Genomic DNA, 113,328 nt, shown 5'->3' on the forward strand with positions numbered 1-113,328 from the left:
CGCTCGCCGCGACGAGCAGATAGGTACGGTACACATGAGCGTCACGCAGGTCGTGAAAGACAGCACCGTCGTCGAACACGCGAGAGTCGCCGCGCAGCAGAAACGCAGGCTGTTCATCGTGCAGTTGGACATTGACGGTTACGACGACGATTCCAGCAAGGTGCGCCCCGGCTTGTCCCGCATCCTCGAGGGCATCGAGGAGGCCGGGTGGCAGCTGGACCAGATGACCCCGAGCGGGAGCGGGGAGTCGACCCGGTTGTGCATCTTCCGGCCGGCCGCGCAGACCCCGAAGGAGGCCGAGCAGCCCAACCAGGCCCAGCGGGAGCAGACCTCGGGCCAGCAGCGGCCGTACCAGCACTACCCCACGGGCGCCCAGCAGCCGGACCCGTACGCGGCCTACCAGTACCAGACGGGACAGCAGTACGGCGGCTATCCGCAGCAGTACCCGGGCTACGGGTACCCCCAGCAGCCCGGCTACAACCAGCAGTACCCCGGTTACGGCCAGCCCCAGCAGCCCGGCTACAACCAGCAGTACCCGGGCTACGGCCAGCCGGGTTGGTGACTCCCTCCCGAGGCGAACACGCTCCGGAACCCGCACGCGCCACGGTGGCGCGTGCGGGTTTCGTGTGTCCGGCGGCGTTGCGAACGGACGGCGGGGCCCCACGGCTCCGGTCGCGCCGCGGGGGCGGCTTCCCGCCCCTGACGGACAGCATTTCCGACGGGATTCCGCGAATCTCGGATTATCACGCGACACACAGATTCAGCTACGCTAAGTTACATTCCGGTGGGCGGTGCGCCCACCCCGTATGAACGTTCGAAAGGATCGACGATGAAGCGTATCGCCGCAGTGTCCAGCCTGGTCGCCGCGACCGCCCTCGCCGTCGGCGCCATGTCCGGCACCGCGCAGGCCGACAACAACGCCGAGGTGCAGAACATCACCGTGCCGATCTGCGCCGACGTGCTGCAGGCCTCGGGCATCGCGCCGGACGGCTGCTCGGTGATCGACTACCACACCGAGAAGGGCATGGGCGTCAGCTGAACAGTGCCCGGCCCGGGGCGGGCGGGGCAGCTGCGCCCCCGCCCCGGGCCGCACCACCGGCTCGCGGCGGCCGCCGGGACCGCGTACGGGAACCCCGCCGGTGCCCGGAGTCGAAACCCCGGAGGACGGGTTTCGGGTTACGCGCCCGTAGCCGGGCCGCGGGCCGCGATACTGGCCTCCATGCGAGCGAGGAGGCATCATGGCTGTTATGAGCGCCGGAGAAGCGGACCCCCAGCAGCGGCCGTTAACCGTGGCGGACCTGGAGCGGATGCCGGACGACGGCAACCGCTACGAGCTGGTCGACGGGAGGCTTGACGTGTCTCCCGCTCCGGTCTCCCTGCACACCCTGATCGAGTCCCGGCTCACGATCCACCTCGGCGTCCTGGCCCCCGAGGACGTGATGGTCCTGGCCGGTCCCGGTATCAACCTCGACGAGCAGCGCACCCACCACCGGATCCCGGACGTCGCCGCCATCGGCGAGGCGGACTTCGAGCGGCCCTACCTGAGCCGCCCGCCGCTGCTGGCGATCGAGGTGGTCTCCCCGGAGAGCGTCTTCCGCGACCACCACACCAAGGCGCGGGAGTACGCCGAGTTCGGCGTCGCCTCCTACTGGATCGTCAACCCCGCTCCGGACAAGCCCGGCATCGCCGAGTTCCGCCTGGACGGCGGGAGCTACCGCGAGGTCACCCAGGTGTTCGGTCAGGACACCTTCCGGACGGAGGCGCCGTTCCCGGTCACGCTCGTGCCGCACTGGCTCGTCGCCGCCGGCCCGTGGAAGACCCGCATCGGCGGGGAGTAGAGCCGGCCTCCGCGGCGAACGCGCCGCGCTCGCGGTCCGCCGGTTCCGCTCCCGCCACGGGCCGGATGGTCCCGGTTCACGCGCCCTCGCGCGCCACCCCCACCGGGCAGGAGGCGCCGGTCCCGCCGAGGCCGCAGTAGCCGTTGGGGTTCTTGGCATCGGACAGGTATTGCTGGTGGTACCCCTCGGCGAAGTAGAACTCGCCCGCCGGCACGATCTCCGTGGTGATGGTGCCGTGTCCGGACCGGTCGAGGACGCGTTGGAAGGCCTCCCGGCTCTCCTCGGCCGCGGCCCGCTGCGCCTCGCCGTGGTACAGGATCATCGACCGGTACTGGGTGCCCACATCGTTGCCCTGGCGCATCCCCTGCGTGGGGTCGTGGCCCTCCCAGAACACTTTGAGCACGTCGCGGTAGGAGATCCGCTCGGGGTCGAACACCACCCGCACCGCCTCGGTGTGCCCGGTACGGCCGCTGCAGACCTCCTCGTAGGTGGGGTTGGGGGTGTAGCCCCCGGCGTATCCCACCGCGGTGGTGATGATGCCGTTGTGCGCGCCGAGCCTCCAGAACGCGCGTTCCGCGCCCCAGAAGCAGCCCATGCCGACGTCGGCGACCTCGCTACCCTCCGGGTAGGGCGGGGTGAGCTGGGTTCCCAGCACCTCGTGGCGCGGCGGGGCGGCGAGCGGGGTTTCCCGGCCGGGCAGCGCCCGGTCCGGCTCGACCATGGTTACCTTCTGCCCGAACATACTTTCAGCCTAATAGGTGGCCGACGCCGTGCCACTGCGGTCACGACGCGCCGCCGCTCGGCAACGCCCGTGCGCGTCGGCTAGTTTCCCAGTGGCATGCCCGACACGGTCACCGAGATCAACGCGCGGGCCCGCAGGCTGGAGCGCGGGCTCGCCGTTCCGGTGCTGGTCGCCGCTGTCGCCTCCGTACCGGCGCTGTTCCTGACCGTGTGGGGGTCGGGTGCAGCCTCCGCCCTGGGCCGGGCGGCCAACTGGCTCGTCAGCGCCGTGCTGTGGGCGGAGTGGCTCGTGCTGTTCCTGATGGCGGACAGCCGCCTTCGGTGGATCCGCGACCACAAGTGGACGACGTTCGTCGCCTGCGCGACGGTCCCGGCTGTGATATTCCTCATCGGTCCGGTGCAGGTACTGCGTTTCCTCCAGGTTCTCGGGGCGCTGCGGGTGGTCCGGGTGACCCGGATCCTCAAGGCCGGCCGGGTGCTCCGCCGCCGCGCGGACCTCCCCCGCACCTGGCAGCGGGTCGTCATGACGGGCTCGGTCCTGCTCTCCGCGGGGTTCGTGGCGGTCGTACTGGCCGACCCGACCGCCCGGAGCCGTCTGCTGTTGGCCGACCTGCTCGGCTGGGCCGGTGTGTGGCCTCCCCTCGTCGCCGCGGTGCTGCTGTTCGCCGCGACCGTCGTCGTGCTCCGCGCACAGGAACAGGGACCGCTCCCGCCCTGACCGGGAATCCGAGGGGTGACCCCAAGCGCGCCGGGACGTGCCGCCAGCGGCGCGACAGGACAGCAAAAACATCTACTCATAGGATGAATCGTCGTCTAAGCTGACGTCCGTGTCCGAACTGAACCGCGGTGTGCTCCTCGGGGCGAGCGCCTACGCCATGTGGGGCGTCAGCACCCTCTACTGGCCCCTGCTGTCCTCCTCCGGAGCGGTCGAGATCCTCGCCCACCGGATGGTGTGGTCCCTGCTCGCGGTGGTGGTCCTGCTGGCGGTCGGCAGGAACTGGCGCTGGATCTCGGAGGTGCTGCGCACCCCCCGCCAGCTGCTGATACTGGCCGGCGCCGCTGCCGTCATCTCGGTGAACTGGGGGTCCTTCATCTACACGGTGAACTCCGCGCACCCCTCGCAGGCGGCCCTCGGGTACTTCATCAACCCGCTGGTCAGCGTCACCCTCGGTGTGGTGATCTTCTCCGAACGGTTGCGCCGCCCCCAATGGGTGGCGGTGGCGCTGGGGGCGCTCGCGGTGGCCGTGCTCACCTACGCCTACGGCGCGGTGCCCTGGATGTCGCTGGTCATGGCGTCCTCCTTCGCCACCTACGGGGTGCTGAAGAAGTTCACCACACTCGACGGGGTGCAGAGCCTCACCGTCGAGACGCTGCTGATGTTCCTGCCCGCGCTCGGCTACGTCGCCTTCCTCCAGAGCACCGGCCAGGGCACCTTCGGCGCAGGCTCCCCCGCCCACGACCTGCTGCTGGTGGGGTCCGGCGTCGTCACCGCGCTCCCCCTCGTCGCCTTCGGCGCGGCGGCCCGGCGGATACCGCTCACCCTGATCGGGTTGCTGCAGTTCATGGTTCCGGTGATGCAGTTCCTGTTCGCCTGGCTCGTCTTCGCCGAGGAGCTCCCGCCCAGCCGCTGGGTCGGGTTCGCCATCGTGTGGGTGGCGCTGGCGGTCTTCGCCGTGGACCTGGTCCGCAACGCCGGCAACCGGGCCTCCCGCCCGGCGGACCGCGCCGCACCGGAGCGCTCCTCCTCGTAGCGTCCCGTCACGCGCCTGCTCCCGCCTGGCCGCTCCGGGACGAGCAGGGGCGTGCGTGTCCGACCGGACCCGAGCGGCTGCGCACCGAACCGCGGGGGTTCCGTGGTGGGGGTCCGCCGCGTCACCGGCGGGTCGTTCCCTCACGGATCCGGGCGCGTGAGCCGGTGGAACGACGACCGGTCGGCGCCGGCGGAGTCCCGGTGCACCACCGTGACCTCGGTGAAGCACCCGCGCCGCGTGTCGAGGACGAGTTCCAGTCGACGCCTGCCGGTAAGGGAGAAACCGCTGTAGGGAGAGAGCTCGCTACCCGTCGGCTCCGCCGCCATCCGCATCCGCCCCTCGCCGTCCGGATCGCCCGTCGAGGTGACCCGTACGCGCGCGAGCAGATCGACCGGGCGGAGCATCTCCGCGAACCATCCCCGCGCGAACGCCGTCCATGAGCAGAAGTACAGCGGATCGTCGCGCGTGGGCGGGTCGGGTACCGGGCAATGGCGCGTCCCACCGCGCCCTGGGAGTGTGGACCGGATCGCCGTGCCGTCGCAGGAGTGATGCGCATCACCCCGCTCGTCGCGAACGGTGTAGTCCCAGTGCAGCCAGCCGTCGGCGCGGAGAAGGTGGCGCGACGTCTCGCGCTCGGTTCCGTCGGCTCCGAACCGGACGGACTCGGCGCCGGCCGCGCTCACGGAGAGGCGCACCGCCGACGGCGGGAACGCGGCGATGTCCGACGCCATGTTCCCTTCCTGTCGCGTTGTGCTCCCAGAGCCCGCGACCAGTGAACACACTCGGAACGGGCCCGTCTAGGAGGGCGGCGGTTCCGCGCCGTTGTCGCGTTCCCTCGCGTGCCGGCCGCGGCGTTCGGCCAGTAGGTCGTCCAGGAACTCGGTGAACTCGGCCTCGTTCTGCCCCCGCGGGTCGGCGGGCCGCGCGTGCTTGCCCCTGCGGTACTCCCGGCCGTCACTGCCCCGCTGGTCCGGGATCTCCTGCAGTTCGTAGTGGCGGCAGACCGTGTTCTCCTGCCACGGCTGCAGGTGCTGGCCGGCGGGGAAGCTCGGCGCTTTCCTGATGACGGACTTGTGGTACGGCACCTGCACCTCGTCGTCGACCAGCTGCGCCCCCTTCAGGGGCACGATGTTCTCGTTCGTCCCGAACAGCCCGGTGCGGACCGTGATCCACCTCGGCGTCTCGGTCCACTCGTCGAAGAAGACGTGACCGATCTTCCCGATGCTGTTGCCGTCCCGGTCCAGCAAACGGTGCCCGACCAGGGACTGCGCCCCCAACTGTGTCGCCACGGCGGCTCCTCCCCCGTAATTCCCCCGGTAGCAGGCGGTCGCGCGCGGGCACGAGCCCGGGCGCGGTTCCGCTCATGCGCAGATTCCCCGAGGTGGGAGGCGGGATGCCGGAGCTTACTCAACCAATACCGAGTCTGGACCCGGTTATTACCCGCGACGGGCACGGGGGACCGGGGCGAAACGTCGCCGGCCGGGGGCGAACGCCGCGCCCGCCGCGGCGGGTGGGGGAAGCGGGCAGCTCTCAGCCCGAGCGTTCCACCACGTAGTCGCAGAGGGCCTCGAACGCCTCGCGCGGCGCCCCCTTGGGGAGGGTCGCGAGTTCGTCCCGGGCCGTGTCCGCCCACGCGCGCAGGTCGCCGCGCGCGCTTTCCAGGGCGGGGCTGGCCCGCAACAGGCGCAGCGCCTCGTCGGTCTCCTCGTCGTCCAGCGGCCGCCCCAGGAGCTCGCGCAGCCGTTCGTGCTGCGGACCGCGCTGGCGCAGGGCGTGGAACATCGGCAGGGTCAGCACGCCCTCGCGCAGGTCGGTCCCCGGGGTTTTCCCGGACTCGCCGGAGTTCCCGGAAACGTCCAGGATGTCGTCGGACAGCTGGAAGGCCATGCCCAACGCGTCGCAGGCACGGGTGATCGTGGCGGTCACCTCCGCCGGGGCGTTGGCGAACGTAGCCCCGAACTCCGCGGAGGAGGCGATCAGCGACGCCGTCTTGTCCGCGATCACGTTCATGTAGTGGGTGAGGGGGTCGGTGCCCTCCGGTGCCCCCGAGGTCTCCAGGACCTGGCCCTGGACCAGTCTCCCGAACGTTCTGGCCTGCATCCGGACCGCGTCGGTTCCCAGGTCGGCGAGGAGCTCCGAGGCACGCGCGAAGACGTAGTCGCCGGTGAGGATGGCCACCGTGTTCCCCCAGCGCTGGTTCGCGCTGGCCTTCCCCCGGCGCAGCTCCGCCTCGTCCATGACGTCGTCGTGATAGAGCGTCGCGACGTGTGTGAGCTCCACCACGGCCGCGGCGCGGGTGAGTTCGGGAGCGTTCGGGTCGCCGAACCGCGCGGCGAGCAGTACCAGGGTGGCGCGGAAGCGTTTCCCGCCCGCGGACAGCAGGTGGCGCGCCGCGTCGGTGAGCATGGGGTCACTCGCCGCGACCGAGTCCCGCAACACGTCCTCCACCTGTTGCAGGGCATCGTGAACTTCCCGGGCGAGGGTCGCGTCGATACCCGGCAAAGCGAGGAAACCGCTCGGGACAGCACCGCTCACCTGAAGCTCCACACGTCAGCAGGCGCGCGGCAGCCGGACGGTCGGCGTACCGCGCGCTCTCGGGATGGACATAATCCAGCTAGCCAAGCTATCGGACCCGGTCTCAACAGCCAAGGCCACATACCGTTCGTGTCCCGCTACCGAACGAACCCGCTCGCCTCGGCCACCTGCTCCGCCTCCTGCTCCTGGGGCTGCGGGAGGAGATGCTCCAACACGGGTTGGGGGAACACTCCGAGGGCGATGGTGGCCGCGACGCCGGCGACGATCGCCGACCCTGTGGCCACGCCCGCCCGCAGCACGGTCGGTCCGCCCTCGGCCGGTTCGGCGAAGAACATCAGCACGATGATACGCACGTAGAAGAACGCCGTGACCGCACTGCTCAGCACGCCCACGATCACGAGCGGGGCCGCCCCGGCCGCCATGGCCGCCTCGAACACCGCGAACTTCCCGATGAATCCGCTGGTCAGCGGGATTCCGGCGAAGGCGAGCAGGAACAGTCCCAGTGACCCGGCCAACAGCGGGGCGCTGCGCCCCAGCCCGGCCCAGTGCGACAGGTCACCGGCCTCCGGCCCGTTGTGGTGCGTGCGCACCAGCGTGACCACGGCGAAGGCGCCGATGGTGGTGAAGCCGTAGGCGGCGAGGTAGAACATCGCGCCGGCCATCCCCTCGGGGCTGGCGGCGATGACCGCGGTCAGCACGAAGCCGGCGTGCACCACCGACGAGTAGGCCAGCAGCCGTTTGATGTCCCGCTGGGTGACGGCGATGACGGCGGCGAGCACCATGGTGAGAATCGCAACGACCCACAGCATCGGACGCCACTGCTCCACCGAGGCGCCGAACGCCGCGTAGAACACGCGCAGCATCCCGCCGAACGCGGCGACCAGGGTGCAGGACGCCATCAGGGCCGTGATCGGGGTGGGCGCGCCCTGGTAGACGTCGGGTTTCCAGTTGTGGAACGGCACCGCTCCGACCTTGAACAGCAGCCCCACACTGACCAGGGCGATCCCCAGCAGGAGCAGCGGTTCGGCGGTGGCTTGCTCGAACACGTCGGATCCGCCCGCCTCGATCGCCTCGTGCACCCCGGCGAAGTTCACCGACCCGGCGTAGCCGTAGATCAGCGCCACCCCGAACAGGAAGAACGCCGAGGAGAACGCTCCCAGCAGGAAGTACTTCACGGCCGCTTCCTGGGAGAACAGGCGCCGGCGCCGCGCGAGTCCGCACAGCAGGTACAGCGGCAGGCTCAGCGTCTCCAGGGCGATGAACATGGTCAGAAAGTCGTTGGCCGCCGGGAAGAGCTGCATGCCCAGCAGGGCGAACAGGACCAGCGGGTACACCTCGGTGTGCTGCGACCCCGCCTGCACGTGGCGGCGTTCCTCCTCGCTTCCGGGCACCGTGGCGGCCTGCGCGGCGAACGCGCTCTCCCCGCCGCGGTGCTCGGCGACGAGCAGCAGGCTGATGAACGCCAGAACCAGGACTGTTCCCTGGAAGAACAGGGCGGAGCGGTCGACCGCGACCGCTCCCATGGCCACGGTCGTGCCGGGCTCACCTGCGGGCAGGGACCCCACCACCAGCACGGTCAGCACGAACGCCGCCAGCACGGACGCCAGGGACAGGCCGAGCTGCAGCGACCTGCGCCGCGCGTGGGGGACGAACGCCTCGACGAGCACGGTCAGCACGCCCGCGCCGAAGATCGTCAGCATCGGTGAGAGGAGCCAGTAGTCGATCTGGGGCGCCTCGGTCACGGGGGCGTCGGCGAGCGCGGTCACGGCCGCCTGGGTCACCGCCATCACTCGTGGCCTCCTTCCTGGCCGTCAGCGGTCAGGACGTCGCCCGGGAGGAACGCCGGGTCGGGTGGGTCGAGTTGCTGCATGGTCTGCTCCACGGCCGGGTTGATGACGTCCAGCAGCGGCTGCGGGTAGACGCCGAAGAGTACGATCAGCGCGAGCAGCGGCCCCACCGCCCACACTTCGCGCCGGGACAGGTCGCTGATCCTCGCCAGACTGTCCGGGAGCGGTCCGGTCATGGTGCGCTGGTACAGCCACAGGATGTACAGGGCGGCCAGCACCACGCCGACGGTGGCGATCACCGCGGGCACGGGGTGGAACGCGAACGTGCCGACGAACACCAGGAGTTCGCTGATGAACGGGGAGAGCCCCGGAAGCGACAGGGCGGCCAGTCCCGCCAGGAGGAACGTCCCGGCGAGCACCGGCGCCCCCTTCTGCACTCCCCCGTAGTCGGCGATGGCCGCCGACCCGCCGCGGGCGATGAGGAATCCCACGAGGAGGAACAGCGCGCCCGTGGCGAACCCGTGGTTGATCATGTAGAGGGCCGCGCCGGACTGGCCCTGGGTGGTCATCACGAAGATCCCCAGGGTGATGAACCCGAAGTGGGACACGGAGGTGTAGGCGATGAGCCGCAGCATGTCGCTCTGCCCGATCGCCAGCACGGCGCCGTAGAGGATGCTGACGAGGCTCAGCACCACGACGGGCCACACGAACCACGCCGCCGCCCCCGGGAACAGTTCGAGGCAGTAGCGCAGCATCCCGTAGGTGCCGACCTTGTCCAGCACGCCGACCAACAGCACGGCGGTTCCCGGGCGGGAGGAGCCGGCCGCGTCCGGCAGCCAGGTGTGCAGCGGCCACATCGGCGCCTTGATGGCGAAGGCGACGAAGAAGCCGAGGAAGATCCACCGCAGTGCCGCCGTGTCCGCGCCGGCCAGGGCGCCGCCGGTGAGCTCGTCCCAGCGGAACGTGCCGCCGATGACGTAGACGCCGATGACGGCGGCCAGCATGAGCAGCCCGCCCAGCAGGCTGTACAGCAGGAACTTCACCGCGGCGCGGCGCCGCTGCTCCCCGCGGCCGTACCGTCCGATCATGAAGTAGACCGGGATGAGCATGGCCTCGAAGAACACGTAGAACAGGAAGACGTCGGTGGCGGCGAACACCCCGATCATCATCGCCTCGAGCAGCAGGATCAGGGCGAAGTACCCGTGCCCGCCGCCGGACGGCCCGGTGTCGGACTCCCGCCACGCGGCCAGCAGCACCAGCGGGACCAGCACCGCGGCCATCAGGATCAGCAACAGCGCCACACCGTCGACGCCGACCGAGTAGCTGACCCCGAACCGCGGTATCCACGGGTGGCTCTCGGTGAACTGCATCCGGGGGCCGTCGGGGGAGAAACCGGACGCCATGGTGGCGACGAGCAGCAGGGTTCCCGCGCTGACCCCGAACGCGAGGCGTTTGGCGAGTTCGGGGCGCTCGCGCGGGACCAGCGCGAGCGCCAGCGCGCCCACGGCGGGAAGCGCTATGGCGAGGGTGAGCCAGGGGATGTCGGTCAATTTAGATCCTCACAGCCAGCGTTGCCACGACGATGGCGGCGCCGAACAGCATCGTCAGCGCGTAGGTCCGGGCGAAGCCGGTCTGCACGGTGCGCAGGCCCTGCGAGCCCTCGCGCACGGTCGTGCCGACCCCGGTGACCATGCCGTCGACCACCGTGGTGTCGATGGCGACCATGGCCCTGGTGAGCGTGTTTCCGGGGCGCATGAACAGCCCTTCGTTGATGGCGTTGCCGTAGAGCTCGTTGCGGGCGGCGACGGTGACGGGGTTGCCCGCCGGTGCCACGCGCGCCACCGGCGCCCGGCCGTACATGAACCAGGCGACGGCCGCGCCGCCGACCATCAGCGCCAGCGCGGCCAGGCTGGGAACGCTGGTGAGCATGGTGGCGAGGCTGAACGCGTGGTGCTCCTCGGGGCCGCCGACCGCCGGTTCCAGGAACGCCGCGAACCGGTAGCCGAACACGAGGAGCCCGCCCAGGAACACGGACCCGAGGGCGAGGACCACCATCGGGGCCGTCATGGAGGCCGGCGACTCGTGCGGGTGCGCGCCGTCGTCCCAGCGCCTGGTTCCGAAGAACGTCAGGATCATCACGCGGGTCATGTAGAAGGCGGTCAACCCGGCCCCGACCAGGGCGGCGGTACCGAGCAGTTGGCCGCTGAGGCCGCCGCTGGTGAACGCGGCCTCGATGATGCCCTCCTTCGTCCACCACCCGGAGAGGAACGGGAACCCGATGATCGCCAGGTAGCCCAGACCGAACGTGGCGAAGGTGATCGGCATGGCGGTGCGCAGGCCGCCGAACCTGCGCATGTCGACCTCGTCGTTCATGCCGTGCATCACCGAGCCCGCACCCAGGAACAGGCCCGCCTTGAAGAAACCGTGCGTGAGCAGGTGGGCGATGGCGGCGGCGTAGCCCACCGGGCCCAGTCCGGCGGCCAGCGTCATGTAGCCGATCTGGCTCATGGTGGAGCCGGCCAGGGCCTTCTTGATGTCGTCCTTGGCGCACCCGATGACGGCGCCGGCGAGCAGTGTGGCCGCGCCCACGACGGCGGTGGTGGTCTGGGCTGCCGGTGCGGCCTCGAAGATCGGGCCGGCGCGCACGATGAGGTACACGCCGGCGGTGACCATGGTGGCCGCGTGGATGAGGGCGGAGACCGGGGTGGGGCCCTCCATCGCGTCGAGCAGCCAGGCCTGCAGCGGGAGCTGCGCGGACTTCCCGCACGCCCCCAGCAGGAGCAGCAGCCCCAGCGCCGTCGTCACGACCGGCCCGGCCTCCCCGGCGTTGTCGAGGACGCCGCCGAAGGCGACGGTGCCGAACACGCCGAACATCAGCATGATGGCGATGAGCAGCCCCAGGTCGCCGACCCGGTTGATCAGGAACGCCTTCTTGGCGGCGACGGCCGCTGCCGGCCGCTGCTGCCAGAACCCGATCAGGAGGTAGGAGGCGAGGCCGACACCCTCCCAGCCGAGGAACAGCAGGGCGAAGTTGTCCGCCAGGACCAGCACCAGCATGGCCGCGACGAACAGGTTCAGGTAGCCGAAGAAGCGCCGCCGGTTGGCGTCGTGGGCCATGTAGCCCACCGAGTAGATGTGGATCAGCGACCCCACGCCGGTGATGAGCAGGGCGAAACTGATCGACAGCGGGTCGATGAGGAGGTTGGCCCGGACGGTGACGTCGCCGGCGGAGAACCACTCGTAGACCGGGACCTCACGGCTGCGCTGGACCGGGTCCGCCTCCAGCAGCCGGAGCAGGGCCAGCACCGCCCAGCCGAAGCTGGCCAGCGGGAGGGCGGTGCCGAGCCAGTGGCCCCACCCGTCGGTGCGGCGTCCGCCCAGGAGCAGGACCGCCGCGCCCGCCAGCGGGAACGCGATGAGCAGCCAGGCGTTGCTGAGGACCGCGCCGGTGGCCTCGGTGGTGACCGTGTGCGGGCCGGCGGCGAGGGTTACGTCTGACACTGTCGTGAACACTGTCACAGCCACGTCGCCTTCTAGTGCTTGAGCAGGTTGGCGTCATCCACGGACGCCGACCCGCGGGTACGGAAGATCTGCATGATGATCGCCAGACCCACGACGACCTCGGCGGCGGCGACGATCATCACGAAGAACGCGATGACCTGGCCCCCGATGTCGCCGTGCATCCGCGCGAAGGCGACGAACGCCAGGTTGCACGCGTTGAGCATCAGCTCGACGCACATGAAGAGGATGATCGCGTTGCGCCGCACCAGTACGCCGACGGCGCCGATCGTGAACAGGATCGCCGCCAGCACGATGTAGTTCATGGGGTCCACGTCGGCGCCTCCTGCCCGTCGGCCGAATCGCCGTTCTCGTCGGTGTCACTGCTGCTGGTCGCGCCGGTGTCGTGCCGTGTGCCGTTCGACCGTTCCGCCACCGGCTGGCTCTCGCCCCCGCTGACCTCCTTGGAGGCCGCCGAGTCGGCCGCGCCGCCGGGTTCGGGGATGTCGCCCAGCTGGATGTCGGCGGGCACGTGCGACTGGTGGGCGGGGTCGCGTGCGGTGAGCACCGGGTTGAGGGACAGTTGGGACACGGACCCGTCCGGCAGCAGGGCGGGCATGTCGATCGCGTTGTGGCGCGCGTAGGTTCCCGGACCCGGCAGCGGGGTGATGTGGTCGCCGCGGGTGCGCTCCTGGGACTGCTGCCGCTGGGTGCGGCGCTGGGAGGTGCGGGCGGCGTGCGCCAGCACCAGCGCCCCCAGCACGGCGGTGATGAGCAGGGCCCCGGTCGCCTCGAACGCGATGATGTAGGTGTAGATGACCTCGCTGGCGATCCAGGGGACGTTGCCGCCGGCGAGCGCCACGCCGGCGCCGAGCCCTTCGGGGTCGCCCGCGACGATCCGGGTCAGGCCGGTGGCCAGTGCCGCCAGGAAGCACACCGTGACGGTGGCCGCGAGGGCGCGTTGGCCGCGGATCGTCTCGACCAGGGAGTCGGCCGAGCTCACCCCGACGAGCATCAGCACGAACAGGAACAGCATCAGCACGGCGCCGGTGTAGACGACGATCTGCACCACCATCAGGAACGGCGCCTCGTTCATGCCGTACAGCACGGCCAGCCCCAGCATGACGACCGCCATCAGCACCGCCGAGTGGACGGCCTTGCGGCTGGTGACGACACCGACGGCGCCGAGGATCACGAGGGCGCCGAGGAACCAGAAGGCGGTGCTCTCTGTTCCGGATATGGGAGCGGCCAGGGTCTGTGTCTGTAGGGGGGTCACGGTCACTGCGCCGCCTCGCTGTTCCCGTCGTGGACACTCGGCTGGTCCTGGGTGGTCTGGCTGGCGCCCGAGCGGTAGTAGTCCTGCTCGGTCTCACCGAGCCGCATGGGGTGCGGCGGCGCCTCCATGCCCTCCTCCAGCGGCGCGAGGAGCTGCTCCTTCGTCCAGATGAGGCTCTCGCGCTCGTCGTCGGCGAGTTCGTACTCGGTGGTCATGGTGAGCGCCCGGGTGGGGCAGGCCTCCACGCACAGGCCGCAGAGGATGCACCGCAGGTAGTTGATCTGGTACACGCGGCCGTAGCGCTCTCCGGGGGAGTACCGCTCCTCCTCGGTGTTGTCGCCTCCCTCGACGTAGATGGCGTCGGCCGGGCAGGCCCAGGCGCACAGTTCACAGCCGATGCACTTCTCCAGCCCGTCGGCCCAGCGGTTCAGCTGGTGCCGGCCGTGGAAGCTGGGCGCGGTCGGGCGCGGTTTCTCGGGGTACTCGACCGTGGGCACCTTCGTGAACATGGTGTGGAAGGTGACGCCGAACCCTTTCACCGGGTTGAGCCATTCAAGCACCGGTAACCTCCTCACGCTTGTCGGTCGAGGCCGGTGGGGTCAGTCGCGGGTGTTCCGCCGGGACGCTGCTGCCGTAGTGCGGGGCGTCGGGCGGCGGTACGGGGAACCCGCCGTGTTTCGGGTCGTCGCGCATCCGCCGCAGCTCCGTGGCGCGTTCGGCGGCGGTCTCCTCGCGCCGGCGGCGGGCCGAGCGCGCGCAGGCGTACAGGCAGGCGACGGTGAGCACCGAGAAGGCGGCGATGACGCCGCCGGTCACCGCGGCCGGGGCGCCCTCGTTCATCAGCAGCCGGATCGCGGCGATGGCGGTGATCCACACCAGCTGCACCGGGATCAGGACCTTCCAGCCGAGCTGCATGAGCTGGTCGTAGCGCACCCGGGGGACGGTCCCCCGCAGCCAGATGAACAGGAACATGACGCCGCAGAACTTGAGCAGCCACCACAGGGCGGGCCACCAGCCCTCGGCCGCGCCGGCCCACAGGGTGGTGACGGGCGGTGGGGCGTGGTAGCCGCCCAGGAACAGGGTGACCGACACGGCCGCGACGGTGGTCATGTTCACGTACTCGGCGAGGAAGAACATCGTGTACTTCATCGAGCCGTACTCGGTCATGAAGCCGCCGACCAGCTCGCCCTCGCCCTCCGGAAGGTCGAACGGCAGCCGGTTGGTCTCCCCGACCATGGTGACCAGGTAGATCGCGAACGACGGGAACAGGATCACCGCGAACCAGATCGGCCGCTGCGCCTCCACGATTCCCGACATGGTCAGCGTCTGGGAGTACATGAAGACCGCGACGAACGACAGTCCCATGGCGATCTCGTAGCTGATCACCTGGGCGGAGGCGCGCAGGCCGCCGAGCAGGGCGTACGGCGAGCGGGACGCCCACCCGCCGAGGACGATGCCGTACACCCCCATGGCCGCGGCCGCCAGCACCAGGAGCGCCGCGACCGGCAGATCGGTGAGCTGCAGCGGCGTCACCACACCGAAGATGGTGACCTCGGGGCCGATCGGGATCACCGCGAACGTCATGAACGCGGGCGCCGCCGCGATGATCGGGGCCGCGATGTAGAGGACCCGGTCCACGTCCCGGGGCACCAGGTCCTCCTTGAGGGAGAGTTTCACCCCGTCGGCCAGGGACTGCAGCAGCCCCCAGGGGCCGAAGCGGTTGGGTCCGTGGCGCTGCTGCATGCGTCCCATGACCTTGCGGTCGGCCATGATCATCATCAGCACGCAGACCATCAGGAAGACGAAGATCGTCACCGCCTTGCCCAGGACGAGCCACCACGGGTCGGTGCCGAAGGCCTCCAACCCGGGTTCGGCGGCCACGAGCGCCTCCCCGTTGCCGTGTGTCACTGCCGCGGATGTCACTTGTCGCTCCCAGCGCTCGTCGGCTCAACGGTGTCGGCGGCCAGGCGCACGACGTCTCCGGCGCGGGCACCGAGGTCACGCCCGACGTCGCACTCCTGGGCGTTGGCGGGCAGCCACACCACCCGGTCGGGCATGCCGGCGTCGACGGCGACGGGCACCGTCACGGCGCCGCTGTCCGTGGCGACACGCACCGTCGCCCCGTCGGCGACGGCGGCCTCCGCCGCCGTGGCGGCCGACATGTGGGCCGTGGCGGGCCGCGCGGTCCCGGCGAGGTAGGGCTCACCGTCCTCCATCCGGCCGTTGCCCAGGAGTTGGCTCCAGGCGGACAGCACCGCCTGGCCGGCTCCGGGACGGGCCGGCGCCGCGGGCCGGTCGAGCGGGTCGGGAGTGCGTTCGCCGGTCCAGGAGCCCAGCCGGGACAGTTCCCGCTGGGCCGCCTCGGCGTCCGGAAGGGCCAGGTGCACGTCCATCTCGTCGGCGACGGCGGACAGCACCCGCAGGTCGGAGAGGACGCCCGGGGTTTTCAGCGCGTTGCCGAACGGGCGCTGGCGCCCCTCCCAGTCCACGAAGGTGCCCGCTTTCTCCGCCACGGCGGCGGCGGGCAGGACCACGTCGGCGCGGTCGGTGACGTTGCTGGCGCGCAGTTCCACGCTGACCACGAGTCCGACCCGGGCGAGCGCGTCGCGGGCGGCCCGCGGGTCGGGGAGGTCGTCCAGGTCGAGGCCGGCGACCACCAGGGCGTCCAGCTCGCCCGCCGCGGCGGCGTCGAGGATCTCGGCGGTGGAGCGCCCCTCCCGTTGCGGCAGGCCCGAGGTGTTCCACATCCGCGCCACCTCGGCGCGGGCGTTGGCGTCGGTGACGGGCCGGCCGCCGGGGAGCAGGTTGGGCAGCGCCCCGGCCTCCACCGCGCCGCGTTCCCCGGCGCGGCGCGGCACCCACGCCAGCCGCGCCCCGGTCCGGTTGGCGAGCTGGACCGCCGCGGACAGCGCTCCCAGGGTCTCGGCGAGCCGCTCGCCGACGAGGATGACGGCGCCCTCGGCCCGCAGCGCCTCCAGGGCCGCCGGCTCGGTCACACCGAGGTTCTCCAGTGTGCGCGCCTCGTCCCCCGGCACGGTGGGAACGAGGGTGCCGTTCGTCTTGGTCAGTCCCCAGCTCTCGCGCGCGGCGACCGAGTAGACCTCCGTGTTCCCCTTCCGTGCGGCCTTGCGCAGCCGCAGGAAGACCACGGGGGACTCGTCCTCGGGGTCGAACCCGGCCAGCAGCACGGCCGGTGCCGCCTCCAGGTCGTTGTAGGAGACGCTGATTCCGGTTCCGGCGACGCGGGCGGCCAGGAACTCGGCCTCCTCATCGGAGTGGGCGCGGGCCCGCATGTCGACGTCGTTGCTTCCCAGCGCCAGGCGGGCGAACTTGGCGTAGGCGTAGGCGTCCTCCAGGGTGAGGCGCCCGCCGGTGAGGACGGCGGCGCGGCCGCGCGCGGCCGCCTCGCCCAGCCCCTGGGCCGCGACGCTCAGCGCCTCCGGCCAGGAGGCCGTTTCCAGGGCGTGGCTGTCCTCGTCGCGGACCAGCGGGTGGTGGAGCCGGTCGGACCGGGTGGCGTAGGTGAACGCCCACCGGCCCTTGTCGCAGTTCCACTCCTCGTTGACCTCGGGGTCGTCGCCGGCGAGCCGCCGGGTGACCTTGCCGCGCCGGTGGTCGGTGCGCTGCGCGCAGCCCGCCGCGCAGTGCTCGCAGACGCTGGGCGTACTGACCAGGTCGAACGGGCGGGAGCGGAACCGGTAGGCGGCGCCGGTCAGCGCGCCCACCGGGCAGATCTGCACCGTGTTCCCGGAGAAGTAGGACTGGAAGGTGTCGCCCTCGGCTACCCCCACCTGCTCGTCGGCGCCGCGTTCCAGCAGCTCGATGAAGGGGTCGCCTGCGATCTCCGCCGAGAAGCGGGTGCAGCGGGCGCACTGGATGCAACGCTCCCGGTCCAGCAGCACCTGGCTGGACAGCGCGATCGGTTTGGGGAAGGTGCGTTTCTCGTCCAGGAACCGCGTCTCGCCCTGGCCGGTGGACATCGCCTGGTTCTGCAGCGGGCACTCCCCGCCCTTGTCGCACACCGGGCAGTCCAGCGGGTGGTTGATCAGCAGGAGTTCCATGATCCCCCGCTGGGCCTTCTCCGCCATGGGCGAGGTGAGGTGCGTCTGGACGACCATCCCGTCCATGACGGGGATGGTGCAGGACGCGGCGGGTTTGGGCATGGCCCGCCCGTTCCCGCCGTCGGGCACCTCGACCAGGCACTGCCGACACGCCCCCGCCGGTTCGAGCAGGGGGTGGTCGCAGAACCGGGGGATCTGGATACCCAGCAGCTCGGCGGCCCGGATGACCAGCGTCCCCGGCGGCACTTGGATCTGGAACCCGTCGATGGTGACGGTGACGAGCTCCTCCGACGGGACGGCGGGCGTCCCGTCCGTGGTCGCGTTGCTCGCGATGGTCACTGCTCCTCCTCACGGGCCGCTGCGGGGGCGCCACAGCCGTGTGGCGCGGCCGGGTGGGGCCGCTTCCGGTTGGTCGTCACCGCTCGCCTCCCCACAGCGTCGACTTGGTGTGGTCGAACGGGCACCCGCCGTGTTTCATGTGGTCGATGTACTCCTGGCGGAAGTACTTCACCGAGGACGTCACCGGGCTGGTGGCGCCGTCGCCGAGGGCGCAGAAGGAGCGGCCGAGCACGTTGTCACAGATGTCGAGGAGCTTGTCCACGTCCTCCTCGGTTCCGTCGCCCCGTTCCAGCCGGTGGAGCACCTGGACCATCCAGTAGTTGCCCTCCCGGCAGGGGGTGCACTTGCCGCACGACTCGTGCGCGTAGAACTCGATCCAGCGGCCGACGGCGCGCACCACGCAGGTGGTCTCGTCGAAGATCTGCAGCGCGCGGGTTCCCAGCATCGAGCCCTCGGCGCTGATCGACTCGAAGTCCAGCGGGGTGTCCAGGTGCTCGGCGGTGAGTATCGGGGTGGAGGAACCGCCGGGGGTCCAGAACTTCAGCTCGTGGCCCCCGCGGACGCCGCCGGCCATGTCCAGCAGTTCCCGCAGGGTCACACCCAGCGGGGCCTCGTACTGCCCCGGTACGGCCACGTGGCCGGACAGGGAGAAGAGGCCGAAGCCCGCCGACTTCTCCGTCCCCATGGAGGTGAACCACTCCACCCCGTTGGCGACGATGCTGGGCACGCTCGCGATGGACTCGGCGTTGTTCACCACGGTGGGTGAGGCGTACAGCCCGGACACGGCCGGGAAGGGCGGTTTGAGACGGGGTTGCCCGCGGTAGCCCTCCAGCGAGTCGAGCAGGGCTGTCTCCTCCCCGCAGATGTAGGCGCCGGCGCCGGCGTGCACCACGACCTCCAGGTCGAATCCGGTGCCCAGGATGTCGCTGCCGAGCAGCCCGGCGTCGTAGGCCTCGGCGACCGCGTGCTTCAGCCGCCGGATGACGTGCAGCACCTCGCCGCGCACGTAGATGAAGGCGTGGGAGCTGCGGATCGCGTGGGCCGAGATCGCGATGCCCTCGATGAGCGCGTGCGGGTTCGCCAGCATCAGGGGGACGTCCTTGCACGTCCCCGGTTCGGACTCGTCGGCGTTGATGACGAGGTAGCGGGGGTTGGGGTTGTCCGCCGGGAGGAAGCTCCACTTCATCCCGGCGGGGAACCCGGCGCCGCCGCGCCCGCGCAGGCCGGCGGACTTCACCGTGTCCACCAGCGTGGCCGGCTCCATGGTGAGCGCGGTGCGCAGCGCCTCGTAGCCGCCGCTCTCCCGGTAGGCCTCGAGAGTGAAGGAGTCGGGACGGTCCCAGTTCGCCGAGAGGACCGGAGTCAGTGTGCTGGTCACGCCGTCCCCCCTTGGTCGGTGGTGGCTTCGGTGTCGGCCGCGTCGGGAGCGCTCCACCCGCGCTCGCGGGCGACTCGCAGCCCGGCGAGGGTGGGTTCCCCGGCCTGGACCCCCTCGGTGGCGTGGTCGTCGGCGAAACCCGCCAGCAGCCGGGACGCCTGGCGCCAGGTGCACAGCTGCTCGGGGCCGCGGGTGGGTCTGACGTCGGCGCCGCTGCGCAGGTTGTCGACCAGTTCCCGGGCGGAGTCGGGGGTCTGGTTGTCGAAGAACTCCCAGTTGACCATGACCACCGGGGCGAAGTCGCAGGCGGCGTTGCACTCCACGTGTTCCAGGGAGACCTTGCCGTCCTCGGTCGTCTCGGTGTTGTCCAGCTCCAGGTGCTCCTTGAGGGAGGCGAAGATCTCGTCGCCGCCCATGACGGCGCACAGGGTGTTGGTGCACACGCCGACGTGGTACTCGCCGCCCGGTTCGCGCTTGTACATCGTGTAGAACGTGACCACCGCGGCGACCTCGGTGCGGGTGAGGTCGAGCTGTTCGGCGCAGAAGGTGATCCCGGCCTGGCTGACGTAGCCCTCCTCCGCCTGCACCAGGTGCAGCAGCGGCAGCAGGGCGGAGCGTTTCCGCGGGTAGCGGTCGATGATGGTCGCGGCCTCGGCCGCCAGCCGCTGCCGCACCTCCTCGGAGAAGTTCCTGCTCACCTGTCCACCCCTCCCATCACAGGGTCGATGCTGGCCACGGCCGCGATGACGTCGGCCACCGTTCCCCCTTCACACATGGACGCCACCGCCTGCAGGTGGGTGAACGACGGGTCCCGGAAGTGCAGCCGGTACGGGCGGGTGCCGCCGTCGCTGACGGCGTGGCAGCCGAGCTCGCCCTTGGCGCTCTCCACCGGCTGGTAGACCTGGCCGGCCGGCACCCGGAAACCCTCGGTGACGATCTTGAAGTGGTGGATCAGCGCCTCCATCGAGCCGCCCATGATGTGGGCGATGTGGTCGGGCGAGTTGCCCAGGCCGTCCGGGCCCAGCGCCAGTTCCGCCGGCCAGCCGATCTTGGGGTCGTCCACCATCACCGGGCCCGGCTGGAGCTTCTCCAGGCACTGTTCGACGATCCGCAGGCTCTGCTCCAGTTCGGCGATCCGCACCCGGTAGCGCGCGTACACGTCGCACCCGTCCGACACGGGGACGTCGAACTCGTAGTTCTCGTAACCGCAGTAGGGCTTGGCCTTGCGCAGGTCCCAGGCCAAGCCGGAGGCGCGCAGCATCGGGCCGGTGACCCCCAGCGCCATGCACCCGGACAGGTCGAGGTGGGCGACGTCGCGGGTGCGGGCGAGGTAGAGGGGGCTGGAGTCGAGGAGCTTGCGCAGCGTCCTGATGCGTCTGGGCATCTCGGCGAGCAGCTCCCGGACCTTCGCGATCCCCTCCTCGGTGATGTCCTGGGCGACCCCGCCGGGGCGGATATAGCCGTGGTTCATGCGCAGGCCGGTGACGTGCTCGAAGATGTCCAGCACGAGCTCGCGTTCCCGGAACCCGTTGGTCATGATCGTGGTCGCGCCGAGCTCCATCCCGAAAGTCGACATCGCCACGAAGTGCGAGGACATCCGGTTGAGCTCCATCATCATCACCCGGATGATGGAGGCCCGCTCCGGGATCTGGTCGGTGATGCCCAGCAGTTTCTCCACCGCCAGGCAGTAGGCCGTCTCGTTGAACAGCGACGTCAGGTAGTCCATCCGGGTCACGAAGGTCGTGCCCTGGGTCCACGTCCGGTACTCGATGTTCTTCTCGATACCGGTGTGCAGGTACCCGATGCCGACGCGCGCGTCGGTGCAGGTTTCGCCGTCCAGGGTGAGGATGAGCCGCAGCACGCCGTGGGTGGAGGGGTGCTGGGGTCCCATGTTCACCACGAGCCGTTCGGCGCTGGTCCGCTGCGCCGCCGCGATGACCTCGTCCCAGTCGCCGCCGGAGGCGTCGATGTAGTCCTCGGTTACCGAGGTGCTCATGATGATCCCCTATCGTTGCTCGACACTGCCGTCGGAGCGGGGCGCGCCGCGCGCCCGGGCTGGCGGTCCGAAGCGTTAGGCATACCACCTCCGTTCCTCCGGCGGCGGGATCGTGGCGCCGCGGTACTCCACCGGGATTCCGCCGAGCGGGTAGTCCTTGCGCTGCGGGTGGCCGTGCCAGTCGTCGGGCATCTCGATCCGGGTGAGCGCGGGGTGGCCGTCGAACACGATCCCGAAGAAGTCCCAGGTCTCGCGCTCGTGCCAGTCGGTGGTGGGGTAGGTCTCCACGACCGAGGGGATGTGCGGGTCGGCGTCGGGGCACACCGTCTCCACCCGGACCTCGGTGTTGTGGGTGATCGAGCGCAGCTGGTAGACGGCGTGCAGCTCCCGGTCGGTGTCCTCGGGGTGGTGCACCCCGGACACCCCCAGGCACAGCTCGAACCGCAGCGCGGCGTCGTCCCGCAGCCGCCGCATGACGGTGGGGAGGTGCTCGCGCCGCACCTCGAACGTGAGCTCGCCGCGGTCCACAATGACGCGTTCGATGGCCTCCCCGTAGGTCACGCTCCCCTCGGCCAGGGCGTTCTCCAACGCGTCGGCGATCCCGTCGAACCGTTCGGTGCGCGGGTCGTCGGGGTCGGTGAACGGCCGTTGCGCCCCCGGTACGGCGGGGCGGCGCACCAGCAGCCGCCCGTAGCCCGACGTGTCGCCGCTGGTGTGGCCGCCGAACATGTCGGTGCGGGCGATGGGGGCGGCGAGGCGGCTCGCCCCGCGCTGCGCCGGGAGGTTCTCCTCGTCCCCGTTCTGCCCGTTGTCCGGGTGGGAGCCGTTGTTTCCGGGACTCACCGCTGCTCCCCTCCCGTCTGCTCGACGACCGGGAGGTTGCGGCGGAGCTGGCGCTCTTCCTCCTCCTCGATCTCCTGCTCGCGGTGCGCGCCCAGCTTGGTGTTCTGGATCTTGTCCTGGAGTTTCAGCACGGCGTCCAGGAGCATCTCCGGCCGGGGCGGGCACCCGGGCAGGTACATGTCGACGGGGACGACGTGGTCCACCCCCTGCACGACGGCGTAGTTGTTGAACATCCCACCGCTGGAGGCGCACACGCCCATCGCGATGACCCACTTGGGTTCGGGCATCTGGTCGTAGATCTGCCGCAGCACGGGCGCCATCTTCTGGCTGACCCGGCCCGCGACGATCATGAGGTCGGCCTGCCGGGGGGTGGCGCCGAACTTCTCCATGCCGAACCGGGCTAGGTCGTAGTGCGGCCCGCCCACCGACATCATCTCGATGGCGCAGCAGGCGAGACCGAACGTGGCCGGCCACATCGAGCTCTTGCGTACCAGACCGGCCGCTTGCTCGACGGTTGTCAGCATGATGCCGCTGGGAACCTTCTCCTCAAGCCCCATCCGACGACCCCCCTTTCCGGTCGCTGGTCGTGTGGATGCGCGCGGTGCCGCGCCCGTGAGGCGGGGGCGCGGCGGGCGCGGTGCGGGTCACTCCCATTCCAGACCTCCGCGGCGCCACTCGTAGGCGTAGGCGATCGACACGTTCACCAGGAACAGGACCATCGCGATCAGGCCGAACAGTCCGAGTTCGTCGAAGTGGACCGCCCACGGGTAGAGGAAGATGATCTCGATGTCGAAGACGATGAACAGCATCGCCGTCAGGTAGTACTTGACGGTGAAGCGGCCACCGCCCGTGGGCTGCGGCGTGGGTTCGATGCCGCACTCGTAGGCCTGGAGCTTGGCCCGGTTGTAGCGCTTGGGGCCGGCGACGGCCCCGGCGACCATGGACACCACGACGAACGCGGCGCCGATCCCGCCGAGGACGAGCAGCGGTGCGTACAGTTCCATCAGTGCGCACCTCCCCGGAACACGACGGGCCGTCCGGCGCGTGCCGGGAGCTTGTGCGTGTTTTCACGTGTGAGCCGGTTCCTCACTGTTGTCGGCATGGCTCGGTTTCCCTCTCGCTGCCTACGGCGCTAGGCCGAGGGCGCCATCGTGGACAGGCCGTTGATCACCCGGTCCGCCGCGTCACCCCGGCGTGGTTCGGTCAGGTTCGCCAGCATCTTGAGCGTGAACCGCATGAGAGTCTGCTGGGGAAGCCCGTAACGGGTCGCGTACTTCATGAAGTACGGGTTGCCGATCATCTTCACGAAGTAGCGGCCCAGCGTGTAGTAGCCGCCGTACACGTCGGCGAGGATCTGCGGGTACCGCAGCAGGGTGCGTTCCCGGGTCTGTTGGGTGGGGCGGGAGAGCGCCTGGACCACGACGTCGGCGGCGAGCTGCCCGGCCTCCATGGCGTAGGCGATGCCCTCCCCGTTGAAGGGGTTGATCATCCCGCCGGAGTCGCCGACCAGCATCAGCCCGCGCGAGTAGTGCGGGACGCGGTTGAACCCCATGGGCAATGCCGAACCGCGGATGTTGCCGCGCTGGTTCTCCTCGGAGAAGCCCCACTCCTCGGGCATGCCCTGGGTCCAGTTCCGCAGCAGGCCGCGGTAGTCCACCTCGCGGAAGGAGGCCGTGGAGTTGAGGATGCCGAGACCGACGTTGCTGGTGCCGTCGCCGACGCCGAACACCCACCCGTATCCGGGCAGCAGCACCCGCTTGCCGTTCGACTCGCCCCACAGCTCCAGCCAGGACTCCAGGTAGTCGTCGTCGTGCCGGGGGCTGGTGAAGTAGGTGCGCACGGCCACGCCCATCGGCCGGTCGTCGCGTTTGCGGATGCCCATCGCCACGGAGAGCCGGGAGGAGTTGCCGTCGGCGGCGATCACGAGCGGGGCGCGGTAGGTGGTCCGCTCCCCGTCGGGGTTCTTGGCGCGCACCCCCACGATGCGCTGGCTTCGCTCCTCGATGACCGGCTCGACGACGCTGGTCCGCTGCAGCAGCCGCGCCCCCGCCTGCTGCGCCCGGTCGGCCAGCAGCTGGTCGAAGTCCGTACGGGTGCGGACCAGACCGAAGCCGGGGTACTCGGCGAGGTCGGGCCAGGGGAGCTCCAGCCGTACTCCGCCGCCGATGATCCGCAACCCGTGGTTGCGCATCCACCCCTCGCCCGTGACCGGGATACCCATGGCGGTGAGCTGTTTGACGGCACGCGGTGTGAGGCCGTCACCGCACACCTTCTCGCGGGGGAAGGCGGTTTTTTCCAGGAGGAGGACATCCAGTCCGGCCTGTGCGAGGTAGTAGGCGGTTGTGGAGCCGGCGGGGCCGGCACCGACGACGATGACGTCGGCTTCACTCTCCGGACGTTCCCGAACGGAGTGGAGGCTCAGGTGTGTCTCGCTCACGGGCTGTCCTCGGCGTGCTGCGCTGTTGCGCATTGTGTTGGGGGATGCGCTGTCTGCGCCTGTGCGGCTGTTTCGTGTAACAAAGGCCTCGCACCCTTGTGAAGGCCTTCACAAGTTCTCGTCCCGCAGTCTAGACCTTTCGTCGTTTCGGGGCGACCCCTGAACGACATTCGTCTTTTTTTGCCACTTTCATAGGCAGAGATGCAGTTTGTTACCTTGCGTCACAAACAGAACAAAAAGGACAAAAGGAATAAAAATAAATTTGGCCCCGAAAGGGTCTTTCGGGGCCAAAGGGAGAAAGTACGTGAGTCACGCACGCCGCACAGCGCGGTGCAGCGCCACCACCCCCAGGGTGAGGTTGCGCCAGGCGACCCGTGACCAGCCGGCCCGCTGCAACCGCGCCGCCAGCGCGCGCTGGTCCGGCCAGTCGGCGATCGACTCCGAGAGATAGGAGTAGGCTCCCGTGTTCGCCGTGAAGCACCGGGCGATCATCGGCAGCGCCGCCGCCAGGTAACGGCTGTAGACGCGGTCCAGCGCGGCGACGGGGATATGGCTGAACTCGCAGATCACGAGACGTCCGCCGATCTTGGTGACCCGGCGCATCTCCTGTAGCGCCTGGTCCACGTCGTGCACGTTGCGCAGGCCGAACGAGATGGTGACCGCGTCGAACGTGCGGTCGGCGAACGGCAGGGAGAGGGCGTCGCCCGCGACGAACGTCGCCCGGGAGGACCCCTCCTCCCGCTCGCGGCGCGCACCGACCCGCAGCATGCCCTGCGAGAAGTCGCAGGCGATCACCCGGGCGCCGCGGGAGGTGAAGGCGACCGACGAGGTCCCCGTACCCGCGGCCAGGTCGAGGACGAGTTCGCCGCTGTAGGCGTCGACCGCGCGTACGGCGGCGCCGCGCCACACGCGGTCCTGCCCCAGGGAGAGCACATCGTTCAGTAGGTCGTAGCGGCCGGCGATGTCGTCGAACATGGCGGCGACGTCCCCGGGGGACTTGTCGAGTGCGGCACGGGCCATGCGTCCACTCTAGGCCCTGTTTTCGAGACGCTGTTCGTCGCGAGCGGCGTCTCCAGTGCCGCCCGGCACGGACGAGGAGGGAGGCGGGGCGGTCACCTGTGCCGGGAGGGGCGCACCGCCGGCGCGGGAACGGATGTCGCGCGGTGCGGCGGGCGCGCGCCGCACCGGTCCCGCCACCGCGGGGCCGCGACGGGTCCCGGCCCGCCGGCGGGATTCAGCGGGGTTCCTCGGAGGTGTCGCGGGCGGCGTTCCCGTCCGACCCGTCCGACTGGCCGGACCCGGGTGCGGCGTCCTCGGCCGCGGCGCCCTCGTCCAGACGCTCGCGCACTCCGCGCATCCGTTCCATCCCGGTGACGATAGCCGAGGACATCGCGTCACGCTGCGCGGACAGCAGTATGTAACTCGCTACTCCACTGATTCCGAAGGCGAGCGCGAGCGCGAGAAGTCCTCGCGCACCCAGAAGGTAGATCAGGCCCCACGCGACCGCGAACAACAGAAGCCGAGACGCGGTATAGGCAAGGACACTTCGCATGTAAAACTGCCTCACAACGGAAGATTCACGGAATACATTGGGGTCGGGTGGTGCGCGTGTCGGCCAGCACCGGGCAAGCACGGCATCACCGCCGCCCCTGTCGTGGTGTGGTTGGCCCGTCGCTTCCTCCCCAGGTTACGGCCGGGCCGACAGTGTCCACGACGGCGCTGCGCTGCGGCGCCGCACGGCGGCGTTGCGCGGCGGGCCAGTACGTCGGGAGGTCGTCCGGGTCTCCCGGCGGGGGTTGCTCGGAGGCCGGAACGCAGTGGTCACGTTTTGATCACGCATCGCGTTCTTGTTCCCAAATCCTCTCTATTTTTACGAAAACTAGGGAGGAAACGGACTATCTCATGCACACTAGAGGACAACCGCCCATCTCCCAGACCAAGGTGGGCCGCGAAGGGGGATTGTGAAGGTGGAAAGAGGAAGCGAACGTTTGTTGACCCCGGGAGAGGTGGCCTCGCTTTTCCGGGTTGACCCCAAGACAGTGACCAGGTGGGCCGCGTCCGGACGGATCAGCAGCATCCGCACCCCCGGCGGACACCGCCGTTTTCGCGAGGCCGAGGTCCGGGCCCTGCTCCACGGGGAACCGTCCGAAACCCCCACGTGACCCTCACGGCACCGGAACGACCGCGAGCCGCCTGCAATCGTCCCCGCCACCCCCCGAACGGCATGCTCCCGGCACGGCGGGGTCGATCAGAGATAGGCTGGAAGCATGGTGTGGCTCGCTAGCCTGATCACGCTGCTCTCGATCGTGGTTTGGGTGTACGCGTTCTTCGACGCGGCCACCACTCCAGGGGACGAGGTTCGCAATGTGCCCAAGATCCTCTGGTTGGTACTGATAGTGCTGTTCATGCCGGTGGCGGTTCTCTGGCTCTTCCTCGGCCGCCCCCGGAGAACGGAGACGGCCGCCTCGGAGCAGCTCTCCCAGAACACGTCCGTGGAGCACCTTGACCCGTCCGACGCGCACAAAACCTCCGGCCGCCAGCAGCCGCTCGGCCCGGACGACGACCCGGAGTTCCTCCGCAAACTGAACAGACGTATCAACCCCGACGACTGAGCGGGCCGAAAGCACCGCTAGGTGCGTGGGGCCGCCCCGTAGCGACCGGCCCCACGACCGCACGCGGCCGGGCGGCCGGTCCGCTTCGCCCCTCAGGCGTAGCTGTGCAGGCCGCTGAATATGTAGTTCACCCCGAAGAAGTTGAACAGCAGGCACGCCAGTCCGACCAGACCGATCCACGTGGCGACGTTCCCGCGCCAGCCCGCGGTGTGGCGCGCGTGCAGGTAGGCCGCGTAGACGGTCCAGGTGATGAACGACCAGACCTCCTTGGGGTCCCATCCCCAGAACCGGCCCCACGCCTCGTCGGCCCAGATCGCCCCCGCGATGATGGCGAACGTCCAGATCGGGAAGGCGAACACGACGAACCGGTGCGAGACCCGGTCCAGCAGCCCCGAGGACGGGAGTTTGGCGGGGATCCCGGTGACGGTCTCCCCCGCGGCCTGCTTCACCTCGGTGCGCTGGGCCATCAGGTAGGCGATGCCCGCCACCCCGGAGACGAGGAAACCGCCGGTGGCGATGATCATCGCCGAGACGTGGATCGCGATCCAGTAGGAGTCCAGCGCGGGGATGACCGGCCCCGCCTGGCTGTACAGCCACTTCACCCCGATGCCCAGTAGCAGCACGACCGGGATGAGGACGAACGTCCCCAGGAACCGCGCCTGGTAGCGGACGGCGGCGTAGAGGAACGCCGCGACGGCGCACAGGCAGATCGCCACCACGAACTCGAACATGTTGCCCCACGGCCACCGGTCGGCCGCGATACCGCGGGTGACCACCTGGGCCAGGTTCAACGCGAACGCCACCGCGGTCACGAGCACCCCGACGCGGCCCACGAGGTGCCGGGGCGCGCGGGCCTGCTCCTCCTCGTGGCGGACGCTGACCTCCATGTCGTCCGCCTCGTCCAGGTTCCCGCCGGCCGAGGAGCCGCTACCGCTCGCCCCCGCCCCCACGGACACGAGCCGGCCGCTTCTCAGCGCCTCCCGGCGCCCGTAGGCGGCCTCGCACGCGAACAGGAAAAGCGCGACCGCGTAGCCCACGATCGTGGCGACGAGCAACTCGTCACTGACCGAGGACAGTGTCGTGTTCTGGGCGGATGCCGCATCAGCGGCGAGCGCGTGTACCACCGGCTACTCCTTCGTTCCTTCGTCGGTCGTGGAACCGTCGTACTCCTGCCGCAGCCGGTTCCGAAGCTTCAGGCTGAGGTTGTGGAAGTCCGCTGTCGCTCCGGCCCCCTCGGACTTGCTCAACCCGGCGACCTCCACGTCCGTGCGCCCGTCCTCGCGCTCGGTGGCGCGGACCCACACGCGGCACGGCCGGATGAACAGCGTTCCCAACAGTCCCAGTACCGCCGCCGCGGCGGCGACGAGGGCGGGAACCCGGGCCGGGTCGTGGTTGACCTGCATGCTGATGTAGTCGCTGTGGCCCTTGAAGGTCACGGTTCCGGAACCGTCCGGCAGTTCCCAGCTGTCGCCCGGGGAGAGCTCCGGGGAGGAGCCGGCCTCCTCCATGTCCGAGGTGTCGAGCTGGTACACCGACTGGGGCTGGCCGCTGTCCATCCCGAGGTCGCCCTTGTAGCCGGTGAGCGTCACGACGGGGTTGCGGGCTCCGGGGAAGTCCGAGACGAGCTCCCCGTCCTCGGTCTCCGCGGCGGACGGGAGGAACACGCCGGTGAAGCCCAGCTGCTCCCCTCCGGCGTCGGGGACCTTGACCACACCGTCGGAGGTGAAGTTCCCCTCCTCTCGGTCGAGGAAGGGCACCGCCTGGTCGAACACCACCTCCCCGTCGGCGTTGGTCACCTCGAACTCGGGGGCGTAACCGTGCCCCAGCAGGTAGACCTGTGTCCCGTCCACCGAGAGCGGGTGGTTGACCTCCAGCTCGTGCTCCCGCTGCGGCCCGTCCGGACTCGCCCGGTAGGCGAGGTCGGCCGAGTAGGAGTCCGGCTGGCCGCTGAGGTTGCCGTCCTGGATGAACTCCGCGTGGAACTCCTCCACCGTGAACGAGAAGGGGTCCAGGTCCCCGGCGTCCACCGCCGTTCCGGGGTAGAAGGCGTCGTAGGACGGCAGGGTGTTGGCGAAACCGTCGCCCTCGATCACCAGCATGTTGCCGCGGTATCCCAGGAACGAGCCGGCTCCCAGCGCCAGCAGGAGCGCGAGCAGCGCCAGGTGGAAGGCCACGTTGCCGGTCTCGCGGAGGTAGCCCCTCTCCGCGGAGACCGCGTCCGCGCTGCCTTCGATCCGGTAGCCGCGGAGCAGGGTGCGCGCCCGCCCGAGGACCGTCGCCGGCGGGGCTCCGGTGGTGAAGTGCGCCGCGTAGGGCATCCTGCTGAGGTAACGCGGCGCCTTCGGGGGGCGGGAGCGCATCGCGCGGTAGTGCGCCCACGCGCGGGGCAGGACGCAGCCGGTGAGGGAGACGAACAGCAGCAGGTAGATCGCGGCGTACCACGGTGAGGAGTACACGTCGAACATGTACAGCCGGTCGAGCCACGGCGCGATGTCGGGGTGGTCGAGGTAGTAGTTCTGGACCTGTTCGGTGCTGACCGAGCGCTGCGGGAGCACCGATCCGGGGATGGCGCCCACCGCGAGCAGGAAGAGCAGGATGAGGGCGGTCCGCATCGAGGTGAGGACGCGCCATGTCCACCGCGCCCATCCGAGCGGGGACAGGCGCGGGCTCGCGCTCCCTTTCGCGGACGTGCGGTCCGTGTTGGTGGCGTTGGCCGAAGTCACTTCTATATCACCGTCGTAAAGTCCGCGGTCCACCGCTGCATGATGGCTGTGAGGTCTGTCCAGACGCCGGTGACCAGCAGCAGCCCCACGAGCACGAGCATCGCCCCGCCCGCGGCCGTCACCGTGCGGTAGTGCCGCTTCACCCAGTCGAACGCGCCCAGGGCGCGGCGGTACAGCAGCGAAGCCGCGATGAACGGCAGTCCCAGCCCCAGGCAGTAGAACAGGGAGAGCACCGCTCCGCGGGCCGCGCTGCCCTCGGTGAACGCCAGCGTCTGCACCGCCGCCAGGGTGGGGCCGATGCAGGGGGTCCAGCCGAGGCCGAACAGCACCCCGAGCAGCGGGGCGCCGGCCAGTCCGGCTTTCGGGAGCCGGTGGATCCGGAACTCCCGGTTGAACCCGGGAACGACCCCCATGAACGCCAGCCCGAGCAGGATGGTCACCGCGCCCAGCACCCGGGTGACCGGCTCCGCGTAGTCCAGCAGCACACCGCCGATCCCTCCGACGAACACGCCGACGAGGACGAACACGAGGGTGAATCCCGCGATGAACAGCGCGCTTCCCGCGAGCATGGTCCAGCGGCGCGCTGCCAGTTCCGTGTCGAGGTCGGTCCCCGCCGTCGCCGTCCCGGCGGATCCTCCCGCCGCCGCGGGTTCCGGTTGGGCGGTGCGCCGGGACGCGGCGATGTCGGCACCGGTGAGCCCGGTCACGTAGGAGAGGTAGCCCGGAACGAGCGGAAGGACGCACGGGGACAGGAAGGACACGAGCCCAGCGGCGAACGCCAGCGGCACGGCGAGGAGGAGGGATCCCTGCAGGACCGTTTCCGCGATCATTGGGCTCCCGCGTCCGCGTTGTCGTCGTCGTTCTTGACCGAGGTGACGAGGTCGCTCAGCTTGTTGTACTTCACCGGCCCGATCACCCGGGCCGCGATCCGGCCCTGCCGGTCGAGCACGAGGGTGCTGGGGATGGCCTTGGGGGGGACGGTGTCCCGGAACGCCTGCGGGATCCTTCCGGGCTGGTCGTACAGGCTCGGGTAGTCGATGCCCTGGTTCTCCTCGAAGGACTCTGCGGCCGTCCGGTCGTCCTTGATGTTGACGCCGAGGAAGTCCACCCCGTCCCCCTTGTGGTCGGTGTAGACCTCGTTGAGGGCGTCGCTCTCGGCGCGGCACGGCCCGCACCAGCTCGCCCACATGTTCAGCACCAGCACGGTGCCCTCGTAGTCGTCGAGGCTCACCGTCTCGCCGTCGAGCGTCTCGCCCTCCACGTCCGGGGCGGGCTCGCGCTCGTCGGGTGCGAACGAGGTGGTGGAACCGTCCCCCTCGATGTAGCGGGTGTTGCCGTCGTCGTTGCCGGAGTCCGTCGCTGGGGAGTCCTCGGAACCGGAGCAGCCGGCCAGGACGAGTGTTCCGGCGAGGGCCGCCGCGGCGGCGGCCACCACCCGCCGTCGGAGGCGGGAAGGCGGTGTGCGGCCGTCCGTTCGTGCGCTGCGCGTGCGGTCACCGGCGCGTGCGGTGCCGCGGCGGTGGACAGCGGGCGTCGAATGGGGCATCAGCAAAACCCTCGGGCGGAGGCGACGGGGCACGAACTCAACAACGACAAAGTGTAGTAGAGGAGTTGGCGCGCCCCGCCTCCCCACCCTGGTCCGTCCACCCACCGCCGGAACCACGGGACACGCGGGGGCTCACGCGCTCAGCAGCGACGCTCCCAGCACCAGCACGCTGATCCCGAGGAGCACGAAACCCCAGTACTGCATCGGGACGAAGAAGAGGGTGTGGCCGTTGCGGAAGTTCACGGGCGCCCCGGTACGCAGGTGGTAGCCGGGGGTGGGGGCGTTCAGGCGCTGACCCAGGAAGTAGACCGCAACAGCGGCGAGGGCGAGCCCGCCCGCCGCACCGATCCCGCTCGCCGTGTCGCTTCCCAGCGCGGAGCCGAGGGAGACTCCGCCCAGGCCCGCCAACGGCAACGCGATAACGAGGACGAGAATCCCCGCGCCTTTCCAGATGACCATCGGTTTCGCTCGCATTCTGCCGGAGATGAGGGGGCGCCCAGGAGTTGTCTCCGGCAACGGTTCCCCGTGCCCGATGACGGCGGCACGGTACCGGCGCCGGAAAGCCCTGGGCACCGGCGAACGCAGAGATTGTAGTGCCCCTACCGGACACAGCGCACCACACCGGGATCACAGCCGCATGTCCTCCGAATCCGCACAGAGGAGGCGGTGTCCGCCCCATGCCTCCCCGGCCGCGCGTCTCCCCCGGCGGTGCCGCGGCGGACACGGCCCGAACCCCTGACACACACGCGCCGCCACCGGGAAACCGGACACGCGCGCGTTCCGTCCCATCCGGTCAGTGCGGGGCGCCCGCGCCGTACGGAACACGGAACGCGGCGCCCCGGAAGCGTTCCCCAACCACTGAGAAGAGGACCCGTGTTCGGCATCCTGCGCCCGTGTCGCCACTCCCTGCCCGACGGTCTCGCCCAAGCGTGGATGTCCCACCTGTGTGGACTGTGTCTGGCGCTACGGGACGACCACGGACAACTCGCCCGCACGGCGACCAACTACGACGGTCTGGTGATCTCCGCGCTGACCACGGCCCAGGCGGCACCGGCCGCGGGTACCCGGACCGCGGGACCGTGCCCGCTGCGGGGGATGCGCGGGGCCGAGGTGGCGAACGGGGCGGGTGCCCGGTTGGCAGCCTCGGTCTCGTTGCATCTCGCCTCGGCCAAACTCAGCGACCACGCGGACGACGGTGACGGCAGTGCCTCGCGGTGGCCGGTGCGCGGCGCCTCGCGGCACGTGGCCCGCCGGTGGTCGCGGCGCGCGCGCACCACCGACACCGCGCTCGGTGTGGACAGCACGCCCCTGGTGGCGGTCGCCGAGCGCCAGCGCACCGCGGAGCGGGAGGCCGAGGCCACGGGGGAGCTGCTGCGCGGCACCGCCCCCACCGAGGAGGCCACCGCCGAGGCGTTCGCCCACACCGCTGTGCTGGCCGAGTCCCCGGCCAACGAGGAGCCGTTGCGGGAGGCCGGGCGGTTGTTCGGCCGGATCGCGCACCTGTTGGACGCGGTCGCCGACCAGGAGGAGGACACCGCCGCCGCGGCGTGGAATCCGGTCACCGCCACCGGCACCCCGGTGTCCGAGGTGCGGCGGCTGTGCGACGAGGCCGCGTTCGGTGTCCGCCTGGCGCTGGACGAGGCGGCGTTCCACGACGACCGGCTGGTGCGGGCCCTGCTGGGGAGGGAACTGGAACGCTCCATCCACCGGACGTTCGCCCGCGCCGGCCACCAACCGCACTCCCACGGACATCACGGGCAGTACGACCAGTACGGGCAGTACGACCAGTACGGGCAGTACGACCAGTACGGGCAGTACCGCAGCCAGGCGCGGCACCCGCGACTCCGGACCCGACGGGGGCTCGTGGTGCTGCCGACCCGGGGGAGGTGACCGGTCCTGCTGCTGCGACCCCTGCATCCGCCGGTGCTGCGGCTGCGAGGATCCCGACGACCGCTCCCGGGACGACCGGAACTCGTCGTCCGGCTGCTGTGACTGCGACTGCTGCTGAACACGCCGCGGGGCGACGCTGGGGACGGCATCGGGGGACAGTCAAAGAGACCCGTCGGGGCCGTCCCCTGTCGGGGGAGTGATCATCCCCCGACGGATGGCGTGCGCCACGGCCGCCGTGCGGTCGCTGACACCCAGTTTCTCGTAGGACCGCAGCAGGTGGGTCTTGACGGTCGTGGCGCCGATGTGCAGGCGGTGGCCGATCTCTCCGTTGCCGCACCCCTGCGCGGCGAGCCGCAGCACCTCCCGCTCCCTGCTGGTGAGCTGGGCCTCGGGGTGGTCCCGGGAGGTGTCAGCGCCGCGCGTGTTGGCCAGGAGGCGGGTCGCCACCTCCGGGGCGAGTACCGTCTCCCCCTGCGCGGCCGCGCGGATGGCGTCGGTGAGCCGGGCTGGCGGGGTGTCCTTGAGGAGGTAGCCCGAGGCGCCCGCCTCGACCGCCGGCAGGATGTCGCTGTCCGTGTCGTAGGTGGTCAACACCACCACCGCGCACGCGGGACGGTCCCGCAGGATTCCGCGAGTGGCTCCGGCTCCGTCCCCACCGGGCATCCTCAGGTCCATCAGCACCACGTCGGGGGCGTGCTTGGCGGCCGCGGCCACGGCCTCGTCCGCCGTCGCGGCCTCGCCCACGACGGCGATGTCCTCCACGGCCGCGAGCATGCCCCGCAGCCCCTCGCGCACCACGGGATGGTCGTCCACCAGCATCACGCGGATCGTCACTGTTGTCGGCCTCCCGGTTCGTTCGTGACGGGAACGGTCATCCGCACCTCGGTCCCCGCTCCCGGGCGGCTGTGTACCTCACATGCGCCCCCGGCACGCTCGGCGCGGGCCGTGAGGCTCTCCAACCCGTGGCCGGGAGGGTGCGTCCCGCTGTCGAAACCGCGCCCGTCGTCGGTCACCTCCAACGCGACCCGGCCGGGCTCGTAGGCCAGCGTCACGGTGACCCTTCCGGCGGCGGCGTGCTTGCGCACGTTGGCGAGCGCCTCCTGCGCCGCCCGCAGCAGCCCCACCTGCACCGCCGACGGTGGTGGGAACCCCTCGCCCGTGGTGGTGAACCGCGCGTCGGCCCCCAGCTCCTCCCCCAGGCGGCGGGTGGCGCGGGACAGCGCCTCCTCCAGCGATGTCGCGTCCAACGCGGCGGGGCCGCGGGCGGCAACCAGCGCCCGCGCCTCGGCGAGGTTCTCGCTCGCGGTGTCGCGCATCATCGCCACGTGCCGCCGCGCCGCCTGGGGGTCGGCGCTGATCTCGGCCTCGACCGCGTTGGCGAGCGTGACGATACTGGTGAAGCCCTGGGCGAGGGTGTCGTGGATCTCGCGGGCCAGGTGCTCGCGTTCGGCCATCGCGCCCGCCTCCTCCGACAGCCGGGTGACCTCGGCCCGGCTGCGCCGCAGCTCGGTGATCAGCTCGGACCGTTCCGCGCTCTGGTCGATGATCCGCTCGATCCAGAAACTCATCCAGGCGGAGAACCCCAGGACCGGCACGTAGACCACCAGGATGAACGCGAGTTCGCCCGGGGTCGCGCGCCCCAGGGGAAGCTGCAGGATCTGCGGCACCAGCAGGACGGTCGCCACGGTGGCCAGGCCGAACCAGCGTCCGGCCAGCATGAAGCACACCGGCGCCACCACGAACATGCCCCAGCTGGCGGGGGGCGTTATGACGCACACCGGGGTGTACAGCACCGCCACCACGAGGACGAAGACCGCATCCCGCGGGGAACCGTACCTGCTGCCCGCGGACAGCAGCAGCCAACCCCCCAGCGGGAACCACACGACGAGGGCACCCATCAGCGCGAGCGCGACCCAGCGCCACCCGGGCGGAGCGGTGGCGTAGGCGGTCCCGGCCACCACGGCCAGCCCGGCCAGCACCAGCGCGTGCCACCACCACGACACCTCCCACGCGTGGGTGTCGGACGGTTCGCTCACCCGTCCCTGGCGGTTCTCCATCGGAATGTCAGCAGGCACAGCACCAACCCCGCCACACACCATACTCCCAACACCCCCGCGGCGAGCGGCAGTTCCCAGCTCCCCGCCGGCTCCAGCGCCGCGGCCGACTCGGGATAGAAGACCGACCGCATCCCCTGGGCCATCCACTTCAGCGGGAACAGCGAGGCGACCTCGACCACCCAGGTCGGCAGCGCCACGACCGGAACGAACACGCCGGAGAAGAACTGCAGCGCCAGGAACGGGACCACCACGACCGCCTGGGCGGCCCGGGCGCTGCGGACCAGGCCGCTGACGGTGAGTCCCAGCAGCGCGCAGCCGGACGTACCCAGCACCAGGACCCACGTGAAGGTGAACCAGGCGCCGGCGTCCGTGGGGAGGTCCACCCCGTAGAGCAGGGCCGCGCCCCCCAGGAGCACCACCACCTGACCGGCGGCCAGTGCCAGGACGAGAAGCGTCTTGCCGAGGAAGTACGCCGCGGGCGGCATCGGGGTGCCGCGCAGCCACCGCAGCGTCCCGTTGCCGCGCTCGACCGCCACGCCGATGCCCAGCGTCTGGAAGCTGACCGACATCAGCCCCATGGCGACCAGCCCGGGAAGGTAGTACGCGGCGGCGCTCATGTCCGCCTCGACCAGGCCCTCGAATATCGCGGCGAACAGGACCAGGATCAGGATGGGCAGGGAGAACGTGAACACGACGGTCTCCCACTCGCGGAAGAACTCGCGGATGTCCAACCACCCTCGGGACAGGCCCACGCGCAGCGCGGACGGCAGCCGGCGGTCGTGGTGGAGCGCCGTGTCACCCCCGGTCGGAGCGGTGGTGGTACTCATCCCCTGACCTCCTGTCCCGTGGTGCCTCCGGAGTTCGCGGCGCCGCCCTCCCGGCGGGGCGCGGTCTCGTCGTCCCCGCCGTCGACGAGCCCCAGGTAGGTCTCCTCCAGGCTCGGACGGTGCACGGCGAGTTCGGGCACCTCGCCCGGATACTCGGTGAGCAGCTCCCGCAGCAGCGCCGTGGGCTCGGCGGTGCGGACGCTGCGCCGCCGACCCTCGGACAGCCAGGACACGGTGGCACGCGCGTCGGCGCGCCCGCCCAGCGTGGCCGGGTCCCCTTCGGCCACGATCCGCCCCCGCGCGAGGACCACCACCCGGTCGGCCAGCGCCTCGGCCTCCTCGAGGTAGTGCGTGGTGAGCAGGATGGTGGTGCCGTCCAGGGCCAGGGACCGGACCAGGTCCCAGAAGGAGCGTCGGGCGGCGGGGTCGAACCCGGTCGTGGGCTCGTCCAGGAACAGCACCTCCGGCCGGCCGACGACGCCCAGCGCGACGTCCAGCCGGCGGCGCTGGCCACCGGAGAGTTCCCGCACCGCCGTACGGGCCTGGTCGGACAACCCGACCAGCTCCAGTACCTCCTCCGGGGCGCGGCGACGCGGGTAGTAACCGGCCACGTGCCGCACGATGTCGTACGCGCGCAGCGGGGAGCCCTCCGTCTCGTGCTGCCACACGATTCCGGTGCGGGCGCGCCACGCGCGTCCGGCGCGGGCCGGGTCGGCCCCCAGGACGCGGGCGGTTCCCCGGTCCCGGTCGCGGAAGCCGGCCAGGATCTCGACCGTGGTGCTCTTCCCGGCGCCGTTGGGGCCGAGCAGCGCCAGGATCTCTCCGGGAGCCGCGCTCAGGTCGACACCGTCGACCGCTGCGTCGCCCCCGTAGCTCTTCGCCAGCCCCCGGGCCTCGACGGAGGGCGCGGGTGGGTTCGTCGCTGTCATACTCCCGAGTCTGCGAACGCGCCCGGCCGGAACGCGTCCACCGCGGGGACCGGACCGGGTCCTCCGTTCGGAGGACAGGGCACCCGGGCCCGGGCCACGGCCGGGGCGTGACGCGCGCAACGACCGCCGCGCGGGAATACGCGGCACCGGGTGGGGAATTCCCCGGTCGGACCCCCGGTTGCGGCCGGGAGACCAACCGAACCCCGAGAACGTAAGGATCAGCTGTGCAGAGCGTTCCCACTGTCACCCTGAACAACGGCGTCGCGATGCCCCAGATCGGCTTCGGGGTGTTCCAGGTGCCCGACGCGGAGGCGGAGAGCATCGTGGCCACCGCCATCGAGGCCGGCTACCGCAGCATCGACACCGCGACGCTCTACGAGAACGAGGAGGGGACCGGGCGCGGTATCGCCTCCTCCGGTCTGGCGCGCGAGGAGCTGTTCGTCACCACCAAACTGTGGAACACGGACCAGGGCTACGACTCCGCCCTGCGCGCGTTCGACGCGTCGCTGAACAAACTGGGACTGGACTACGTCGACCTGTACCTGATCCACTGGCCCGCCCCGGAGCGGGGGGCCTACCTGGACACGTGGCGGGCGTTCGAACGGATCCACTCCGAGGGCCGCGCCAGGGCCATCGGCGTGTCCAACTTCCAACCCGCCCACCTGGAGCGGCTCTTCGAGGCCAGCGAGGTCACGCCGGCCGTCAACCAGATCGAGCTGCACCCGAACCTGCAGCAGGCGCCGCTGCGCGAGTCCCACGCCAAGAACGGCATCGCGACCGAGGCGTGGAGCCCGTTGGGCCAGGGCAAGGGACTGCTGGACGACCCGGCGCTGGCCGGTATCGCCGCCAAGCACGGGGTCTCCCCCGCCCAGGTGGCGCTGCGTTGGAGCATCCAGCTCGGCAACGTCGTGATCCCCAAGTCCGCGACCCCCTCCCGGGTGCGGGAGAACCTGGACGTCTTCGGGTTCGAGCTGGACGAGGAGGACATGAGCACCATTGCCGGGCTGCACACCGGCAACCGGGTCGGTCCGGACCCCGACACCCTGAACTGACCCGTTCCCGTCGGGGAGGGTGGGCCCGCCGGTCCCGGGGGTGCGTCCGTCGTACTCGCTGGGCAGGAGCGGGCGGGCCGGGACCGGCACGGGTGCGGCGGGTCCGCCCCGCTGCCGCTGGCGAAGCGAGGGCCTCCCCCGGGGCGATAGCTCGGGGTGCGATCGCCCCACGGGTGACGTTGCGGGTTGGGTCCTGTCGGACGGACGCTGTCCGCCGAACAGGCCTAACCCGCCTCGACGAAGGCCTCCCGGAGGTAGTCGTAGACGGCGCGTTCCGGCACCCGGTACGAACGCCCCACCCGGATGGCGGGGAGCACGCCGGAGTGGACCATTCGGTAGACGGTCATCTTGGATACCCGCATGATCGTGGCGACCTCGGCCACGGTCAGGAACGTGACATCTTCCAGCGGAGCTTTACTCCCGTTCATGATGCGGAGCCCTCACTTCCGGACGTGAGCTCGGGGTCCCTGCGTCGTCGCCCCTCGACCCGGCACGGTGTCCAGCCGACTGGAACCGCCCGCTACCGCACCGAGCGTGGCCGCGACACGGCTACTGACACGTCCGGTTTCAGGGTATGACGGGGATCACAGTATTGAAAGAGCAGTTTTGCTTCCCTTGCGGCTACAGGAAAGCGAGGGTCGCGTGAGGTTTAGGGGTGCTGCTGTCGCGCCGTCCCGTCGGTGAGACCGGCCCGGTGCAGCACATAGGCCGAGAGCGGCTCGTAGTCCTCGGTGTGGAAGCCGTCGTCCAGCGGCACCGCCGTGTGCAGTTTCCCCTCGTGCTCCCCCAGGAACAGCGCCGGGTCGTTGCAGTCGGCGAATCCGATGGTGGGCACTCCCGCCTCTCCCGCGGCGCCGGCGAAACCGTGGTCGGCGATGACCAGCTGCGGCCACGGCCGCCCCCGCGAGGTGAGTTCCTCCAGCGCCGCCTCCATGGCGAACGGGTGGTGGCTGTGCCGGGGGTCGCCGTCGTCGTCCACCACGACCCCGACGCTGTCGGACCAGGCGAGGGTCCTGCGGTACGGCGGGTGCTCGGTGCTGATCTCGTAGGAGTAGCCGCCGGCCGCCGTCACCAGGGAGCAGCCGTGCGCCCGCAGCACCCGGCCCCACTCGGCGAGGGTCCCGTGGAGGTTGCCGGGGTGGCCGGTGGCGAGCATGACCCGCTCGCCCCGGGCCGCCGCCCGGGCCATCCGGTCGGCGAGGCTCTCCAACGCGTCGACGGTGCGTTCCGGGTCGATGGTGTCCACTCCCCACACGTGGTTCTCGTCGGACATCACCCCGCACCGCTTGGCCATCAGTGCGAGCACCTCCGGGAACGTCCACTCGTGGGAGAGGGTGAGCCCGAGCTCGTAGTAGGGGTTCCGGTCGCACAACCGCTGGTAGTGGCGGAGGTTCCCCTGCCGGGGAGTGTCGACGTGGCCGGCGATGCCGGTACGTACCAGGTGGTGGATGAGTTCCGCGCGTGAGGGCGGCGTCACCGGTGGCCCCTTTCTCGCTCTCCGTCAGCCCAGAACACCTCGCGAACCCGGCCGCTCACAGGCTGGGGTCGATCCCGTGGGAGGGGAAGACGGCCTTTCGGGTCTCCTGGATGGCCCGGTCGACCGGGTCCTCGGGGTCGAACCCGTTCTCGAAGGCCCGCACGTCGGGACTGCGGCCGTCCGTCATGTACAACGGCGGCGCCTCCCCCGTACGTTCCAGCACGTAGCGCCGCCAGGCGTCCGGGGTGGTCGACGCCGGGTCGATGTCCGCCCCGGCCGCCTCGGCCAGCAGGTGTGTCCACGACCGGGGGACCACCTGGACGAGCTCGTAACCGCCCCCGCCGAGCAGCACCCACCGGCCCCCGGCCGCCGTGTTCGCCAGGCGGTGCAGCGCGGCGTAGGCACGGCGCTGGCCGTCCAGGCTCAGCACCAGGTTCGCGAGCGGGTCCAGCGCGTGGGTGTCCGCGCCCTGCTGCGTCACCAGGATCTCGGGCTGGAACTCGCGCACGAGCGGTTCCACGGTCGCCTCGAACGCCCGCAGCCAGCGGGCGTCGTCCGTGCCCGCCGGCAGCGCCACGTTGACGGCGTAGCCCTCGGCGGCGCTCCCTCCGGTCTCGTTGGGGTTGCCGGTGCCGGGGAAGAGTGTCAGCGGGGACTCGTGCAGACTGATGGTGAGCACCCGCGGGTCGTCGTAGAAGCGCGTCTGCACCCCGTCGCCGTGGTGCACGTCGACATCCACGTAGGCGACGCGTTTCGCCCCCTGCTCCAGCAGCCACGCGATCGCGACGGCCGGGTCGTTGTAGACGCAGAACCCCCACGCGTGGCCCGGCATGGCGTGGTGCAGCCCTCCGGCGATCCCGGCTGCGTGCTGCACCTCCCCCTGCCACACCGACCGGGCGGCCTCCACCGAGGCGCCGGCGATGAGTGAGGACGCCTCATGCATGCCGGGGAACACCGGGTTGTCCGGGGTGCCCAGACAGTAGGGCTCGTCGGCCTGCAGCGTCTGGCCGGCGCGTTTCACCGCGGCGATGTAGTCCGGGGTGTGCACCAGTTCCAGCAGCTCGTCGGAGGCCGGTTCGGGACTGGCGAAGGAGACCCCGGGGGCGTCGAAAACCCCGAGTTCCCGGCTCAGCTCCATGGTGAGCTCCACCCGGACCGGCGCCAGCGGGTGCTGCGGACCGAAGTTGTAGGAACTCAGCCTCTCGTCCCATACGGTGCGAAGCGAACACCCCATGCCGTGCCTCCCAGCAGACGCGTTTGTGTGTTCCCACACGTTAACCAACCGGCGCGTGTCGGCGCTCCCGGCTCAGTCGCCGGACAGTTCCCCGCTGCGCCGCGCCGCGGCCTCGATGGCGTCGGTGAACGCCGAGCGCACGCCGTGGCGCTCCAGTTCGCGCAGGGCGGCGGCGGTGGTGCCGCCGGGTGAGGTCACGGCCTCGCGCAGGACCACCGGGTGGTTGCCGGGCTCGTTCAGCATCGTCGCCGCCCCGGTGATGGTCTGGCTGACCAGGGTCCGCGCGCTGTCGCGCGGCATCCCCATCGCCACACCGGCCTCGATCATCGTTTCCGCGATGAAGTAGAAGTAGGCGGGGCCGCTGCCGGAGAGGGCGGTGACGGTGTCCATGTGGCGTTCCTGCACCCGCACCACCGACCCGACCGACTCGAGCAGCCGCTCTGCGCGGTCCAACTGCTCCGGCGTGGTGTGCGTCCCGCCGGACATGGCGGTCATCCCCGTGCCGGCCAGGGCGGGGGTGTTGGGCATGGCCCGCACGACCGCGGCGTCGTCGGTGATGTGCCTCTCCAGGGTCGAGGTGGTGACACCCGCCGCGACCGAGATGACCAGGGTCCCCGAGCCGAGCTCCCCGGAGACGTCGTCGAGGAGGTTGACCATGTCCTGGGGTTTGATCGCGAGCACGACGGTCTCCGCGCGTTTCGCCGCCTCCCTGGTGGAGACGACGTCGACCCCGTAGAGCTCGGCCACCTCGCGGGCGCGTTCCTGGCGCGGCTCCGCCACGAGCACGTCGGCCGGGGCGTAGCCGGTCCCGAGCAGACCGGCCAGCAGGGCCTCGCCCATCTTTCCTGCGCCAATGATTGCGACCATCGTGTGTTGGGCGGTCCGCGTCCGGCGTGCGGCCGCCGGGGACGCGCCCTCCTCCTTCCTGGTGGTGCGGGTGCGCGCGGGTGCGCGGAACAGGCCAGCCGGGCGGCGCCGGCGGGCGTGCACGTTGTCGTCCTTCCTCCAACCGTATAGGCAACCCGGCCGGCGGCGCGCGTGTCGTGCCCGGGAACGTTGTCATCCCCCGGAAGCCGTCACCCGCGCGGCCGACGCCAGAGCCGCGGGGCGGGCGGCGGCCCGCCGGAGGAGGTAGCCGTACCAGTCGTGCCCGTAGGGAACGTAGACCCGCACCTGCGCCCCCTGGCGGGTGAGCCTGCGCTGTTCGCGCGAATGGGCGCCGTAGAGCATCTGGTACTCGAACTCGTCCCGGGAACGCTCGTTGCGCTCGGCGAGCGTGGCGGCGATCCCGATTAGCCGGGGGTCGTGGGTCGCCACCATGGGGTAGGTGCTGCCGGCCATCAGCTGGCGCAGGATGCGCACGAAGGCGGCGTCCCCCTCCCGGCGGGTGGGGTGGGCGGCCGCGGGGTCGGAGGTGCCGCCCTTCGCCAGCCGGACGCGGGTGTGCGGCCCGGACATGTCGGCCGCGTCCCCGGCGGTGCGGCGCAGGTAGGACTGGAGGGCGCACCCGAGCGTGGGGAACTCCCGCCGCAGCGTCGTGACGGTGCGCAGGGTCGCCGTCACCTGCTCGGCGCCCTCCGTCTCCAGGGTGAGGGTCGTTCCCGCGTCCCGGGCCGCGGCGCAGATCCGGGCGATGTTCTCCCGCGCCAGGGACTCTCCCTCCGGTCCCAGCCCCAGGCCGACGGTGGTCGGTTTCACGGAGAGGTCCGCGAGCGGGGCGAGGCCGGTGTCGGAGAGCCGCTGGAGCAGGTGCAGGTAGGCGTGGGTGGTCTCCACCGCCTGGGAGGGGTGGTGCGCGCTCGCGGCGACGTTGTGGAGGGTGGTGAAAAGGCCGTGCTCGGCGAGGTCGGTGACGGCGCGCAGGGCGTCCTCGACGCTCTCCCCGGCGACGAACCGGCCGGCGGCGCCGCGTACGGCCCGGTTGTTCGTGACGAGCGTGCGCAGCCGCTGGTTTCCGGAGGCCGCGCGCAGGGTCTGCCGTAGTGCCATTCCACCGCTCCTCGTTGGGGGACGCTGCGTCCCGCAGCTTACGCGCACGGCCCGGGTTTCGCCTCCGGATCCGGGGCGCCGCGGGCGCTCCCGCCGCCTCGGTGCCGAAGGCGCGGCTACGGTGTGGTGCGCCGCAGGGTCGCTGCTCCCAGGAGGAGCGCCGTCACTCCCGGGCCTCGCCCAGCACGGTACGCACCGCCGGGGCGTAGGTCGCCACCACCTCCTCCGGTGGGGCGGAGGCCAGCGGTTCGGCCGCGGCCAGGTAGCGCACCAGCACCATGCCGAACAGTTGGGCGGCGACCAGTGAGGCCCGCAACGGGGAGATGCCCACTTCCGCCGCGACGTGGCGCGTGATGACGTCCTGTGTGAATCCCCGGACGGCCTCGGCGGCCCGCTCGTTGGTGACCGCGGAGCGGACGAAGGCCAGCATGGGCTCCCGGGTCCCGGGGTCCTCCCACACGCCGAGGAAGAACCGGACGACGGCCTCGGCCCGGTCGTGGCCGGAGTCCGCGACGATGCCGCGCAGTACCTCGCCGGGGTTGTACGGCAACCGCATGGCCGCGACGAAGACCGCGTCCTTGGCGCCGAAGAAATGGTGGACGAGCGCGGGGTCGACCCCCGCACCGCGGGCGATGCCCCGGATGCTCACGCCGTCGTAGCCCAGTTCCGAGAACTGCTCCCGGGCAGCCCGCAGGATCTGCTCGCGGCTACGCGTGTTCCCCGGCCGCCGCCCCGTTCTCGCCATGGCGGCTCCCGGTCACGCCTCGCCGACCGTGCCGTCGGGACTCACCGCGAACGTGCGTGGCGGTGTCGCACCGCGCGCCCCGGCGAGGTGGAGCCGGGTGAACGCCAGCGCCTCGGCGAGTTCCCACTCGCGCGCCTGGCGGTTGGCGGACTTGCGGGTGCTCACCTCCAGCACTACCTGGCCCGCGTAACCGGAGGTGGCGAGGTGTTCCAGCAGATCGGCGCACGGCTGCGTACCCCGCCCCGGGATGAGGTGTTCGTCGAAGTTCTGTCCTCCGGTCCCGTCGGCGAGGTGCACGTGGGACAGCCGCCCGCCGAGTTGTTTCGCCATGTCCATCGCGTCCGACCCGGACATGGCGGTGTGTGACAGGTCGAGGGTCACCTCGGGGTAGTCGCGCTCCAGCGGGTTCCATCCCGGGGAGTAGGGGACGACCTCCTTTTCCCCCATCCGCACCGGGTACATGTTCTCCACCGCGAGGACGGTGTCGCTCTGCTCCCGCAACCGCGCGATCCCGGCCTCGAAGTCGCGGGCGTAGTCCCGCTGCCAGCGGAACGCGGGATGGACCACGATGACCGAGGCTCCCAGCTGCTGGGCCATCTCCTGGGAACGCTCCAGCTTGCCCCAGGGGTCCCGCCCCCACACCCGTTGGGTGAAGATCAGGCAGGGGGCGTGCACCGCCCGAATCGGCACACCGTGGTACTCGGAGAGCCGCTGGAGCATGCCGGCGTCCTGGCTCACCGGGTCCGAGGAGACCAGCACCTCCACCCCGTCGTAGCCCAGCTTCGCGGCGATCTCGAAAGCCGCCGGCGTCTTCTCCGGGTAGACCGAAGCGGTCGAGAGGGTGACCGGCGCGTTGGGAACCTGGATAGCGCTCACGCCACCAACATTACGCGGTTCCGCGTCGTGTTGGCCCGCGAGGACGCTAACCTCGCGCGTGTGCGAACAGCGTTGGCCGGGGCGGTTCCCAGCCCCAACATCTGGAACAGTCCCGACGTCTACGAGGTGGAGAACACCGCGGCGGACCCGGACGGGGTCATCGACGCGGCCATGGCCGGTATCCGCGACCCGGGCGGGACCGAGTTCCTGGACATCGGTTGCGGCTCGGGGTTCCACCTGCCGAGGTTCGCCGCCACGGCGCGGCGGGTCACCGGGGTCGAGCCGCACGCCCGCCTCGCGGCCGCGGCCCGGCGGCGCACCGCCGACCGGCCCAACGTCACGGTGCGCGACGGGGTCGCCCAACGCCTGCCGGTGGCGGACTCCTCGGTGGAGGTGGCCCACGCGCGGTGGGCGTACTTCTTCGGCAGGGGCTGCGAACCGGGTCTGGCGGAGCTGCGGCGGGTGATGCGGCGCGGCGGTGTCGCCTTCGTCATCGACAACGACGCGACCCGCAGCACGGTCGGCGAGTGGTTCCAGCGCTCCCTGCCGTCCTACGACCCGGAGGCCGTACTGCGGTTCTGGACCGCCGCGGGGTTCAACCGCGAGCCGCTGCTGATCCGGTGGCGGTTCGCGCGGCGCCGTGACTTCGAGGCCGTGGTGCGGATCGAGTTCCCGCCGGCTCTGGCGGACGAGATCGTCGCCACCCACCCCGGTCTGGAGGTGGACTACGCGGTGAACCTGTGGTGGCGGGAGTACTGAGCCGGGCGGGGTGTCGGGCCGGTCGGGTTCAGGGACCGGGCTCCCGACGCCCGGAGCGGGTGGCGGTGCGGCACCGCGCTCACACGGAGTGGAACATGAGGAGCCCGGCGGTCTGGCCCAGCTCGACCGTGGAGGTACGCACGCCGGTGGACGTGTCGGCCTCGCAGGTGATGCCGGTCTCTCCGGGGCTGACCAGCTCGTACTCGGACATGTCGCACAGCACGCCTCGGGAGTCGGTGTGCCACCGGTAGCCCGCCTCGACGGCCTCGCGGGACAGCGGGATCCGGTCCGCCTCGTACTCGTAGTTGAAGAAGGTCTCCCCGCCCTCGATGTCCACCGTGTACTCGACGTCCTTCCCGCCGTAGGTGACGTCGCAGGTGATGGTCTCGTCGATGCTGCCGTCGGTCTCGTCGCACTTCGCCGTGGAGTCGGGGTCGTGCTTCATCCCGTACTCGTTGGTGTAGTGGAGCACCTCCCACTGGATCTTCTCCGTCACGGGCGCGGACTCGCCCGGTTCGGCGGGGAAGTCGGTGTCGTCGAACTCCGGCATGCTGGCGGGGATCTCGCCTGTGCGGTAGTCGGTGCTGGAGGACTCGTCGGTGCTGCTGTCGTCGCTCCCGCTGTCCTGCGAGCTGCTGTCCTCCGAGGAGTCGTCGCTGTCGGGTTTCTCGGGCGGCGGGCCCAGCGGACCGGGGAGCAGGCCACATCCTCCCAGGGTGACGATGGCTCCGGCGGAGGCCAGGCTGAGAAGCACATTGCGGAAGGTACTGTTCTCCGAGCGCACGGGGGTTCCTCATTCATGTCACGGGATGCGTGTCTGTGGGCCTCCCGCATCGGGGGATGCCGCAGCCGCGGACGCGCCGAACGCGGCTTCGTTGACTCTGACCCGTGCCATGTCCGTTTGGTTCCGGTACAGCCGAAAATGCCGCTCCCACCCGTGCCAGGTCACAGGACCGGACCCCGCCGGTGGTGACACCCCGGCGCGGCCCGGCCCGCCGGGGTGTCACGTCAGGACTCCCGAACCCCTGGGGCGCGGCTCTCGGAACCCCGCCCCAGGTCCGCGTCAGGGAAGCGGAGCGGTGGCACCGGTCCCGAGCGTCTCGAGAACGGAGGATGCGGTCTCCTCCATCCCCAGCTCGTTCGGGTGGATGGGGGCGGCCGGTTTGTCCGGGAATATGCCCTCCACCCAGCGGTCCGAGGAGTCCGCGCACATGTCGTGTCCGCGTTCGAACACGTCGACGTAGGACATCCCGGCTTCCTCGGCCTCGGCCTCCAGCGCCGCGTTGAGGTCGCTCTGGACGCTGTCGAGGTAACCGACGTCGCCCTCCGCGAACGGAACCCGGGGCCAGCACCCCTCGTCCTCGGGCAGCAGTTGCAGGTAGCCGACCACCGCCACCGTAGCCTCGGGACTGCGTTCCCGGATCCCGCTCAACACCTCGGCCACCTCGTCGCCGGTCCGCGCGATCCGGTCGGCGAGTTCGTCGCCCCCGCCGTCGGTGTAGTACTCCTGACACGGTGCCCCGTGGGGGTCGGTCCCGCTCAGCGCGGCGCATTTCAGGGAGACGTCGCCGAAACCGAAGTCGTTTCCGCCGATCCCGACGGTCACCAGGGTGGTGTCCTCGGTGAGCGCGTCGAACTGGGGCGGGTTCTCCGTTCCCAGTCCCAGGTCCTGGGGTTCGGTCATGCCCTCGGTGGTGGCCCCCGCGCAGCTCACGTCAACGAACGTCTCGGCCCCGACCCTGTCGGCGACGAGGCTGGGGTAGTTGCTCTGCGAACGCAGGCACAGCGCGGGGTCCCCCTCGTGCGGGACGATGAACGGTCCGGAGGTGAACGAGTCGCCGAGGGCCACGTAGCGGTGCCCCAGATCCTGGGAGGCGGACGCGGGCGGGGCGGCGGCGAGAGCCATGGCCGCGGTTCCCGTCACGGTGACGGCGGCCACGGAGAAGCGGAGAGGAAGACGGTACCGGGGGTTGGGGGAAGACTCCAGGACGTGCTGTGTCACGGGCACGTGACCCTCCTCATGTGGGGGATTGCTACTGCGAATCTGACCGGTGGGAACACGGCCCTAACCGCCGTGGCCACATCCGGCCACCACGTTGTGTTCATTGACAATCACAAAAAGTAACCTATCGGGGTGCGGGACGCTACCCGTGCGCCGTCGTGGCGCGAAACGGCACCGCCACCCGTTAGCGTGCTGACATGGCTAAGGGCGCGAAAACGACGTTCCGCTGCTCCGAGTGCGGCTGGACCACGCTGAGGTGGGTGGGACGCTGCGGGGAGTGTCAGGCGTGGGGAACCGTCGAGGAGGAGACCGCCGCCCCCACCTCCACGGTGACCTCCCCGGCTCCGGTGGCGACGGCCGCCCAGCCCATCACCGAGATCAACGTGGAAAGCGCGCACGCGGTACCGACCGGCCTCTCGGAACTCGACCGGGTGCTCGGTGGGGGCCTGGTCGGCGGCGGGGTGATCCTGTTCGCCGGCGAGCCCGGCGTGGGCAAGTCCACCCTGCTGCTGGAGACGGCGGCGCTGTGCGCGGACGCGGGTCCGGTGCTGTACGTCACCGGTGAGGAGTCCACGGGTCAGGTGCGCCTGCGCGCGGAACGGCTCGGCGCGCTCGCGCCCAAGCTGTACCTCGCGGCGGAGAACTCGGTCGCGCCGCTGGTCAGCCACGTCGACGCGGTCAACCCGGGGGTTCTGATCGTCGACTCGGTACAGACCATGACCTCACCGGAGGTCACCGGGGTGCCGGGCGGGGTGACACAGGTCCGGGAGGTGGCCGGGGCGTTGATCCGGCTCGCCAAGGAGCGCGGCATCACCGTGGTCCTGGTGGGACACGTCACCAAGGACGGCTCCATCGCCGGCCCGCGTCTGTTGGAGCACCTGGTGGACGTGGTTCTCCAGTTCGAGGGGGACCGCTACTCCCAGCTGCGGATGCTGCGGGCGGCGAAGAACCGTTACGGCCCCACCGACGAGATCGGGTGCTTCGAACTGTCCGACTCCGGGATCACGGGGCTGGCCGACCCGAGCGGGCTGTTCCTCACCCGCCGCGCGGAGCCGGTGCCGGGAACGTGCGTCACGGTGACGCTGGAGGGGCGCCGCCCCCTCATCGCGGAGGTCCAGGCGCTGGTGGCCTCCTCCTACCTTCCCCAGCCCCGCCGCGCCACGTCGGGACTGGACTCCTCCCGGGTGAACATGGTGATGGCGGTGCTGGAGCGCCGGGCGAACGTGCGCATCTCCAACGCCGACGTGTACGCCTCGACGGTGGGCGGCGTCCGGTTGAGCGAACCGTCGGTGGACCTGGCGCTGGCGCTGGCGGTCACCGGGTCGGTGCGGGACGTCGCGGTGCCGCGGGACATGGTCGCCATCGGCGAGGTCGGACTCGCCGGGGACGTACGGGCGGTGCACGGCATCTCGCGGCGGTTGAGCGAGGCGCAGCGGCTGGGGTTCACCCGCGCTGTCGTTCCCGCGAACAGCGAGGTGGAGGTGGAGGGCCTCGAGGTCGTCGGGGTGGACGACCTCGGTGCGGCGCTGCGCGCGGCCCTCCCACCCGATCCGCGTTGAGCCGTGGTCAGTTCAGCCGGAACACCTGCCCTTCGGCGCCCGTGTCGTAGTCGCTGTGCAGGCTGAGGACGTACGTTCCGGGGCGCTCCGCCGACATGTCCTTGTCCGGGCAGTCCTTCCAGGAGCGCTTCCGGTCCCACGCCACCGTCTCGGTGTGCGGCACCCCCCGGCTGAGCTGCACCTTGTCGCTGCCGTTGCCACTGACGCAGTCAGCCGTGGAGAAGATCCGGTCGTCGCCGGAGGTGACGCGCAGCTCCATGTTCGTGGGCCCCACGTCCACGGTGCACGTCTGGTCGGCCGTGTTCACCACCGACAGCTCGAACTCGGGCTTGCCGTCGGCGGCGTAGTCGCTCTTGTCGGTCTCCAGCGTGGTGACGACGTCGGCGGGGCGGCACGGGTCGCCGGCGTTCTCCGGGGCGGGTACGGAATCCCCGTCACCGGAGTCCTCCTCGCCGGACTTCCCCTCGTCCGAGGAGTCGCCGGAACCGCCGGAGCCCTCGGACTCCTCGGACTTCCCGGAGTCGTCGGAGTCCTCGGAGTCCTTGGAGCCGTCCCCGTCGGAGGAGTCACCGTCGCCGCTCCCGTCGCCGTCCGCGTCCCCACCGGAACCGGCGTCCGACGCGTCGTCGGCGGGCGACGAGGGTGGGATACTGGCACCCGACGGGGATTCGGACGAGTCGTCTGAGGAGGTCGTGTTCGCCGCTTGCTCCGTGTCGGACGAGGAGGACCCGATGCACCCGTAGGCGACGAGCGCCACCACGGCAAGGACTCCCGTCAGCACGAAGAAGCGCCGCTTCCAATACGTTCCGGGGCTCACCGGTCCCGGATGTCCAGCACTTGACGCCATAGTCGCAGTATCCCGGGTTTACCGGCTCTGCACCTACCCAACCCGCCGATTTCTCCTACGATTGCGCATGATCGACAATCCTTACACCACAGCGGTTCTCGCGTGGTACGACGTCAACGCCCGCGACCTTCCCTGGCGCCACCCGGACGCCACCCCCTGGTCCATCCTGGTCAGTGAGGTGATGCTGCAGCAGACCCCGGTGGTGCGGGTGCTGCCCGCCTGGCGGGAGTGGATGAAGCGCTGGCCCGCCCCCGCGGACCTGGCGGCCGAACCGTCCGGGGAGGCGGTGCGGATGTGGCACCGGTTGGGCTATCCGCGGCGCGCGTTGAACCTGCACGCTTGTGCCACGGCGATCGTGGAACGCCACGGCGGTGAGGTCCCCGACGACCACTCCGAGCTGTTGGCGCTTCCCGGGGTGGGCGCCTACACCGCGGCGGCCGTGGCCAGCTTCGCCTTCGGGCAGCGCCACGCCGTCCTGGACACCAACGTCCGGCGGGTGCTGGCCCGCGCGCACACCGGTGTCCAGTACCCGCCCAAGACCCAGAGCAAAAGCGAGACGCGACTGGCCGAGTCACTGCTGCCCTCCGACGCCGAGACCGCCGTCCGCTGGGGTGTGGCGGTCATGGAGTTGGGGGCGCTGGTGTGCACGGCCCGCTCCCCCGCCTGCGCCGACTGTCCGATCGCCGACAAGTGCGCCTGGCGGCTGGCGGGCAAACCCGCCCATGACGGCCCGCCGCGGCGGGCGCAGACCTACGCGGGAACCGACCGGCAGGTCCGCGGGAAGCTGATGGCGGTGTTGCGCGCGGCCAGCGGTCCGGTGCCGAAGTCGGAGCTGGACGCCGTGTGGGATGACCAGGTGCAGCGCGAGCGGGCGCTGGACGCGCTGGTCTCCGACGGACTCGTGGACCCGTTGGACAGCGGGGAGTACGCGCTGCCGGGGTGACTCCCGCGCGGCGGCGCGCGGAGCGCGGTCGGACGTGAGAAGGGGCGGACCCCACGGGGCCCGCCCCTTCTCACGTGTCACGGCTCGCAGCCGGTACGGCCGCTACTCGCTCCTGTCACTGGCCGTGGTCTCGACCTCGGGTGTGTCCGGCACCGACTCGGGCTTGGGCACCCCGCTGAAGGTGAAGGTGGCGTCCGCCCCCTCCCCTTCGGCGTCGACCACGATGATCTGTCCGGGCTTGACGTCGCCGAACAGGATCTTCTCGGAGAGCTGGTCCTCGATCTCGCGCTGGATCGTCCGACGCAGCGGCCGGGCGCCCAGCACGGGGTCGTAACCGCGCGAGGCCAGCACCTGTTTCGCTGCGGGGCGCAGCTCCAGGTCCATGTCGCGGTCCTTGAGGCGCGCGTCGAGCTGGCTCACCATGAGGTCGACGATGCTGATGATCTCGTTCTCGGTGAGCTGGTGGAACACGATGACGTCGTCCACACGGTTGAGGAACTCCGGCCGGAAGTTCTGCTTCAACTCCTCGTTGACCCGGGCCTTCATCCGCTCGTAGTTGGTCTCGGCGTCGTCGTCCTTGGCGAAGCCCATGGACACGCTCTTGGAGATGTCCCGGGTGCCGAGGTTCGTCGTCATGATGATGACGGTGTTCTTGAAGTCGACGTTGCGCCCCTGGGCGTCCGTGAGGCGGCCTTCCTCGAGCACCTGCAGCAGCGAGTTGAAGATGTCCTGGTGCGCCTTCTCGATCTCGTCGAACAGCACCACGGAGAACGGCTTGCGGCGCACCTTCTCGGTGAGCTGACCGCCCTCCTCGTATCCGACGTAGCCGGGGGGCGAACCGAACAGCCGGGACACGGTGTGCTTCTCCATGAACTCGCTCATGTCGAGCTGGATCAGCGACTCCTCGTCCTCGAACAGGAACTCCGCCAGCGTCTTGGACAGCTCGGTCTTGCCCACACCGGACGGGCCGGCGAAGATGAACGAACCGCCGGGACGCTTGGGGTCCTTCAACCCGGCACGGGTGCGCCGGATCGCCTGGGAGAGCGCCTTGATGGCGTCCTCCTGGCCGACGACCCGCTTGTGCAGCTCCTCCTCCATGTGGAGCAGGCGGGAACTCTCCTCCTCGGTGAGCTTGAAGACGGGGATACCGGTGGAGTTCGCGAGGACCTCGGCGACGAGCTCCTCGTTGACCTCAGCGACAGAGTCCATGTCGCTGGCCTTCCACTCCTTCTCCCGCTCCGCCTTCTTTTCCAGCAGCTGCTTCTCGTCGTCCCGCCGCGATGCGGCCTTCTCGAAGTCCTGGCCGTCAATGGCGGACTCTTTGTCCTTGCGCACCTCGGCGATCTTGTCGTCGTACTCGCGCAGGTCCGGAGGTGCGGTCATGCGGCGGATGCGCATGCGCGAACCGGCCTCGTCGATCAGGTCGATCGCCTTGTCCGGCAGGAAGCGGTCGCTGATGTAGCGGTCGGCGAGCTGCCCGGCAGCCGCGAGCGCGCTGTCGGTGATGGAGACCCGGTGGTGCGCCTCGTACCGGTCGCGCAGCCCCTTCAGGATCTCGACCGTGTGCGAGATGGAGGGCTCGTCGACCTGGATGGGCTGGAACCGGCGCTCCAGCGCCGCGTCCTTCTCCAGGTGCTTGCGGTACTCGTCCACCGTGGTGGCACCGATGGTCTGCAGCTCACCGCGGGCCAGCATCGGCTTGAGGATGGAGGCGGCGTCTATGGCACCTTCCGCCGCCCCGGCCCCGACCAGGGTGTGCAGCTCGTCGATGAACAGGATGATGTCGCCGCGGGTCTTGATCTCCTTGAGCACCTTCTTCAGGCGCTCCTCGAAGTCACCCCGGTAGCGGCTTCCGGCAACCAGCGCACCCAGGTCCAGGGTGTAGAGCTGCTTGTCCTTCAGGCTCTCGGGAACCTCACCCTTGGTGATCTTCTGGGCGAGCCCCTCGACCACGGCGGTCTTACCGACGCCGGGTTCGCCGATGAGCACCGGGTTGTTCTTGGTACGGCGCGACAGCACCTGCATCACGCGCTCGATCTCCTGGTCCCGGCCGATGACCGGGTCGAGGTTGCTCTCACGCGATGCCTGGGTCAGGTTGCGGCCGAACTGGTCCAGGACCAGCGATGTGGACGGCGTGGACTCCGAAGACGCACCGGTGGCCTGGGGCTCCTTGCCCTGGTACCCGTGGAGCAACTGGATGACCTGCTGCCGCACGCGGTTGAGGTCGGCGCCGAGCTTGACCAGGACCTGCGCAGCCACACCCTCACCTTCACGGATGAGGCCGAGCAGGATGTGCTCCGTACCGATGTAGTTGTGCCCAAGCTGGAGAGCTTCCCTGAGGGACAGCTCCAGAACCTTCTTCGCGCGCGGAGTAAAGGGGATGTGACCGGAGGGGGCCTGCTGACCCTGGCCGATGATCTCCTCTACCTGCTGCCGAACCGCTTCGAGGCTGATTCCCAGGCTCTCCAGAGCCTTCGCAGCGACGCCCTCACCCTCGTGGATGAGGCCGAGCAGGATGTGCTCCGTACCGATGTAGTTGTGGTTGAGCATCCTGGCCTCTTCCTGGGCCAGGACCACCACGCGCCGTGCGCGGTCGGTAAACCTCTCGAACATGTCTCGTCGCTCCTCACAGAGCGGTCAGGCAGGGACGGAAGTTCCGACCCTCGCTTTCCGCATTTCGACCCCACAGGGAGAAAGCCCCCGGAGGGCACTGCCGCACCCGTCCACCGGACCGGCCGTTGCCCGGACCGGTCCGACGAACACATCCCACACGGAGGATGTCCTCAACTCTCCGTGCAAAAGACTTTCCCCGACGATAGGGCGTTCACCCTCATCCAACTACCAATCGGGCCTGCACTGTTCCAAGTAAGCCGCAAGCGAACGGCCCGCGGCCCTCCGCTTACGAAGGGCACGCGGGCCGTGGGCACGTATCCCGTTGGTTGTGTGCTCTCAGCGAACGCGGCGCGGGGTGGCTGCCCGACCGGGTGGGCTCCGAGCGATCGCTCAGTTGCCGCGCTGGGCCGCCTCGTACTCGGCAACGATGGAGGCCGGGATGCGGCCGCGCTCGTTGACCTTCTTGCCGGCGGCCTTCGCCCACGCCCGGATCTCGGCGCTGCGCTCCCGACTGGGAGTGTTGCGCTGCTGGCGCTTGCCGCGCGTCTGCTTCTGCTGAGCCTTACGGGCGACCTCGACGTAGGGCGCCAGCGCCTCCCGCAGCTTGGAGGCGTGCTCGCCGCTGAGGTCGATTTCGTAGGAGGTCCCGTCGACACCGAACGAAACGGTCTCTTCGGCCTCTCCGCCGTCGAGGTCGTCAACGAGAAACACTTGGACCTTTTGAGCCATAGATACAAACCTTTCAGCAGAGCGGTGCGACGACACCTAAATATAAAGGTATCGACAGATAACGCGAATGACAATTCTTCGCGTGTAAAATCAGCGGATCCATACCGCAGCTCTGACCGACGAAAAGCTCGACACACATCCGACGCGGCTCTCCGCACGCTGTTCACGGAAGAGCCGGCGCCGCACGGAACACCTGCGCCATTCCCTTGTGTTGCCGGTTAGCGGCCAGCGGTATCGGGGCCGTTCCCGCGGCCTTCCGCAGAACCGTCCTCGTCGCTGTTCGCCCCATCTTCCCGCGCGGCGCCGCCGCCCGAGGATGCTGTCGCGGTACCGGCGCCCTCGGAAACCGAACTCCTGTCCGTGTTCCTCACCAGACGCCCGTCCGACGTTCTCGGCGCCATCTCCCTACGAAGCAGCTTGATGATGAACGTACAGAAGACCGCAGCGACAACAGCAGGGGGGATCAGCGCCGACAAAACATCTCCCATCGAACGCGCACCCCTTCGTTGTTGTTACTTTATGCAGCAATTACCCCACGGAGGGACGAGGCGAACAGCGCCCGTCTTCCGCTGCCGGTTTCGGCATATGCGGAAGCGGACGCTGACATCATAAACATCTCGGCATCCGCCTCGCACATCCGAGCGGAGTTTCCCGCACCACCCAAACGCCCCCAACAGCCCTCGGTAGCGTCCGTGTTAACTACCGGGCCACACAAGCGAATCACGAAGAGCGACGCGTTGCCGCCATAACGCGGATTCGTTCTCCGGACGCCGCTTCAGATGTCCGCTACCCGCACCGGGTCCGTTGAGAACGTGCCGTGAGTTATCGATGCAATGCACACATTACCTTCCCGCATGTGGGGGTTCCACATGGGACGGGGCAACAGCCGAACGGGACACGCCACGAACGCATCCTTCCCACACGGGGCGTGGTAAACGTCCCCGCGCCGCACGTTCCCCTTCCGTTCCGGCGACCGCGGGGAAACATTGGCGAAGCGCCGCGGAGTTCCGCACTGACCCGCATTCGGGCGCCGCGCGCAAAGCGGCGACGGCACGGCGGCAGCGTCTCCTCCGCGCTGCCTGTGTACGCGCTGTGACCTGCGAACTGTCGGTGATTTCCCTCACCCGGGACCCGAAGTCGGAGAAGAGCCAAAACGCCACAACGGCGCGGGCGTTGTGCCTACCGCGGGAAAACGTCCGTAACGATCCGGGCACGCCTTCCATGGTCACGCGCAGTTCCGCATTCCACACCCGCGCTCCCCGGGACGGCGCACAAATCCGTAACGGCCAATACGGAATACGGGCCCCACGAACGGAGTTCACCGCGCACCAGCGCTTCCGATCGTGCTGCTGCACGTGCACGCGCAGATTCGTGCTGCCCGACTTCGTTCGTACCACCCGGGGCATCGGCCCCGCGCTAACGTCCGGAGCGTTGCGATACTACTCAACAGTAACCGCAGGGTGAATTCCCACGGCGCCGGGGAAACAGAACAGGTTGGCAAGGTCGGTTGCCGCCGTGTCGCATTCTTTCCAGAAGAACGGGATGTTCGATACCGCCCTATACGTCCGGCATCACGGTGGCTGCCGCGGCACTGCCCGAACAACGCGCGGCCTCGTCCGCGGGCTCCGAGTGCCGAAAGCGTGTCCCGCGCCACCCCACCGTCAGCGCGGATTCCACCCCCCATCCGGTGATGGGACGGAACGGTACCGCCACCGCCGCGGAACGCCCACGGCGCGTCCATCCCAGAAAGGCCACACACGTTCGCAGAACGCACACAGCGTCCCTGACGCGGGACTCCCTCTCTTCCCCCCTAGGGGCACGCGCACCGGGGAACCTCGGCTTCGGAAATCGAAAGGCTCCCCACCCGTTGGGGATTCGTGTTCTCCAGCCGGAGGCCGAAAACGCCGCTGGGCGTCTCACGAGACCCCGCCCTTGCGGATACCTCGCTCCCGGAGCCGCCTACGGATCCAGGTACGCCAGCATCCGGGTATTGCCCAGAGTGTTGGGTTTGACGCGCTCCAGGTCCAGGAATTCGGCCACGCCCTCGTCGAAGGAACGCAGCAGTTCCTCGTACACGCGCGGCGAGACGGGAGTTCCCGGGATGGGGGCGAAACCGTGTTTGGCGAAGAACTCGGTCTCGAAGGTCAGACAGAAGACGCGCCGCACGCCGAGCTGTTTCGCCTGGGCGAGGAGACCCGCGACAATCCGGTGTCCGATTCCGTACCCCTGGACGGAGGGGTCGACGGCGACGGTACGGACCTCGGCGAGGTCCTCCCAGAGGACGTGCAGCGCCCCGCACCCGACGACGGCGCGCTGCTGCCCGTCGTCGAAGTCGGCGACCCAGAATTCCTGGATGTCCTCGTAGAGATTGACCGTGCTCTTGGCGAGCACACGCCGCTCGTGGGTGAACGTGTCCATGAGCTGGCGGATGCGGGCGACATCCGGGGTCCGCGCACGGCGGATCGTGACCTGGCCATCGGGCATGACCGCTTCAGCCTACTCTGCTGCCCGGCGTGTTCCCAACACGAGTCCTGCCCCGCCGGGCGCCCTGGTCGGCGTAGTTCGGCGCGGTTCCACCCGGGCCTCCCTTCCCGGGCGGAACAGCCGATCCACGCTGTTTCCTAGATCAACTGTTCACGGGCAGCCCACACGACTGCCTCGATCGACGTGTTGACTCCCAGGTGGTCGCAGATCGCGCGGAGCCTGCGCCGCAGCGTGCGGGTGCTGAGCTCCAGATGGCGCGCGGCGACGTCGGTCGTCACGCCGGTGGCGATCTCGGCCAGAAGCTGGAGGTCGTCGTCAGCCAGTCCTTCCTGTAGGTGCTGCACGTCATCGTGTGCCGGTGCTGGGGCCGGCACGAGCGGCTCGTGTAACGACGGAACATCCGAATCGTGCACGGTATGACGTACGAGCGTGGCCTGTTCCACTCCGTCCTCCCTCATCCATTGGTGAGTGCGGAACATCTACTCGCCGCCGCAGTGACCTCGGTCAGGCAGAGGCCGGAACCTCTCGAGGCGTGCGTGGGTACTTCCCCGACGCGGTTTACGACACCGAACGCACCCGTTCTCCTGGCACAGGAACGGTGGCGTGACGGGGCCGTACACCGCGGACCCGGTCGCATACGGCCTGGGACGGACAGGCCGCGAGAGCGCACACGGCAGAGGACGGCGGAACCGGCACACTCGTGTTCGCCCATCCTCACTCACCGTTGACAGATCCACTACAGCGAACAGCGGAATCTCCGCTCGTTTCGAAACGCTAAGCCGCGCCGAAAAAAGCGTCAAGGACACATAAAACGCATTTCGTGTCCGTGGTGTGATCCTGTGTGACCCTCCTGTGGCGGACCACAGGAACCACCCGAGGTGACCTGCGGGAACAGCACGCTGTGCGTAACCGGCGAAGCGCGCTATGCGCTCGAAAGGTATTCCAACAGTGACGGTTCAGACAGTTACGGACACCCCGGTTGCCACTGGGGGCGTTTTTCAGTAGTCCGCAACCCGCCGGGCGGCCGTCATTCCGGCTTCACGAGCGGGAACAGCACTGTTTCCCGGATGTTCTTCCCGGTCAGCCCCATGAGCAGCCGGTCGATACCGACTCCGACACCCCCCGTGGGAGGCATGCCGTACTCCAGCGCCCGCAGGAAGTCCTCGTCCAGCTGCATCGCCTCGGGATCGCCGCCGGCGGCTTTCAGGGACTGTTCGGTGAGCCTGCGGCGCTGCTCCACCGGGTCCACCAGTTCGGAGTAGCCGGTGCCCAGTTCCATGCCGAAACCGATGAGGTCCCACTTCTCGGTCAGCAGCGGGTCCTCGCGGTGCTGGCGGGTCAGCGGGCTCGTCTCCACCGGGAAGTCCCGAACGAACGTCGGCTGGATCAGGGTCGGTTCCACCAGCTCCTCGAACAGGTGCTCCACCAGCTTGCCCTGGCCCCACTCCGGGTCGTGGGCGAGCGCCTTCCCCTCGGCGATCCGGCGGACCTTCTCCACCGGGGTGCGCGGGGTGATCTCCTCACCCACCGCGGCCGACACGGCCCCGTACAGCGTCACCGAGGGCCAGTCCCCCGCCAGGTCGATCTCCTGGCCGTCGCGTTCCACCACCAGGCCGCCGAACGCGGCGCGCACCGCCTCCTGGATCAGCTCCCGGGTGATGTCGGCCACCACGTTGTAGTCCGCGTAGGCCTGGTAGAACTCCAGCATCGTGAACTCGGGGTTGTGCGTGGAGTCCGCCCCCTCGTTGCGGAAGTTGCGGTTGATCTCGAAGACCTTGCCCATGTCGCCCACGATGAGCCGCTTCAGGAACAGCTCGGGGGCGATACGCAGGTACAGGCCGAGGTCGTAGGCGTTGATGTGCGTGGTGAACGGCCGCGCGGTGGCGCCGCCGTGCACCTGCTGCAGCATCGGGGTCTCCACCTCGAGGAACTCGCGGTCGGTCAGCCCGGCGCGCAGCGCGCGCACCGCCTCGGAACGGGTGCGCACCATGTCGCGCGCTTCCGGGTTGACGATGAGGTCCACGTAGCGCTGGCGCACCCGCGCCTCGGGGTCGGTCAGTCCCTTGTGCTTCTCCGGCAGCGGACGCAGGCACTTGGCGGTGAGTTTCCACTCGTCCACCAGCACGGAGAGCTCACCGCGGCGCGAGGTCACCACCTCGCCCTGGACACCCACGTGGTCGCCCAGGTCCACGTCGCTCTTCCACGCGGCCAGTGCCTCCTCGCCCAGCCGGTCCAACGACATCATGACCTGGATGTCGCCGGACTCGTCGCGCAGGGAGGCGAAGCACAGTTTCCCGCCGGTGCGGTACAGCATGACCCGGCCGGCGATCCCGACGCGCTCGCCCGTGCCCGTGTCCGGGGGAAGGTCGGTGTGTTTCTCCCGGATGGCGGTGATGTCCGTGGTGCGCGGGAAGTCGACGGGGAACGGGTCCACCCCGCTGTCCCGCAGCCGGTCCAGCTTCTCCCGCCGCACACGCATCTGCTCGGGCAGGTCGTCGTAGGAGTCGTCCAGCACGTCAGTCACGGGATCCGATCGTATCCGGAAACGAGGAGCGGAGAAGACAGGGTGGCCGTTCTCCCTCCCGCCACGGGTGCGGGAGGCCCCGCCCGAGGACCGCCGCACCTGACCACAGTTACGGCCATAACTGGCTCCCCGAAGGTGATCCGGCGCAACCGGCCCCAGGGGAATCCCAGCCCCCCATCTTCCCTCTCATCGGCCACCTCCTGGCCAAATATGCCGGCCCGTTCCTCGACCTCCTCACCCAACCCAGCTATGTACTCCCAGGGCGAGCATCGGGGGCAACTCTTGGGGCGCCCCCGCTGGAGATGCGCGCCGCTGGAACTAGCGCGGAAAATGTCTCCACGTCATCGTCAGCTTTCGCGTAGCCCGGAGAAGCTCTCCCAGCGGCGTTCAAACAATGGCAGGCCCGCTCGACCAGAGTTTCCATAAACGCTGTGAGCAGACCCTGAGCCGCTGGGAGGGGTTTGGTTGAATCTGGGCCATGACTGGAGCAGCAACGGGATCTCACCGCGGCCGCGGTAGACGAGGAGGGACAGGAGCATGATGAACGAGTTCGGGCGGATGGCGATGGATCACTGGCGGGTGGGCCGCCCCAAGAGCTTCGCTCAGATTCCGCCTCAGGAGCGGCAGGAGTTCTTCGCCGATCTGGGACGGCGGGCCCAGGAGGAGATGGAGAGCCTGTGGATGAGGCTGGCGGGCGACGACCCTCCGGGCGAGACCGGCCAGCAGAAGGAGCAGCGGTTGAACATGGCCCGGATGCAGGCTCGGGAGAAGGTGCTGGCGGAGATGATCCTGCTGGAGGAGGATCCGGCGATGTTCGAGCCGGACGAGCCGACGTGGCAGGACGTGGAAGAGACGGCGCAAGAGGAGGCGGATCAGGAGCCGGTGGATTCGGTGGCGGAGTGGATCGCTCAGGAGGATCCCGAGGGGGAGGGTCCCAGCGATCGGCAGGCGTGGATGGCGTGGTACGACCGCCGCAACCAGGAGCAGTAGAGCAACAGCGGTTCCGCCCCGGTTCGCAGGAGGATTTGGCCCAGTCGGGAGAGCGCCGGCGTGTGCAGGCCAACATCGCCGCGATCCAAACGCTGCGGTTGTTGCAACAGCAGCAGCGCCCGGCCAGCGCGCAGGAGCAGCAAGCTCTGGCCCGCTGGTCGGGGTGCAGGGCGGTTCCGGCCGTGTTCGACGCCAGCGACACACGGCTCGCTGCCGAACGGACCGAGGGCGACATCCAGATGTCCGGCAGCGCGACGACCGCGCGGTGGCTGTTCGCCAACGGACTGCTCGACGAGCTGCGGCTCCTCGTCCACCCGATCGTCGTCGGCCGCGGCCAGCGACTGTTCGAGAACTCCCCGACCCAGCCGCTGAAGCTGGTCAGCTCCGAGACGTTCGCGACCGGGGTCCTCAACCTCGCCTACACTCCGGAGGCCGCGGACACCGCCTGACCGGCTCCCGCGAAACGCCGCCGCGGTAGAGGGCCCGCTGCCGCGGCGGTCTCCCGCACCGGGCCCCGCGTCCACGCGGCCGCCACCATCGGCGGCTCTCCCGCGTCGCCATCCCCACGGGACAACGCCCGGGACTTACCCCACGTTGCGTTGGTACACCAGCCGCAGTCCCGTGAGGGTGAGCCACGGTTCGTGCGCGTCCACGGTCTCGCACTCGTCCACCACCATGGGGGCGAGGTCGCCGGTCGCCACCACCGTGACCGCGTCGGCGCCGCTCTTGGCGCCCGCGCGCTCGCCGAGCTCGGCCGCCATCCGGTCCACGATGCCGTCCACCTGGCCCGCGAACCCGAACACGATGCCGGAGCGCAGCGCTTCGGCGGTGTTCTTGGCGACGACACCGCGCGGTTTGGTGAGCTCGACCATGTGCAGCTGGGCGCCGTGCCGGGAGAGGGCCTCCACAGAGATGTCGATCCCGGGTGAGATCGACCCGCCGACGTACTCCCCCTGGGCGCTGATGGCGTCGAACATGGTCGCGGTGCCGAAGTCCACCACCACGCACGGGCCGCCGTACAGCCGCACGGCGGCCAGCGCGTTGATGATGCGGTCGCTGCCGACCTCCTTGGGGTTGTCCATCCGGATCGGCACCCCGGTCTTCACGCCCGGTTCGACGATGACGGAGTGCACGTCGCCGAAGTACCGCCGGAACATGTCCCGCATCTCGTGCTGCACCGAGGGCACCGAGCAGCACATGGCGATCCCGCTGATCGCGCCTTCCCCGGCCGGGCTGCGTTCCGCCAGCAGCCCGCGCAGCAGCACCGCCCACTCGTCGGCGGTGCGGCGTGGTTCGGTGGAGACCCGCCAGTTCTCCACCAGCGTCTCACCGTGGAAGAGCCCGAAGACGGTGTAGGAGTTGCCGACGTCGATAGCGAGGAGCATGAGTTCCTTTACCCTGGTCGGTCCGGAGGTCACGAGGCCGTGCGGAGGTCGAGCGCGATGTCGAGTGCCGGGCTGGAGTGGGTCAGCGCGCCCACCGCGAGATAGTCCACCCCGGTGGCGGCCACGTCCGCCGCGTCGGGAAGCGTGAGCCCGCCGCTGGACTCCAGCCGCGCCCGCCCGGCGACGAGCGCGACGGCCTCCCGCAGCTGGGCCGCGGTGAAGTTGTCCAGCAGGATCTCGTCGGCGCCGGCCGCCAGCGCGGGCTCGATCTGGTCGAGGTGGTCCACCTCGACCTCCAGTCCGGTGCCGGGGAACGTCTCCCGCACGGCGCGTACCGCCGCGGCGACGCCGCCGGCCGCGGCGACGTGGTTGTCCTTGATCAGTGCCGCGTCGGCCAGCCCGAAGCGGTGGTTCACCCCGCCGCCGCAGCGCACCGCGTACTTCTCCAGGGCGCGCAGCCCGGGCCGGGTTTTGCGGCTGTCGCGGATGCCCGCGCCGGTTCCGGCGACGGCGTCCACCCAGTTCCGGGTCGCGGTGGCGATGCCGGAGAGGGTGGTGAGCAGGTTCAGCGCGGTGCGTTCGGCGGTGAGGAGGTCGCGGGTGCGGGCGGTCGCGGTCAGCAGCACCTCGCCCGGTTTGACGCGTTCGCCGTCGACGGTGTGGCGTTCCACCCGGACGACGCCCTCGGTCACGATCCACAGCGCCAGTTCCGCCAGTGGCAGTCCGGCGACGACCCCGCTGGCCCGGGCGACGATGTCGGCGGTGCGGGTCTGGGTGTCGGGGATGGTGGCCACGGTGGTGACGTCCCGTTGGGGGCCGCCGGTGAGGTCCTCGGCGAGCGCCCGCCGGACGGTGTCCGTGTGGTACTCGTGCGGGGCCTGGTGCGGGTGCAGCAGGTCCGGGCGGTCGTGCGGCTGTCGGCTGCCGGTCAGCGGCATGGCGACGGCGTCCAGTTCGGACCGCAGCGCGGGCGGGAGTGCGACCCGCACCGGCGGGTGCTCCCCGGTGACCTCGCCGCTGGCGGTGAGCCGCAGGGTGGAGGGGCGGGCGCGCAGTCGCGGGTCCGCCTCGGGGAAGTCGGCGCGCTGGTGCGCTCCCCTGCTCTCCTCCCGGATGAGGGCGGCGTGGGTGATCATGGCGGCGACCGTCGCCAGGTTGGTGGCCTCCCACGCCTCCGGGCCGGGGGCGGTGCCGTCGCTGTCGCCCACCAGGCCGGCGAGGGACTCGCGGGCGCTGCGCAGCCCGTTCCCGTCCCGGAGCACGCCGACCCGGCCGGACATCAGCGCGCGCAGCTCGGGGACGGTGTCCGGGGAGACCAGGCCGGAGCGGCCGCGGGGCGGGGTCTCGGTCGCGGGCGGCGGGGTGTCGTGGGCGAGGGTGTCGGCGATGCGGTCCGCGAACACCACCCCTTCCACCAGGGAGTTGGAGGCCAGCCGGTTGGCGCCGTGCACCCCGGTGCGGGCCGCCTCGCCGACGGCGAAGAGGCCGCTCAGACTAGTGCGGCCGGAGGTGTCCACGGCGACGCCGCCGGCGGAGTAGTGGGCGGCCGGGGCCACCGGGACGGGGTCGGTGACGGGGTCGATGCCGTGGGCGCGGCACGACTTCAGGATGGTGGGGAACCGGTGCCGCCACTTCCGCTCCCCGAAGCTGCGGCCGTCCAGCAGTACGTGGTCGTCTCCCGTGGCGGCCATGGAGCGGGCGATGGTCGCCGCGACGATGTCGCGCGGGGCGAGGTCGCCGAGTTCGTGTACCCCTTCCATGAGGGGGTTTCCGGCGGTATCGGTGAGGACGGCCCCCTCTCCGCGTACGGCCTCGGAGACGAGCGGCTGCTGCCCTCGGGAGCCCTCCCCCAGCCACAGCACGGTGGGGTGGAACTGCACGAACTCCAGGTCCCGCAGCCGCGCGCCCGCGCGTGCGGCCAGGGCGAGGCCGTCCCCGGTGGACACGGCCGGGTTGGTGGTGGCGGAGTACACCTGGCCGGTGCCGCCGGTGGCCAGCACCACGGCACGCGCCCGCACCGCTCCGACCTCGCTGCCGGGATCGGCGTCTGCTGTGTGCAGGGTCACACCGCAGACGGCCGCACCGCCGTCGGCCGTCTCGCCGGTGCGGGCGTCGAGCGCGAGGGCGTTCTCCAGCACGCGGATGCGGGGTTGGGCGCGCACGGCCGCGGTCAGGGCGCGCTGGATCTCGGCGCCGGTGGCGTCCCCGCCGGCGTGGGCGACGCGGTGCGCCCGGTGGCCGCCTTCCCGGGTGAGTTCCAGCTCGCCCTCAGGGGTGCGGTCGAAGGCGGCTCCGGCCTCGACGAGACCGCGCAGCGCGTCGGGGCCCTCGGTCGCCAGGATGTGCACGGCGAGCGGGTCGCACATGCCGGCGCCCGCCAGCACGGTGTCCTGCATGTGGGCGACGGGGTGGTCGTCGGCCACGGTCGCGGCGGCGATCCCGCCCTGGGCCCACCGGGTGGACCCGTTGGCGAGCCGGTCCTTGGTGAGGAGCACGACCGTGCCGTCGGGGACGCGCCGGACGTATCCCAGGGCGGTGCTCAGTCCGGCGATTCCGGAGCCGACGACGACCACGTCGGCGTCGGTGCTCCAGCTGGGTTCGGGGGCGGACAGCCGTAGCGGAAGCGCGTGCGGGAGGGCGGGCACCGTACTCGTGCTCCTCGGGTCGGGTTTCACAGCGTCAGTGGGACGTTGTCGATAAGCCGGGTCGTTCCCACCCAGGCGGCGACGGACAGGACGCTCTCCCCGCGGTAGTCGTCCGGGACTTCGGTGAAGGTGTGCGCGTCGACCAGGGCGAGGTAGTCCAGCACTACGGGTGGTTCGCCGGCGGCAGCCTCGTCCAGCACGCGGCGGGCGGCGTCGCGGATGCCGACGGGGCCGGTCACCGAGGCGTCCGCACCCGCGAGGAGGGCGCGGGAGAGGGCCAGGGCGCTGGCGCGTTCCCGCTCGGTGAGGTACACGTTCCGGCTGGCGGTGGCCAGCCCGTCGTTCTCGCGCACGGTGGCAGCACCCACGACGGTGACGGGCATGGCCAGGTCGCGGGTCATGCGGCGGACGATGGCGAGCTGCTGGGCGTCCTTCTGGCCGAACACGGCGACGTCCGGGGTGACGAGGTGGAACAGTTTGCTCACCACGGTGAGCACACCTTCGAAGAATCCGGGACGGGTCGCGCCTTCCAGGACTTTGCCCATCCGGCCGGCGTCGAGGGTGACGATCTGCTCCTCGGGATACATCTCGGCGACGCTGGGGGCGAACACCACGTCCACCCCTTCCTCGGCGCACACTGCCAGGTCGGTGTCCAGGTCGCGCGGGTAGCGGTCGTAGTCCTCGTTCGGGCCGAACTGCAGCGGGTTCACGAACACACTCACGAGGACCGTGTCGGCGTGCTCACGAGCGGTGGCGATGAGGTTGCGGTGTCCCGCGTGCAGGGCACCCATGGTGGGCACGAGGGCGGTGCGGCCCGTTCCCTGGCGCAGCCGGCGGAGTTCGGCAACAGTGCGGACCACGGTCGGTTCGGTCAATCGGGTCCCTTCCGGAGTCAGGGGGGTGGGGGTCAGGCTTGGAGGACGTCCAGCAGGCGTTCCGCGTCGTGGGGTTTCAGCAGCCCGGCGGCGAGTGCCCGGTCGGCGGTGAGCCGGGCCATGGCGACGTAGCTCGCGGCGCTTTCGGGGGAGTGGGCGCGTAGCTCGGTGATGTGGCTGGCGACCGTTTCGGCGTCGCCGCGCAGGATGGGGCCGCTGAGGCCGTCCATGCCCAACCGCAGCGCGTTATCCAGGGAGGCGCTCAACAGCGGGCCGAGCATGCGTCCGGGGTCGTCCACTCCGGCTGCGGACAGCAGGGACGCACTTTCCGACACCAGGGTCACCAGGTGGTTGGCACCGCCGGCGAGGGCGGCGTGGTAGAGGGTGCGGTGCTCCTCGGTGATCCATACCGGGTCGGCGCCCATTTCCACCACGAGGGCCTCGGCGATGGGGCGCAGGGTGTCCGGGGCGGTGACGCCGAAGGAGCAGCTCGCGAGCCGCTCCGTGTCCTCGTCTCGGCCGGTGAATGTCATCACGGGGTGCAGCGCCATCGGGAGCGCCCCGGCGTTGGTGGCGGCGGCGAGGGCGCCGTACCCGTAGCGGCCGCTGGTGTGGACGAGGAGTTTCCCTTCCACTCCGGTGCCGGTTTCCACCAGGCCGCGCACCAGTGGTTCGAGGGCGTCGTCGGGGACGGTGAGCAGCACCAGGTCGGCTGCGCCCACTACGTCGGCGGCCTCTCCCACCCGGGCGGCGGGGAGGCGGTGCGCGACACGGGCGCGGGATGTCTCGGACACGGCCGTGGCCGCGACCACGCTGTGGCCGGCGCGTTCCAGGGCGGCACCGAGGACCGATCCGACCCGTCCGGGGCCGACCACTCCGACGGTGAGGCGGGCCGGTCGCTGCTGTGTGGCTGCTGGTTTCTCCATGCGTGTGGTTCCAGTCCGCTCGGGGTACCGGACACGAACAGCCTACTGGCCGTGGTGAACAGCGAGGACGTGGGGAGCGTCGGTGCCGGACAGACGAACGGCGCCGCCCCGGCTGGGGCGGCGCCGCTGGGTCTGTCGGACGCGAAGCGCTGTACGACTAGTCGTGCACCGCCGCGCCGGAGTCCTGGCAGCTGGCGCCGGAGACGCCGAGGACCGCGATGGAGTTCCCGCAGACGTTGATCGGGACGTTGGCGTCGGCGACCAGCTGGTTCCCGCCGAGGATGCTGCCGTTGCCGGACGTCGAGACCTCGTCCCCGCCGTAGCCGTGGGCGAAGGCGGGGGTGCCGGTGAGGAGCACACCACCCGCGGCGGCGGCGACGGCAGCGGCGGCGATAGTCTTCTTCAGCACTATGGTTCCTCTCCTTTGTGTTCGGGCGAGGCGCCACCGCCCGAACACATCAATCTCTTAACGTAATCAACAGAACACGTTTTGTGCTCTCCCCCTATTTAGCCATACGTATTCGCCTCGTGACATCGATTTTGCCAATGTGAATAACACGCCGGAGTGATTCAATGACCCTTAGTAACTATTATGTCCGGATATGCCGTGGGGAACTTCCGCCGCGAGTCAGCATTGTGTGATGTAAATCACACCACATGGTTCGCCGTTTCCCCACGAACCCCTTTCACTCCGAGGGTTCGGGTCCGGAACTGCGCGTGGCCCAGCGTTCCGGACCCGCCGACGCCATCCGGGCGGCGTGCCCGCGTTCCACCACACGCTCCACGGCGTGCCGCGCGCCCCACGGCCGCCTCCCACTCGCGCGAGCCTGGATCGGACCGGGAGGAACGTCGGCCTGCACCGTGGCCACACCCCGGAAGCGGTCCCACAGCCTGGCCACCAGCCGCACGCTCTGCACCCGCGCGTGGGGCACGATGTCGAGCGTGTGGCAGAGGAAACCGTGCCGGGCGACGAACAGATCACCGTCCAGCCCCAGGGCGCTGATTCCGGACGGGTTCCACTGGGCGGGACGCAGCGCCACCCGCGCCGCGTCCGCGCCCGGGAACAGCTCGTCCACCAGAGCGAACGCCAAACGCCGGGGAACCACGGGCAGCAGGGTCGAGGAGTCCATCTGGCGTTCGCCCACGTATCCCGCGACGTTGGCCTCCACCCGGACAATTCCCAGGGACCGCCACAGGATCGGTTCCACCAGCCGCACCGCCTGCACCCGGCCCGGTGGGACCGTCTGCTTGCGGGCCTGGAAGATCCCGTAGCGCAGCCTCACCCCGTCCGGGGACAGCGACGCGTAGAAGTCCGTGTAGCGCAGCAGCGGCCCGACGAACCCGCGCAGCAGCCCGAGCAGCAGCGGAACCGCCCCACCCAGCACACCCGCCTCTCCGAACGCGGCACCTATAACCAGAAGCAGGCACAGCAGGACCGCTGCCCCCAACACCGGCAGCCGGAACACCAGCCCGCCGAGCAGGAGCAGGAACGGCAACCGGTAGAACGGGCGTTCCGGCGCCTCGGCGGCCGTTCCGGACAGTCCGGCCGCGTGCGCCAACAGCGACGCCCGCAACCGTTCGGCCGCGCCCCGGGACAGGTACCGCAGCCGCGCCTCGCCGGCGTCGCCACCGGCGAGTTCGATCCGGAGCTCGGCCAGCCCCAGCACCTGGGCCAAGAGCGGACGCACCACGTCAACCGCCTGCAGGCGGCTCAGTGGGATCTCCCGGGAGGTTCGGAGTAACAGCCCCGAGTCGATGAGCAGGTGGTCACCACGCACCTCGAACGTGGCACGCCACCAGGACACCAGGCCGTAGCCGACCGCCCCCAGAGCCACCACCAGCGCGAGCAGCAGCGTCCAGGACAGGCTGAACCGCACCAGTACCGTGCCCGGGATCGCGAGGAAGACCACGATCGCCATGAGCGCCCGAACCGGGACGGTGACCCAGTGCAGCCGGTGGACACCACGCGTCACGTCCACAGCCGGCTGCGGCGACGGTGGGGGTGCCGCGGAGGGCTCCTCCTCCGCGGCGGGTTCCGAAGCGGCCGGTGGGAGGAAGCTCACCCGCTCCTGCGGGGGGTGCCACCCGTCGGTGTCATCCGCCTCCGGCGTGGCGGACCACTCTTCCCCTGGTGCGCCGGTGCCGCCCTGCCCCTCCACCGGGGCGTGTCCCGCCGGAGGGACCATACGCGGAACCCCGTGTTCCCCACTCCGCTGTTGGGAGAGCTCGGGACTGGTGGGGGCGTCCCCCCAAGCTGTGGACTCCTCCGCGCCGACGGAAGGCCTACGGTCGCGCGTCGGCGGCTCCCAATCGGCGAGGGTGTGGGACCAGAGCGGGGTGACCGGCCACGGGTGCGGCTGGATGTCTCCCGCGGCCCCCTCCGGGTCGACAGCGGAACCACGCCACTCCTCGGCCGACGGTGGGGCCACCTGTTCCGCGGCGTTCGTGTCAGTGGGAGCCGTCACCTCGCGCAACGGCGGAAGCTCCCCGTCCTGGTGCTCCTGCGGGGCACTGGCGCCGTTGCCGACGGCGTCATCGTTGCCGAGCGCGTCGTCGAACCAGGCGCGGCCGTTTCCGGGCTCCGGAGGGAGTGTGCCGTCGTCTCCCGGCCGGCCCGGCGGTTGGGGCGGGGTCTGGTCCCCGTTGGTTCCTGTCACGCTTCACAACCCCGTGGAAAAGGTTTCACTGCGTTCCGCCAACCGGTTCCGCAGCGCTACGGCCTCCCCCGGGGGCAGTCCAGGAACACGTGTGTCGGCGGTGGTGGCTGCCGTCCGTATCCGCACCGTCGCGATCCCCATGGCCTGTTCCAGCAGGTTGGAGGTGATGTCCACCACCTGCATCCGGCCGTAGGGCACCGCGACGAGTTGGCGCAGGACGAGACCGTAGGTCAGGTAGAAACCGGTCCGGCCCTCGGCGTACCCCCACGAGCGCTGGTTCGCGGCCGCGGCGAACCAGCCCGTCCCACCGGCGGCCGCCGCCAGCACGCACCAGCAGGCCGCGGCGAACCAGCCCGCCCACGCCCACACAGCGGCCGCGCCGAGCAGCGCCGCCGGTACCGAAACCGCGAGCAGCAGCGCCCGGTGGTACCAGACCAGTGTTCCGGAGAGCCGGTTCCACTCCTCCCCTTCCGGAGCGGCGAACGCCTCTTCCATCGCGGCGGCCGGGTCGGCGGCCCCCGGGGCCTCCGGTCGCGCGTCCTCCGGCGGGAGGTTGTCACCCGAGGGGGCCGGGACGGCTGCCCCCGACTCGGCGGCAGTGCCCGCTTCCCCCTCGCCGTCGGGCTCGACGATCCGCGGTTGCGGATCAGATGCGGCAGAATCCACGGTTCCAGTGAATCATCATTGACCCACCCAGCGGCTACGCGACGCCCGCCAGCCGCAGCGACGGAGGCGCATCAACGCATCGGGGAGCGTGCGCGTCCAAAACCGCCGCGGCAGGCCACAGTGGCACTCCCCACCCCACGAGCGCTCATGCTTTCTCACCAAGGGCGTTCTCGAGCTGGGCCTTGGTCATCGTCGACCGGCCGCGGACGCCGGCCCGGCGCGCGTCGTCGTAAAGCTGCTGTTTGGTCCGGCCTTGGGGCCCTGCCCGGTTCCCGGACCGCAGCCCGCCCCGGCGCTGCGGCGATATGTCCTCGGTGGCGGTCTTACTGCGCTGCTCGGCCTCCCCCTGTTGCGCGCGTTCCTTGTTCACAGTGCGTGCGGCGAGTTCCTCAGCGCGTTCGGTACTGGAGCCCCGCTCCTCGGCTTGGCGTTTGATGTGCTCGTACTGGCGTTCCCGTTCCGGACCCCACGCCTGCTGTGGCATCTCTCCCGTCTCCTTCCGCTCCCGAATCGCTCACCACCCCACTACCCCACAGGCGTGCGAGACATTCCGCTGGGCACAGTGGGTCACTGGCACTTCCGCGCTCCGCGCCTGGGGGCCGCCCGAACAGGGGCACGCCTCGGAGCCCGGGAACACGTCCGGCTCGGGCGGCCCGGAGAGGCCGTAGCACTGCTGGCTAGGCGGTGGAGAGCGCGTCGGTGAGCTGGCCGACGGTGGGAGACGAAAGCGCCTTCGCGGCGTCCGCGATCGTCACGATCCCCACCAGCATCTGCCCGTCGATGACGGGCAGCCGTTTCACCTGGTACTGGGTCATCGTGGCGAACAGCTCCTCGGCCGGATCGTCGGCACCCACGGTGACCGCCTCTCCCTGGTTGAGTTCCCCGGCGGTGGTGCTGAGCGACTTCCCCTCGGCCAGGGCCCGAACCACGAGGTCCCGGTCGGTGAGCACTCCTTTGATTTTGCGGTCCGGACCGCAGATGGGCAGGGCTCCCACTCCCAGCCGGCTCATGATCTCCGCCGCCTCCTGCAATGTCTGGTCGGTTTCGACACAGGCAGGGTCCCTGGTCATGAGTTCGCGGACAGCGGTCATGACGTCCTCCTTGCTCTCGCGTTGGAGCGGCACTGTCGGAAATCCGCCCGCTACCCGCGAGGGAGGGAGGAGTATGCGTGAGCGGGGGGATCAGAGTACGCACATGTCGGGAATCGGCCAGCTACAAGTTCGGGACGGTCAGCGGTAGCCGGTCGGGTCGGCGGGCTCTCCCGCCTGCTCGACCTCGGGAATGTAGCGCCAGGCGTCCGGCTGGGAGCCGTCCGCGTCGGTGAACCCGTACACCCGGGCGAGATGGCCGCTGGACAGGGTCGTCCCGGACCAGCGTCCCACCTCGGGGTCGCACGCGAGCGCGGCAACGGCCCGGCCGACGTAGACCGGCGACTCCGAGATGCAGAAGTGCGGCGCGGTCGCGTCGGTCCAGTTCTCCTCGGTGACGCCGAAGTGGTCGAGCATCGCCTCGGAGCGCAACCAGCCCGGTGTCACCGCCACGGCGGTTCCTCCCAGCGGGCGGAGCTCCTCCGCCTGGGCGAGCGCCATCCGCTGCACCGCCGTCTTGACGAGGTCGAAGAAGAAACCGGCGGAGCTGCGGTAGGCGGCGTTGTACTCGCTGGTGCCGTCGGTTATCTCCACCACCAACCCGCCGGGGGTGCGGCTCAACAGCGGCAGCGCGCTGTGGCTGGTGACGGCGTGCGTGTCGATGCCCAGCCGTAGCATGCGCAGCCCGTTGTCCAGGGACTGTTCCCACAGCGGCCGGTGGAACTCGAAAAGGTGGTCGCTGCCCCAGACGTCGTTGACGAGGACGTCGAGCCGGCCCTGCTCGTCGTCGATCCGCTGGACCAGCGCGCGCACCTCCTCGGGCTCCAGGTGGTCGACGCGCACGGGGATGCCGTGCCCGCCGGCCGCGCGGACGCGTTCGGCCGTCCCCTCGATGGTCTCGGGGCGCCCTACCTCGGAGGGGTTCCCGCATGTGCTGCGACCGGTGAGGTAGACGGTCGCTCCCGCACTTCCCAGCTCGACGGCGATCGCGCGTCCCGCTCCCCGGGTGGCGCCGGCCACCAGGGCGACCCTGCCGCGCAGACTGTCACGCATTCCCACGTTCCCTTCCTCGGGTCCTGCTTGCCGCATCCGTCCTACCGGCTCCCCCTGACATCGTGTGCCGGGTAGGCGCCCTCGCCAGTCGGTGCGGATCTGGAGATCCCGCATCTGGAGGACGTGATGCCCATGCAGGAGGGGTTCCGACGTCGGATTCTCCGTGCTCCCATGGGGATGTGTGCACAACAGTGGAGCGGTATGGTCAGATCCTGACCGCATTCGCCGGAATACCGGCTATGTGGAATCTCAAAACAATAACGGCGCACATTGCTGCAGGTGGTAAAGGGTGAGCCCCACGCACGTGGGGATGGACCGTCCATCTGGGCGAACGCGATTGCATCGGCCGCGTGAGCCCCACGCACGTGGGGATGGACCCGCTGGCTAGCCAGCAAGCGGGCACGCCACATAGGTGAGCCCCACGCACGTGGGGATGGACCGCGGGCGTCGGCGAGCGCGTCGTGGGCGTCGTCGTGAGCCCCACGCACGTGGGGATGGACCGCCCCCGACGACATGACCGGGCCGGACATCGAGGTGAGCCCCACGCACGTGGGGATGGACCGCTCCTGCTCTGCGTAGTCCACACACTGACGGGGTGAGCCCCACGCACGTGGGGATGGACCGAACACTGAGCAGGAGAACTGAAATGAACGAGCGTGAGCCCCACGCACGTGGGGATGGACCCGCGTTCGGCTCACAGTTCGGCTCAGCTACTATGTGAGCCCCACGCACGTGGGGATGGACCGGGCAGCTCGGGGACGGGGTGGTCGGTGCGCAGGGTGAGCCCCACGCACGTGGGGATGGACCGTGGGGCAGTCTCAGCGCGACCTATGCCATGAAGTGAGCCCCACGCACGTGGGGATGGACCGCAGGTCAGTTCGGCGGCGGCCAGGTGCTCGGTGGTGAGCCCCACGCACGTGGGGATGGACCTCCCGCTCCCGAGCCCTGGTTTTTTCCCCGCTGGTGAGCCCCACGCACGTGGGGATGGACCGCCTGCGCTGTTGCGGTATTGGTGAAGAGTTGTGTGAGCCCCACGCACGTGGGGATGGACCTGCCCGGAGGCACCCGTGGAAATCCCCCTCCCCGTGAGCCCCACGCACGTGGGGATGGACCGCCGCTACGCTCCCGACTGCGGGGCTCAGTGGCGGTTCGTCGGGAAACCAGCCTCGGATAGGCGCTACTTGGATACGCAAACCTGCACGCCCGGGATCCCGTCATAGAGCGGGCGCAGGGGACGATCCTTCCGTGCCATGCGCCGCGTCCGCGAGGTCGACCAGTTGGTCACACGCGGATGAGACGGAAGTGTCATGGGTCGAGATCACAACGATCGCGCCGCCGTCGGCAAGTGTGCGCAGCATTGCGATGATCGTCGCCGAGTTGGTCTCATCCAGCGACGCTGAGGGCTCGTCGACGACGACGATCTGAGGGCGGTGGAGAATGAGGCGGGCGAAAGCTACACGCTGCTGCTCTCCACCGCTCAACATGTGGATCGGGTCTTGTTCCCGACCGCCGAGGCCGACCTCGTGCAGAGCATCCGAAATACGCTGACGCCGCGTGCTGCCTCGCAGGTTCTTGTTTTCCAGCGCGACTGCGAGGTTCTTTTTGATCGTCCATTGTTCGACGAGCGCGAAGTTCTGGAACATGAAGCCGAACGTGGTGCGGTACAGCTGAGCGATCGCGCGCCGGGGCAGCGAGTCGATGCGGCGGTCGTCGTAGGTGAGCCGACCGGTGGACAACGGCTCCAGCAGCCCGAGGCAATTCGCTAGAGTGGTCTTTCCTGCCCCGCTCTGACCGGTGATCGCCGTCATTGTCCCTGGGGGCAGCGAGAAGCTGAGGTCTTCCCAGAGCCAGTAGCCGTCGAAGTTCTTGCCGATGCCATCGGCGTTGAGGGGCCCGCGTGCCGAGTCGAGCGGAAGCGTTGAGGACATGGTGCGGTTGATCTTCTTCCTCTTCCCTAGGAACGCTTGATGAAGTCGGCTCGGAAACGCTGGTCGTTGATCCGCAAGGCTGGGATCGATAGCAGGGCCAGCGTCAGAATCGTGGTGGCACCCGCGACGAACGGCGGGCCGAGCGAGCCGGCGCTGACAGCGGAGCTTGCCAGGACGGCGGTCGTGGCGGTGGTGAGGAATGTGGCGAAGTAGCCGGCGTAGCGCCGCCCGAATCTCGCCCCATGCAGGTGAAGGACGAAGAGCGGGCGTCTACGCCGTTCGCAGTAGATGCCGACTAGCACCCAGGTGAGAACGACGGAGGCGACCAGGCCCGCTAGCAGGACCATTACGCTCTCGGTCAGACGAAGCTTCGCCTCCGCGACTTGCTGCTCCGCGGTGTGGCCGGGCTTGTCGAGCGCGGTGACCAGCGGACCGAGGCCCAGGTCAGTGATGCGTCCCTCGAGCTCCTCGCGCGGTAGCATGAACAACTCGTTGCCTTGGCTGGCCACAGCGGCGTGGAAGTCGCCGGACGGCACCACTCCGCCGTCAGGCACCACGACGAGGATCGGATCGCTCATGGTGGTGCCTTCGAGCGCGGTTATGGACTTCCCGTGGAACACGGGAAGGGTCTGGTTAGCCGCGCTGGACACGCTCTTCACCTGAGTGTCGCGATCCAGCGCGGCACAGCTCGGAAGGTTCGCAGTGGAGCACTCCTGTGCGACCATCTCGCGCTGGAAACCGCTCCAGTCGCGAACTGCGTTCTCGATGCGTGAGCGTTCGGCGGAGAGGCTCTCGGGGATGATGACACCGACGTCGGATGCGGCCAGATCCAGCGGAGCGATGCGCTCGCCGTCGCGGTTGAGAACATCGGCCTGCTCCAGGTAGCTGTTGCTCACGAACAGACAGGGGCTCTGTCCCGAAGACAACGGGCACCTCCTCTCCGGTGAGCTCAACAGGAGCTGCCCCGAGGAGGACACCTCGTGTGCCAGCCGCTTCCACGCCGGCAGCGACTCCTGAAACACTGCCTCGTCGGCGTCGAAGAGCTTCGTCGAGTAGATTTCTGTTTGGTCCTGCCAGAGCGCTGCGGAGGAGGCTGCGACGTTCATCCTCTCCACTTGGCCGGCAGTGCGCTCCCAGGACATTAGGACGCCGGTCAGCACGAGGGTGCCGGCCACCGCTCCAGCTAGGAGGATGAGGCCCAAGGGTCGCTTACCCGCGAACTGATCGACGAGGCTCGCGTTGGCCCCCATGACGACAAGAAGTGCCACCCCGCTGAGCAGACAGGCGATAACCGCACACACCGCCGTGGTGCCCAGTACGAGCAGCCCCGGGGAGTGGAACGCCTGCCCACCGTCCCACAGCAGCCAGGAGCACAGCAGCCACACCGCGACCACTGCGATCAGGCTGCCGGCGATGTATGCGGCGTAGTGCACGAACTCCCGACTACCGGGATAAGGGGCGCGCCGACCGTGCAGCATGCGGACCGCGCGCGTCTTCGTCGCTCGCGACGCCGACAGCAGCGCGGCTGTGAACAGCATGACGAAACCGCCAAGCTCCACAGTGAGGAGATGGCGATCGTCGTTGAGCAGACCCCACGCGGCGTCCAGCCCATTCTCAGTGACCTCCAGCGAGACTCCCCGCTGCCGAAGCACCTGCGCGAATTCCTGCACAGAAGCCGTGTCGCCATAGGTCACCCACCGGCCCATCACCGCGTCAGCTCCCGCGTCGAACTGGCTGACTCGGGTGTCCATCGTCATGCCGAAGTCCGGGTAGGTGCCCCCGCCCGTGGTGGTCTCGGGAGTGCTGCCGTTGTCGGTGAGCACGAGAATGTCGCGGCGCGTTCCCTCCGATGTTTCCGATAGCCGCACTTGAGCCATGCCGATGCCATACCTCTCGGCGGGCTCGGCGAGGAGACGCGCCGCCTGCCCCTCCTCGGGCAGTCCGGTCACCGACAGTTCGGCCGACGCGCTCTCCGGGTAGAGCTGTTCAAGTGTCTGCGCGGCGATATAGCTATGCAGGCAGACAAGCAGCAGTTGCAGTACCACCGCAACCCTGAACAGCATTCAGTGCACCTCACGAGAGTAGGAGTGGATTCTCCGCAGAGCGCTCGGCCGAACCCGCAGACATTCTGAATTCCGTGTTGCCCACCCGGTTAGGCCGGGCGAAACAGTCACCCGGCCTAACCTAACACGCTTCGCGGCGTATCAGTCAAGGTTTCCGCCAGTAGGCTTGATCCGCGCAATTCTTGATCGCGTTAGCCTGGGCGTTTGACCAGCTACCCGGACTGACAGTCGGACTGCGGTCCACTACCCCATCACAGTTCTTGACTGATGAGCCGTGGGCCTCACTGCTGTGGTGGTAGTTCGAATACACGGTTCCGCCTCCGGATCCTCCGGTCGTACCGTGTTCCCAGGTCCCACCACCTACGTAATCGGTGTCCGCAAGCGCCGCACCTGCGGGAGCAAGCGAAAACGCGATCGCACCAGCCAGAACTACCTTCCTCAGGTTTTTCTTTTTCACTGTTTCTCCCTTTCTGCGGGGTTCGAACCAAATATGTCATGCGACTGGCAGTCCATCAAGACGGAGAAACCGTTATGGTACAGCGTTTGCTATAAAAGGTAGATCAGGTTTTGTTTTAATATAAATCATATTTGCAGGACAAATCCCTATAGTTTGGCATGACTCTCGTTAGTCAAGGGGTAGAGGTGGCCACATGTGGCCATCCTGGGTGAGTAGACGGGCACCCTGTGCCACTATCCATGTGGTAACTAGGAGCCAAGCTTCCGAGCCTGGCGGGGCCCTTCAGGCCGCCGCGAGCCCTACGCACGTGAGGATGGACCGACACCAGCGAAAGTGACGGCCACAAACCCGGGAAGGACATCCCACCGCCACCTCCACCGGAGCCAACGCCTCCTGCCACGAAGGGCAAGTAGTGGCATCTGGGTTGGCCGCCCGGCTCGCTGGGTCGGGCGGCCTGTCAGAGCAGTGGGCGCCTATCTTCGAGTGTGTAGCGCGCGAGAACTTCATCCCCGCGACCGTTTGGGATGAGGAACGCTGGGCCGTGCGTCGCGCCGAGTCCCCGCCCCGGTGGTCGTATCGTCACCCCGTTCGGCACCGCGTTCCACAACGGGGTACTGCTGCGCCTCGACACTCACGGCAACGGAACCGCCACAGGTCACTTCGGCGGCAACGTGGGCTTCATGTGGGTCCGCGAGCAACGCACCCCCACGGTTCCGTCGAGGAACGTGTGCGCCCCGAGCACGACTACACCGAAACCACCACCGACCTGCACCCATACGAGCCCGTGGGTGACTTCGACGCGTCCTTCACCATCGGGCTGCGGGTTCCGGGCATGAAGTCCGCTCTGTCCTACGACGGAGACGACCCCAACACGGGACCGGTTCACCGTGTATCTGATGGAACCGAATTCAGGATCGTGGGCATCCTGGCGGATCACCCCGGAATCGGCTGGCCAGTACCGAGTACGCCAACACGGACCGCAGTCACTGTTCGATGAACTCGCCGCCGCCTACACGTGGTTGCAGGAATTCGGGCAGCCAGAACACACCAGGTTCGGTCTCACCGTCGATGCCGCCGGACAACACATATGGCTGGACCGCCCCGACAATCGAATGGCCCGAGTCGCCGAAGGAAAGCAGTGATGGCCAAACACCGTCAGAGTTCTCAGTGGCGCGTCCGGTATGCGGCGGCCACGGCCACTTCGAGAAAAGCCAGGAGGGCGACGGCAGGACGAAGACCGTGCAAGTGACATGTCGGGCCTGCTACGGCAAGGGAACCCAGCCGTAGCCCCGCACTAAAACGGCCCTCCAGTTCCGACCGGAGGGCTGACCGTGTTCGTCCCGTGGTCGGGGGCGCCACGGGATAAAGACTACAGGCGGTCGGACCGAAGCTCGCCGAGGAACGCCTTCCACTCGGTGGCGGAGAACGACAGGTGACCAGCGTCCCGGTTCTGGGTGTCGCGGACTGCGGTAACCGGCCCTTCGGCAACTTCGACGCAGTTCACGTTGTTCGCACTGTAACTGGACTTGTGGAACACCGGTTCCACGATGTCACCCGTCATGGTTGTCACCTTCTATATCTGTCTGGATACTCCGCAGGTAGTCAAGCGAGCGGGGCGCTGGAAGAGCGGCCGCCTGCACTCGATTGAATACCGCAGCGTGTTCGGCCACTGCGTCCGGCTCCTCGATGAACAGACTACCGCTGGCATGCTCGTTGAAGACGATGGCGGGATCCAGCGGCCCGGGGAATTCCATGATGACGAACGATCCCGCCAGACCAGCATGCATTCCGGCATTGAATGGCAACACTTGCAGGTCGATGTTGTGCCGCGTTGCCAGGTTCAGGAGATGTTGAATCTGGTCTGACATGGTACGCGGATCTGCTGTGCGCCTGCGCAGTGCCGCTTCGTCGATAACGGCCCACAGGTGAGGCGGGCGCTGCCGGTGCAGGATCTGCTGACGTTCGATGCGGGCCGCTACGTGGCGTTCCACAATCTCGTCTGTATGTGCTTGCCCGCCCCGGAAGACCTCTTCGGTGTACTCGGCGGTCTGCAATAGGCCAGGTACGACCAACCCTTCGTAGGTCCGGATGGTGGATGCTTCCGCTTCGAAGTCCGGCAACGCGTTTCCTTCGAACACATCGCGGTAGCGACTCCACCACCCTCGCTGACGCGCCTCACGTGCGAGCGCGTGCAGGGCATCACGCTCGCCTTGGGCCGTGATGGCGTACAGGTCCATGACCTTGTCTAGGTCATGCGACTTGATGTAGCGCGTCTCCGCCGCCTCAAGACGGCTGAGCTTGGGGCCTGACCACCCCAGCGCTGAGGCGGCATCGGCAATTTGCGCATATCCGGCTGCGTGGCGTGCACGCCGCAGCTCGGTGGCAAGACGCCGAAGCCGCACGGTCGGGCTATGAACTTGGCGGGTAGACATGAGGCAAGTCTAGGGATTCTGTGATGTTGATTTCACGACTGGCTTGTTATTTTGTTGATTGCATGAAAAGCTGCTATCGCTTGCTTGCTGCACGTAGCTGTCCGGTTGCATGAAAGCTACATAATTCGGGCAAAACCGAAAGTCAACAACCAAAAACCCTAAGTAACTGCACGAGCGCTACTAGACACTAAACGTTCTTGAGACCAACTGGCCCCCTGAACGTGGTTCCGCTGCGACCTGGCACCACGCCCAGGAGGGTCACAAGAAGCCTCCGCGAGAGTGTCCGCTCTCCGGAGGTATGGCCACCGACTGAAATGGAGTCGATGACATGCCCCAGTTTATGCGTAGCCTTGCGCCCTTTTGGGCGCTGTTCGTGGTGCTGGCTATCGCGCTGTTCCCGCCCACGCGTTACCGGGATCGCTACGGGCGTCTGGAACCGCGCATCGCGGTGCCGCTTGTGCCTCGCCGCTGGTCGGCAGCACGCCGGTTCACCGTGCCGCCGCCGAGAACCCAGGAAGTGCTGCCGGAACCGGTTTTTGACCCGCTTCCCGAACCCGAGCTGCTCGATCCCGAGGAGCACAGCCCGGTGCGGCCTTATGTGACCGAGTCCGAGCGCCTCCGCCAACAGCGGGAGGAACAGGGGTACTGCCCGGCCTGCGGCGCGGCCGTCGCACCCGGCACCGCGCCGGGACCCTCCGCGCAGCCGGTCTATGGCGACGGGCTCGACGACGTGCGTGCGGAACTGTCCCCGCTGGTGCGCCGGTGGCTGGGCCAGCGCGAGCAGCAGAGCACGGTGGGGGTGGTTCGGTGAGTATCCCCCACACTTGGCCCTCTCCGCTGCTGCGGCCCGGCGACGTCGCCGAGACCTTCGGGGTGACCACCTCGACCGTCAATGCCTGGGTACGGCGGGGCCACCTGGCCCCGGTCCTGGTCACCCCGGACGGGCACCGCCGCTTCCTTCCCGACCATATCCAGGACCTGTTGGCCACCACCCACCAGGATGGGGGTGGTCAGTCGTGAACCTCACTCCCCACGAGCGCCGGGAACTACGCGACCTGCTGGAGCAGCTCACCCAGGCCATGGACGGCGGCGCCCTGTGGCCCAACCAGATACACGACACCCTTCAGGAACTCCACGCATGCGTGCACACCTGGCTCGGTGACGAGAACGAGGACACCGAGACGGTAATCCCGCCCCAACGCGACCACTAACCTCCACCCCGGTCCCGCACTCGGCCCCCTTCCCGGGTGCGGGACCCGCCGCTCTCATCAGGGGAGCGCCACAAGCGGGTTCTCACGAACCGAGGGTGGAGCTGGTGCTAGGTTCGGCGGCCGAACCTAGCACCAGCTCCACTCCCGATTACCAAAGAACCGCGGCACGAGCTAGCGGGGCCCGCCCCCGCCGGACCTGTCCGTGCCGTTCGTGCCGTTGGTGCCGTCACCGTCCTGCGGTGGCACGCGGCAGGCGTACTCCAGCAGCAGCGCCACCACCAGCAGCACCACCGCCGCCCCGGCGGTGCCCAGTGCCGTGATGGCGTCCGCCTGGGCGGTCGGGGCCGCCAGGCGCTCCGGCAGCACCGCCGCCATACCGCCGAACACGCCCACCGCCAGTGCCGCGAAGATCGAGCTGGCCTTCGCCAGAGCCACCAGGCGCGCCACGAGCAGCGGCTCTACCGGCTCGGTGCCGGGAACCCGACGAATACGGCGGCGCGTGTGCACGGCCGCCGCCCCCTCACCCACCGCCAGCACCAGCAGGGTGGGGATCGCTGTCCATGGCAGCACCGGAAGTGACCCGTACGTCGCGTCCACCACCAGGTAGGAGACCACGCCGCTGACCAGAGCCAGGCCGAGCAGCATCCGCCAGCCGGTGGGACGCAGCGCGCCCTCGGGAAGCTGGCCGTTGTCGTCGCTGTCGCCCATACGTTTCAGTCCGGCACCTGCAACACGAGATCGTCCCGGCGGTGCAGCTCCTGGCCGGTGAGCGCCGCCAGCAGGTCCCGCACCGGCCCCTTTCCGGGGATCTCCGCGTCCGGGTCCACATCGGACCACGGCTGCAGCACGAACGCCCGCGTGTGCGCCTGGGGGTGTGGCAGGGTGAGTGCCGGGTCGTCCCGCTGCTCCCCGCCGGCGTCGATGATGTCCACGTCCAGACTGCGCGGTCCCCACCGCACCTCCCGCACCCGGTGGAAGGCGTCCTCCACGTTCTGGGCGCGTTCCAGTACCGTGTCCGGGTCCAGCGCCGTGTCCACCACGACGACCGCGTTCAGGAACGCCTCCTGTTCGGGGCCGCCGACGGGAGCCGTCTCGTACACCGGCGACAGCCCCACGAGCCGCAGCCCGGAGGCGTCGAACAGCGCGTCCACCGCCCCCTGCAGGTTCTGCATCCGTTCCCCGAGGTTGCTGCCCAGCGACAGGACGACCCGCCGCGGGGTGCTCCATGTCGTCATCCTCGCGCCTTTCGCAGAATCGTGACGGTCACATCGGTGAACTCGTGCGGGATGGGAGCGTCGGGTTTGTGCACCGTGACCTCGACCTCCCGCACCCGCTCCTCGGCCAGGCAGACCCCGGCGAGCCGTTCCGCGAGTGTTTCGACGAGGTCGACCGGCTCTCCCTCCACCGCCGCGACCAGCCGCTGGCTGAGGTGCCCGTAGTGCACGGTGTGGCCCACATCGTCGGTGCGGGCCGCCTCGGCGACGTCGGTTCCCAGCACCACGTCCACCACAAACTCCTGCCCGTGGCGCCGTTCGTCCGGGAAAACCCCGTGGTAGCCGTAGGCACGCAGCCCGCGCACCGCGATACGGTCCAGCGCGCCGGTCACTCCACGTCTCCCGCCTCGTCGGTGTCGGCGTCCTCCTCCACCATCACCGGGGAGGCGTGGTGCGACCACAGGCGCCACCCCTGACTCGTGTGGACGAACATGTTCGTCGCCACCACCTGGCCGCCCGCGATGAATCCCGGAGTGTCCTCCTCGGCGGTTAGGACGTTCTCCGAGCAGGTGACCACGGCGACGTCGCCCATCATCCCGACGGTGGTGTCAGTGAGGACGTACTGGATGTAGGGGACGTTCGCCATGATCAGGCTCCAGGCCCGCATGATCTCGTCCCGACCGCGCAGCAGCGGCCATCCCGGGTTCACGCACACCAGGTCGGCGGCGTCCTCGTCCTCGGCCCACACGCGGCGCATCAGGTCGATGTCGCCGTTCTCTATCGCCGAGTAGAACTGGGTGTTGGCTTCGGACACCCGTTCCATGGCTTCGTTCTGGGACTTCACTGGCCGCTCCGTTCCGCAACATCAGCCCGACCTTCCGTGAGGTCGTCCCCGCCGGAGCGCCACGCCGCGGCGACCCGCACCGCGTCGGCATTGGGCCGGACCTCGTGCACCCGCACGCACCACGCGCCGCGGTCAGCGACCAGTGTCGTCAGTGCAACCGTGGCGTCGTCGCGCTCCACGGCCGGGCGGTCCTCCCCATCGGCGCCGGCGAGGAGCCGGCCAAGGAAGCGCTTCCGGGAACCAGCGATCAGCAAGGGGCGCCCCAATTCATAAAACTGGTCGATTTCGGCGAGTAGTGCCCAATTGTGACCATGCTCGGGGCGTTTGGCGAAACCCAACCCCGGATCGAGCACGATCTGCCGCGGATCGACCCCTTCCCCAACCATGGCGTCCATGCGTTGACGTAACTCGTCCCGCACTTCCCCGACCACGTCCGAGTACACCGCCCGTTCCTGCATCTCGTGGCTGTGCCCGCGCCAGTGCATCAGGACGTAGCCGACGCCGGTGTCGGCCACCAGCCGCGCCATGGCCGGGTCGGCGAGACCACCGCTGACGTCGTTCACCAGGCTCGCACCGGCGGCCACCGCGCGTTCGGCCACCTCGGCGCGCATCGTGTCGACGCTGACCGCCACGCCGCTGCGGGCGAGTTCGGCCACCACCGGTTCGATCCGGCGCAGCTCCTCGTCGCGGGAGACCCGCTGCGCACCGGGGCGGGTGGATTCGCCACCGACATCGACGATGTCGGCGCCGTCCTCAGCGAGCCGCAGCCCGCGCTCAATCGCCTGGCGCGGTTCGAACCACACGCCGCCATCCGAGAACGAGTCCGGCGTGACGTTCACAACCCCCATGATCAGACACCGGTCACGCTCGGGCAACCCAACAAGGTTATACGTCGACCCCATACCGGTCACCCTACGGGACAGGTAGCACAGCAACGACCTGCGGCCCGGACCGCGGCGGGAGCGGGCTGGGAGATTCCCCTCAACCGTCGCCGAGGATGAGGCTCATCGCTTCGGAACGGGTGCGGTCCCGGCTGCGGAAATCTCCCCGCACCGCCGAGGTGACCGTTTTCGCGCCGGGTTTGCGCACCCCGCGCATGGTCATGCACAGGTGCTCCGCCTGGATCACCACGATCACGCCGCGCGGAGCCAGGTTTTCCATCAGCGCGTCGGCGATCTCGGTCGTGAGACGTTCCTGCACCTGGGGCCGGCGAGCGTACACGTCCACCAGGCGGGCCAGTTTGGACAGTCCGGTGATCTGGCCCTGGCTGTTGGGGATATAGCCGACGTGGGCGCTGCCGTAGAACGGCACCAGGTGGTGTTCGCAGGTCGAGTACAGCTCGATGTCCTTGACCAGGACCATCTCCTCGTGGCCGGCCTCGAACACCGTCGTCAGCACGTCCTCGGGTTGCTGGTGCAACCCCGCGAACTGCTCCGTGTAGGCCCGCGCCACCCGGGACGGGGTGTCGCGCAGCCCCTCCCGGTCCGGGTCCTCCCCGATGGCGAGGAGGATCTCCCGGACCGCCTTCTCCAACCGGCCGTGGTCGACGCCCTCGCTGGCGGGAGCCACGAGCGGCGTCTCCGGGTCCGGCTCGGCGGGAACGCCGCCCTCACCGGGTGTCACGGGGTGTTCCGGTCCCGCGGCCGACGGTTCCGGGTTCTGCCCGGAACCCGGCTGGTGGCCGCCCGCGGGGCTCACTCTCGTCCTCCGCTCTCCGGCCCGTTGTCGGAACCGCCCGTGTCCGGGCCGCCGTTGGAGCCGGCGGGGGTGTCCGTCGCGGCGTCGCCCTGCCAGGTCTGCCCGCCGGACCACTCACCCTGGCCGTTGCCGCCGGTCTCCTCGGCGTCCTGGGGACCCAGCGGCGCCAGTTCCTTGGGAGTGGACACGGGCGGCCGGGAGGAGGGCTGGCGCTTCCCGTGGCCCGTGTAGGAACCGCGGGAGGGCCGTTTGGTGACCGGCTCGAAGATCTCCAGCACCTGGTCCTTGGTCAGGGTCTCCTTGTCCAGGAGGTTCCGCACCAGGTCGTCCAGCACGTCCCGGTACTCCACCAGGATCTCCCACGCCTCGTCGTGCGCGGACTCGATGAGGCGGCGCACCTCCTCGTCGATGAGGGAGGCGATCTCCTCGGAGTACTCCCGGGAGTGCGACATCTCCCGGCCCAGGAACGGTTCGCTGTTGCCGCTGCCGAACTTGCGCGCGCCGAGCCGCTCGCTCATCCCGTACTCGGTGACCATGTTGCGCGCCAGGTTGGTGGCCTTGTCGATGTCGTTGGCCGCGCCGGTGGTGGGTTCGTGGAACACCAGCTCCTCGGAGGCGCGCCCGCCCAGCATCATCGCCAGCTGGTCGGTCATCTCCGAACGCGAGGTGAGGAACTTGTCCTCCATCGGCACCGACATGGTGTAACCGAGCGCGCGACCGCGCGGCAGGATGGTGATCTTGTGCACCGGGTCGGCGTTCGGCAGGGCGTGGCCCACCAGGGCGTGGCCGCCCTCGTGGTAGGCGATGACCTTCTTCTCCGCGTCCGACATGACCTGGGTCTTGCGCTCCGGCCCGGCCATGACGCGGTCGATCGCCTCCTCCAGGGTGAGCTGGTCGATCTCGTCCTTGCCGGTCCGCGCCGACAGCAGCGCGCCCTCGTTGACCACGTTGTACAGGTCGGCGCCGGTCATACCGGAGGTGCGGCGGGCGATCACGTCGAAGTCGACGTTGTCCGCCAACGGCTTGCCCTTGGCGTGCACCTGCAGGATGGCCTTGCGGCCCTCCATGTCGGGACGGTCCACGACCACCTGGCGGTCGAACCGGCCGGGGCGCAGCAGCGCCGGGTCCAGGATGTCGGGCCGGTTGGTGGCCGCGATCAGGATGACGCCGGTCTTGACGTCGAAACCGTCCATCTCGACGAGCATCTGGTTCAGCGTCTGTTCCCGCTCGTCGTGGCCGCCGCCCATGCCGGCGCCGCGGTGGCGGCCCACGGCGTCGATCTCGTCCACGAAGATGATCGCCGGGGCGTTGGCCTTGGCCTGCTCGAACAGGTCGCGCACCCGGGAGGCGCCGACACCGACGAACATCTCCACGAAGTCCGAGCCGGAGATCGAGTAGAACGGGACACCGGCCTCGCCCGCGACGGCACGCGCCAGCAGTGTCTTACCGGTGCCGGGCGGACCGAACAGCAGCACACCCTTGGGGATCTTCGCGCCCATCGACTGGAACTTCGCCGGGTTCTCCAGGAAGTCCTTGATCTCGTGGAGTTCCTCGATGGCCTCGTCGGAACCGGCGACGTCCGCGAACGTGTTCTTCGGGGTGTCCTTGGTGATCAGCTTCGCCTTGGACTTGCCGAAGTTCATCACCCGGGAGCCGCCGCCCTGCATCTGGCTCATGACGAACAGGACGATCGCGATGATGATCACCAGCGGCAGGATGCTGAGCAGCACGGAAGCCCAGATGCTGTCCTGGGGCACCTCGACGTCGTAGGACGTGACGTTCCCGTCTTCCTCCAGCTCAGCCAGCCGGTCGGCGAGCTCCTTGCCCTGGCCCTCGACCCAGTAGGCCTCGTAGACCGTGCCGTCGGTGGTCGTGAGCTCGATCCGCTGATCCTTGTCGACGATCTGCGCGTTGTCGACCTTGTCGTTGTCGATCAGCTCGAAGACCTTCGACGTGTCGGCCTGCTGCGGTTCGGAACCGCCACCCACGTTGGTGAACTGGAAAACGGCGAAGAGCAAGAGGCCAATGACCGGGATCCACAGCCACGGCCCGCGGTACAAACGCTTGAGATTCATCTATACGGAACCCCGCTGGGTCCGTCCCTCCTGACCAGGCGGCCTGCCCCGAAAGCCGTAAGCGGCGCCGCGCCGGGAGGCCGGCCGGGTTGCTGTCGTCCAGCACGCCCGGACTGGCCCCTCCCGTTGGCGGGCCCCGTTATGGCCGCCGGAAGCGGGACCTATCGGACATGTATTTCCCTGTAACAATGCCGGGATAATTTGACGGTATACCCCTGCGATTACCGGTGCATCCGCCGTGGAGCACCCACCCCAGCGTATAGACCGTCACGACCCCAACGCGTCGGGGCCGGGCTGTTGTTCCCGTACCAGCGCAGCGCTGCCGGGGCGGGTCCGCGCCGTCCGCGGCGGCACCGCCGGCTCACCCCTGGTACACGTGCGGAGCGAGCGTCCCGATGAACGGCAGGTTCCGGTAGTGCTCGGCGTAGTCCAACCCGTAGCCCACGATGAACTCGTTCGGCAGGTCGAAGCCCACGCAGCTGATGTCGAGCTCCACGTCGAACGCGAGCGGTTTGCGCACCATCGTGCAGATCTCCACCGACGCCGGACCCCGGGACTTGAGGTTGCCGACCAGCCACGACAGGGTCAGGCCGGAGTCGATGACGTCCTCCACGATGAGGACGTTGCGGTCCTTGATGTCGCAGTCGAGGTCCTTGATGATGCGCACCACCCCCGAGGAGGTCGTTCCCGCCCCGTAGGAGGAGACCGCCATCCAGTCCATCCCGCACGGGTTGTGCAACTCGCGCGCGAGGTCGGCCATCACCATCACAGCGCCCTTGAGGACGCCGACGAGCAGCAGGTCCTTTCCAGCGTACGTCGCGTCGATCTCGGCGGCCATCTCTCGCTGCCGGGCCTTGATCTGCTCCTCGGTGACCAGGATCTTCTCCAGATCCTGACCCATGTCCTTCGCTTCCACGCTTTCCTCGCTGCTCGCCTCAGGGTTGCCGGAACGCCACCAGGATAATGGGCATACCTCCACGAAACGCCGTACCAGTGGCCAGCCCTCGGCCCTGCCAACCGTCGGACCGCCCCCGCGCTCCGGAGCGGCGCAGTGGGCGTTTCCCGCCGGGCAGGGCCCGGGTCACTCTCCCGCGTCCCGCCCGCTGGCCGCGCCGCTCGCCAGCACGATCCGTTTTCCGGTGCGCCACCCCCGCACCCCGCCGGGAAGCGGGATGTGTTTCTGCCCACGCCAGGCGCTCACGAGGCGTTCCAGTTCGGCCACGTGGCGTGCGGTGAGCTCGCCGGCAGGGCAGCCCGACTCCAGCGCCGTCCGGCGCAGGACCCGGGTGCGTACAGCGCGGGGCACCCCGCCCAGTTCGGTCACGTCCAGGGCGGGCTGCCCCTCGTGCTCCGTTCCCGCCCGCGATCGGACCTCCTCGGCCCACAGGTCCAGCGCGTCGGCGTCGTCCCGCAACAGGTCGGCAGTGCGGGCCAGGGACGGGGTGATCCCCGGCCCGAGGGCGGCCTCGAGGCTGGGAAGCGCGTCGTGGCGCACGCGCGAGCGTGTGTAGGCGGGGTCGGCGTTGTGCGGGTCCTGCCACGCATCCAGGCCCATCATGTCGCACGCGGAGCGCACCACCCGCCGGTCCAGCCCGAGGAAGGGGCGGCGGTAGCGGCCGGTGACCGCCGGCATCCCGGACAGGGAGCGCGCGCCCGAGCCCCGGGCCAGGCCGAGCAGCACCGTCTCGGCCTGGTCGTCGCGCGTGTGCCCCAGCAGCACCGCGGCGGCGGTGCACGCCTCGGCGGCGGCGTCCAGGGCGGCGTAACGGGCGCTGCGGGCGGCCCCCTCCGGGCCGCCGCCGCCGTCCACCGCGACGGTGCGGCTCTCCACCGGTTCCAGCCCGAGCGAAGCCATCTCCGCGGCGACCCACGCCGCACGGTCGGCCGAGCCCTCCTGCAGCCCGTGGTCCACGGTCACCCCGCCCGCTCTCAGGCCCAGGCGCGGCGCGGCGAACGCCGCCGCCGCCGTGAGTGCCAGCGAGTCGGGGCCGCCGCTGCACGCCACCAGCACCAGGTCGCCGGGGGCCAGGTCGGACAGGGCCCGGCGTACGGCCAGGCGCGCTGCGGCGATGTCGGGCGGTGGACCAGTCATGCCCGCAATCCTAGGGACCCGCGCGGGCTCCGGGCGCGCGGTCCGGCGCCGCCGCGGCGGTCACTCCCCCGCGGAAACCTGCCCGTCGCCCTCCGGCAGCGGCCGCGACCGCACCACGCGCGAGATCCAGGACTGCGGGTCGCGGATCTCGTCCATCGTCGGCAGGGTGCTGGGGGACTCCCACACGCGGTTGAACTCGGCCATGCCGACCTGTTCCACAACCGTACGGACGAAGGCGGCGCCCTCCTCGTACTGCTTCATCTTCAGGTCGATGCCCAGCAGCTGGCGGATGATCCGGTCCACCTGGTTGGCGCCCTCCCGGCGGCGCTGGAAGCGGCGCCGGATCTCCGCGACGGACGGGACGACGCTGGGGCCGACCGCGTCCATCACGTAGTCGCCGTGGCCCTCGGCCAGCGTCATGACGGCGGTGATCCGGTCCAGGATCTCGCTCTGCGCCGGGCTCTGGAACGCCTCGATGAGGTTGGCGTTGCCGCCCCGCATCACGTCCACGACGGCGTCTCCCGCCGCCCGCAGCCGCTCCAGGAACGCGCCCGCGTCCATGTCCGAGGCGAGCAGCATCTCCTGCATCTGCCCCTGGACGTACTCGCGCAGCCACGTATTGGACGTGAACTGGGTCCGGTGGGTCTCCTCGTGCAGGCACACCCACAACCGGAAGTCGCGCGGGTCGACCTCGAGCTCCCGTTCCACCTGCACGATGTTGGGAGCCACCAGGGTGAGGCGGCCCGTGGGGGCCGTGCCGTCGGGGTCCGGCGGCAGGAACAGCTCGTACTGGCCCAGTACCCGCCCGGCCAGGTAGGACAGCACCGCACCCAGCTGGGCGCCGGTGACGCGGGAACCCACCGCCGTGGACACGGGGCCGGTGGCGTTCCCCAACCGCGAGGAGCCCAACCGGTCCAGGATCGGCTCCAGTACCGCGCGGAACCCCTCCACGTTGGCCCGGATCCAGCCCGGCCTGTCCACCACAACCGCCGGACCGGCCGGTTCGAGTGGGCTCATGCCCGTGAATTCGGTCACATGCCCCTGGGCGGTGACGGACAGCTCGCGGAGCTGCGACACGGCCTGCCGGGCGTCGGCGATGTCCACCTGAGGTCCGGGCCGCACGAGGCGGGTTCCGGTGGTGACGGCTACGTCCCAGTCGATCAAAGTCACGCCCTCACCGTACCCACTGCGACGCCGCCGCACAGAGTGTTGGACACGATTTCCGGGTTGTCTCAGGGGAGCCCGGGGCCGCCGGTGTGTCGGAGGGGGCGGTTCAGGAGCAGCCGCAGGTGGCCACGGCGCTGGCGAGCCGGTCGAGCCTGCTGCCGCTGGCCAGCGGGTCGTTGGCGATGAACGCGAACAGCAGCAGCCGCCCGTCGGCGTCGTTGATGGTCCCGGCCAGGGCGCTCACCTCGGAGAGGGTTCCGGTCTTGGCGCGGACCACGCCGGCGCCCTCCTCGGTGGGGCTGTCCGGCGCGTACCGGCCGTCGAGGGTGCCGGTGAAGTGCGCCGTGGGCAGGCTGCTGGGGACCGTCTGCAGTTCGGGGTTCTGGGAGTCGAGGGCGGCGGCCAGCACGTCGACCAGGGCCTCGGGGGAGATGTTGTTGTCCACCGAGAGGCCGCTGCCGTCGGCCACGTCGACGCCGGAGACGTCGAGGTCGGACATCACTCCGGAGATCGCTGTGGAGCCGCCCCCGAACGAGGGGGACTCGCCCTCGCTGCGGGCCACGTGCCGCACCAGCGCCTCGGCGATGTTGTTGTTGCTCTCCAGCAGCATCTTCTCCACCAGCGCGGAGATCTCCGGGGAGGCCACCCGGGCGACGCGCTCGGCGTCCTCGGGGGCCTTCTCGGAGCTGGGGTCGCCGGACACGTCCACGCCCGCGTCCTCCAGCTGCCGGGCGAACTCCTCGGCGGCCTGGCGCGGCGGGTCGTCGACGGGGTAGCCGTCGTCGCCGTAGCCCTCGTTCACCATCAGCGCGTGCACGGGGGCGACACTGCCGCCGGTCACGTAGTTGGGTTTCCAGGAGGGCGCCAGGGGAGGTCCGCTGTACAGCGAGTCGTCGTAGGCGAGGGTGACCGTGTCCGTGCCGGAACCGTCCAGGCTGTCGGCGGTGCGCTGGGCCAGCTCCGTCATACTCGCCAGGGAGGGGTAACCGCCCGGGCCGGTGGAGCTCAGGGTGGGGTCGCCTCCGCCGACGAGGGTGAGCGTGTCGCCGGAGCGGACGACCCTGGTGTGCAGGTGCTCGTCCGGGCCGAGGGAGCGCAGCGCGGCGACCGCCGTGACCAGCTTCGTCGTGGACGCCGGGGTCACGCCCTCGCCGCCGTTCTTGTCGAACAGGCTCTCGCCGCTGGCGGCGTCGGCGACATAACCGGTGAGCCCCTCACCCAGCTCGATATCCGACATGGGATCATCGAGCTTATCCGCGAGCTGATTCGGGTCGACGGGGGCGGCGTCGGACGACGCCGCATCCGGTGTGTCCTTGGCGAGGGTGGCAGGGTATGCATCCGCCATCGGCGGCTGGGACCTCAGGACATCCACCGTGACAAAGCCTGATAGCAGTACGAATACGTTGAGAACGGCGGCGGTGGTAAGAGTCCAGGCCTGCATCTGCCGCACCCCGGCACCTGCCTTTCGTTGGCATCGCGACAAACGTGACCGATGTAGCGACACTATCCGTAAGGGAAATCCGAGACACACTCATGGAATTCGACGTCACCATCGAGATCCCCAAAGGGGAGCGCAACAAGTACGAGATGGAACACGAGACCGGTCGGCTGCGCCTCGACCGGATGCTGTTCACCTCAACCAGCTACCCCGCTGACTACGGTTTTATCGAGGGAACGCTCGGCGACGACGGTGACCCGCTGGATGCTCTCGTTCTGCTGAAGCAGCCGACGTTCCCTGGTTGCCTGATCCGCTGCCGCGCGGTCGGAATGTTCCGGATGCGCGACGAGGCGGGGGGTGACGACAAGATCCTGTGCGTTCCCGCCACCGACCCGCGCATGGAACACCTGCGTGACATTCATCATGTCAGCGAGTTCGAGCGTCTGGAGATCGAGCACTTCTTCACCGTGTACAAGGACCTGGAACCCGGGAAGTCGGTGGAGGGTGCCACCTGGAGCGGGCGCCACGACGCCGAGCAGGAGGTCGCCTCGTCGGTGAAACGCGCGGAGGAGGCCGGCGCGCACGGGGACACGTCCCACATCACACTCCAGTAGGACCCGAACCGTGCCGGCCGGTGCCCAACCGCGCCGGGCCCGTTCGACGAACGCGTCGACGGGCGCTGGTCTCCCGAGCGGCGCGGCCGGTGCCGCGCCGGCACGGCCCAGGGATGAGGGCGCGACGGTTCCCTCGCGGGGTGGCGGGCGACGCCGCGTGCCGGGACGGGTGTCCCACGGGCCCTACCCCTCTTTGGGGGCGCCCCTCACTCCGGGAACAGGTGGTCCTCCACCTCAGCGGTGAGCGCCTCGACCTCCTCCGGGTCGAGGACCTCCGGCCGGCGCAGGACGTAGCGCACCGCCTCCCGCGGGCGGGCGATGACGGTGCGGTCGGCCCGCATCACCCGCTCCGGCAACTGGCCGGACACCATGACGACCGGAACCACCCAGGGCCGGCCGTCCCCGCCGGCTTCCAGGACGCGCTCGATACGGCCGGCGCGCTGGGTGAGGCGGGCCACGACCCGGCCCACCGGGACAGCGCCGACGTACCACTCTCCTCCCGAGCGCCAGACCGTGTGCTGCCACGCCCGCGTCTCCAGCAGGTAGATACCGCCGGGACCGATCGCGACGTGCCGTGAGGCGGCCTCCGGGACGATGCGGTACCCCTTCCGCCGCAGGGTCCGCAACAGCCGGCCGCGGCCGTAGGGCGCCGGAACCCGCGGCGCCGTCCCCAGAAGCACGTAGGTGCAGGCGGTCAGTCCGGCGACGAGCGCCCCCGCCCGCCAACCGAGGAACCCGGCCGCCATGCTTCCCGCCGCGAGCACCACCGAGGCCCGTACCGCGACGCGCGCCCACACCGCCCCCGGTTCCTCGGGGCGGTCACCGGGACGCTTCCCCTCACTCTCCGACAACGATGGCATCCCGCCCCCGGTCACGACGGGGAGGAGGCGAAGAGGCGGGTCGGTGCCCGCCCGGTGCCGTGCCCGGTTCCGGCAGCCGGCCCCGCAGCGGGGAGAGGGCCGCGACAGTACCGCATCCGCATCAACCGATCACCTCTTTCCAGTGCACCGTGAGCGCGGGTGCCGGTGCCCGCCCGGCCGCCGGTGTTCCGTCTCCCGGACCGGTCCCGGCTCCGGGAACCGGGACCGGTAGTCACCGCATCCCGCAACCATCGCAGAGAGCCTTCCGGCACCGTCCATTCGTCTCCGGGACCGGTGGTGAGCTACCGAAGGGAGTCACCTGGGAGTCTCTTATGGCATCACCGGTCGCGGTAGTACCGCAATGCGTTCCGGCGAAATACGGCCCGGTCCGAGCCACAGGTTCCGGGCCGCCGGACCCCGCGCCCGTCCGGCCCGGACGGGCGGACACGCAGCGCACCAGCCATGCGGCGTGAGACATCCGACATCCTGTTTCGGCCACGACGGTTGACACTCACGCATCGCCGCTGATCTGCTACGGGTATGCATCCGCGCACCGCACCGGCTTCGTCACCCATGACTCACATGGCACCCGCGGCGTCTGGCCGCGCAGCCGGCTTCGCGTGTCGCGTCCCTTCGTGTTGTTCCTGCTGCTGAACACACCCCGCATCCGCGCCGTCTGAAGGGGACCCGTCCGGTACGGCCGGACGGCTGAGCGTTCCGCTCCTCCCCCGGCGCAGGAAACTCCCCGTGCCAGGAACACGACTCCGTGTCGCACGCCAGCGCGCACCACACGAAGGACCACCCGTGCCCCAGAACACTTCCACCGCATCCCGTCCCGCCGTCGTCCCAGCGCCCGGACCGGGCCCGGAACCGTTGCCGGAACTGCTGGAAGGCGTCGGCGACGTCGTCCTCGCCGGACACTCCACCGGCTACCCACACCTCGCCGTGCGCCCCGCCCCCACCCCGGGGCAGTTGGCGGCCGCCGCGCGCGAGACCGCGGCCGAGGCGCCCGCGGCCGGATGGCACACTCCGGGCCAGTGGCGGACCGTCCCCTCCGACTCCCGCCCCGACACGGCCACACGCATCCGGCTGTCCGTGGCGGTGCTGCCGCCGAACGCCTTCCTGGCGCTTCCGGCCGAGGCGGCCTCCGGCAGCGGCGGACCGCGGACCGCCGCCGTCCACATGGCGCGCGGCCGGGCGCACCTGGTCGCCACCAGCGCGGATGGGGCGATGACGGCCGTGCAGCGCCTCACCACCGAACGCGGCCACGTGTTGGGGGCCCGCTGCGGGCACCACCTCATCAACACCGGCGACGAGACCGCCGTGGTGGTACACGCCCACGGCTGACCGGCCACGTCACTCCTGCGCCCCCTCGGACGACTCGGAGGGGCCGGCTCCCCCGGACGGCTCCTCCGAACCCGTACCGGTGGTGTCCTCCTCGTTCTGGCGCCGCTCCAGTTCCACCCGCAGGGCGTACTCCGCCGCGTCCACCGCCGCGCGGGCCGTGATGGCGTTGGTGTGCGCCCGGTCCAGGTCCTCCAGGGCGATGCAGTCGAACGAGACGCGGGCGTCGTGGACCGCCGCTTCGAGCTGGCGCTCGGCTTCTTCCAGGCTCATCTCCTCCCCCTTCCCTCCCTGCCGCACCACCGGGCGCGGCGGGGACGTCCCTGACGAGTACCGACATACCGAGAACTCCGCGTTACGGGTGCCTACCCGCCAGGACAGCCCACCATGTCCGTTCCGTACCGCCTCGGGTGTGGAGCACCACATCCGGTCCCGTGGGAAACCGCTGGCCAACGCGGCGTCACACACGGCAGCTAGGATTGCCGGGTACGGAAGTGAACGGAGGAGAGCATGCGCAACCGCTACCCCGGCACGTGCCGGAGCTGCGGCGCCAAGGTCGCCGCCCGGGCCGGGGGGCTTGTCCGGGACGGCCGGCGGTGGCTGACCTACTGCGCCGAGCACACCCCTGCCCCCGCTCCGCCGCCGCGCGGCGAGCACCCCGGGTGGCACGGCGGCGAACTCGCCGGGTTCGACTGTGAGACCTCCGCCCGGGACCCCCGCACTGCCTTCCTCGTCTCCGCCGCGCTCGTGGACACCTCGGGGGCCACCCGCACGTGGCTGGTCCACCCCGGTGAACGCGAGATCCCCGAGGAAGCCATAGCGGTGCACGGGATCACCAACGAGCGGGCCCGGGACGAGGGCGTTCCCGCCCCGCAGGCTCTCTCCGAGATCGCCGACATCCTCACCGACCACCTCCGCGCCGGCCGGGGACTGGCGATCTTCAACGCCCCCTACGACCTCCGGGTCCTCGACGGCGAGCTCCGCCGCTGCGGAATACAACCGCTGGAGTCGCGGTTGACCAGGGCGCCGTCGCCCATCGTCGACCCACTGGTCATCGACCGTGGCATCGACCCCTACCGCTCGGGACCGCGCAACCTCGGCGCGATGTGCGACCACTACGGTGTGGGGCTGGTGGACGCGCACACCGCCGACGGCGACGCGGCCGCCTGCCTCTCCCTCGCCAGGGAGATCGGCGCGCGCTACCCCGACCTGGCGGGGTTGGAGCTGGCCGAGCTGCACGAGCGGCAGGTGGCGTGGGCCGCCGACCGCGCCCGGGACCGCCAGACATGGCTGGACAACAACAGACCGGGTCACGGCACCGTCGTGGACGGGACGTGGCCGTACTGAACCACCGGGGGACCCCGTTCGGGGAACCCCACGTCAGTGTGCGTCTCTTTGCTCCTATCGTGGACAGGCGGTACCGGAGGTGACACTCCGGGTTCCGTCGTGCGCCCGTCCAGGCCCTGCTCGTGACGAGCGGCGCGTCCAGCGCCGCGCACACGTCCGCCGAACAGGGCCCGCGTCCCCCACGGGTGCGTTTCGGGGAGAACAGAACCCCGCCTCATCTGAGGTAACCGAGCACGCGGGGCCGTCGTGTGCCATCCCCCGACGGACGGCACCGTGCCCGCTCGCCGTAGGACGTCAGAGAAGGAGGCGGCGCGCCCGCAAAAGGGGCGCCGGATACCGTGGCGACAGACAACAGCTCATCCAGCGGGGACATCAACACCGAGGATTTACTCTGGGAGCCGCCGGCGACGTCGGAGGCCGACCGCGCCCCCCGGACCGACCGGGTGGTGTTCGGCACCGCGGCGTTCCTCGCCATCGCGTTCCTCGCCTGGGGGATCATCTCCCGCGACTCACTCAGCGGCATGTCCAGCACCGCCCTCGCGGCGCTGGTGCACAACGGCGGGTGGGCCTTCATCCTGGCAGCCTCCGGCTTCGTCGTGTTCGCGCTGTGGCTCACCTTCAGCCGCTACGGCGGCATCCGGCTGGGGCGCGACGACGAGGAACCCGAGTTCCGCACCATGTCCTGGATCGCCATGATGTTCGGGGCGGGGATGGGGATCGGCCTCGTCTTCTACGGCGCCGGTGAACCCATCACCCACTTCCTCAGCCCACCACCGGGGACCGAGGCGGAGAGCGCGCCCACCGCGATGGCGACGACGCTCTTCCACTGGACCCTGCACCCGTGGTCGATCTACGCCGTCGTGGGACTGGCCATCGCCTACGGCACCTACCGCCTGGGCCGGGGCCAGCTCATCAGCGCCGTGTTCACCCCGCTCATCGGGGAGCGGCACGCCAACGGCGCCGTCGGGCGGATCATCGACGTGTTCGCCCTGTTCGCGACCCTGTTCGGGACCGCGGCGTCCCTCGGGCTGGGTGCCCTGCAGATCGGCAGCGGGCTGGAGGAGATCGGCTGGATCGAGCAGTCCAGCGACCCCGTGCTGATCACGGTCATCGGCGTGCTGATCCTGTGCTTCCTGTTCTCGGCGGTCTCCGGTGTCGCCCGGGGCATCCAGTGGCTGTCCAACACCAACATCGTGCTGGCCTTCGGCCTGCTGGTGTTCCTCCTGCTGGCCGGTTCCAGCGTCTACATGCTGAACATGGTGCCGACCGCCCTGGGCAGCTACTTCAGCGGCCTGTTCGACATGTCCGCCCGCACGGGCGCCACCACCAGCGACGAGTGGCTGTCCAGCTACACCATCTTCTACTGGGCGTGGTGGATCTCCTGGTCGCCGTTCGTGGGCATGTTCATCGCCCGCATCAGCCGCGGCCGCACGATCCGCCAGTTCATCGGCGGCGTCATCCTCGTCCCGAGCGCGCTCAGCCTGGTGTGGTTCTGCGTGATGGGCGGCTCCGCCCTGAGCCTCGGCTCCACCGACAGGATCGCCTCGCTGGGTGACGACGCCGAGTCGCAACTGTTCGGGCTGCTGCGGGAGTTCCCCGCCTTCACCCTGGTCGCGCTCGTGGTGATGGTGCTGATCGGGATCTTCTTCATCACCGGCGCCGACTCCGCCTCCATCATCATGGGCACCATGTCGCAGGGCGGCGCCATAGAGCCGAGGAAGCACATCACCGTGTTCTGGGGCCTGATGATGGGCGCCGTGGCGGCGATCATGATGCTCGCCGGCGGCAACGACGCGCTCACCGGGCTGCAGAACCTCACCATCATCGTGTCCGCGCCGTTCGCGATCATCATCATCCTGATGTGTTTCGCCCTGGTCCGCGACCTCAAGCGGGACCCGGTGGTGCTGCGGTCGGCGAAGGGCGAGGAGGTCGTCACGGCCGCCGTCATCGCCGGAGCCCAGGACCACGACGGGGATTTCCAGTTGGAGATCTCCCCCACCGAGGACACGGAGACCGACGGGTCCACCGATGGAGAAGCGGCCTCGGACGAGGGGACCGAACGGGAGTCCGTTCCCGGTTTCGCCGCCAACGGGCACGCCGGACCCGACGGCCACTCCACCACGCGGGAGCACGCCTCCACCAGCGAGTGAACCACCGACCCGTGCGGGTGACCCCGATGATCCGGGGTCACCCGCACGACGCTTGCGGTGGGTGCCGTCGGGCCCACGGTCCAGCGGCCCATCCCCACGTGCGTGGGGAGCATCTCCCCGGCGGCCGGGGTGACCGTTCCGGTGGCGGGTCCATCCCCGCGTGCGCGGGGAGCATTCCGAGGGACAACCCAGTACGGCGGGGATGAGGGGTCCATCCCCGCGTGCGTGGGGAGCATCTGGTCGGATTGGCGCGGTGCGGGCACGCGCAGGGTCCATCCCCGCGTGCGTGGGGAGCATCCTCTCTGACCTGGTCTTCTAGGTCGCGCGCATGCCCGTGTGTGTAACTTCTGGATATTCGGACATAGCACGCACACCCCTCAAAACGGATCGCTGCCAGGTGGCGCGGCATCCACCACCGCGACGGGGTCAGGAGACCACATCCGTCCTCACGACGCACGCCCCCGGTGGGACACCGAGGCCGAGAACGCGACCACACACCCGCCCGTGTGCGCACCCGCTGCCAGCACAGCTCACAGGTGACCTCACCCGGCCCCATCCACGCATGCGTGGGACTCACGAGGTCACTACCCACACCGCAATGGATACCGAGGGTCCATCCCACATGTGTGGGGCTCACCTTGGAACCGGATGCGTCGCAGCGCTGCGCGCCGTTCCCTCCCCACGGGGGCCGCAGGGAGGGTCGGTACCTATGGAGTCGGGCGTCATAGTGCCGCTCCGGTTCAGGATTGGGACGCTGCCTTCTTCTGCGCCCGCTCGGCCTTACGGCGCAGCTGGTTGAACGCCCCGGCCAACCCCATCGCCTTGCGCACCTCGAAAACCACCTGCTGAACCTCGCGCCGGGTACGCTCGGTCCCCTCCACGATGATCTGGTCCACCAGACCAGGCTGGGCCTCAAAAGCGGCGCGGCGTTCGCGAACGGGGTCGAGGAACCGGTTGATGGCGGCTGCGAGCGTGTCCTTGACCTCGACGTCGCCGACTGTGCCTGCCCGGTAGCGTTCCTTGAGGTCGGCAACCTCGGCCGGGTTGTCGTTGAACGAATCGTGGTAGACGAAGACCGGATTACCCTCGACCGTTCCCGGGATGTCGGCGCGTACCCGGTTGGGGTCGGTGTACATGGCGGATACCTTCCTGCGAACCTCCTCGGCACTGTCGGAAAGGTAGATGACGTTGTCCAGCGACTTGCTCGCCTTGGCTTGGCCGTCGGTACCGACCAGGGAGGACACTTCGCTGGTGATGAGTTCGGGTATCGGGAAGGTCTCCCCGTAGAGGTGGTTGAACCGCCGTGCGATCTCCCGGGTGACCTCCACGTGGGCGTGGTTGTCCTTGCCGACCGGGACGGTGTGGGCCTTGACGCAGAGGATGTCGGCAGCCTGCAGAACCGGATACCCCAGAAGCCCGTAGGGCATCTCGGTCTCCTTGTCCGCGTCGCGGGCCATGTCCTTCAGGCTGGGGATGCGTTCCAGGCGCGGCACAGTGATCAGGTTCTGGAAGAGCGTGTTGAGTTCGCCGATCTCCGGGATGGCCGACTGCAGGTAGAAGGTCGCCCGCTCGGGTTCGATGCCCGCAGCCAGGGAATCGAGCACCATCTGGCGGGCATTGGCCGATATCTCGTCGATGTCGGCGCGGGCGTTCTTGGTGGTCAGCATGTGCAGATCAGCGATGATGAGCCAGGTCTCGTACTGGTGTTGCAGCCTGATCCGGTTGGCGATACTGCCCACATAGTGGCCCAGGTGCAGCTTGCCTGTGGGGCGGTCGCCGGTGAGCATCCGCTGATCTGTCATGACGGTAGGACCCTTCGTCCAGGTGTCGGTCGTCGTTGTATGTGCACGCGTGTCACGGGCGGCCCGGAACCGCAGCCTCAATCGCCTCAATGACGGGGGCAACGGTGGGGACATTGATCAGATGGACTTGGATCCACCCGGGCAGATTCCAACGGTGACCATCGCGATACTGAGCGTTCCGCGATTGAAGTCTATCGACGACGGGTTGGTACACACCCGCGAGATTCATTAGCAGGAAGTTCGCCTGGCTGGGAACGTAGGCGATACCGCGTCCGTCGAGCGTGGCGGTCAAAGGAAACATAGTTATCTCCGAATGAGCCCGCTCCATCCCCACGTGCGTGGGGCTCACTGTCCCACTCCGGACCCAGCGGTGGCCTGCACGGGTCCATCCCCACGTGTGTGGGGCTCACCCACCTGCAATAATGCGCAGCTTTATTCTTTTGCAACTCCATATGACCGGTATCCCGCCGAATGCGGTCAGGATCTGACCATACCGTTCCACTGCTATCAACACCCCCCATAAGACCACGGAGAACCGACCACTCTCGGGCACCGAGGGAAAGGCAGGAGCACCCCTCGAGGGATGTAGGGCGTGTGCGGCCTCGGCTCACACACGCCCCACTTGCGCGCCCGACCGGCGATGCGCACAACCGTTGGGTCCTATTCCTGGAGTTCGACCGGGATCCAGTCGGTCAGGGTGCGCGGGTTGGCGTGCCGCACCGGGCCACCCTTAGCCGGCCGCACGAGGACTTCCCCGCTGTCCGTTCCGGGCTGGGGTGTGTGGCCGGTAACCACGTGCACGGTGGAACCAGCTGCGTGCAGCCGCACCCGCAGCCCCACGGGCCAGCGGCACTGCAGATACGACAGATCCCCACCGGAGAGCCGCTCCACCGTGTCGGGGTGGACGGTGACCGTGTGGGCATCGCCGACCGTGTCGCGGGGAGCGATCCGCAGCATCCCGTCAGCCTGCTGTGTGACGACATCCCACGGGGCGAGGCCATCGGGCTCCCCGGGCAGCCGCACCCACATGCCGGGCTCCCACCCGGGCTCTACTCCTCGCACAGGCCACCACCCCCAGCGCTGTGCTGGTGGGAAACCCTTCCCGTGTTCTCGTCACCCCTGCCGGTGTCGTGGTCCTCGTTCTCGTCGCCGAGCCAGGCGTCCAATCGGTCGCGCAGCGCGAGGATGGTCGCCCGGACCTGGTTGAGCCAGAACGCGTGGCCCTCGGTGGCCTGGACGAGCTGCTCCACCAGGTCACGCAACTCGCGGCGCTCCTGCGGGGTGAGATTCACGCCTGACCACCCCCGTCCTGGTGGTGGATGGCGGCCATCAGGGTGTGGACATCGTCCGGGAGGAACCGGCGGTGCCCGCCCGGAGTGACCACCACCGGGGACAAGCGCCCCTCACGCACCCAGACGTTGACGGTGGAGGTGGTCACGCCGAACACCTCGGCGACGTCACCCGGACGCAGCAACGGGGCGGGCCAGTTGTTGGGGATACTCACCGGACCACCCCCACCGGGGTTGTCTGCTCGCGCTGGGATACCCACTCGCGTACCAACGGCGACAGTGCCTCGCGGACATCGTCCAACCCGTCGCCGTAGGCCGGTGGGGCGAGAGGTTCAGGCGTGATGGCAGCACCGCAGGCCGGGCAGTACCCCTCTTCCTCCCGCTCCTGGCGGTGGCGTTCGTGCTGGGTCACGTAGGGCCGCACCGGGCTGTGCTCCTCGGGATCAAGCACCTCGGGGTCAGGAAACGCGGCTGAAGGCACCATGCCGCTATCCACGTCCCGGCAGGAAATCCCGGCCTGGTCGTGGGTCCCGCCCCGTGGCGACGGCACGGTGAAGCGGCGTGCCGTACCTCGCCTGGCGGGTGGCGGTGGTGCGGCACGTGGGGTCGGGCGTTCGTGGTGATGCCGGTAGCGCGTGGGTGGGACCAGGGCGACAGCCAGGATCAAGAGCAGCGTCCACAGAGACGCGAGGGTGTGAAACATAGGAGACCCCTCGGGTCAGGCCGCTAGAGCGGCTTGGATGAATACCCCTCTATGATTAACTTCGGAATCCAATCTTTGCAAGAACATCAAAGGAATCCGACTAGCGGAATCCGAAAGATGCCTGTTTGAGAAGATCCCAATACGATCGGGGACACCACTCCCCTGGAGAGAAGTCCTAATGAGCAGGAGATACAGCCCAACTGTTCGCAGGCGACGCTTGTCCGCTGTACTGCGTCAGCTCCGTCATGACTGCAACATGACCCTGGAAGGTGCTGCTGCGAAGCTTGAATGGTCGCGCGGAAGGCTCGCGCACATGGAGGGCAACAAGTGGACACGTCCGGACATCAATAACGTCCGGCTTCTCCTCGACCTGTACGACGTCACCGACGAGCAACAGCGCGAAGGTGTCCTCACCCTGGCACGCCAATCACGCCAACGAGGCTGGTGGCAGAAGTACAGCGACATCTTCGGTAGCGACACCTATGTCGGCTTCGAGTCCGAGGCGAGCGTCATCCGGACTTACCAGACCATGGTGATTCCCGGACTGCTGCAGACAGCCAGGTACGCGGAGGCGTCAGCCCGGGCTTCTCTCGCCCGCCCGGCCGAAGAGGCCCAACGAATCGTGGCCACACGCCAAGCGCGACAGGAGATCCTCGACCAAGAGGACCCTCCCCTCTTGTGGGCGATCATAGACGAGTCCGTGTTGCACCGTCTGTTCGTAGCCGATGATGTCGCGCGCGAGCAGGTCGAACACCTGATAACGGCGGCCTCGAACCCGGACAATGGGATCACGCTTCAAATCATGCCGTTTTCGGCAGGGTTGCATCCCGGCATCAGCGGTCCGTTCGTCATTCTCGACTTCCCGGGCGAGATCGACCCGTCGATGGTTTACCTGGAGAGCCGCATCGACAGCCTGTTTCTTGAGGAGCCCGAGGAGGTCGCAGAGTACAAGCTCGTCTTTGACCATCTTCTAGCTGCAGCCAAGTCGCAGCGGGAATCCATCGAGATCATGGAAAACCTACTCACGAACCTGTAAGGACCGACCGTGTATTCATCCGACGAACTGTACTTCCGCAAGAGTTCGTACAGCGCTACCGCCAAGGAGTGTGTCGAGATCGCCGACCTGCCCTCCGGAGTCGCTATTCGCGATTCCAAGCAGCCGGAGAGCGGGCACCTCGCGTTTCCCGCCACCGAATGGAGCGCGTTCTTGCGCGAACTCCGGGTGACTACCGCCCTCTAACCCCCGAAAGACCGAAGGCCCCGGCTCATCACCGGGGCCTTGGTGTATTCATCCGGCTTCATCCTACCCGCCGTAAAGGTGAAGGAACAGGTGGCTGGTCGGGACGCTGCACCGCCCTACATTCCACGCCACCCAGAACCGGCAGGGCGGCCACCTATCGTTCTCCACCTCCGAGTGGCAAGCGTTCCTCACCGAGACCCGCGCCAACGTCTCTGAACTCTTGCCCCTGCGCCGAGCCCCAATCACGGCACAGGAAGTATCAGTAGTCCTCGGCAGGGCAGCAACCTGGGCCTGCCATCCTCTCGAGGGCTACTCCAAGCACGTCTGTAGTAGTTCCTACGACTGCCGCTGACATGTCGAATGGTTCCGCGATGTAGTGGCCATCGAAAGCGAAGCTTCCGGGGTCCGGATGTACCAGCCGCTCGTGATCCCCGGCTTGTTCCAGACATCCGAGTACGCCCACGCGTTGCTTCAGTTCGGCGGGTCAGGGAAGACTCCCACCGAACTTCGGGAAGCTGTGGATGCCCTGCCTCCCGCAGCATCCCGCGCGCTGATGGAGACGATCAGGAGACAGTTCGATGATGAATGAGAACTGGGTCAAGTCCAGTTACAGCCAGAAGGGTATGGACAACTGCGTCGAATGCCGTGGCGAGGAGCGCACTGTCCAGGTCCGCGACACCCAGAACCGCCGTCTTGGCCACCTGTCGTTCTCCACCTCCGAGTGGCAGGCGTTCCTCACCGAGGTCCGTGCCGAGCGCATGTAACCCTTATCCGGTGACGCCCCGCTCACGGGACGAACGCGCTCAGCCCCCAGCTTCGGCCGGGGGTTGTTTTCGTGTGGGAACCACCCCGGCGCGGGCACGGCTCCGACCGTCCGCTGCGGTTCGTCGAACCGGAGCCGTTGGTGCCCTCCCCAGGAGGAGCGGCAGGTCCCACCCGTCATCCCGACGCGTTCGCTCCGGCGCGTGACCTCCAGGCGCACCCCGTGGACGACGCATCCTCCTCGGCACAGGCGGGTAGGTACCCCCGCGGAGCTCACGCACCCCACGCGGAGGAGGACCGCCGGTGCTGTACCTCATCCTGCTTCTGCTGCTGGTCTGGCTCGCGCTGACCGTCCTGGGCATGGTCCTCAAGGGCCTGTTCTGGCTCACCGTGCTCGGTGTCGTACTGTTCCTGGCCACCGCCGCCTGGGGCTGGCTGCAGAAACCGCGCCCCTGACGGGCCACCCCTGCGCCCCTGGCGCAGGGTCACCGGGCCCGGACGACGCAGCTACCCACCGCCTTGTCGTGCAGGGTCTGGCGATAGGGCTCGTCCCACAGCGGCCACAGCAGGTCGACGAGCCATCCCAGACAGGTCGCCATGCTGAGGGCCAGGTGTACGAGGGAACGACCGGCTGCCGGAGCGAGCGACGGCGGCCGTCCGGTACGCAGGGACACCACCCTGATCCCGGTGAGCAGCTTCCCGAGCGTCCTTCCCCAGCGGGCGTGCAGCAGCCAGAAGTAGGCGAACACCGCGAACGCCGCGAGGAGGGGCAGGAGGGCCACAGGAAGCATCATCTCGGGTGTCTCCTCCGCCGACTTCCCCTCTGCGTCGAACACCTCGATGGACAGCAGCATCCCGCCGACGAAGATGCCGAACGCCACCGGGACGGTCACCAGCATGTCGACGAGGTACGCGCAGGCGCGGGCCGGCCAGCTGGCCAGTGCCGGTCCGGCCGCAGCGCCGCCCGGCCAGGCGGGATAGCCCTGCGGCGCGGCGGGATGGGGGCCGTGCGGGGAGGTGTGGGGGTGACCGGTTCCGGCGGGGAAGTGTCCCCCGCTGGGCTGACCGGGAGGAGGGTACAGGTGGGCCACCGGTCGTGTTCTCCTTCCAGGAACGGGCGGACAACCACACAGTCTCGCACAACGGGGGTGTGGCGTCCGGCACCCGTCGCCGACCGCGCCGCGGCCCGCCACAGCACCGGGGGACTTAGCATGCCGGCATGACTTCCCCCCGCGAATCCCCACCACCGGGTGGTGTGCCCGTCGCCGGCACGATACTGCTGGTTCTCACGACCATGCTGGCGTTCCTGGGAGCGTGCTGGCTGGGGTTCATGGCCCTGCTCCTCAGCGACCCTCCGAGTTGCTGGATGCAACTGACGGAGATAGCCCAAGCCCAGTGTGAGTACGACAGGAACCAAGGATACGACCGCACCCCGGCCTACCTCTCCGCCGGGATGGCCGTCCTGGCGCTACTGTGGCCGGCCGCTGCGTGGTGGTGGCGCCGTCGGCGCCTGATGCGCTGGTGCGCCCTGCCCGTCCTCCTGGTGATTCTGACACTGGGCGTCGTGCTGCCCGACCTCATCTGGGAACCCGTGTGAGGCCGACACGACAAGACCGGGGCGGGCGTTGATCCCGCCACCCAACTGGCCACCAAAACAAAACGCCGCCCCTCGAAGGGGCGGCGTTTTCCCTGAGCCGCCTGCCGGAATCGAACCGGCGACCTATTCATTACGAGTGAATCGCTCTACCGACTGAGCTAAGGCGGCGCCGGTCCCGCGCGCTGCGGAACCGGGATCAGTGTAGCGCGTTTCGCGACCCGAACGGTACTCGGAAACCCGGCGGGCGACACGTGTCACTCACACACGGTCCCGTCCTCGGGAGCGGAACCCTCCAACAGGTAGGTGTCCACCGCATCGTCCACGCAGGAGTTACCCATCCGGTAGCCGGTGTGCCCGTCGCCCTCCCGGGTCAGCAGCACCCCCGGTTCCAGCTGGTCGGCCAGGTTCTGCGACCACTCGTAGGGGGTGGCCGGGTCCCGGGTGGTGCCCACCACCAGCAGCTCCTCGGCTCCGGCGGCGTCCAGCTGCTTCTCCCCGGCGACGGCCTCCTTGGGCCAGTAGGCGCACGGCAGCGCCCCCCACACCAGTGAGGCGCCGAACAGCGGGGCGTCCTCGTCCGCCTCGGACGCGGCCTTCCGGTAGGCGGCCGGGTCGCGCGGGCTGGGCGAATCCGAGCAGTTCACCGCCATGAGCGCGGCGCTCTTGTTCGCGTAGTTGCCACCGGGGTAGCGCCCGTACATGTTGTCGCCGAACCGCAGCAGCGCGGTGCCGTCGCCGTCGAACGCGGCCCCCAGCGCCGACCGCAGCTGTGGCCACCGCTTCGCGCTGTACATCCCGCCCAGCACGCCGGTCTCCGCCCAGGCCCGGGTGACCTCGCGCTCACCGTTCCGGTTCTCCAGCGGCTCCTCCCCCGCCTTATCCAGCAGCTCGCCGAGGCGGTCCACCCCCGCGTCCGTGCTGGTGTCCGACCCTCCGAGGGGGCACTCGGAGTGCTCCAGGCAGTCCGACACGAAGGCGCGCACCGACGTGTGGAACCCGTCCGCCTGCTGGCGCGCCACCTCGACCTGGTCGAGGGTGGGGTCGATCGCCCCGTCCAGCACCATCGCGCGCACCCGGTCCGGGAACCGGTCCGCGTAATGCGCGCCGATGCTGGTGCCGTAGGACTTGCCGAGGTAGGTGAGCCCCTCGTCCCCCAGGACACCGCGCAGCACGTCCAGGTCCGCGGCGACGTTCGTCGTGCCGAGGTGGTTGATCAGCTCACCGGAGTTCTCCTGGCACGCCTGCACGAACTCCTCGCTGCTGCTGGTGAGCTGCCGCACGCCCTCGTCGGTGACCTCGGCCATGTCGCCGTTGCCGTCGGCGGTGTCCACGTCGCTGCCGAGGAACGCGTCCAGCTTCTCGGGGGACAGGCACCGCACCGGGGAGCTCTCCCCCACCCCGCGGGGGTCGAACCCCACCAGGTCGAACCGCTCGCGCACGTCCCCGGTGACGATGTCGCTGGCCATGCTCACGTACTGGAGTCCGGAACCGCCGGGGCCGCCCGGGTTGACCACGAGCGAGCCCGTGCTGTCGCCGCTGGCGGGGAGGCGTTTCACCGCGATGTCGAGCGTCTCGCCGTCCGGGTCGTCGTAGTCCAGCGGGACCTCGTAGCTCCCGCACTCGAACCCGTCCTCCTCGCTCCCGCAGTCCTCCCAGTCCACCTGTTGCTCGTAGAACCCGGTGAGCGCCTCCGGCGTCCCCGCGGTGTCCCCGCCCGACTTCCCTTCCCCGTCCCGGCCGCCGTCGTCCGGATCGCCGCCGCACCCCGCCGCGAGCAGCAGCACAGCGGCGCAGCCTAGCCCTACTGTCGTCCTCACCCGAGCCCGTCCCTCGTGTCGCTGACTGTCGTCCGGCCGGGGCGGCACCCGCCCACCCGCCACTCGCCGGCTCACCCCGTGTACAGGGCCGCCGTCATCGCCTCCAGGGCGATCTGCGGGTGCACGTTGGCGGAGATCCGCTCCCGGCAGTCCATGATCGCGTCGATCCGCCGCAGTGTCGCCTCCGGGGTTCCGGACCGAGCCACCCGCCGCAGGTCCTCCCCCTGGGCGGCGGTGGACAGCTCCACCCGCGCACCCACCTGCAGCGCCAGCACGTCGCGGTAGAACGCCACCAGGTCCATCAGGGCGGTGTCGTAGGTGTCGCGCTTGATGCGGGTCGCGCGGCGCTTCTGCTGCTCCTCGAGTTCCTTGACCGCGCCGGAGGCGCCCCGCACGGCCTTGGCGACCCCCTTTCCGGTGCCGCCCTCGCCGAACGCCGCCTTCAGCTCCGACTTCTCCTGTTCGTCGAGGGCGCTGGTCGCCTCCTTGGCCTCCTCCTCGGCCAGCTCGTACAGCCGCGCCGCCGCGGAGACGCAGGAGCTGAGCCCGTCCAGCCGGGCCGGGATGGCCAGCACCTCGGCGCGGCGCTGCCGGGCCTTGGGGTCGGTGGCGAGCTGGCGGGCGCGGTCGATCTGCCCGCCGGCGGCCCGCGCCGCCTCGTTCGCGGTCTCGGCGTCGACGCCGTCGCGGAGTGTCAGCGCGTCGACCACGTCCGCCACGGGCGGGGTGCGCAGGGTCACCTGGCGGCAGCGGGAGCGGATCGTGACGAGGAGGTCCTCCGCGGTGGGGGTGCACAGCAGCCACACGGTGCGCGGCGACGGCTCCTCGATCGCCTTCAGCAGCGCGTTGGAGGCGGCTTCGGTCGCCCGGTCGGCGTCCTCGAACAACACCACCCGGAACCGTCCTCCGGTGGGGCGGGAGGCCGCCTGCAGCACCAGCTCACGGGTCTTGTCCACACCGAAGCTCAACCCGCTGGGGCGGACGTACAGCACGTCGGGGTGGCTGCCGGCGAGCACCTGGTGGCAGGCGTCGCAGTGGCCGCAGCCGCCGTCGGGGCACTGCAGCGCGGCGGCGAACGCCCGGGCCGCCTCCCCGCGCCCCGAACCGGGCGGGCCGGTGAACAGCCACGCGTGTGTCATTCCCGCCCCGGGGCCGCCCGCGAGCAGGTCCCGGGCGGCGTCCGTCGCCGAACGCAGCGTTCCCGCGGCCGTTTCCTGGCCTACAAGGTCATCGAAGACGCTCACGGTCCAAGGATAGGAGCCAATCCCCGTCCGGTGCGCCCGCCAGGCCGGGGCCCGGGGTCCGCACCGCCGCGGACGGCCCGGACCCCGGTCCGGTCACTCGTCGATGATGGGCATCATGCCGGTGACCGCCTCGGACTCGCGCGGCACCGGGTCGGGCAGGATGCGGCGGACACGGCGCCGGACCTCCCGGAAGATCTCCGCCTCCCCGTCCCGGGCGTCCAGCACCAGGTAGCGCCCCGGGTCGCGGGCGGCCAGGTCCCGGAAACCGGCCCGCACCTGGGTGTGGAACTCCTCCGATTCGGACTCGATCCGGTCGTGTTCGCCGCTGTTGCGCGCCAGCCCCTCCTCCGGAGGGACGTCGAGCAGCACGGTGAGGTGCGGGACCAGCTCCTCGGTCGCCCAGTCGTTGATCCGCTCCATGCCGGCGCGGGACAGCTCCCGTCCCGCCCCCTGGTAGGCGAGGGTGGAGTCGACGTAGCGGTCGCTGATGACGATCGCGCCGCGCCGCAGCGCGGGCAGGATCACCGACTGGACGTGGTTGGCGCGGTCGGCGGCGTACAGCAGCGCCTCCGCCCGCGGCGACATGGGGGTGTCGCCGCGTTCCAGCAGCAGCGTCCGCAGCCGCATGCCGAGTTTGGTGGCACCCGGTTCGCGGGTGGACACCACCTCGAAGCCCTCGTCTCGCAGCCACACGGACAGCTGACGCGCCTGGGTGGACTTGCCGGCGCCCTCACCGCCCTCGAAGACGATGAACGTGCCCGGCAGCTGCTCGGTGGAGACCGGCGGGGCGGCGGGCGCGCCACGCAGCACGGTGGCGACCTCCGCCCGCAGCGACCCCTGCAGGCCGCGGGTCATCCGGCGGTAGCACACCGCGGCGGCGACGTGGGCGACCAGTCCCGCGCCAGCCAGTACCACGCCGGTTCCCCACAGGCCGTAGCCGACGTCACCGCTTCGGACCTGGTGGTCGCCGACGGGCCAGGCGAGCAGCGGGGCCACGATGGCGGAGGCCACCAGCACGAACCGCAGGGCGGGGTGGAGGAAGTCCAGGACGCGCTCGTGGTCCTCCTCGTCCGACTGGCGGGCCAGCAGGACCGTCCCCGCCGACCAGGCGAGGCCGGCGCCGAGGCCGGTGAGCGCGGCGAACACCGCCGCCACCGCCATGTCGCCCACGAGGCCGACGACGATGAGGGACGCGCCCGCCAGGCCGGCGGCCAGGCCGAACAACCGTTCGCGGCTGACGTCGCGCAGCAGTCGCGACCCGCCGAACACGCCCAGCGCAGTCCCGGTGGTGACCGCGGCGACCAGTACCCCGAACCCGGCGTCACCCGCGCCGAGGTGGGACACGTGGACGCGCCCCGCTCCCACGAGCAGGCCTCCGGGGACGAAGACCGCGAGCATGCCCCACGCCAGCCACCGGCGCGCCGCCGGAACGACCGCGGTGCGGGTCCGCTCGCGCAGCGTCGGTATCGGGCGGGTCCCCTCGGCCTGCTGCGTCGTCTCCTCGTCCTCCCGGGACTCCTGGGATTCCCGGGCCGCGGACGGAACCCACCAGAGGAGGACGCCGGCCGCAGCGAACGCGACGGTGTTCGCGTACAGGGCGACGTCGGCCATCGGGGAGAACAGGCCCTCCAGCAGCCACCCCGCCACCGCCAGCACGGCGAACACGGCGGCGGCGAGCGGCGCGGTGCCGTGCGGGGTGAGGTGGAGGAACCGCCGGGCCCGGTCCTGCCGGTTGTCGGCGACGAGTCCGGCGAGGGCACTGTTCGTGGCCTGCGCCCGCGCCACGGCCGCGCACTCGGAGAGGAACGCGACGGCCAGCACCCACTCGACCGTGGCCACCAGGGGTACCGACACGAACAGGGCCACCCGCACGGCGTCCGCGACGGCCATGACCAGCCGGGAGTCGACCCGGTCGGTGGCCAGCCGCAGCAGCGCCGGAAGGAGGAGCCGCGCCGCGAGCTTCGCCCCGAGCACCCCGGCGACGGCGGCCTCCGGCGAGAACGGCTGGTGGCCCTGGGAGAGGGTGAACGCCAGGGACAGCAGGGCGAGCAGGGCGAGCCACCCGCCGAGACTGGAGAGGGAGTAGGAGAACCACAGCCGCCGGAACGGCCGGTCCTCGAGGGCGTCGCGCACCGCGCCGCCCGGTGCCGCGAGGGGGACGGATCCACTCATCGGCGATCCGGGGCGCGGCCCCCACCCTTCCGCATGGGGAGGAATTCCCGCGAAACCGTCAACATGCACCCACTCTCTGGTTGGTCAGGGCATCGGTAACCAGCACCGGTCCGCGACGGCCGTTCCCGGTGGGTGGCGGTTCCGCACTGCCCGGCCGTGGGCCGCGAACCGTCCGGGCCACCTGGCCGTGCCTGTGGAACACGCGGGTGGAACGCCGTGCGGCGGCTGCCGCGGAGGACTGCCCGCGGCACTGTGTCCGGCCAGGCGGGAGCGCTACCGTGGGAGCCAGCCGCGGTCACCGGTGAACCGCAGCGGCGGACCTCCCGTCCACTCCAGCGGGGTGGCGACCGTGCCGACGCTGAAGGCCGTGTTGTCTCGCACCCTAACGCCGCCCGCCGGAACAGGCGAGATCAGAAGAATAACGACAGGCCTCAGCCGGACTCGTCACTGTCGCCGGAGCCGCCGCTCTTCTTCGTCGTGCCGGTGGAGGTGTTCGTGGAAGTGCTCTTCTTCCCGGTACCGCTCTTCCCGGTGCTCTTCTTCGTGCCCGTGCCGCTCTTCGACCCGCTGCTCTTCGTGCCGCTGCTCTTCGACCCAGTGCTCTTCGACCCGGTGTTGTTCGTGCCGGTGCTGTTCTTCTTCGCCGGTGCCTTGGCACGACGGTCCGCCAGCAGTTCGGCCGCCCGCTCGTCGGTGACCGAGGAGACCTCGTCCCCCTGGCGCAGGGAGGCGTTGACGTCGCCGTCGGTGACGTAGGGGCCGAACCGGCCGTCCTTGATCACCATCTGCTTCCCGCTGTGCGGGTCCGTGCCCAGCTCGCGCAGCGGCGCGGCCGCCGCGCGCCGCCCCCGCTGCTTGGGTTTGGCGAACAGCTCCTTGGCCTCGTCGATCGTGATCGTGAAGATCTGCTCCTCGCTCTCCAGGGAGCGACTGTCCGAACCCTTCTTCAGGTAGGGGCCGAACCGGCCGTTCTGGGCGGTGACGTCCTCCCCGTCGAGCTCCCCGACGACGCGCGGCAGCGACAGCAGCCGCACCGCGTCCTCCAGCGTGACCGTGTCCAGCGACATGGACTTCAGCAGCGAGGCGGTGCGGGGTTTGGGCCCCGACTTGGCTTTGGACTTCGACTTCGGCTTGGTGTCGGTTTTGCCCTTCTCGCCGTTGTCGTTGTCCGGCTCCTCCAGGATCTCGGTGACGTAGGGGCCGAACCGGCCGTTCTTGGCGACGATGGTGCGCCCCGTCTCCGGGTCGGTGCCCAGCTCCCGGTCCTCACTGGGCTGGGCGAACAGCTCCTCGGCCTTCTCGCTGGTGAGCTCGTCCGGCGCGAGGTCCTCGGGGATGTTGACCCGCTGGCCGTCCCGTTCCATGTAGGGGCCGAACCGGCCCACCCGCAGCACGATGTCGCTGCCCGGGATGGTGAAGGAGCTGATCTCCTTGGGGTCGATCTCGGCGAGCTGGTCGCCGACCAGGTCCTTCAGCCCGGTCTCCTCGTCGTCGCCGAAGTAGAACTGGCGCAGCCACGGCACGCTCTCCGTCTCGCCGCGCGCGATCCCGTCCAGCATGTCCTCCATGCGGGCGGTGAACTCGTAGTCGATCAGGTCGCCGAAGTGGCGCTCCAGCAGCTGCACCACGGCGAACGCCAGGAACGACGGAACCAGCGCGGTGCCCTTCTTGAACGCGTAACCGCGGTCGAGGATGGTGCCCAGGATGGAGGCGTACGTCGAGGGGCGGCCGATCTCGCGGTCCTCGAGCTCCTTGACCAGACTGGCCTCGGTGTAGCGCGCCGGCGGGCGGGTGCTGTGCCCCTCGGCGGTGACGCTCTCGGTGGCCAGGGAGTCGCCCTCCTCCATCGGGGGCAGCCGGCGCTCCCGGTCGTCGAGCTCGGCGTTGGGGTCATCGGATCCCTCCACGTACGCCTTGAGGAAACCGTGGAACGTGATGACCTTGCCGGTGGCGGAGAACTCGGCCTGCTCCCCCGCGCTGGAGGACCCGGCGACGCGCACCGTCACCGACTCGCCGACGGCGTCCTTCATCTGGGAGGCGACGGTGCGTTTCCAGATGAGGTCGTACAGCCGGAACTCCATCCCGGTGAGTCCGGTCTCGGCCGGGGTGGCGAACGTGTCCCCGGAGGGGCGGATCGCCTCGTGCGCCTCCTGGGCGTTCTTCACGTTGCTGGTGTAGACGCGCGGTTTCGACGGGAGGTAGTCACTGCCGTACAACCGGCTGGCCTGGTCCCGCGCGGCGGCGAGCGCGTTGTCCGACAGGGTGATGCTGTCGGTACGCATGTAGGTGATGAACCCGTTCTCGTAGAGCCGCTGGGCCACCTGCATGGTCTGTTTGGAAGACAGGTTCAGTTTCCGGGAGGCCTCCTGCTGCAGGGTGGTGGTGCGGAACGGGGCGTACGGCGAGCGTTTGTAGGGTTTGCGTTCCACCGACCGCACGGCGAAGTCCCCGCCGTCCAACCGCTGGGCGAGGGCGCGGGCGGACTCCTCGTCGAGGTGGAGCACACCCGAGGACGACCGCAGCGTCCCCTCGGAGGTGAAGTCGCGCCCGACGGCGACGCGGTTGCCGTCCACCGACACCAGCGCGGCGGTGAAGGAGGCGGTGTCCTCCCCGGCGTCGGCGCCGACGGTGTCGAGGACGGCCTTGAGCCCCCAGTACTCGGCCGGGACGAACGCGATCCGTTCGCGCTCCCGCTCCACCACCAGCCGGGTCGCCACCGACTGGACGCGGCCGGCCGACAGCTTCGGCATGACCTTCTTCCACAGCACCGGAGAGACCTCGTAGCCGTAGAGCCGGTCCAGGACGCGCCGCGTCTCCTGGGCGTTGACGAGTCGCAGGTTCAGGTCCCGGGTGTGCTCGGCGGCGTAGCTGATCGCCTCCTGGGTGATCTCGTTGAACACCATGCGTTTCACCGGCACGGTCGGGTTGAGTTCCTCCCGCAGGTGCCAGGCGATCGCCTCGCCCTCCCGGTCCTCATCCGTGGCGAGATACAGCTCGTCCGCCTCGGCCAACATCTCCTTGAGCTTCTTGACGTGAGCCTTCTTGTCCGTGTTGATGACGTAGAGAGGCTCGAAGTCATGTTCGACATTGACACCCAGCCGAGCCCACGGTTCGCTCTTGTACCGGGCCGGGATCTCGGCGGCTTTCGTAGGCAGGTCCCGGATGTGGCCGATGCTGGACTCCACGACGAACCCCTGGCCGAGGTAGCCGGCGATCGTCTTCGCCTTGGCGGGCGACTCGACGATCACGAGCCGGTTCCCGCCGTGGTTTCCGGTGTCCGTTGGGCCGTCCTTGCCGGCACTGCCCTTCTTGGGTGGCACGCTCTATCCCCTATATCTCGCCTTGCGCTGTCTGTGCGACCGACCGACCGGACCGCGAGCCATCCGGTCCCCAGCAACCGACAGTAACCGACGGCTCCGCGATCCGCCTCTCGGGACGACGGGCCGGTCCCGCTCCACGAATCCGCATCATTCCCCGAGATTCCGGTTCCCCGCACCCTGTATCCGAACGTTGTGGCGCGTACCTCGCCGGAAGCCGCAGAATAAAGGCGATGCTTGAGTACGAGTACCGGGATCTGGAGATTCCCCGCGGTACGACACGTAACGCCACCCGACAGGCCCTGACCGAGCACGCGGAATACGGGAGGTGGGAAATCGCCCGGGTGCGGGTTTACCGCGACGGGAGCCGCCGCGTCACCCTGTGCCGGAAGATCATCCGGCGGATGCGCACCATGTGATTTCCGGCACAGTGGTCCGGTCCCCGACAATCCGAGCCTATACCGCACCGCGGCGGGGCGCGTCCCGAAACGGTCCCACGACACACGAACGGCGAGTCCCCTCGGATGTTCGTCCGACGGGACTCGCCGACAGTGGTGCTTTGGCCCCTCCCCCGCCAGTCCACCGCGTTCCTTACGCGACGGGGAAAGCACCAGCACCGGCCGGGTGCCGCGGCCTCCGCGCCTCTCCCCTGCCAGTCCACCGCGTCCTTACGGGACAGGAGACGAGACGGCGTCGGCCGGACCCCGGGCCGCTACCGGGAGCAACGCACCCGGTAGCCAGTGGCTACAGGCCCAGCGTGTTCGTGACCTGACCCACGGGGTTGGTCGCCCCGGAAGGCATGTTCTCGGCGGCCTCCTGCGGCACGCCGGACAGCTCGCTCGGGGCGGCGGACTCGGCGGTGTCCTGCGCGGCACCACTCTCGGAAAGCCCCGTGTCCAGGTCCACCGTCTCGTCCACCGAGGGCGCGGGGAGCTCGTTGGTCAGCTCCAGGGTCTCCCCGGCCGGGGCCTCGGGCAGCTGCTCGCCCGTGTTCAGGGTGTCGTCCACGGGGGTGTCGGGGAGCTCGTTGGTCAGCTCCTGCGCCTCACCGGTGGGAGCCGTCTGGGACTCCCGCTCCACCCCGCTCGTGTCCTCGGCCGCCATGCCGGTGCTGTGGGACTTCGCTCCCTCGCTCACGATGGCGCCGGTGTCCTCGGCGGCCGCGCCCGCGACACCGCCCACGGCGCCGATGGCGTTGCCCGAGGCGTTCACCGGAACGTCCAGGTCCACGACGGCCTGGTTGCCGCCGAGCAGCGACCCGTTGCCGGA

114 protein-coding genes, 1 tRNA gene and 1 CRISPR repeat array (1 of these 116 only partly in view) are annotated in these 113,328 nt (G+C 69.7%); of the genes, 29 read left to right on the forward strand and 86 right to left on the reverse strand.

The window, feature by feature from the left end:
- Positions 1-34 precede the first annotated feature (34 nt).
- The 3 genes from FHX37_RS15100 (at position 35) to FHX37_RS15110 (ending at position 1,838) form a co-directional block, all read left to right on the forward strand.
- Complete coding sequence (locus tag FHX37_RS15100; protein ID WP_141924505.1) at positions 35-562, forward strand: Ntn hydrolase family protein; 528 nt, start codon at positions 35-37, stop codon at positions 560-562.
- A 267-nt stretch (positions 563-829) separates the two neighbouring features.
- Positions 830-1,039: a hypothetical protein gene (locus tag FHX37_RS15105; RefSeq protein WP_141924506.1), complete on the forward strand. Its 210-nt coding sequence runs from the start codon at positions 830-832 to the stop codon at positions 1,037-1,039.
- Between the two features lie 199 nt (positions 1,040-1,238).
- Positions 1,239-1,838 carry a Uma2 family endonuclease gene (locus FHX37_RS15110; protein WP_141924507.1) on the forward strand — a complete coding sequence of 200 codons (600 nt, stop codon included), beginning with the start codon at positions 1,239-1,241 and terminating at the stop codon, positions 1,836-1,838.
- A 76-nt stretch (positions 1,839-1,914) separates the two neighbouring features.
- Here the strand turns inward: FHX37_RS15110 and msrA are convergent, their stop codons facing one another.
- Positions 1,915-2,580 carry a peptide-methionine (S)-S-oxide reductase MsrA gene (gene msrA, locus FHX37_RS15115; protein ID WP_141924508.1) on the reverse strand — a complete coding sequence of 222 codons (666 nt, stop codon included), beginning with the start codon at positions 2,578-2,580 and terminating at the stop codon, positions 1,915-1,917.
- Between the two features lie 96 nt (positions 2,581-2,676).
- Here msrA and FHX37_RS15120 point away from each other — a divergent pair, with 96 nt between their 5' ends.
- Positions 2,677-3,297, forward strand: coding sequence for an ion transporter (locus FHX37_RS15120; protein WP_141924509.1), 621 nt, complete (start codon positions 2,677-2,679; stop codon positions 3,295-3,297).
- 109 nt (positions 3,298-3,406) lie between these two features.
- On the forward strand, positions 3,407-4,330 hold the full coding sequence (gene rarD / locus FHX37_RS15125; protein ID WP_141924510.1) for an EamA family transporter RarD: 924 nt from the start codon (positions 3,407-3,409) through the stop codon (positions 4,328-4,330).
- A gap of 140 nt (positions 4,331-4,470) precedes the next feature.
- Here rarD and FHX37_RS15130 read toward each other — a convergent pair whose 3' ends face one another.
- The 20 genes from FHX37_RS15130 to FHX37_RS15225 all read right to left on the reverse strand — a co-directional run bounded on the left by FHX37_RS15130 (position 4,471) and on the right by FHX37_RS15225 (position 26,032).
- The gene (locus tag FHX37_RS15130; RefSeq protein WP_141924511.1) at positions 4,471-5,061 is read right to left on the reverse strand and encodes a hypothetical protein; all 591 of its coding nucleotides are present in this window, start codon (positions 5,059-5,061) and stop codon (positions 4,471-4,473) included.
- Positions 5,062-5,127: 66 nt separating this feature from the next.
- Complete coding sequence (locus FHX37_RS15135) at positions 5,128-5,619, reverse strand: PRC-barrel domain-containing protein (RefSeq protein WP_246062301.1); 492 nt, start codon at positions 5,617-5,619, stop codon at positions 5,128-5,130.
- Positions 5,620-5,860: 241 nt separating this feature from the next.
- The gene (locus FHX37_RS15140) at positions 5,861-6,865 is read right to left on the reverse strand and encodes a polyprenyl synthetase family protein (RefSeq protein ID WP_141924512.1); all 1,005 of its coding nucleotides are present in this window, start codon (positions 6,863-6,865) and stop codon (positions 5,861-5,863) included.
- A 137-nt stretch (positions 6,866-7,002) separates the two neighbouring features.
- Positions 7,003-8,652 carry an NADH-quinone oxidoreductase subunit NuoN gene (gene nuoN, locus FHX37_RS15145; protein ID WP_141924513.1) on the reverse strand — a complete coding sequence of 550 codons (1,650 nt, stop codon included), beginning with the start codon at positions 8,650-8,652 and terminating at the stop codon, positions 7,003-7,005.
- Positions 8,652-10,202 (reverse strand): NADH-quinone oxidoreductase subunit M, encoded by a 1,551-nt coding sequence (locus FHX37_RS15150; protein WP_141924514.1) that lies wholly within the window; start codon positions 10,200-10,202, stop codon positions 8,652-8,654. The genes nuoN and FHX37_RS15150 overlap by 1 nt, the downstream gene beginning before the upstream one ends.
- Position 10,203: 1 nt before the next feature.
- The gene (nuoL, locus tag FHX37_RS15155; protein ID WP_141924515.1) at positions 10,204-12,153 is read right to left on the reverse strand and encodes an NADH-quinone oxidoreductase subunit L; all 1,950 of its coding nucleotides are present in this window, start codon (positions 12,151-12,153) and stop codon (positions 10,204-10,206) included.
- A gap of 32 nt (positions 12,154-12,185) precedes the next feature.
- Complete coding sequence (nuoK, locus tag FHX37_RS15160; RefSeq protein WP_141924516.1) at positions 12,186-12,485, reverse strand: NADH-quinone oxidoreductase subunit NuoK; 300 nt, start codon at positions 12,483-12,485, stop codon at positions 12,186-12,188.
- Positions 12,473-13,432, reverse strand: a complete 960-nt coding sequence (locus FHX37_RS15165) for an NADH-quinone oxidoreductase subunit J (protein WP_141924517.1) — start codon at positions 13,430-13,432, stop codon at positions 12,473-12,475. Before FHX37_RS15165 ends, nuoK begins: the two co-directional genes overlap by 13 nt.
- Positions 13,429-13,986 carry an NADH-quinone oxidoreductase subunit NuoI gene (nuoI, locus tag FHX37_RS15170; protein ID WP_141924518.1) on the reverse strand — a complete coding sequence of 186 codons (558 nt, stop codon included), beginning with the start codon at positions 13,984-13,986 and terminating at the stop codon, positions 13,429-13,431. Before nuoI ends, FHX37_RS15165 begins: the two co-directional genes overlap by 4 nt.
- Complete coding sequence (nuoH, locus tag FHX37_RS15175; protein ID WP_141925281.1) at positions 13,979-15,334, reverse strand: NADH-quinone oxidoreductase subunit NuoH; 1,356 nt, start codon at positions 15,332-15,334, stop codon at positions 13,979-13,981. Before nuoH ends, nuoI begins: the two co-directional genes overlap by 8 nt.
- 11 nt (positions 15,335-15,345) lie before the next feature.
- Positions 15,346-17,826 carry an NADH-quinone oxidoreductase subunit G gene (locus FHX37_RS15180; RefSeq protein WP_141924519.1) on the reverse strand — a complete coding sequence of 827 codons (2,481 nt, stop codon included), beginning with the start codon at positions 17,824-17,826 and terminating at the stop codon, positions 15,346-15,348.
- Between the two features lie 76 nt (positions 17,827-17,902).
- Entirely contained in the window at positions 17,903-19,204 is a 1,302-nt protein-coding gene (gene nuoF / locus FHX37_RS15185; RefSeq protein ID WP_141924520.1) for an NADH-quinone oxidoreductase subunit NuoF, read from the reverse strand.
- The gene (gene nuoE, locus FHX37_RS15190) at positions 19,201-19,902 is read right to left on the reverse strand and encodes an NADH-quinone oxidoreductase subunit NuoE (protein ID WP_141924521.1); all 702 of its coding nucleotides are present in this window, start codon (positions 19,900-19,902) and stop codon (positions 19,201-19,203) included. The genes nuoF and nuoE overlap by 4 nt, the downstream gene beginning before the upstream one ends.
- Positions 19,899-21,200, reverse strand: coding sequence for an NADH-quinone oxidoreductase subunit D (locus tag FHX37_RS15195; protein WP_141924522.1), 1,302 nt, complete (start codon positions 21,198-21,200; stop codon positions 19,899-19,901). Before FHX37_RS15195 ends, nuoE begins: the two co-directional genes overlap by 4 nt.
- Positions 21,201-21,275: 75 nt before the next feature.
- A complete protein-coding gene (locus FHX37_RS15200) occupies positions 21,276-22,043 on the reverse strand; it encodes an NADH-quinone oxidoreductase subunit C (RefSeq protein ID WP_141924523.1) in 768 nt (255 codons plus the stop codon).
- Positions 22,040-22,600 (reverse strand): NuoB/complex I 20 kDa subunit family protein, encoded by a 561-nt coding sequence (locus tag FHX37_RS15205; protein WP_141924524.1) that lies wholly within the window; start codon positions 22,598-22,600, stop codon positions 22,040-22,042. Before FHX37_RS15205 ends, FHX37_RS15200 begins: the two co-directional genes overlap by 4 nt.
- A gap of 87 nt (positions 22,601-22,687) precedes the next feature.
- Positions 22,688-23,047, reverse strand: a complete 360-nt coding sequence (locus FHX37_RS15210; protein WP_141924525.1) for an NADH-quinone oxidoreductase subunit A — start codon at positions 23,045-23,047, stop codon at positions 22,688-22,690.
- Between the two features lie 128 nt (positions 23,048-23,175).
- Entirely contained in the window at positions 23,176-24,480 is a 1,305-nt protein-coding gene (locus tag FHX37_RS15215) for a geranylgeranyl reductase family protein (protein WP_246062302.1), read from the reverse strand.
- Between the two features lie 309 nt (positions 24,481-24,789).
- Entirely contained in the window at positions 24,790-25,500 is a 711-nt protein-coding gene (locus FHX37_RS15220; protein WP_141924527.1) for a demethylmenaquinone methyltransferase, read from the reverse strand.
- A 214-nt stretch (positions 25,501-25,714) separates the two neighbouring features.
- Positions 25,715-26,032: a DUF4229 domain-containing protein gene (locus FHX37_RS15225; RefSeq protein ID WP_141924528.1), complete on the reverse strand. Its 318-nt coding sequence runs from the start codon at positions 26,030-26,032 to the stop codon at positions 25,715-25,717.
- A gap of 409 nt (positions 26,033-26,441) precedes the next feature.
- Here FHX37_RS15225 and FHX37_RS15230 point away from each other — a divergent pair, with 409 nt between their 5' ends.
- Both FHX37_RS15230 and FHX37_RS15235 read left to right on the forward strand, forming a co-directional pair.
- A complete protein-coding gene (locus FHX37_RS15230) occupies positions 26,442-26,642 on the forward strand; it encodes a BldC family transcriptional regulator (protein WP_211351841.1) in 201 nt (66 codons plus the stop codon).
- A gap of 105 nt (positions 26,643-26,747) precedes the next feature.
- A complete protein-coding gene (locus FHX37_RS15235; RefSeq protein ID WP_141924529.1) occupies positions 26,748-27,092 on the forward strand; it encodes a PLD nuclease N-terminal domain-containing protein in 345 nt (114 codons plus the stop codon).
- A gap of 92 nt (positions 27,093-27,184) precedes the next feature.
- Here the strand turns inward: FHX37_RS15235 and ccsB are convergent, their stop codons facing one another.
- From ccsB to FHX37_RS15260, 5 genes are all read right to left on the reverse strand, one after another.
- On the reverse strand, positions 27,185-28,216 hold the full coding sequence (gene ccsB / locus FHX37_RS15240; protein ID WP_141924530.1) for a c-type cytochrome biogenesis protein CcsB: 1,032 nt from the start codon (positions 28,214-28,216) through the stop codon (positions 27,185-27,187).
- A gap of 3 nt (positions 28,217-28,219) precedes the next feature.
- Positions 28,220-29,848 carry a cytochrome c biogenesis protein ResB gene (gene resB, locus FHX37_RS15245; protein ID WP_394344501.1) on the reverse strand — a complete coding sequence of 543 codons (1,629 nt, stop codon included), beginning with the start codon at positions 29,846-29,848 and terminating at the stop codon, positions 28,220-28,222.
- The gene (locus tag FHX37_RS15250; RefSeq protein ID WP_141924531.1) at positions 29,818-30,645 is read right to left on the reverse strand and encodes a cytochrome c biogenesis CcdA family protein; all 828 of its coding nucleotides are present in this window, start codon (positions 30,643-30,645) and stop codon (positions 29,818-29,820) included. Before FHX37_RS15250 ends, resB begins: the two co-directional genes overlap by 31 nt.
- Positions 30,642-31,361, reverse strand: a complete 720-nt coding sequence (locus FHX37_RS15255) for a TlpA family protein disulfide reductase (RefSeq protein ID WP_141924532.1) — start codon at positions 31,359-31,361, stop codon at positions 30,642-30,644. Before FHX37_RS15255 ends, FHX37_RS15250 begins: the two co-directional genes overlap by 4 nt.
- 132 nt (positions 31,362-31,493) lie before the next feature.
- Positions 31,494-31,835, reverse strand: a complete 342-nt coding sequence (locus FHX37_RS15260) for a hypothetical protein (RefSeq protein WP_246062303.1) — start codon at positions 31,833-31,835, stop codon at positions 31,494-31,496.
- 399 nt (positions 31,836-32,234) lie between these two features.
- Here FHX37_RS15260 and FHX37_RS15265 point away from each other — a divergent pair, with 399 nt between their 5' ends.
- Positions 32,235-33,251: a DUF5685 family protein gene (locus tag FHX37_RS15265; RefSeq protein ID WP_141924533.1), complete on the forward strand. Its 1,017-nt coding sequence runs from the start codon at positions 32,235-32,237 to the stop codon at positions 33,249-33,251.
- A 159-nt stretch (positions 33,252-33,410) separates the two neighbouring features.
- On the opposite strand, the gene FHX37_RS15270 is transcribed toward FHX37_RS15265, so the two are convergent.
- The 4 genes from FHX37_RS15270 to FHX37_RS15285 are packed head-to-tail and all read right to left on the reverse strand — an operon-like array spanning position 33,411 to position 37,064.
- A complete protein-coding gene (locus FHX37_RS15270; RefSeq protein ID WP_141925285.1) occupies positions 33,411-34,070 on the reverse strand; it encodes a response regulator in 660 nt (219 codons plus the stop codon).
- Positions 34,071-34,081: 11 nt separating this feature from the next.
- Entirely contained in the window at positions 34,082-35,326 is a 1,245-nt protein-coding gene (locus FHX37_RS15275; protein ID WP_170181595.1) for a sensor histidine kinase, read from the reverse strand.
- Positions 35,284-36,135: an ABC transporter permease gene (locus FHX37_RS15280; protein WP_141924535.1), complete on the reverse strand. Its 852-nt coding sequence runs from the start codon at positions 36,133-36,135 to the stop codon at positions 35,284-35,286. Before FHX37_RS15280 ends, FHX37_RS15275 begins: the two co-directional genes overlap by 43 nt.
- A complete protein-coding gene (locus tag FHX37_RS15285) occupies positions 36,132-37,064 on the reverse strand; it encodes an ABC transporter ATP-binding protein (RefSeq protein ID WP_141924536.1) in 933 nt (310 codons plus the stop codon). The genes FHX37_RS15280 and FHX37_RS15285 overlap by 4 nt, the downstream gene beginning before the upstream one ends.
- Before the next feature lie 266 nt (positions 37,065-37,330).
- On the opposite strand from FHX37_RS15285, the gene FHX37_RS15290 reads away from it, so the two are divergent.
- Positions 37,331-38,116 carry an aldo/keto reductase gene (locus FHX37_RS15290; RefSeq protein ID WP_211351931.1) on the forward strand — a complete coding sequence of 262 codons (786 nt, stop codon included), beginning with the start codon at positions 37,331-37,333 and terminating at the stop codon, positions 38,114-38,116.
- Positions 38,117-38,340: 224 nt separating this feature from the next.
- Here FHX37_RS15290 and FHX37_RS15295 read toward each other — a convergent pair whose 3' ends face one another.
- From FHX37_RS15295 to FHX37_RS15325, 7 genes are all read right to left on the reverse strand, one after another.
- Complete coding sequence (locus tag FHX37_RS15295; RefSeq protein WP_141924538.1) at positions 38,341-38,544, reverse strand: helix-turn-helix domain-containing protein; 204 nt, start codon at positions 38,542-38,544, stop codon at positions 38,341-38,343.
- Between the two features lie 221 nt (positions 38,545-38,765).
- A complete protein-coding gene (locus FHX37_RS15300; protein WP_141924539.1) occupies positions 38,766-39,593 on the reverse strand; it encodes a phosphatase in 828 nt (275 codons plus the stop codon).
- 55 nt (positions 39,594-39,648) lie between these two features.
- A complete protein-coding gene (locus FHX37_RS15305; protein WP_141924540.1) occupies positions 39,649-40,827 on the reverse strand; it encodes an acetoin utilization protein AcuC in 1,179 nt (392 codons plus the stop codon).
- A gap of 72 nt (positions 40,828-40,899) precedes the next feature.
- The gene (gene proC / locus FHX37_RS15310) at positions 40,900-41,694 is read right to left on the reverse strand and encodes a pyrroline-5-carboxylate reductase (protein ID WP_141924541.1); all 795 of its coding nucleotides are present in this window, start codon (positions 41,692-41,694) and stop codon (positions 40,900-40,902) included.
- Positions 41,695-41,886: 192 nt separating this feature from the next.
- Positions 41,887-42,816 (reverse strand): proline dehydrogenase family protein, encoded by a 930-nt coding sequence (locus tag FHX37_RS15315; protein WP_141924542.1) that lies wholly within the window; start codon positions 42,814-42,816, stop codon positions 41,887-41,889.
- 163 nt (positions 42,817-42,979) lie between these two features.
- Positions 42,980-43,561 (reverse strand): TetR/AcrR family transcriptional regulator, encoded by a 582-nt coding sequence (locus FHX37_RS15320; protein ID WP_141924543.1) that lies wholly within the window; start codon positions 43,559-43,561, stop codon positions 42,980-42,982.
- Between the two features lie 12 nt (positions 43,562-43,573).
- Positions 43,574-44,437 carry a sugar phosphate isomerase/epimerase family protein gene (locus FHX37_RS15325; protein ID WP_141924544.1) on the reverse strand — a complete coding sequence of 288 codons (864 nt, stop codon included), beginning with the start codon at positions 44,435-44,437 and terminating at the stop codon, positions 43,574-43,576.
- Positions 44,438-44,497: 60 nt separating this feature from the next.
- Between FHX37_RS15325 and FHX37_RS15330 the strand changes: the two genes are divergently transcribed.
- Entirely contained in the window at positions 44,498-45,196 is a 699-nt protein-coding gene (locus FHX37_RS15330; protein ID WP_211351842.1) for a class I SAM-dependent methyltransferase, read from the forward strand.
- Between the two features lie 79 nt (positions 45,197-45,275).
- Here FHX37_RS15330 and FHX37_RS15335 read toward each other — a convergent pair whose 3' ends face one another.
- The gene (locus FHX37_RS15335; protein WP_141924545.1) at positions 45,276-45,980 is read right to left on the reverse strand and encodes a hypothetical protein; all 705 of its coding nucleotides are present in this window, start codon (positions 45,978-45,980) and stop codon (positions 45,276-45,278) included.
- 279 nt (positions 45,981-46,259) lie between these two features.
- On the reverse strand, positions 46,260-47,204 hold the full coding sequence (locus FHX37_RS15340) for an SGNH/GDSL hydrolase family protein (protein WP_246062304.1): 945 nt from the start codon (positions 47,202-47,204) through the stop codon (positions 46,260-46,262).
- Between the two features lie 191 nt (positions 47,205-47,395).
- Here FHX37_RS15340 and radA point away from each other — a divergent pair, with 191 nt between their 5' ends.
- Complete coding sequence (gene radA / locus FHX37_RS15345) at positions 47,396-48,757, forward strand: DNA repair protein RadA (protein WP_141924546.1); 1,362 nt, start codon at positions 47,396-47,398, stop codon at positions 48,755-48,757.
- Positions 48,758-48,764: 7 nt separating this feature from the next.
- Here the strand turns inward: radA and FHX37_RS15350 are convergent, their stop codons facing one another.
- On the reverse strand, positions 48,765-49,604 hold the full coding sequence (locus FHX37_RS15350) for a hypothetical protein (RefSeq protein WP_246062305.1): 840 nt from the start codon (positions 49,602-49,604) through the stop codon (positions 48,765-48,767).
- A gap of 67 nt (positions 49,605-49,671) precedes the next feature.
- Here FHX37_RS15350 and FHX37_RS15355 point away from each other — a divergent pair, with 67 nt between their 5' ends.
- Positions 49,672-50,547, forward strand: coding sequence for an HhH-GPD family protein (locus FHX37_RS15355; protein ID WP_141924547.1), 876 nt, complete (start codon positions 49,672-49,674; stop codon positions 50,545-50,547).
- 102 nt (positions 50,548-50,649) lie between these two features.
- Here the strand turns inward: FHX37_RS15355 and FHX37_RS15360 are convergent, their stop codons facing one another.
- From FHX37_RS15360 to lysX, 6 genes are all read right to left on the reverse strand, one after another.
- Positions 50,650-53,160: an ATP-dependent Clp protease ATP-binding subunit gene (locus FHX37_RS15360; RefSeq protein WP_141924548.1), complete on the reverse strand. Its 2,511-nt coding sequence runs from the start codon at positions 53,158-53,160 to the stop codon at positions 50,650-50,652.
- Positions 53,161-53,550: 390 nt separating this feature from the next.
- Positions 53,551-53,889, reverse strand: a complete 339-nt coding sequence (locus FHX37_RS15365; RefSeq protein ID WP_141924549.1) for a histone-like nucleoid-structuring protein Lsr2 — start codon at positions 53,887-53,889, stop codon at positions 53,551-53,553.
- 218 nt (positions 53,890-54,107) lie between these two features.
- On the reverse strand, positions 54,108-54,377 hold the full coding sequence (locus FHX37_RS23660; RefSeq protein WP_141924550.1) for a hypothetical protein: 270 nt from the start codon (positions 54,375-54,377) through the stop codon (positions 54,108-54,110).
- Between the two features lie 1,471 nt (positions 54,378-55,848).
- Positions 55,849-56,373, reverse strand: a complete 525-nt coding sequence (locus tag FHX37_RS15375) for an amino-acid N-acetyltransferase (RefSeq protein ID WP_141924551.1) — start codon at positions 56,371-56,373, stop codon at positions 55,849-55,851.
- A 137-nt stretch (positions 56,374-56,510) separates the two neighbouring features.
- Complete coding sequence (locus FHX37_RS15380; protein WP_246062306.1) at positions 56,511-56,831, reverse strand: LuxR family transcriptional regulator; 321 nt, start codon at positions 56,829-56,831, stop codon at positions 56,511-56,513.
- Between the two features lie 569 nt (positions 56,832-57,400).
- A complete protein-coding gene (lysX, locus tag FHX37_RS15385; RefSeq protein WP_141924552.1) occupies positions 57,401-58,897 on the reverse strand; it encodes a bifunctional lysylphosphatidylglycerol synthetase/lysine--tRNA ligase LysX in 1,497 nt (498 codons plus the stop codon).
- Positions 58,898-59,434: 537 nt separating this feature from the next.
- On the opposite strand from lysX, the gene FHX37_RS15390 reads away from it, so the two are divergent.
- Both FHX37_RS15390 and FHX37_RS23665 read left to right on the forward strand, forming a co-directional pair.
- Positions 59,435-59,887 carry a hypothetical protein gene (locus FHX37_RS15390; RefSeq protein WP_141924553.1) on the forward strand — a complete coding sequence of 151 codons (453 nt, stop codon included), beginning with the start codon at positions 59,435-59,437 and terminating at the stop codon, positions 59,885-59,887.
- Positions 59,888-59,922: 35 nt separating this feature from the next.
- On the forward strand, positions 59,923-60,336 hold the full coding sequence (locus FHX37_RS23665; protein ID WP_246062307.1) for a dihydrofolate reductase family protein: 414 nt from the start codon (positions 59,923-59,925) through the stop codon (positions 60,334-60,336).
- Between the two features lie 135 nt (positions 60,337-60,471).
- Here FHX37_RS23665 and FHX37_RS15400 read toward each other — a convergent pair whose 3' ends face one another.
- From FHX37_RS15400 to FHX37_RS15460, 13 genes are all read right to left on the reverse strand, one after another.
- Positions 60,472-61,272 (reverse strand): type III pantothenate kinase, encoded by an 801-nt coding sequence (locus FHX37_RS15400; protein ID WP_141924554.1) that lies wholly within the window; start codon positions 61,270-61,272, stop codon positions 60,472-60,474.
- Positions 61,273-61,301: 29 nt separating this feature from the next.
- On the reverse strand, positions 61,302-63,917 hold the full coding sequence (locus FHX37_RS15405; RefSeq protein WP_246062308.1) for an L-aspartate oxidase: 2,616 nt from the start codon (positions 63,915-63,917) through the stop codon (positions 61,302-61,304).
- Positions 63,918-63,943: 26 nt separating this feature from the next.
- Entirely contained in the window at positions 63,944-64,813 is an 870-nt protein-coding gene (panC, locus tag FHX37_RS15410; protein WP_141924556.1) for a pantoate--beta-alanine ligase, read from the reverse strand.
- A gap of 11 nt (positions 64,814-64,824) precedes the next feature.
- Entirely contained in the window at positions 64,825-65,718 is an 894-nt protein-coding gene (locus tag FHX37_RS15415) for a Rossmann-like and DUF2520 domain-containing protein (protein ID WP_141924557.1), read from the reverse strand.
- 157 nt (positions 65,719-65,875) lie between these two features.
- Positions 65,876-66,127: a chaplin family protein gene (locus FHX37_RS15420; RefSeq protein ID WP_141924558.1), complete on the reverse strand. Its 252-nt coding sequence runs from the start codon at positions 66,125-66,127 to the stop codon at positions 65,876-65,878.
- 277 nt (positions 66,128-66,404) lie between these two features.
- The gene (locus FHX37_RS15425; RefSeq protein WP_246062310.1) at positions 66,405-68,375 is read right to left on the reverse strand and encodes a PH domain-containing protein; all 1,971 of its coding nucleotides are present in this window, start codon (positions 68,373-68,375) and stop codon (positions 66,405-66,407) included.
- A gap of 3 nt (positions 68,376-68,378) precedes the next feature.
- Entirely contained in the window at positions 68,379-69,041 is a 663-nt protein-coding gene (locus FHX37_RS15430) for a PH domain-containing protein (RefSeq protein ID WP_342777617.1), read from the reverse strand.
- A gap of 145 nt (positions 69,042-69,186) precedes the next feature.
- The gene (locus FHX37_RS15435) at positions 69,187-69,525 is read right to left on the reverse strand and encodes a plasmid stabilization protein (protein ID WP_141924559.1); all 339 of its coding nucleotides are present in this window, start codon (positions 69,523-69,525) and stop codon (positions 69,187-69,189) included.
- A gap of 193 nt (positions 69,526-69,718) precedes the next feature.
- Positions 69,719-70,132 (reverse strand): CBS domain-containing protein, encoded by a 414-nt coding sequence (locus tag FHX37_RS15440; RefSeq protein WP_141924560.1) that lies wholly within the window; start codon positions 70,130-70,132, stop codon positions 69,719-69,721.
- A 138-nt stretch (positions 70,133-70,270) separates the two neighbouring features.
- On the reverse strand, positions 70,271-71,182 hold the full coding sequence (locus FHX37_RS15445) for an SDR family oxidoreductase (protein WP_141924561.1): 912 nt from the start codon (positions 71,180-71,182) through the stop codon (positions 70,271-70,273).
- A gap of 289 nt (positions 71,183-71,471) precedes the next feature.
- Positions 71,472-72,295: direct repeats of the CRISPR family, unit length 28 nt; unit sequence GTGAGCCCCACGCACGTGGGGATGGACC.
- Between the two features lie 101 nt (positions 72,296-72,396).
- A complete protein-coding gene (locus FHX37_RS15450) occupies positions 72,397-73,110 on the reverse strand; it encodes an ATP-binding cassette domain-containing protein (RefSeq protein ID WP_141924562.1) in 714 nt (237 codons plus the stop codon).
- Between the two features lie 26 nt (positions 73,111-73,136).
- Positions 73,137-75,173: a hypothetical protein gene (locus tag FHX37_RS15455; RefSeq protein WP_141924563.1), complete on the reverse strand. Its 2,037-nt coding sequence runs from the start codon at positions 75,171-75,173 to the stop codon at positions 73,137-73,139.
- Positions 75,174-75,318: 145 nt separating this feature from the next.
- On the reverse strand, positions 75,319-75,630 hold the full coding sequence (locus FHX37_RS15460; protein WP_211351843.1) for a lactococcin 972 family bacteriocin: 312 nt from the start codon (positions 75,628-75,630) through the stop codon (positions 75,319-75,321).
- 896 nt (positions 75,631-76,526) lie between these two features.
- Here FHX37_RS15460 and FHX37_RS15465 point away from each other — a divergent pair.
- Complete coding sequence (locus tag FHX37_RS15465; RefSeq protein ID WP_141924564.1) at positions 76,527-76,772, forward strand: hypothetical protein; 246 nt, start codon at positions 76,527-76,529, stop codon at positions 76,770-76,772.
- 227 nt (positions 76,773-76,999) lie between these two features.
- On the opposite strand, the gene FHX37_RS15470 is transcribed toward FHX37_RS15465, so the two are convergent.
- Together FHX37_RS15470 and FHX37_RS15475 are read right to left on the reverse strand one after the other, a co-directional pair.
- A complete protein-coding gene (locus FHX37_RS15470; RefSeq protein WP_141924565.1) occupies positions 77,000-77,191 on the reverse strand; it encodes a DUF397 domain-containing protein in 192 nt (63 codons plus the stop codon).
- Positions 77,181-78,062, reverse strand: a complete 882-nt coding sequence (locus tag FHX37_RS15475; protein ID WP_170181597.1) for a helix-turn-helix domain-containing protein — start codon at positions 78,060-78,062, stop codon at positions 77,181-77,183. The genes FHX37_RS15470 and FHX37_RS15475 overlap by 11 nt, the downstream gene beginning before the upstream one ends.
- Before the next feature lie 328 nt (positions 78,063-78,390).
- Between FHX37_RS15475 and FHX37_RS15480 the strand changes: the two genes are divergently transcribed.
- The 3 genes from FHX37_RS15480 to FHX37_RS15490 are packed head-to-tail and all read left to right on the forward strand — an operon-like array spanning position 78,391 to position 79,273.
- Complete coding sequence (locus FHX37_RS15480; protein ID WP_141924566.1) at positions 78,391-78,873, forward strand: hypothetical protein; 483 nt, start codon at positions 78,391-78,393, stop codon at positions 78,871-78,873.
- Complete coding sequence (locus FHX37_RS15485) at positions 78,870-79,082, forward strand: MerR family transcriptional regulator (protein WP_211351844.1); 213 nt, start codon at positions 78,870-78,872, stop codon at positions 79,080-79,082. The genes FHX37_RS15480 and FHX37_RS15485 overlap by 4 nt, the downstream gene beginning before the upstream one ends.
- Complete coding sequence (locus tag FHX37_RS15490; RefSeq protein WP_141924567.1) at positions 79,079-79,273, forward strand: hypothetical protein; 195 nt, start codon at positions 79,079-79,081, stop codon at positions 79,271-79,273. Before FHX37_RS15485 ends, FHX37_RS15490 begins: the two co-directional genes overlap by 4 nt.
- Before the next feature lie 171 nt (positions 79,274-79,444).
- Here FHX37_RS15490 and FHX37_RS15495 read toward each other — a convergent pair whose 3' ends face one another.
- The 11 genes from FHX37_RS15495 to dacB form a co-directional block, all read right to left on the reverse strand.
- Positions 79,445-79,981 carry a DUF3180 domain-containing protein gene (locus FHX37_RS15495; RefSeq protein WP_141924568.1) on the reverse strand — a complete coding sequence of 179 codons (537 nt, stop codon included), beginning with the start codon at positions 79,979-79,981 and terminating at the stop codon, positions 79,445-79,447.
- Between the two features lie 5 nt (positions 79,982-79,986).
- Entirely contained in the window at positions 79,987-80,508 is a 522-nt protein-coding gene (gene folK, locus FHX37_RS15500) for a 2-amino-4-hydroxy-6-hydroxymethyldihydropteridine diphosphokinase (RefSeq protein ID WP_141924569.1), read from the reverse strand.
- Positions 80,505-80,879 (reverse strand): dihydroneopterin aldolase, encoded by a 375-nt coding sequence (gene folB / locus FHX37_RS15505; protein ID WP_141924570.1) that lies wholly within the window; start codon positions 80,877-80,879, stop codon positions 80,505-80,507. The genes folK and folB overlap by 4 nt, the downstream gene beginning before the upstream one ends.
- Positions 80,876-81,331: a nuclear transport factor 2 family protein gene (locus tag FHX37_RS15510; protein ID WP_141924571.1), complete on the reverse strand. Its 456-nt coding sequence runs from the start codon at positions 81,329-81,331 to the stop codon at positions 80,876-80,878. The genes folB and FHX37_RS15510 overlap by 4 nt, the downstream gene beginning before the upstream one ends.
- Positions 81,328-82,233, reverse strand: a complete 906-nt coding sequence (gene folP, locus FHX37_RS15515; RefSeq protein ID WP_246062311.1) for a dihydropteroate synthase — start codon at positions 82,231-82,233, stop codon at positions 81,328-81,330. The genes FHX37_RS15510 and folP overlap by 4 nt, the downstream gene beginning before the upstream one ends.
- 79 nt (positions 82,234-82,312) lie before the next feature.
- Entirely contained in the window at positions 82,313-82,900 is a 588-nt protein-coding gene (gene folE / locus FHX37_RS15520; RefSeq protein ID WP_246062410.1) for a GTP cyclohydrolase I FolE, read from the reverse strand.
- A gap of 125 nt (positions 82,901-83,025) precedes the next feature.
- A complete protein-coding gene (ftsH, locus tag FHX37_RS15525; RefSeq protein WP_141924572.1) occupies positions 83,026-85,104 on the reverse strand; it encodes an ATP-dependent zinc metalloprotease FtsH in 2,079 nt (692 codons plus the stop codon).
- 361 nt (positions 85,105-85,465) lie between these two features.
- Positions 85,466-86,020 carry a hypoxanthine phosphoribosyltransferase gene (gene hpt / locus FHX37_RS15530; protein ID WP_141924573.1) on the reverse strand — a complete coding sequence of 185 codons (555 nt, stop codon included), beginning with the start codon at positions 86,018-86,020 and terminating at the stop codon, positions 85,466-85,468.
- A gap of 165 nt (positions 86,021-86,185) precedes the next feature.
- Positions 86,186-87,196, reverse strand: a complete 1,011-nt coding sequence (tilS, locus tag FHX37_RS15535; protein ID WP_141924574.1) for a tRNA lysidine(34) synthetase TilS — start codon at positions 87,194-87,196, stop codon at positions 86,186-86,188.
- A gap of 60 nt (positions 87,197-87,256) precedes the next feature.
- A complete protein-coding gene (locus FHX37_RS15540) occupies positions 87,257-88,399 on the reverse strand; it encodes a zinc-dependent metalloprotease (RefSeq protein WP_394344502.1) in 1,143 nt (380 codons plus the stop codon).
- 70 nt (positions 88,400-88,469) lie between these two features.
- Complete coding sequence (gene dacB / locus FHX37_RS15545) at positions 88,470-89,708, reverse strand: D-alanyl-D-alanine carboxypeptidase/D-alanyl-D-alanine endopeptidase (protein WP_246062312.1); 1,239 nt, start codon at positions 89,706-89,708, stop codon at positions 88,470-88,472.
- A 188-nt stretch (positions 89,709-89,896) separates the two neighbouring features.
- On the opposite strand from dacB, the gene FHX37_RS15550 reads away from it, so the two are divergent.
- Entirely contained in the window at positions 89,897-90,415 is a 519-nt protein-coding gene (locus FHX37_RS15550; RefSeq protein WP_141924576.1) for an inorganic diphosphatase, read from the forward strand.
- 206 nt (positions 90,416-90,621) lie between these two features.
- Here the strand turns inward: FHX37_RS15550 and FHX37_RS15555 are convergent, their stop codons facing one another.
- Positions 90,622-91,266 carry a nuclease-related domain-containing protein gene (locus FHX37_RS15555; RefSeq protein ID WP_246062313.1) on the reverse strand — a complete coding sequence of 215 codons (645 nt, stop codon included), beginning with the start codon at positions 91,264-91,266 and terminating at the stop codon, positions 90,622-90,624.
- Positions 91,267-92,079: 813 nt separating this feature from the next.
- Here FHX37_RS15555 and FHX37_RS15560 point away from each other — a divergent pair.
- The gene (locus FHX37_RS15560) at positions 92,080-92,622 is read left to right on the forward strand and encodes a hypothetical protein (RefSeq protein ID WP_141924577.1); all 543 of its coding nucleotides are present in this window, start codon (positions 92,080-92,082) and stop codon (positions 92,620-92,622) included.
- 9 nt (positions 92,623-92,631) lie between these two features.
- On the opposite strand, the gene FHX37_RS15565 is transcribed toward FHX37_RS15560, so the two are convergent.
- Positions 92,632-92,892 carry a hypothetical protein gene (locus tag FHX37_RS15565; protein WP_141924578.1) on the reverse strand — a complete coding sequence of 87 codons (261 nt, stop codon included), beginning with the start codon at positions 92,890-92,892 and terminating at the stop codon, positions 92,632-92,634.
- A gap of 237 nt (positions 92,893-93,129) precedes the next feature.
- Between FHX37_RS15565 and FHX37_RS15570 the strand changes: the two genes are divergently transcribed.
- Positions 93,130-93,966: an exonuclease domain-containing protein gene (locus FHX37_RS15570; protein ID WP_141924579.1), complete on the forward strand. Its 837-nt coding sequence runs from the start codon at positions 93,130-93,132 to the stop codon at positions 93,964-93,966.
- Between the two features lie 338 nt (positions 93,967-94,304).
- The gene (locus FHX37_RS15575) at positions 94,305-96,116 is read left to right on the forward strand and encodes a BCCT family transporter (RefSeq protein ID WP_141924580.1); all 1,812 of its coding nucleotides are present in this window, start codon (positions 94,305-94,307) and stop codon (positions 96,114-96,116) included.
- A 740-nt stretch (positions 96,117-96,856) separates the two neighbouring features.
- Here the strand turns inward: FHX37_RS15575 and trpS are convergent.
- From trpS to FHX37_RS15600, 5 genes are all read right to left on the reverse strand, one after another.
- Positions 96,857-97,918 carry a tryptophan--tRNA ligase gene (gene trpS, locus FHX37_RS15580; protein WP_141924581.1) on the reverse strand — a complete coding sequence of 354 codons (1,062 nt, stop codon included), beginning with the start codon at positions 97,916-97,918 and terminating at the stop codon, positions 96,857-96,859.
- A gap of 660 nt (positions 97,919-98,578) precedes the next feature.
- Positions 98,579-98,980, reverse strand: a complete 402-nt coding sequence (locus tag FHX37_RS15585) for a hypothetical protein (RefSeq protein ID WP_141924582.1) — start codon at positions 98,978-98,980, stop codon at positions 98,579-98,581.
- Positions 98,968-99,210, reverse strand: coding sequence for a hypothetical protein (locus FHX37_RS15590; RefSeq protein WP_141924583.1), 243 nt, complete (start codon positions 99,208-99,210; stop codon positions 98,968-98,970). The genes FHX37_RS15585 and FHX37_RS15590 overlap by 13 nt, the downstream gene beginning before the upstream one ends.
- A complete protein-coding gene (locus tag FHX37_RS15595) occupies positions 99,207-99,422 on the reverse strand; it encodes a MerR family transcriptional regulator (RefSeq protein ID WP_141924584.1) in 216 nt (71 codons plus the stop codon). Before FHX37_RS15595 ends, FHX37_RS15590 begins: the two co-directional genes overlap by 4 nt.
- Positions 99,419-99,691: a hypothetical protein gene (locus FHX37_RS15600; protein ID WP_141924585.1), complete on the reverse strand. Its 273-nt coding sequence runs from the start codon at positions 99,689-99,691 to the stop codon at positions 99,419-99,421. Before FHX37_RS15600 ends, FHX37_RS15595 begins: the two co-directional genes overlap by 4 nt.
- Before the next feature lie 397 nt (positions 99,692-100,088).
- Between FHX37_RS15600 and FHX37_RS15605 the strand changes: the two genes are divergently transcribed.
- From FHX37_RS15605 to FHX37_RS22925, 5 genes are all read left to right on the forward strand, one after another.
- A complete protein-coding gene (locus FHX37_RS15605) occupies positions 100,089-100,946 on the forward strand; it encodes a helix-turn-helix domain-containing protein (protein WP_141924586.1) in 858 nt (285 codons plus the stop codon).
- 9 nt (positions 100,947-100,955) lie between these two features.
- Positions 100,956-101,150 (forward strand): DUF397 domain-containing protein, encoded by a 195-nt coding sequence (locus FHX37_RS15610; RefSeq protein ID WP_141924587.1) that lies wholly within the window; start codon positions 100,956-100,958, stop codon positions 101,148-101,150.
- Between the two features lie 376 nt (positions 101,151-101,526).
- Positions 101,527-101,739 (forward strand): Scr1 family TA system antitoxin-like transcriptional regulator, encoded by a 213-nt coding sequence (locus FHX37_RS15615; RefSeq protein WP_141924588.1) that lies wholly within the window; start codon positions 101,527-101,529, stop codon positions 101,737-101,739.
- Positions 101,729-101,914 (forward strand): DUF397 domain-containing protein, encoded by a 186-nt coding sequence (locus FHX37_RS15620; RefSeq protein WP_141924589.1) that lies wholly within the window; start codon positions 101,729-101,731, stop codon positions 101,912-101,914. The genes FHX37_RS15615 and FHX37_RS15620 overlap by 11 nt, the downstream gene beginning before the upstream one ends.
- Before the next feature lie 301 nt (positions 101,915-102,215).
- On the forward strand, positions 102,216-102,368 hold the full coding sequence (locus FHX37_RS22925) for a hypothetical protein (protein ID WP_170181598.1): 153 nt from the start codon (positions 102,216-102,218) through the stop codon (positions 102,366-102,368).
- A gap of 29 nt (positions 102,369-102,397) precedes the next feature.
- Here the strand turns inward: FHX37_RS22925 and FHX37_RS15625 are convergent, their stop codons facing one another.
- Complete coding sequence (locus FHX37_RS15625) at positions 102,398-103,003, reverse strand: RDD family protein (RefSeq protein WP_141924590.1); 606 nt, start codon at positions 103,001-103,003, stop codon at positions 102,398-102,400.
- A 128-nt stretch (positions 103,004-103,131) separates the two neighbouring features.
- Here FHX37_RS15625 and FHX37_RS15630 point away from each other — a divergent pair, with 128 nt between their 5' ends.
- Positions 103,132-103,509 (forward strand): hypothetical protein, encoded by a 378-nt coding sequence (locus tag FHX37_RS15630; RefSeq protein WP_141924591.1) that lies wholly within the window; start codon positions 103,132-103,134, stop codon positions 103,507-103,509.
- A 95-nt stretch (positions 103,510-103,604) separates the two neighbouring features.
- On the opposite strand, the gene FHX37_RS15635 is transcribed toward FHX37_RS15630, so the two are convergent.
- From FHX37_RS15635 to topA, 5 genes are all read right to left on the reverse strand, one after another.
- Positions 103,605-103,677 (reverse strand) — tRNA-Thr (locus tag FHX37_RS15635).
- A gap of 86 nt (positions 103,678-103,763) precedes the next feature.
- Positions 103,764-105,293, reverse strand: coding sequence for an alpha/beta hydrolase (locus FHX37_RS15640; protein ID WP_246062315.1), 1,530 nt, complete (start codon positions 105,291-105,293; stop codon positions 103,764-103,766).
- 104 nt (positions 105,294-105,397) lie between these two features.
- Complete coding sequence (locus FHX37_RS15645; protein WP_141924593.1) at positions 105,398-106,570, reverse strand: DNA polymerase III subunit delta'; 1,173 nt, start codon at positions 106,568-106,570, stop codon at positions 105,398-105,400.
- A 93-nt stretch (positions 106,571-106,663) separates the two neighbouring features.
- Positions 106,664-108,742, reverse strand: a complete 2,079-nt coding sequence (gene tmk / locus FHX37_RS15650) for a dTMP kinase (protein ID WP_141924594.1) — start codon at positions 108,740-108,742, stop codon at positions 106,664-106,666.
- A gap of 431 nt (positions 108,743-109,173) precedes the next feature.
- The gene (gene topA, locus FHX37_RS15655; protein WP_141924595.1) at positions 109,174-112,062 is read right to left on the reverse strand and encodes a type I DNA topoisomerase; all 2,889 of its coding nucleotides are present in this window, start codon (positions 112,060-112,062) and stop codon (positions 109,174-109,176) included.
- A 230-nt stretch (positions 112,063-112,292) separates the two neighbouring features.
- On the opposite strand from topA, the gene FHX37_RS15660 reads away from it, so the two are divergent.
- The gene (locus FHX37_RS15660) at positions 112,293-112,478 is read left to right on the forward strand and encodes a DUF5703 family protein (RefSeq protein WP_141924596.1); all 186 of its coding nucleotides are present in this window, start codon (positions 112,293-112,295) and stop codon (positions 112,476-112,478) included.
- 325 nt (positions 112,479-112,803) lie between these two features.
- On the opposite strand, the gene FHX37_RS15665 is transcribed toward FHX37_RS15660, so the two are convergent.
- Positions 112,804-113,328, reverse strand: the end of a protein-coding gene (locus FHX37_RS15665) for a hypothetical protein (RefSeq protein ID WP_141924597.1). Its footprint extends 747 nt past the window's final position; 525 of the gene's 1,272 nt are visible here — the last part of the coding sequence; the start codon falls outside the window, past its right edge; its stop codon occupies positions 112,804-112,806.

Origin of the sequence: Haloactinospora alba (assembly GCF_006717075.1) — a bacterium.
GTDB lineage: Bacteria > Actinomycetota > Actinomycetes > Streptosporangiales > Streptosporangiaceae > Haloactinospora > Haloactinospora alba.

What these genes read in the sequence shown, in the direction of transcription:
- FHX37_RS15100 (WP_141924505.1), top strand. Translation starts at nt 35, where the DNA reads ATGAGCGTCACGCAGGTCGTGAAAGACAGCACCGTCGTCGAACACGCG.
- FHX37_RS15105 (WP_141924506.1), top strand. Translation starts at nt 830, where the DNA reads ATGAAGCGTATCGCCGCAGTGTCCAGCCTGGTCGCCGCGACCGCCCTC.
- FHX37_RS15110 (WP_141924507.1), top strand. Translation starts at nt 1,239, where the DNA reads ATGGCTGTTATGAGCGCCGGAGAAGCGGACCCCCAGCAGCGGCCGTTA.
- msrA (WP_141924508.1), bottom strand. Translation starts at nt 2,580, where the DNA reads ATGTTCGGGCAGAAGGTAACCATGGTCGAGCCGGACCGGGCGCTGCCC.
- FHX37_RS15120 (WP_141924509.1), top strand. Translation starts at nt 2,677, where the DNA reads ATGCCCGACACGGTCACCGAGATCAACGCGCGGGCCCGCAGGCTGGAG.
- FHX37_RS15130 (WP_141924511.1), bottom strand. Translation starts at nt 5,061, where the DNA reads ATGGCGTCGGACATCGCCGCGTTCCCGCCGTCGGCGGTGCGCCTCTCC.
- nuoN (WP_141924513.1), bottom strand. Translation starts at nt 8,652, where the DNA reads ATGGCGGTGACCCAGGCGGCCGTGACCGCGCTCGCCGACGCCCCCGTG.
- FHX37_RS15195 (WP_141924522.1), bottom strand. Translation starts at nt 21,200, where the DNA reads ATGAGCACCTCGGTAACCGAGGACTACATCGACGCCTCCGGCGGCGAC.
- FHX37_RS15205 (WP_141924524.1), bottom strand. Translation starts at nt 22,600, where the DNA reads ATGGGGCTTGAGGAGAAGGTTCCCAGCGGCATCATGCTGACAACCGTC.
- FHX37_RS15210 (WP_141924525.1), bottom strand. Translation starts at nt 23,047, where the DNA reads ATGGAACTGTACGCACCGCTGCTCGTCCTCGGCGGGATCGGCGCCGCG.
- FHX37_RS15220 (WP_141924527.1), bottom strand. Translation starts at nt 25,500, where the DNA reads ATGGCCCGTGCCGCACTCGACAAGTCCCCCGGGGACGTCGCCGCCATG.
- FHX37_RS15225 (WP_141924528.1), bottom strand. Translation starts at nt 26,032, where the DNA reads ATGCGAAGTGTCCTTGCCTATACCGCGTCTCGGCTTCTGTTGTTCGCG.
- FHX37_RS15235 (WP_141924529.1), top strand. Translation starts at nt 26,748, where the DNA reads ATGGTGTGGCTCGCTAGCCTGATCACGCTGCTCTCGATCGTGGTTTGG.
- FHX37_RS15250 (WP_141924531.1), bottom strand. Translation starts at nt 30,645, where the DNA reads ATGATCGCGGAAACGGTCCTGCAGGGATCCCTCCTCCTCGCCGTGCCG.
- FHX37_RS15255 (WP_141924532.1), bottom strand. Translation starts at nt 31,361, where the DNA reads ATGCCCCATTCGACGCCCGCTGTCCACCGCCGCGGCACCGCACGCGCC.
- FHX37_RS15260 (WP_246062303.1), bottom strand. Translation starts at nt 31,835, where the DNA reads ATGCGAGCGAAACCGATGGTCATCTGGAAAGGCGCGGGGATTCTCGTC.
- FHX37_RS15270 (WP_141925285.1), bottom strand. Translation starts at nt 34,070, where the DNA reads ATGCTGGTGGACGACCATCCCGTGGTGCGCGAGGGGCTGCGGGGCATG.
- FHX37_RS15280 (WP_141924535.1), bottom strand. Translation starts at nt 36,135, where the DNA reads ATGAGTACCACCACCGCTCCGACCGGGGGTGACACGGCGCTCCACCAC.
- FHX37_RS15285 (WP_141924536.1), bottom strand. Translation starts at nt 37,064, where the DNA reads ATGACAGCGACGAACCCACCCGCGCCCTCCGTCGAGGCCCGGGGGCTG.
- FHX37_RS15290 (WP_211351931.1), top strand. Translation starts at nt 37,331, where the DNA reads ATGCCCCAGATCGGCTTCGGGGTGTTCCAGGTGCCCGACGCGGAGGCG.
- FHX37_RS15295 (WP_141924538.1), bottom strand. Translation starts at nt 38,544, where the DNA reads ATGAACGGGAGTAAAGCTCCGCTGGAAGATGTCACGTTCCTGACCGTG.
- FHX37_RS15305 (WP_141924540.1), bottom strand. Translation starts at nt 40,827, where the DNA reads ATGGGGTGTTCGCTTCGCACCGTATGGGACGAGAGGCTGAGTTCCTAC.
- proC (WP_141924541.1), bottom strand. Translation starts at nt 41,694, where the DNA reads ATGGTCGCAATCATTGGCGCAGGAAAGATGGGCGAGGCCCTGCTGGCC.
- FHX37_RS15315 (WP_141924542.1), bottom strand. Translation starts at nt 42,816, where the DNA reads ATGGCACTACGGCAGACCCTGCGCGCGGCCTCCGGAAACCAGCGGCTG.
- FHX37_RS15320 (WP_141924543.1), bottom strand. Translation starts at nt 43,561, where the DNA reads ATGGCGAGAACGGGGCGGCGGCCGGGGAACACGCGTAGCCGCGAGCAG.
- radA (WP_141924546.1), top strand. Translation starts at nt 47,396, where the DNA reads ATGGCTAAGGGCGCGAAAACGACGTTCCGCTGCTCCGAGTGCGGCTGG.
- FHX37_RS15350 (WP_246062305.1), bottom strand. Translation starts at nt 49,604, where the DNA reads ATGGCGTCAAGTGCTGGACATCCGGGACCGGTGAGCCCCGGAACGTAT.
- FHX37_RS15355 (WP_141924547.1), top strand. Translation starts at nt 49,672, where the DNA reads ATGATCGACAATCCTTACACCACAGCGGTTCTCGCGTGGTACGACGTC.
- FHX37_RS15360 (WP_141924548.1), bottom strand. Translation starts at nt 53,160, where the DNA reads ATGTTCGAGAGGTTTACCGACCGCGCACGGCGCGTGGTGGTCCTGGCC.
- FHX37_RS15365 (WP_141924549.1), bottom strand. Translation starts at nt 53,889, where the DNA reads ATGGCTCAAAAGGTCCAAGTGTTTCTCGTTGACGACCTCGACGGCGGA.
- FHX37_RS23660 (WP_141924550.1), bottom strand. Translation starts at nt 54,377, where the DNA reads ATGGGAGATGTTTTGTCGGCGCTGATCCCCCCTGCTGTTGTCGCTGCG.
- FHX37_RS15375 (WP_141924551.1), bottom strand. Translation starts at nt 56,373, where the DNA reads ATGCCCGATGGCCAGGTCACGATCCGCCGTGCGCGGACCCCGGATGTC.
- FHX37_RS15380 (WP_246062306.1), bottom strand. Translation starts at nt 56,831, where the DNA reads ATGAGGGAGGACGGAGTGGAACAGGCCACGCTCGTACGTCATACCGTG.
- FHX37_RS15390 (WP_141924553.1), top strand. Translation starts at nt 59,435, where the DNA reads ATGATGAACGAGTTCGGGCGGATGGCGATGGATCACTGGCGGGTGGGC.
- FHX37_RS15400 (WP_141924554.1), bottom strand. Translation starts at nt 61,272, where the DNA reads ATGCTCCTCGCTATCGACGTCGGCAACTCCTACACCGTCTTCGGGCTC.
- FHX37_RS15415 (WP_141924557.1), bottom strand. Translation starts at nt 65,718, where the DNA reads ATGGAGAAACCAGCAGCCACACAGCAGCGACCGGCCCGCCTCACCGTC.
- FHX37_RS15435 (WP_141924559.1), bottom strand. Translation starts at nt 69,525, where the DNA reads ATGCCACAGCAGGCGTGGGGTCCGGAACGGGAACGCCAGTACGAGCAC.
- FHX37_RS15440 (WP_141924560.1), bottom strand. Translation starts at nt 70,132, where the DNA reads ATGACCGCTGTCCGCGAACTCATGACCAGGGACCCTGCCTGTGTCGAA.
- FHX37_RS15445 (WP_141924561.1), bottom strand. Translation starts at nt 71,182, where the DNA reads ATGCGTGACAGTCTGCGCGGCAGGGTCGCCCTGGTGGCCGGCGCCACC.
- FHX37_RS15450 (WP_141924562.1), bottom strand. Translation starts at nt 73,110, where the DNA reads ATGTCCTCAACGCTTCCGCTCGACTCGGCACGCGGGCCCCTCAACGCC.
- FHX37_RS15455 (WP_141924563.1), bottom strand. Translation starts at nt 75,173, where the DNA reads ATGCTGTTCAGGGTTGCGGTGGTACTGCAACTGCTGCTTGTCTGCCTG.
- FHX37_RS15465 (WP_141924564.1), top strand. Translation starts at nt 76,527, where the DNA reads ATGGAACCGAATTCAGGATCGTGGGCATCCTGGCGGATCACCCCGGAA.
- FHX37_RS15470 (WP_141924565.1), bottom strand. Translation starts at nt 77,191, where the DNA reads ATGACGGGTGACATCGTGGAACCGGTGTTCCACAAGTCCAGTTACAGT.
- FHX37_RS15475 (WP_170181597.1), bottom strand. Translation starts at nt 78,062, where the DNA reads ATGTCTACCCGCCAAGTTCATAGCCCGACCGTGCGGCTTCGGCGTCTT.
- FHX37_RS15480 (WP_141924566.1), top strand. Translation starts at nt 78,391, where the DNA reads ATGCCCCAGTTTATGCGTAGCCTTGCGCCCTTTTGGGCGCTGTTCGTG.
- FHX37_RS15495 (WP_141924568.1), bottom strand. Translation starts at nt 79,981, where the DNA reads ATGGGCGACAGCGACGACAACGGCCAGCTTCCCGAGGGCGCGCTGCGT.
- folK (WP_141924569.1), bottom strand. Translation starts at nt 80,508, where the DNA reads ATGACGACATGGAGCACCCCGCGGCGGGTCGTCCTGTCGCTGGGCAGC.
- folP (WP_246062311.1), bottom strand. Translation starts at nt 82,233, where the DNA reads ATGGGGTCGACGTATAACCTTGTTGGGTTGCCCGAGCGTGACCGGTGT.
- ftsH (WP_141924572.1), bottom strand. Translation starts at nt 85,104, where the DNA reads ATGAATCTCAAGCGTTTGTACCGCGGGCCGTGGCTGTGGATCCCGGTC.
- tilS (WP_141924574.1), bottom strand. Translation starts at nt 87,196, where the DNA reads ATGACTGGTCCACCGCCCGACATCGCCGCAGCGCGCCTGGCCGTACGC.
- dacB (WP_246062312.1), bottom strand. Translation starts at nt 89,708, where the DNA reads ATGGCGGATGCATACCCTGCCACCCTCGCCAAGGACACACCGGATGCG.
- FHX37_RS15550 (WP_141924576.1), top strand. Translation starts at nt 89,897, where the DNA reads ATGGAATTCGACGTCACCATCGAGATCCCCAAAGGGGAGCGCAACAAG.
- FHX37_RS15565 (WP_141924578.1), bottom strand. Translation starts at nt 92,892, where the DNA reads ATGAGCCTGGAAGAAGCCGAGCGCCAGCTCGAAGCGGCGGTCCACGAC.
- FHX37_RS15570 (WP_141924579.1), top strand. Translation starts at nt 93,130, where the DNA reads ATGCGCAACCGCTACCCCGGCACGTGCCGGAGCTGCGGCGCCAAGGTC.
- trpS (WP_141924581.1), bottom strand. Translation starts at nt 97,918, where the DNA reads ATGACAGATCAGCGGATGCTCACCGGCGACCGCCCCACAGGCAAGCTG.
- FHX37_RS15600 (WP_141924585.1), bottom strand. Translation starts at nt 99,691, where the DNA reads ATGGTGCCTTCAGCCGCGTTTCCTGACCCCGAGGTGCTTGATCCCGAG.
- FHX37_RS15605 (WP_141924586.1), top strand. Translation starts at nt 100,089, where the DNA reads ATGAGCAGGAGATACAGCCCAACTGTTCGCAGGCGACGCTTGTCCGCT.
- FHX37_RS15620 (WP_141924589.1), top strand. Translation starts at nt 101,729, where the DNA reads ATGATGAATGAGAACTGGGTCAAGTCCAGTTACAGCCAGAAGGGTATG.
- FHX37_RS15630 (WP_141924591.1), top strand. Translation starts at nt 103,132, where the DNA reads ATGACTTCCCCCCGCGAATCCCCACCACCGGGTGGTGTGCCCGTCGCC.
- tmk (WP_141924594.1), bottom strand. Translation starts at nt 108,742, where the DNA reads ATGAGTGGATCCGTCCCCCTCGCGGCACCGGGCGGCGCGGTGCGCGAC.
- FHX37_RS15660 (WP_141924596.1), top strand. Translation starts at nt 112,293, where the DNA reads ATGCTTGAGTACGAGTACCGGGATCTGGAGATTCCCCGCGGTACGACA.